This window comes from Pseudomonas sp. D5(2026) (genome assembly GCF_057766845.1).
In genome coordinates, this window is record NZ_CM173421.1 from 2,780,391 (window position 1) to 2,893,232 (window position 112,842).

Genomic DNA, 112,842 nt, shown 5'->3' on the forward strand with positions numbered 1-112,842 from the left:
ACGCCTGGCAGAGCAGTTGGCGCACATGGGGATCGTCCTCGACAATCAGCACGTGTCGGCTGCAGCCGTCTTGCCTGGGGGGCACAGGTTCGCTGGAGGGCAGGGCCTGGTCGACATGGCGTGGCAAATACAGCTCCACCTGGGTTCCCTGGCCAATCTCGCTGCTGAGGGTGATATGCCCGTGGGACTGCTTGCTGAAGCCGTACACCATCGACAACCCCAGGCCAATGCCCTGGCCGGTCGCCTTGGTGCTGAAGAACGGCTCGAAGGCGTGCTCCAGCGTGCTTTGCGCCATGCCTTGGCCGCTGTCGATGATTCGCAGGCGCACATAGTCGCCGGTGCGCAAAGCGCCGTCACCGAACTGCTCGGTGGAGATGCGATGATTGCTTGCCTCGATGCGTAGCGGGCCACCGTTGGGCATGGCCTCGCTGGCATTGAGCAGCAGGTTGTCGAGGGCTTCTTGCAACTGCTGGTCATCCGCCTCCACGGGCCACAGGTTTTTGGCCGCGTGCACTTGCAGGGTTATTGCCGGGCTCAGGCAAGCCTTCAGGCGCTTTACATCGAGCAAGGTAGGCAGGTCTATACGTTGGCTGTGCAGCGATTGGCGGGAAGAGAAGGCAAGCAGGCGGTGGGTCAGGCGGGCAGCGCGCGAAACGGCCTCGCGGCCCATGCACAGAACGCCATCCAGGCCGTCGCTGCGGCCTTGGCGCAGTCGCCGCTGCACAAGTTCGAAACTGCCGCTGATGCTGGTGAGCAGGTTGTTGAAGTCATGGGCGACGCCGCCGGCCAGTTGGCCGATGGCCTCCATCTTGCGTGCCTGGCAGCGGGCGAATTCACTACGGTCCTGCTCTTTTTCCGGCGTTGAAGGCCGGCTGTCCAGGCGCTGCTGCATGCCATAGAGCTGGTCACGGGTGACGTACTGTCGCCGGCGGTTGCGTAGCGCGGACCGGGTCATGTGCAACAATTGGGCATTCTCGAAAGGCGCGACCAGCCATAGAAGATTGCCCACCGGATGATGACTCACGCCAGCTGCCGACCAGGCACCCTGGGTCACCAGCACAATGGGCAAATCCGACCAGCTCGGTTGCTGGTCGATGAATGCCTGTAGCAAGGCGCTTGGGCCTTGGTTGAACACCTGCTCGGCAATGATCGCCAAGCCTGCGCCTTCGGCCAGACGCGCCTGCAGGTTGGCCAGGTCGACCGCGCAGAGGCTGTTGATGCCCGCAGAAGTCAGCAGACGCGAGGTGTCCGCCGCCAGTTCTGGCGGTGCGAGGATCAAGGCACGTTCATCCAGCGCCAACGAACTGGCCAAAACGACTCTCCTTTAGGGTGGCCTGATACCCACTGGACCTTGCTACAACCTCAGGGTTCAACTGAATCCAGGTTCTGCCTACAGGCCTTGTTGCAGTGCAGGGTCGTCCGGGTTTTGGCGCTCCAGCTCGGCTAGCGATACTTGCACGTTCTGCAGTTGGCCGGACTCTTTCCAGTACTGGATCAGCAGCACCCGTGCCCGGCGATTGGCTGGCTGGCGATTGAGTATGGTTTCCAGTTGCTTCTGGGCGGCGTCGAGCTGGTCCAGCTGATGCAGGGTGACCGCCAGTGTGTAGCGGTAGTCGGCGTTGTCCGGGTCCAGTTCCACGGCGCGGGACAACGCCAGCAAGGCATACTCACGCTGTTCGTGACGATTGAGCCAAAGCCCTAGCTCATACTGCAGAAAGGCCGAGTCGGGGCTCAGCGCAAGGGCTTTGCCCAGGACCTGGCGGGAGGCATCGTGATGGCCCTGGCGCTCGAGCAGACGTACCTGAGTCGCCAAGGCTTCAAGGTTGCCGGGGGCGACCGCGAGCGCACGGTGCAGGGCCGCCGCGGCGTGCGTGTAGTCGTTTTCGTGCAGGTAAAGGCGCGCCAGGTGCACCTGGGCGTCGGCATCTTCGGGTTGTTGCTCCAGGGCCTGTTGGTATTGTTCCAGCGCTGATTGCAGCGGGCCGAAATAGAGGCCGATGGCGTCGGGATCGAGGCCCAGCAGGGCATCCACGGCGGCAAAGCGCACGCTTTGCTCACCGTCGTCCAGCAGCGGGCCGAGTACCAGGCTGCGCTGTGCGGGCGGTAACAGGCGGCGGATACTGGCAATGGCCGCTCGGCGCACCAACGGGTCGGCCTGTTCCAGGTCCTGTCTGGCCAGTTTCAATGCCTGTGGCGAGGGGTAGTTGGGCAATTCGGCGTAGAGCGCCGCCCGGCGGATGGCAGGCAGGTCGTTACGCAGCAATTGCTGGTACAGCACCCGTGCGGCACCGGGCTGGCCGTCGTGGGCCAGGCGTAGCGCCTTGGCGTAGCTGTGTGCTGGCAAGTTCGGCGGGGTTGGCGGGGCGTCGCGCCACAGGTAGCCGAACAGGGCCGATACCAGAACCAACAACAGCAGGGCGATCAGGTAGCGGTTGCGTCTGGGCATCGGACGATCCGTGGCGGCGGGAAGGGCTGAGCTTGGGCCAGCCGGGGGGTAAATGCAACCGAGCCGGCCAAGGCGCTTGCCATGAGCCAAGCCTGCGCTGGCATTCCATGCATTGTGTATTGTTGTAAATAAATGGCAAACGTAAAAAAGCCCCGCAGACCATGGCCTGCGGGGCAAGCGGTTGGGGGAGGAGCCAACCAAAGGAGCCGTTGAAACGGGGTGTGTCAGTGTGCGCTGGCCACCGTCTCTGGTTGCCAGCCGCCGCCCAGGGCCTTGTAGATCGAGACGATGCCGCGGTACAGCTCGACTTCACCCTGGGCTTGCGCATCTTCAGCACTTAGCCGCTCGCGCTCGGCATCAAGCAGTACCAGGTAGTCCACGGTGCCCTCGCGATATCGAATCGAGGCCAGTTCTGCTGCCTTGCGGCTGGCATCGCTCTGGCGCATCAGCGACAGCAGACGCTGCTGGGTCTTGTCGTAATCGCTGAAGGCATTGGCCGACTCCTCCAAGGCCAGCAGCACCTGCTGTTCGTAGTTGGCCAGTGCCCCTTCGGCATCGGCCTTGGCGCCGCGCAGGCGGGCCCGCACGCTGCCCAGGTCGAAGGCTGCCCAGGTAATGCTCGGGCCCAGCGCCCAGGCGTTGGCCGCCGAAGAGCCGATCTGCGAGCCGCGGGCGGCGGTAAAGCCGAGGAAGCCACTGAGGCTGACACGGGGGAACAGGTCGGCGGTGGCCACGCCAACGTTGGCGGTGGCGGCCGCCAGTTGGCGTTCAGCGCTGCGGATGTCCGGGCGACGGCGCAGCAACTCACCCGGGTCACCCACCGGCAACGCCTTGGCGATGGCCGGCAGTGCCTTGGGCGACAGGTCTACGCTGAGCGCGTCAGGGCGCTGGCCGAGCAGGGTGGCGATGCGGTGCCGAGCCCGAGCCTGTTCGGCTTGCAGTTGCGGTACGGTGGCTTCGACCCCGGCCAGGCGCGCATCGGCACGCACCACGTCGAGGTCATTGCCCACGCCGGCATCGCGCAGGGTTTCGGTAATGGTGCGTGATTCCTGCTGGGTCTTCAGGTTGGCCAGGGCAATCTTTTCGCGCAACTGGGCACCGCGCAGTTGCCCGTAGGCATCGACCAGTTCGGCGATCAGGCTGACCTGCAGCTGTTGCAGGTCGGCGGCGGCCGCCGCTTCCTGGGCTTCGCTGGCTTCGATCTGGCGCTGGATGCGGCCGAACAGGTCAAGTTCCCAGGCCATGTCCAGGCCCAGGTCGTAGCGCTCACTGTTCACCCGCTGCGTGGTCTGGCCGGGGATCTGGCCCTTGCCGAGATCGCTGCTGGCACGGCTGGTGACCACCGGGAACGGGTCGTTCTCGGCGTCTTCGCGGATCGAGCGGGCCGATTTCAGGCGGGCGAAGGCAACGCGCAAGTCACGGTTGCCGTCCAGCGAAGCCTGCACCAGCTGGTTCAGCACCGGGTCGTCGAACTGCTTCCACCACAGGCTCTCGAAGCGGCTTCGGTCGTAGGCCTTGGCCTGCACATCGCTGCCCAGTTGTGCAGGTTCGGTAGCTGGCGCCTGGTAGTCCGGGCCTACCGCACAGGCCGCCAGGGCCAGTGCCAGCAGGCTTGGGGTCAGGGGTTTGAGCAGGTTCATGCGTGGTTCTCCAGCACTTGAGCGTGTTCAGCCTTGCGGGCCTGGCGACGCTCGACGAAACGGCGGATCAGGAAGAAGAACACCGGGGTCAGGAACAGGCCAAACACGGTGACGCCGATCATCCCCGAGAACACCGCCACACCCATGGCATGGCGCATTTCCGAACCTGCACCGGAGCTGAACACCAGGGGCACCACGCCCATGATGAAGGCGATCGAGGTCATCAGGATCGGCCGCAGACGCAGGCGGCAGGCTTCCAGCACCGCAGCCAGCGGGTCGAGGCCCTTGGCCTGTTCATCCTTGGCGAATTCGACGATCAGGATCGCGTTCTTGCACGCCAGGCCCACCAGTACGATCAGGCCGATCTGGGTGAAGATGTTGTTGTCGCCACCCGATACGATCACACCGGTGATGGCCGACAGCAGGGTCATTGGCACGATCAGGATCACCGCCAGCGGCAGGCTCCAGCTTTCGTACTGGGCGGCCAGCACCAGGAACGCCAGCAGCACGCACAGCGGGAACACCAGCAGCGCGGTATTGCCCGAGAGGATCTGCTGGTAGGTCAGGTCGGTCCACTCGAAGGTCATGCCGTTGGGCAATTCCTCTTTCAGCAGCTTCTCGATTGCAGCTTCCGCCTGACCAGAGCTGTAGCCCGGTGCGGCGGCACCGTTGATCTCGGCAGTGATGAAGCCGTTGTAGTGCATGACCCGGTCCGGCCCCGAGGTATCGCTGACCTTGAGGAAGGTCGCCAACGGGATCATCTCGCCAAGGTTGTTGCGCACCTTCAGTTGGCCGATCTGCTCTGCATCAAGGCGGAACTGCTGCTCCGCCTGGACGTTGACCTGATAGGTACGGCCGAAGCGGTTGAAGTCGTTGGTGTACAACGAGCCCAGGTAGACCTGCAGGGTGTCGAAGATGTCGGTGATCGCCACCCCGTGGGTCTTGGCCTTTTCCCGGTCGATGGCGGCATCGACTTGTGGCACGTTGACCTGGTAGCTGGTGAACAGGCCGGCCAGCTCTGGGACGTTGTGGCTCTTGGCGATGATGTTCTGGGTTTCTTTATACAGCGCCTCGTAACCCAGGTTGCCACGGTCTTCGATTTGCAGACGGAAGCCGCCAATCGTGCCCAGGCCTTGTACCGGCGGTGGCGGGAAGATCGCGATGTAGGCGTCCTGGATGTCGGCGAACTGGGCATTCAGTGCGGCTGCGATGGCTGCCGCTGACTGGCTCGGGTCCTTGCGCTCATCGAATGGCTTGAGCGGGGTGAACACGATGCCGCTGTTCGGGCTGTTCGTGAAACCATTGATAGACAGGCCCGGGAAGGCCACCGAGTCGGCCACGCCAGGCTGCTTGAGGGCGATTTCGCTCATGCGCTTGATCACCGCTTCGGTACGGTCGAGGCTGGCCGCGTCCGGCAGTTGGGCGAAGGCCACCAGGTACTGCTTGTCCTGGGCCGGCACGAAACCGGTCGGGGTGGACGAGAAGCCCAGGTAGGTCAGGCCCATCAGGCCGGCATACACGAACAGGGCGATGCCACTGGAGCGGATGACCCGGCGCACGCCACCGACGTAGCGGTTGGACGCACGGTCGAAGAAACGGTTGAACGGGGAGAACAGCCAGCTGCCCAGCAGTTTGTCGAGGAACCGCGAGAAGCGGTCCTTGGGGGCGTGGTGTTCCTTGAGCAGCACCGCAGCCAGGGCTGGCGACAGGGTCAGCGAGTTGAACGCCGAAATGACGGTCGAAATGGCGATGGTCAGGGCGAACTGCTTGTAGAACTGCCCGGTCAGGCCGGAAATGAACGCAGCAGGTACGAACACAGCGCACAGTACCAGGGCGGTGGCGATGATCGGCCCGGTCACTTCGCTCATGGCTTTCTGCGTGGCTTCCAGCGGCTTCAGGCCCAGCCCGATGTTACGTTCGACGTTCTCCACCACGACGATGGCATCGTCCACCACGATACCGATGGCGAGCACCAGCCCGAACAACGACAGCGCGTTGAGTGAAAAGCCGAACAGGTGCATGACCGCGAAGGTACCGATCAGCGAGACCGGCACAGCCAGCAGCGGGATGATCGAGGCGCGCCAGGTCTGCAGGAACAGGATCACCACCAGCACCACCAGCACCAGGGCTTCGAACAGGGTGTGCACCACCGCTTCGATGGAGCCGCGCACGAAGATGGTCGGGTCATAGACGATGCTGTAGTCCATCCCTTCCGGGAAGTCCTTTTTCAGCTCGGCCATTTTCGCCCGCACTTCGTCGGAGATCTCGATGGCATTGGAGCCTGGGCGCTGGAAGATCGGGATGGCCACCGCCGGCTGGTTGTTCAGCAGCGAGCGCAGGGCGTACTGGCTGGAGCCGAGTTCGACCCGGGCGATGTCCTTCAGGCGGGTGATTTCGCCATCGGCACCGGCGCGGATGATGATGTTTTCGAACTCTTCCTCGTTGACCAGGCGGCCCTGGGTATTGATCGACAGCTGGAAGCTGGTCGAGCCTGGGGCAGGCGGTGCGCCCAGCTGGCCGGCGGCCACCTGGCGGTTCTGCTCGCGGATGGCGGCTACCACATCACTGGCTGTCAGGTTGCGCGAAGCGGTCTTGTTCGGGTCCAGCCATACGCGCAGCGAGTAGTCGCCCATGCCGAACAGCTGCACGTCACCTACGCCGCCCAGGCGCGCCAGCTCGTCCTTGATGTTGAGGATGGCGTAGTTGGACAGATAGAGCATGTCGTAGCGGTTGTCCGGCGAGGTCAGGTGCACGACCATGGTCAGGTCAGGCGAGGCCTTGTCGACGGTGATACCGATACGGGTCACTTCCTCGGGCAGCTTTGGCTGGGTACGGGTGACGCGGTTCTGCACCTGCACCTGGGCGTTGTCCAGGTCGGTACCCAGGGCGAAGGTGATGGTCAGCGTCAGCTTGCCATCGGCAGTGGACTGGGAGGACATGTACAGCATGTTCTCCACTCCGGTAATGGCCTGCTCCAGCGGCGCGGCAACGGTTTCGCCGATGACCTTGGGGTTGGCGCCGGGGAAGTTGGCGCGCACCACCACGGTGGGCGGAACCACTTCGGGGTATTCGCTGATCGGCAGCTGGAACAGCGAGATAGAACCCGCAATCAGCAGCACCAGCGACAGCACCGCGGCGAAGATCGGCCGGGTAATGAAGAATTTCGAGAAGTTCATCGGTAGGTTCCCTTAACCGCGTGGCGCCTGGGCGCCGGCGACTTTCACGTTATTGCCCGCCATTTTCGGCGCCGGGTTGCTGGCCTCTAGGGCCTGACGCTGCCGTGCAAGAGCGGCGAGGGTTTGCTCGCTGGCCATCGGTGTTTCCTCCGGGGTTACCGGCGAACCAGGGCGCACGCGCTGCAGGCCCTTCACCACGATGCGTTCGCCCTTGTCCAGGCCGCTGCGGACGATGCGCAAGCCTTCAAGTTTCGGCCCCAGTTCCACGGTGCGGTAGGTGGCTTTGTTGTCCTTGCCCATCACCAGCACGAACTTCTTGCCAAGGTCGGTACCCACGGCTTCGTCGTTGATCAGCATGGCGTCGTACTGGGCGCTGCCGACCAGTTTCAGACGCGCATACAAGCCTGGTGTGAACTCGCCGTCGGTGTTGTCGAATACCGCGCGACCCCGGATGGTGCCAGTGCGCGGATTGACCTGATTGTCGACGAAGTTCATGTGGCCCAGGTGCGGGTTGCCGCTTTCGTTGGTCAGCCCCAGGTATACCGGGGTGCTCTGGCCACGCTGGCCTTCACGGGCCAGCTGGGTGTACTTGAGGTACACGCGCTCGTCGGCGTCGAAGTAGGCGTAGACTTTGTCGGTGGATACCACGCTGGTCAGCGGGGTGACATCGGCGGTGACGATGTTGCCGGCGGTGAACTCGGCGCGGCTGACACGGCCACTGATGGGCGCAGTGACGCGGGTAAAGCTGAGGTTCAGGCGCGCCAGGTCGAGCTGGGCCTGGATCGCATCGACGCCGGCACGGGCTTCGGCGGCAGCACTGCTGCGCGATTCGGCCAGTTCGGCGGAAATGGCGTTGCTGTCACGCAGGCGCTCGCCGCGGCGGGCTTCATTGGCGCTGCGGATGGCGGTGGCCTTGGCCTGTTGCAACTGGGCTTCGAGGCGGCGTACTTCTGCCTGGAACGGGCGCGGGTCGATCTGGAACAGCAGGTCGCCTTTTTTGACCTGGGCGCCTTCAGTGAAGGCCACCCGGTCGATCTGGCCGGAGACCCGCGGGCGCACTTCGACGGTTTCGGGGGCTTCGAGGCGGCCGGTGAACTCGTCCCATTCGGTGATCGGTTGCTCGATCACCTTGGCCACGCTTACCTTCGGCGCGGCGGGCGCCTGCACGGCGTCGGGGGTTCGACCGCAAGCGCTGATCACCACCACTGCCAGGGCAGCGAGGGGGAAGCGCAAGGGTTTGAGTGATTGTTCCATGGAGAACTCCGCCAATGTATTAGTAGTGGGCGGAGTGTGAGTGTGTTGCGCGTGAGGTACGAATCGAACGGGGCGAAGGTTAATATCACGCTGAATGATAGGTGGGGATCAATTATCGATGACGGCCATGGTTGGGCGAAGCGCACTGCCTGTGCAGGCATCCCTTTACGCGAAAACCTGGGCCTGGCCATTCAGTGAATGCTTGAGGCCAGCTCGAAAATCGGCATGTACATGAGGATCACGATCAGGCCGATCAGCAGGCCGATGAAGGTCATCAGCAACGGCTCGAACAGTTTGACGAACCATTCCACCCAGCGGCCGATTTCCTGGTCATGGAAATCGGCGCAGCGCTCCAGCATCTCGCCCAGGTTGCCGGACTGCTCGCCAGCCCTCAGCAGGCGCAGTGAAACCGGCGTCACCAGGTGCCCGGCCGCCAGTGCATCGGAGAGCGGCAGCCCTTCGCCCACCCGCTGGCAGGCCTGCTCCAGGCCCTGCGCTGCTGCGTTGCCGAGCAGGCCGCGGGCCATGCCCATGGCGGTGAGGATGGGAATGCCGCCTTGCAGCAGGATGCCCAGCGAGCGATAGAAGCGCGCCAGCTCGTACATCATCAGGCGCTGGTGCAGTGCTGGCAGGCGCCGCAGTTGGCAGGAGGCCCAGTACCGTACACGCGGGTGCCTACGCAGCAGCCAAAGCGCCGCGACCCCACCGACGCTGCCCAGCGCCAGGGGCGCTTGCTGGGCATGCAGAAACAGGCCGACCTGCATCAGTACCCGTGACAACCAGGGTAGTTCGGTGCCCATGCCCTCGAACACTTGGCTGAAACGCGGCACCACATAGCCGAGCAGGAACAGCACCACCCCACCCCCCACCAGCAACAGCAGCAACGGGTAGACCGAGGCACCCACCAGCTTCTGTCGGACCAGGTCCAGGCGCTGGCGATAGCTGATATAGCGGGTGAGGGCATCGCCCAGGGCGCCGGTGCGTTCACTGGACTGCACCAGCGCCACATACAACGGCGGGAATACACGCGGTTGCTGGCCCAGTGCCTGGGACAGCGAGCGGCCCTCGTACAACTGGCGTACCAGCTCGGCGAGCACCTTGCGCGCTGTCGCTGCCGGGCTCTTCTCCGCCAGGCTTTCCAGTGCGTCGATCAGCGGCAGGCCGGCATTGAGCAAGGTTGACAGTTCCTGGCTGAACAGCACCAAGTCGAACGCCGCTTCACGCCGCCAGGCCATGCCGCGCAAGGCGCCGCCGCTGCTGCGCAGGCTGAGCACACGCAGGCCTTGGTCTTCGGCCTGGCGGCGGGCCTGGTCCGCGTCCTCGGCATCGATCTGCAACTGCACCACGCCCTGCCTACCCAGGGCCTTGAGGCTGTAGCGCATGGCCGCTCTCCTTACTGCCAGCTGGTAATTTCGGCGTTTTCCCCATCGCCACCCGGCTGGCCGTCCTTGCCCATCGACAGCAGGTCGTACTCACCGCCGTTCTCGCCGGGTTGCCGGTAGATATACGGGCGGCCCCACGGGTCTTGCGGCACGGCCTTCTGCAGGTACGGGCCGGTCCAGCGAGCCTCGCCACTGGGGGCGACCACCAGTGCCTGCAAGCCTTGTTCGCTGTTGGGGTAGTGGCCGACCTCCAGGCGGTACAAGTCCAGGGCCTTGCTCAGCCCCTCGATTTGCGCCCGCGCAACCTTGGCCTCGGAGCGGCCTAGCTGACTGAAGTACTTGGGCGCGACGATGCCGGCCAGCAGGCCGAGTACCACCAGTACCACCAGGAGTTCAAGCAGAGTGAAGCCACGTTGCGGGTTGGTTCTGCGCTGCATGGTGAAGCCCTCCACTGCTATGGGGACAAGCGTTGACATGCACCATGCAACAGCCGTGCACGTCTGCCCCGGGGCCTTGCGCCATGGGGCACAGGAAGCGGCACAGTGCTTGCGTCGTGGTGACTGTCCTCGGGTTTTCCGGGGCATTTCCCCCACATCGGGGCCACGACGAAGAGGCGACCGGCATGCGTGGACTCATCCTCGGTTTGATCTGGCTGGCGGCAGGTGCTGCCCAGGCCGATGTGTACATCTCAATCGATGCCAAGGGTGGCTACGTGTTGACCAATGTCCATCGACCAGGGCGCCACTATGAGAAGGTGATCAACGAGCCGCTGTCCCAGGGTGGGCCGGTCAAGGCGCAGATGATCACTGGCCGCCCTTACGCCGAGGTCGTCGCCACGGCTGCGCGCATCCACAACGTGCCGCCGGCGCTGCTGCACGCGGTGATCAAGGCCGAGTCCGGCTACAACCCCAAAGCCCGTTCGCGGGCGGGGGCAGTGGGGTTGATGCAACTGATGCCGGATACCGCCCGCGAGATGGGGGTGCAAGACCGGCTGGACCCTGAAGACAATGTGCAAGGCGGGGCACGCTACCTCAAGCAAATGCTTACCCTGTTCGACAATGACATCACCTTGGCTGTGGCGGCCTACAACGCCGGCCCGGATGCTGTATTGCGGCGCGGTGCCGTGCCGCCGTTTGCCGAGACCCGGCGCTATGTGCCCACGGTGCTGCGCGAATATCGCAAGTTGCAAGGGTTGACTGATGATTCGCCCTTGTAACACCTGGCTTGCAGCTCCCGTATTCCACAGGGGCAGCGCCACCTTCGGCTGTATCGGGTAGGGTGAAGTGAGGAGGGGATCAATACCCTTCGGCGGATGCCATCAATTTAATACCATGGATTCCCCAAGTCTGGGCTATAACCTTCTAAAGGTGCCCAACTGAGGTGTCCGTTATGGACGTCGCCCCTCGTTCCGACACTATTGACGTGCCTGCCGGTAGCGAGTTGGCCGTCCCGCGCAAGCCGTTCAACCTGCTGCGCTGGTATGCCTGGGTCAGTCTAGCCATCATTCTCTCGGTGGCGGCCGGGCTGGGGCTGATTTCCAGCCGCTTCATCATCGACGAGAGTGTCGAGCGTGATGCGTTACTCACCGCACAGTTCATCACCTCCATCGCCGATGCCGAAGTGCGCCATGTGTCGATCCCCAATGTGCGGACCATGGGCGAACTGCTCGATCCGCGCACCGACCGCAACAACTTGCCCGAGGTCGACCCGGAAGCCCGGCGCATGGCCCGTGGCGAGTTCCTTGACCATATCGCTCACCTGCCCGATATTCTGCTGGCCAATATTTATGCTTTGGACCATACAGTGATCTGGTCCACCAACCCGGCACTGATCGGCAAGCTGATTGAAGGCGACGAAGACTTGAATCGGGCTTTCGAGTACAAGATGCGGGTTTCGGCCAGCTACCACAATTTCGAACAGGCCCGCACCGAGCAGAAGTTCATCACCCCGCCCAAGCAGCTATTCATCGAGAACTACATTCCGCTGTTCGATGCCGATGGCGATCAGGTCACAGCGATGGTCGAGATTTACAAGGAACCCCATGACCTGATCGTACGCATCGAGCGTGGCCTGATCCTGATCTGGTTGGCCATCACCGTCGGCGCTGCTCTGGTCTATGTCGGCCTGTACGGCATCATGCACCGCGCCGCGCGGCTGCTGGCGGTGCAGCAAAAGCGGCTGATCAGCAGCGAAACCTACGTGGCACTGGGTGAGGTGTCGTCGGCAGTGGCCCATAGCCTGCGCAACCCGCTGGCCAGCATCCGCTCAAGTGCCGAACTGGCCCAGGCGTTCGACGAAGGCCCGGCGCAGAGCCAGGTCAACGACATCATCAGCCAGGTCGATCGCATGTCGCAGTGGATCCGCCAGATGCTGCAGTCACTGCGCCCGCTGAACGACGAGGCGTTGGCGGTGGACTTGCCGCAGGCGCTGGAGGAGGCCCTGCAGACCTACGCTGTGCCGCTGGCGCGCAGCGGAGTAAGCCTGGACCTGCAACCCTTACCGGCCGTGCAGGTGTTGGGGCACCCGGTATTACTGCGCCAGGTATTCAGTAGCCTGATCGCCAATGCCTTGGAAGCGATGGAGCAGGGCGGGCGGTTGCGTATCGAAGTGGTACGTCACAACCGGCGCAGCCTGACCTTGCGCTTGTCCGACAATGGCAATGGCATGAACGACGAGCAGCAGCGAATGGCCTTCCGACCATTCTTCACGACCAAACCAGGTGGGCTGGGGGTGGGGCTGGTGCTGGTGAAGCGCATCATGGAACGCTTCGGCGGTACGGTTCGGCTCAGCAGCAGCGAGGGCCATGGCACGAGGGTTTCGTTAAGTTTCCGACTGACCTGAAAGCACCAAGACACATTAATAAAGGGATGTAAGATTTTGATATAAAAGCTAATAGCGTTTTGGGTCAAAATCACCCAAATGTGGGGAAGACTCCTCAAAATTAATCTAGAAAGTTCTTTCAACTTACTGATAAATAACAGTTTTAATAGGTAATAGTCCTGCTGGCTGAGTTTTTGCAGCGTAATTTGTGAAGCGCGACACACGACAAAGGGCAGCTGCGACTGCCGGGTGGATTGCTAACCATTGGCTACTGCCATTGGCCTTGATGCAGTTCTGAACGTACGCCCTGCGCGGGAACTACGCGATGCAGATGCTGGAAAACGAAGCGCCCGAAAAGGCCAATGCGACCGCCAGCGGGCTGGCCGTACCCTTGCGTGAATTCAACCTGCTGCGCTGGTTTTCGGTGATCAGCCTGTTAATCATCACCACGGTGGCCGGTGGGCTGGGTTACGTCTCGACGCGCTTCGTGGTGCGCGACAGCGTGCAGCGCGATGCCATGCTCACCGCGCAGTTCATTCAGGCAATGGCCCAGGCCGAAGTGCGCCATTCGCAATTGCCGCCGGGCACCACTATGGGCGAGTTGCTGGACCCGCAGTTGGATCTGCAGCACCTGCAGTTCACCCCGGCGTTGGCCGAAGCGACCCGGGTCGAGTTCCTCGATCATGTCAAACACCTGCCGGATACCTTGCTGGCCAATGTCTACGCCCGCGACCGCACCATTGTCTGGTCCACCAACGTCGAGCTGATCGGCAAGCGAATAGGAGATGATGGTGATCTTGAGCGCGCTTTTCACTCGCGCAAGGCGGTGTCGGCCAGTTATCACAAGGCCGCCGAGGATCGCGAAGAGCAGAAGTTCCAGCGCGCACCGCGTTACCTGTTCATCGAGAATTACATCCCGCTGTTCGACAGCCAGGGCGAGCAGGTACTGGCCATGGTGGAAATCTACAAGGAGCCGCAGGATCTGATCCGGCGCATCCAGCGCGGCTATTTGCTGATCTGGGCCTCTACCTTGGTGGGCGGGGCGTTGATCTACTTCGGGCTGTTCTGGATCGTGCGCCGGGCGGCGCACATGCTGCGCCTGCAGCAAGAGCGGCTGGTGGCGAGCGAAACCTATGTGGCGCTGGGTGAAATGTCGTCGGCAGTGGCTCACAGCATGCGCAATCCGCTGGCCAATATCCTCTCCAGCGCCGAACTTGCCCAGGAGACCGCCAACCCTGCTGCGCAGAAGAACATCACTGACATCATCAGCCAGGTCGACCGCATGTCGCGCTGGGTGCGCGACTTGCTGGTGTCGTTGCGCCCGGCCAGTGATGAACCCGAGGCCGTGGACCTGGTGGCGGCCATCGAGGACACCCACCTGGCCTTCGCTCAGCAGATCGAACGCAATGGCGTGCGCTTCCATTTCGAAGGGCCTGACGTGCAGTGGGTGGTCAGCCAGCCGCTGCAGCTCACGCAGATTCTCAACAGCCTGTTCTCCAACGCCCTGGAGGCCATGCCCGCTGGCGGGATGCTCAATGCCCAGGTCAATGTGCAAGAAGGCCTGCGTGCCGAGTTCGTGCTGACCGACACCGGCAAAGGCATGAGCCAACAGCAGGAGCGGATGGTGTTCAAACCGTTCTTCACGACCAAACAGGGTGGCCTCGGCGTAGGACTGGCTCTGGTCAAGCGCATCATGGAACGTTTTGGCGGCTCGGTCAGCCTGAGCAGCCGCGAAGAGGAAGGAACCCGCGTCAGCCTTACATTCAATATTGCAGCGGGAGGGGAACATGGAGCACAGCATCCTGGTCGTCGAGGATGATGAAATCCTTGCCGACAACATTCGCACTTACCTCAGCCTCAAGGGCTACGAAGTCATCGTGTGCCACAGCGCAGAGCTGGCGCTGGAGCAGATCAAGCGGGCGCAGCCTGACGCGGTGCTGACCGACAACTCGTTGCCAGGCATGAGCGGGCACGACCTGTTGCGTACCCTGGTGGCCCAGGCGCCAGGCCTGAAAGTGATCATGATGACCGGCTACGGCAATGTAGAAGATGCCGTGCAGGCGATGAAGGAGGGCGCCTTTCATTACCTGACCAAGCCGGTGGTTTTGGCCGAGCTCAAACTGACCCTGGACAAGGCCCTGGCTACCGAGCGTATGGAACGCACGCTGTCGTTCTACCAGGAGCGCGAGGCGCAGAAGTCCGGGTTGCAGGCATTGATCGGCGACTCGCCGGTGATGCTCACCCTCAAGCACACCCTGCGCCAGGTGCTCGATGCCGAGCGGCGCATGGCCAGTGAAGACCTGCCACCGGTGCTGATTGAAGGCGAGACCGGTACCGGCAAGGAGCTGGTGGCCCGCGCCCTGCATTTTGATGGTTCGCGCAGTAAAGGGCCGTTCATCGAGTTCAATTGCGCTTCGATCCCTGCCAACCTGCTTGAGGCCGAACTGTTTGGCCACGAGAAGGGCGCGTTCACCGATGCCAAGGAGCGCCGGGTGGGACTGGTGGAGGCTGCCGATGGCGGCACCTTGTTCCTTGACGAGATCGGCGAAATGGACTTGGTGCTGCAGGCCAAGCTGCTCAAGTTGCTGGAAGACCGCAGCATCCGCCGGATTGGTGCTGTGAAGGAGCGCAAGGTCGATCTGCGGGTGATCAGCGCCACCAACTGTAACCTGGAACAAATGGTGCAGCAGGGCAAGTTCCGCCGTGACCTGTTCTTCCGCCTTCGCATTATCGCCTTGAAGGTGCCGCGCCTGTATTCGCGTGGCCAGGACATACTGCTACTGGCGCGGCATTTCCTTGCCCACCATAGCCGCCGTTATGGCAAGCCAAACCTGCGCTTTTCTGCCGAGGCTGAGAACCTGATGCTCGGTTATAGCTGGCCTGGCAATGTGCGCGAATTGCGCAACATGCTGGAGCAGACCGTGTTGCTGGCGCCGAACGAAGTCGTGCAGGCGCATCAGTTGAACCTGTGCATGACCTTGGTTGACGAGCCGTTGGCGCAGCAGCCGATGGCGGCCATGTTCGAAATGCCGCGGCACGAACCAGAACCGGGTACAAGCCTGCCTGACATGGAGCGTGACCTTGTCTGCAAGACCTTGGACCGCACCGACTGGAACGTGACCAAGTCAGCGCGGATGCTGGGGTTGTCGCGGGATATGCTGCGTTACCGGATCGAAAAACTGGGTCTGACCCGGCCCGACAAGCGTCAGTGGTAGTACAGGCAGGGTCGTCAACGGTTACCTGTGCCCGAGCTGCCTTCTCCTTGCCGGCCGGTACCTTCCGACCCACTGCCATCCATCCCCGGCAGATTGCGGTTGTCATTCTGCATGGCTGGCGGGCTTTGTGGTTCGTTGCCCTGTATGCGCGGGTCGGTATCCCGCGGCAAGGGCTTCTCGATCGGGTTGAGGGTGCTGTCCACGCCTGGCTGTGGCGCTGTATTGTGCGGATCGTCGGGGTAGGTCGGGCCTGTGCCGACAGCAAAAGCCAGCGGCGAGGCGAGCAGGGCAATCGACAGGATGATTGAGCGGGGCATGGCAGGCTCCTTTGCTATACGGGTAGGGCTCATACTTCCCTTTGGCCTTACCCGAAACGTGAAGGTGCCATTACCCCGATCAACGGTCACACCACCAGCGACAGCAACATGATGAAAATGATGCCGACGATGGACAGGATCGTCTCCATCATGCTCCAGGTCTTGAAGGTTTCTGCCACGGTCATGTTGAAGTACTGTTTCACCAGCCAGAAGCCGGCGTCATTCACATGGGACAGGATCAGCGAGCCGGCACCGGTGGCCAGTACCAACAGCTCACGGTTCACCCCCGGCACCAGGTCGATCACCGGCGCCACGATACCCGCGCCGGTGATGGTGGCGACCGTGGCGGAGCCGGTCGCGATGCGAATCACCGCCGCCACCAGCCATGCCAGCATGATCGGCGAAATTTCTGCCTGCACAGCCATCTGCCCGATCACGTTGCCTACGCCGGTGTCCACCAGCATTTGCTTGAAGCCACCGCCAGCGCCGACGATCAGCACGATGGCGGCAGTCGGTGCCAGGCTCTGGTCGAGCATCTTCATGATCTGCTGGCGATTGAAGCCGCGAGCCGAGCCGAAAGTGTAGAAGGCCAGCAGCAGGGCGGCGAGCAGGGCGGTGATCGGGTGGCCGATCAGGTCCATCCACTGGCGCACGATGTGCTCGGCAGGCAGCACCACGTCGGCGAACGTTTTCAGCAGCATCAACGCGACTGGTAGCAGCACGGTGATCAGGGTGATGCTGAAGCTTGGCAGGTTGCCCTGGTCGGACTCCTTGGCGATCTGGTCCATCAGTTCCTGGGACGGGTTGCCCGGGATGTAGCGGGAGATGAAGTTACCGAACAGAGGGCCGGCAATGATCGCGGTGGGTAGTGCGACGAGCAGACCATAGAAGATGGTCTTGCCAATGTCAGCATGGAAAATGCCGATTGCCAGCAAGGGGCCCGGGTGTGGTGGCACCAGACCGTGCACCACCGACAGGCCGGCCAGCAGCGGAATGCCGATCTTCACCAGCGATACGCCGGAGCGCCGGGCGACGATGAATACCAGTGGAATCAGCAGCACAAAGCCGATTTCGAAGAACAGCGGGATGCCCACCAGGAAGGCGGCGAACATCATCGCCCAATGCACGTTCTTCTTGCCAAAGGCGCGGATGAGGGTTTGCGCGATCTGGTCGGCCCCCCCGGAGTCGGCCATCAGCTTGCCGAGCATGGTGCCCAGGGCGAGCACGATACCGACGAAGCCGAGTACGCCGCCAAAACCGTCCTGGAACGATTTCATGACCTTGGCCACCGGCATGCCGGAGGTCAGGCCCAGGAAGCCGGCCGCGAGGGTGAGGGCGACGAAGGGGTGAACCTTGAAGTGGGTGATCAGCAGGATCAGTCCGACGATGGTAACCATCGCGTCGAGCAGCAGGAAAGTATCAGTAGCCAGTCCGAACATGGTTTGAAGGCCTCGGTCTTATCGTTGTTTTGGGCGTAGCTTTTTGGAGTCTTTGCCCGCTTTACGGGTCGGGGTAGCGCTGTCTTGGGTGAGACGGAAAAACCACCGAGGTCAGGCGGTTTGCGCCAGGCCCGGCTCACCGCAGCGCTTTAGCCAGCGGTCCACCGCTTCGGCCAGTGCTTCGATCGGTTGGGTGGCGTCCAGAGCAAGTGTCAGGGGCTCGCCACGTGGCGATTCCAGGGCAGCGAACTGGCTGTCGATGAGGCTGGCCGGCATGAAGTGTCCTGGGCGAGCCAGCACGCGTTTTTCAGCCTCGGCAGGCGACAGTTCGAGGAACACGAACACCAGCCCGGGCATGGCATCGCGCAGGGTATCGCGGTAGCGGCGCTTGAGTGCCGAGCAGGTCAGGATCGGGCGTTCCCCGGCTTGGGTGGTGGTTTGCAACTCTTTACCAAGGCGGACCAGCCAGCCGGCACGGTCACTGTCATCCAGCGGGATGCCAGCACTCATCTTGCGGATGTTTTCGGCAGGGTGGAAAGCGTCGCCTTCGATCAGGCGGCCGCCGCTTTTGGCAGCGATGGCGGCGCCGATGCAGCTTTTGCCGCAACCGGCCACGCCCATCACCACAATGGCGGACAGGGGAGAATTCATCAGTACCTCCTGCGGGTGAGATAGCGCTGTCTCGCCATTGACGAACAGACACCTCCCCGGTGTTATTGGTCTTGTCCTTACGCAGTATGGACGCCTGGTGGCAAGCGCGTGGTGGCTGCTACCAAAGATTACATTGCCTGCATCCTGAGACAGCGCTACCTTAGTGGCCGTTCCCTATCCTTGCAAGTAGTAAAATTACAACATTCATGTCCCGCACCGGCTCCCGTACTACAGGTCGTCCCACCCTGGCTGAAGTTGCCAGGCTTTCCGGGGTTTCCCCGATTACCGCTTCGCGCGCCTTGCGTGGGGTCAGCACGGTTGCGCCTGACCTGGTGGAAAAGGTCATCGCGGCGGCGGCTAGCCTCGGCTATGTGGCCAACCCGGCGGCCCGGGCGCTGGCCTCGGCGCGCAGCCAGTCGGTGGTGGTGTTGATCCCGTCGTTGTCCAACCAACTGTTCATCGACACCCTGGAGGCCATTCACGAGGTCATGCGCCCGCGCGGGCTCGAGGTGCTGATCGGCAACTATCACTACGACCTTGCCGAAGAAGAGAACTTGATCCGCAATTATCTGGCCTATCAGCCCTGCGGCATTTTGTTGACCGGTTTCGAGCGTAGCGATGCTGCGCGGCAGATGCTGGCTGCCAGCGGCGTGCCGTGTGTGCACATGATGGAGCTCAATGGCGAGCCAGGGGCTTTGTCGGTCGGTTTCTCGCAGCATCAGGCCGGACGTGCTGCTGCACGGCACCTGATCGAACGCGGGCGCAAGCGCCTTGCATTCATTGCCGCGCAGCTGGACCCGAGGGTGATGCAGCGTGCCGAGGGATTCCGTCAGGCATTGGCAGAGGCCGGTTTGCAGGCCGCCGAGCTGGAGGTGTTGGCCCCGGAGCCTTCGTCGATTGCCCTGGGCAGCGCGCTGTTCAGCCAGCTGATGCAGCAGGCGCCGGATGTCGACGGCATTTTCTTCTGTAACGACGACCTGGCCCAAGGCGCGGTGCTGCAGGCCTTGCGTCAAGGGGTGGAGGTGCCACGTCAGGTGGCGATGGTCGGTTTCAACGATTTGCCGGCATCGGCGCATATGGTGCCGCGGCTGACCTCGATTCGCACACCACGGGCTGCGGTGGGGCGGGGCGCAGCGCAAGCGCTGCTGGCGTTGCTGGATGGCAAGCGGGTGACGAACGCGCAGCAGGATCTGGGCTTTGAGCTGATGGTGCGCGAGAGCTCCTGAGAGCGACCGTCAAGGCGTCGGCGCGTCCTCAAGACAGGCGCTGTAGATTTAGATTCTCTGTTGGCGGTCAAGCTTTTCTGAGGTGTTCCATACCCGTTTGTGTCAGGGCGGCAAGGTGCCTGCCTTGGTTTTTACGGTGATGCGTAGATCCAGCGCCGCCCGCGCGGCGCATCGCGAGCAAGCTCGCTCCTACATTTGTTTCGGGCCAATTATTCCTGGGGCAGACGCGCACGTCCCCTTGGCGCTCACCTCGATATCGTGGGGACAAACAGGGCGGTCGCGCGCGCAGGCACAGTTTGTGTCAGGGCGGCAAGGTGCCTGCCTTGGTTTTTACGGTGATGCGTAGATCCAGCGCCGCCCGCGCGGCGCATCGCGAGCAAGCTCGCTCCTACATTTGTTTCAGGCCAATTATTCCTAGGGCAGACGCGCACGTCCCCTTGGCGCTCACCTCGATATCGCGGGGAACAAACAGGGCGGTCGCGCGCGCAGGCGCAGGCGATACTGGCCCGAAACAAATGTAGGAGCGAGCTTGCTCGCGATGCGCCGCGCGGGCGGCGCTGGCTCTCTGAGGCGCCACAAATGCCACGACTTGCCAACGGCGTTCTATGCTCAAGAAACCGCGCATAGGGAGCCCCGCGTCATGTTCGATTTCCATCGCAAGTCTGATTTGGCAGAAATCCAGCGCAGCCGCCAGGCGCTGGCCGATGCGCAAGCCAAACTGGCTGCTATCAGCCGTTCCATGGCGATGATCGAGTTCGCCCCTGACGGTACTATTCTCGACGCTAACGAGCGCTTCTGCCAGGCCATGGGCTACAGCGCCGAAGAGCTGCGAGGTAAGCACCACCGGCTGTTCTGTGAGCCGGACTATGCAAAAAGCGCCGAATACCAGCAACTGTGGCGCGAGTTGGGGCAGGGCAAGGCAATCAGCGGTACGTTCGAGCGCATCGACAAGGCGGGGCGCGAAGTCTGGCTGGAAGCCAGCTACATGCCAGTGCTGGACGAGCAACGGCAAGTCACCAGCGTAATCAAGGTGGCATCTGACATCACCCAGCGGGTGGTGCTGGAGCACGAGAGCGAAAGCCTGCTAAAGGCCATCAGCCGCTCCATGGCGGTGATCGAGTTCACCCCACAAGGCCGGGTGATCAAGGCCAACCAGAATTTTCTCGACACCATGGGCTACCGCCTCGATGAAGTGGTTGGCCACCACCACGGGCTGTTCTGCCTGGCGCAAGAACGCGAATCGGCCCAGTACCGCGAGTTCTGGGCTTCTCTGAACCGTGGCGAGTACCATTCACATCGCTTCGAACGCGTCAACAAGCAAGGCCAGACCGTCTTTCTGGAGGCCTCCTACAACCCGATCTTCGACAGCAAGGGCCGCCTGTGCAAAGTGGTCAAGTTTGCCAGCGACATCACCCATCAGGTCTGCACCCAGCAAAGCGCCGCCCATGCCGCTCATGCCAGTTCGGTGCAGACCGATGCCTGCGCGCGCAAAGGTACCGAGGTGGTGCAACAGGCGGTGCAGGTAATCGAGCAGATTTCCCAAGAGCTTAACGACGCAGCGCGCAGCATCGATGCGGTGAACAAGCAGTCGGATGTGATCGGGCAGATTGTGCTGACCATCCGTGGCATTGCCGACCAGACCAACCTGTTGGCCCTTAACGCAGCCATCGAGGCTGCACGTGCCGGCGAGCACGGGCGCGGCTTTGCCGTGGTGGCCGATGAGGTGCGCAACCTGGCCGCGCGAACCAGCAAGGCCACCCTGGAAATTGTCGATGTGGTGCGGCAGAACCACGACCTGTCGCTATTGGCAGTGGCCAGTATGCAATCGAGCCTCAACCGCACCGGTCACGGCGTGGCGTTGGCCAATGAGGCGGGCACGGTGATCATGGAAATCCAGCAAGGCTCACGGCACGTCGTGGATGCCATCAGCCAGATCAGCTCGACGCTGCAATTGCACTGAGCGCCTCGCGCATCTCGTCAAGCAGTGCCTGCAGGCTGACTTGCAGTTGCGCGCGTTGTTCGGCGGTCGGCAGCCCTAGTGCGTGTGCGTGTTCGATAGCTTCACAGTCTTTGACCACGGTGCGCACCCTGATCATTTTGGCGCCACCCTTGATGCGGTGGGCCAAGGCACGCACTGCGTCATCAGGGGCGTCTGTTGCCAAGGCGCGCAGGGCGGCCAGGTCTTCACCGACACTGATCGACAATTGCTCCAGCAAATGCCGCGTCAACTGTTCGTCGTCCTGGGTCAGGTGGCGCAATTCGGCCAGGTCGAACCCACTATGGCAGGGGGCCGGCGACGGCTGCTGAGGGTGCACCAGGGGCAGATGGGTCTTGAGTGTGCGCAAGCCAATCGGCTTGAACAGGCATTCGTCCATGCCGCTGGCCAGGCAGCGAGTACGCTCCTCGGCCTGGGCGTTGGCGGTTACCCCAAGAATACGGCCTGCCGGCAGGCCGCGCTCGACCTCCAGGCTGCGAATGCGCCGGGTGAGTTCATGCCCGTCCATGACCGGCATGCTGCAATCGGTAATCACCAGGTCGAAACTCGCGTCCTGCCAGCGTGCGAGGGCGATTTCGCCATTTTCCGCCAGTGTCACGTGGTGTCCCAGGGTTTGCAGTTGCCGTTCCAGCAATAGCAGGTTGGCCGGGTAGTCGTCGACCACCAGGATATTGAGCGGGCCGCTGCTGCTTTCAGGCGCCGTGAGTTGCTCTTCCGCTTGTGCCGGTGCTGCGCAGACGGGCAACTGCAGGTTGACTTGCACCCGGGTGCCAACGCCCTCGACGCTCTGAAGGCTCAAGGAGCCGCCCATCAGTTCGGCCAGGGTACGGCTGATGACCAACCCCAAGCCAGCCCCTTGACGTGCCCTGGGCCCATCGACCTGAACGAAGGCATTGAACAGCCTGGCCTGGTCGGCGGGACTGATGCCGATGCCGGTGTCGCGCACATTCAGCTCGATTGCCAGATTGCCGTGGCCGGCAACTTTGGGTAGCAGCAGACATGCCTGGACTTCACCACGGTCGGTGAACTTGATGGCGTTGCTGATCAGGTTGGACAGAATTTGTTTGAGTCGCAGTGGGTCAGCCAGCACCCATACCGGTTCTGCCGGCAGCTCGCCCTGCAGATGCAACCCTTTGGCCCGGGCATTGCCTTCGAACACCCGCAGCGTGGCGCGCACCAGCTCGACCAGATTGGTAGGCACCGGCTGCAGGCTGATGTGCCCGGATTCGATGCGAGAAATATCGAGAATATCGCCAATCAGCTCAAGCAGGCCAATGGCCGAATCATGGGCGGTCTGCAAGGTCTGGGAGTCGCTGCGGCCGCTGCGGCTATCTTCCAGGGCCAGTTCCAGCAGACCGATCACGGCATTCATCGGGGTACGGATTTCATGGCTCATGGTGGCCAGGAAGGTGCTTTTGGTCTGGCTGGCCTGTTCAGCGTCGTCCTTGGCCTGGCGTAACTGCTCCAGCAGCCCGCGGCTCAGCGCAAGCTGTGCCTGCAGCGCGTGCTGTGCCTCGGTTCGCTGGTTGATCAGCTTGCGCAGGTAGCTGTTCCAGAACACCACCCCGGCCAGCAGCAGGGCCGACAGTACGAGCACCTGCAAGGCCAGGGTGCGGTAGTCGCGCCATGGGCTGTCGCTCACCAGTGTGCTGGTACGCCAGCGGTTGATCAGTTGGTCGAGTTCTTCAGGCGGAATGCTTAGCAGCGCCTTGTCGAGAATGGCCTGCAACTGGGGCTGGTCGGCGGCTACGGCAAAAGCGGCAATGGCCGGGGCATCGTCGAGCACGCCGGCGATGCGCAAACGTTCCTTGAACACATGGCTGATGTAATAGGTAGCATTGATATGGCTGCTCAGGGCCACGTCGGCAACACCGTTGGCCACGGCCTCCATCTGGGCGAGGGGGTTGTCAACTTCGACCAGCTCGGCCTGTGGGTATCGCTGTTGCAAAACGGCCTCCTGGGGGGAACCGCGCACCAAGGCGATGCGCTTGCCATCCAGGTTCTTGGCCTGTGCAGATGATTCGCCGTCGTCACGGGTGACGAGCACGCGCGGGCTGACCAGGTAGGGGCGGGTGTAGCGCAGTTGCTTCAAGCGGTCGGCGCCATAGCCCAGCGCGCCGATCATCTGTGCCTCGCCGTGGACCAGGCGGTCGATCATGACCTGCGATGAAGCACTCTCGACCGGTTTGAACTGCAGCCCCGTGCGCAATGAGATCTGCTTGAGCAGGTCCAGGGTGATACCGCTAGGGCGGTGCTGAGCATCATTGAACGTCAAAGGTGCCAGCGAGGTATTGACCAGTACGCTGATCGTGGGGTGGGCGGTGATCCAGGATTCTTCTTCTTCGCTCAAGGCAGTGAGGTGGCGCTGCAGCAGCAGGCTGGTGTTACCACTGCTCCAACGGCGCAGAATGTTCAAACGTTCACTTTCGCTTATACGTGACAGCGCCTTGTCCACCAGCCGATGCAAGCGCGGGTTGTCGCTGGCGATGGCGAAGGCAAAAGCTTCTGGGGCCAGTTGGGAGAAATGGTCGATTTTCAACGTGCCCTGAAAACTTTTGCCGATCATGTAGTCGGTGCTGATGGCATCGCCCAGATAGGCGTCTGCCTCGCCCAGCACGACGGCAGCGAGCCCGGCCAGGGTCGAGCGGTACAGGCTCAGTTGCGCCTTGGGGTACTGGGCGCGAACGCTGGCGGCCGGCAGGTAATGATCGACCATCGCCAGGCGCAGGCCGGCAAGGTTGGGCGTGCTTTTCAAGCTGCGCCCCTCGAGGGTGACGATCACTGGCAGGTCGTCGGCATAGGGGGTGCTCAGGCTAAGTTGGGCGTCCGCCGCTTCGAAAGCGTTGGAGCTACCCAGCAAGTCGATACGGCCATCACGCAGGGCAGTGATGGCCTCGTGACGGCTGTCAAAACGGCGTACTTCAATGGGTATGTCAAGCTGTTCGCCGATGATGCCGGCGTAGTCTGCACTCAACCCCTCATAGTCATGCTGACTCACGTTGATTTCGAACGGGGGGTAGTCGGGGCGCGCACTGCCCAGTACCAGGCGTTGGTGTTGTTTCAGCCAGTTGCGGTCCTCGCCGGATAACGCCAGCGGGGCAGCGGCACTGATTGAGCGTGCCAGCAGATGGCGTGGTTCGCTGCTGGCCTGCAGCACCATGGAGTTGGCCAGACCTAGAGCCAGAAGGACGCTCGCCAGCAGCTGTTTCATGGCAGCCGAGCGCTCAATAGACGTTGTTGCGCTTGGCCAGGTCGACCATTTCCACCAGCGACTCGGTCTTGAGCTTTTCCATGATACGGCCCCGATAGGTGCTGATTGTCTTCGCGCTGAGGTTCATGCAAGTGCCGATGTTCTTGTTGTTCTCGCCGCGCGCGAGGCGCCGCAGCACTTCCATTTCCCGGTTGGAGAGACTGGCCAGGCGCACTGGCTCGCTCTCCAGCGAGTTGCTGTTGACCGACATCTGCGGAAAGGTCGAATAACCCTTGGTCAGGGCCTTGAGGGCGAACAGCAGAGCCTCGTGGTCCTCTTCCTTGGTGACGAAGGCGCCTATCCCGGCATCCAGGCAGCGGCGTACATACAGGTCAGTGGCCTGGCCGGTCAGCACCATGATCTTCGGTACCGGCTCCAGGCTCTGCAATCGCTTGATGACTTCCATACCGTCCAGGCCAGGCAGGCCGATGTCGAGGATGACCACGTCCGGGCGCAGTTCGCGGGCTACCTGAGCCACTTCACTGCCATTGCCGACCTCGCCGACGACATGGAAGCGCTCGCGCTCGAGCAGTAGGCGCAAGGACAGCCGGACAATAGGGTGGTCGTCGACGATCAGCACGGTTGTCATGAGGAAAACTCCTGTAGGGATGTGGTCCGCTTCCTGGAACACTCAGGAATACGTCTGCAAGTGGGGTTATCGGAAGCGCTGCACGATACGACCATTCCCGAAGTTTGGTAATGCCGAGTATAGAAGTGTTGAAATCCTCAGTGCTTATTGTTGAAAAATCCTACAAGAAACAGGAAAGACATCACCCTGAAACAGCGGTGATGCCGATTCTTTGCAGTTGCTCAGGCGCAGGCTGCGTGCGGTTTGTGTATACGCAGTGTGGAGGCAGGGTTGTTGGCCAATGCCTGCCCGACCCGCGTCGGGCGGGCTACCAACTGCCCGGTACAATTCGGGCAGCGGCCTTGGAAGCGGGTTTCGGCACAGGCACGGCAGAACGTGCATTCGAAGGAGCAGATCAGAGCGTCGGGGCTGTCACCCGGCAGGTCGGCATCACAACACTCGCAGTTGGGGCGTAACTCCAGCATGGGCATGACTCCTGTTCGCAGGCGGAAACCCGGAGTCTGCTACGCCCGAGGCAAGGCTGGCAATGTTCAGTCGCCAGGGCGGTACAGGTGGGCATGCCCGGCACGGTACAAGGCCGATTCGGCGAACGGCGTATCCCCCAGTACATGACCTACCAGGATCAGCGCCGTGCGCCGGAAATCCTTGGCCGCTACGCGTTCGACAATGTCACCGAGGTTGCCGCGCACCCAATCCTGGTCTGGCCAGGTGGCCCGATGCACCACCGCAACCGGGCAGTGCGCGCCATAGTGCGGCACCAACTCATCGACAATGCGCGACAGGTGCTTGACCCCCAGATGAATTGCCAGGGTGCTGCCATGGCGCGCCAGGTCGCCCAATTGCTCACCAGGTGGCATGGGCGAACTGTCGCCATAACGGGTGAGGATCACCGTCTGCGCCACTTCAGGCAAGGTCAGCTCGCAGCCGAGCAGGGCGGCGCTCGCTGCCGTGGCGGTAACGCCGGGGATGACCTGGTAATCGATGCCTAGCGCCTGCAGGTGGCGGATCTGCTCACCGATGGCGCCGTACAGGCTGGGGTCGCCGCTATGCACCCGGGCCACATCCTGACCTTGTTCGTGCGCGCTGCGCATGGCAGCGATGATCTGTTCCAGATGCAGTTCGGCGCTGTTGATCACGGTTTCGGCCTGGTGGCCTTCGAGCACGGCGGCGGGCACCAGTGAACCGGCATAAATGATCACTGGGCACTGACGAATCAGCCGTTGGCCCTTGACCGTGATCAGCTCCGGGTCGCCGGGGCCGGCACCGATAAAGTAGATGGTCATGCTAAGTCCTGGCAAGAAAGAGGGTACGAAACGTTCAGCAGGCCAGGGCGAGCGTCGCCGGGCCCAGTACCTGGCGCGTCAGTAGCAGGCTGGCTGTACCCTGCCGCTGGCTGGCCAGGGCCAGTGCCGCGCTCTCGGCTACGCCCCAGCAGCCGCTGTGCCGGTAGGCAGCGGCGGACCGGTGGCTGAGCAGTGGTTCATAGGGTTGCAGTTGCGCGACATGGTACAGCACCAAAGGCAAACCTAGGTGCTCTGCCAGTTGCAACAACCCGGGCTCGTCGGCCTTCAGGCTGATGCTTGCGATGCCGCGCAGGTCAGCCAACGCCAGGCCCTGGTCGTCCAGAGCCTGGTGCAGCAAGCGATGCAAGGTGTCCGCCGGGCAACCCCGGCGGCAGCCAAAACCAGCGTAGAAGGCAGGCATCAAGCCTGGCTGGAACGGCGGAACAGCCAGGCGCTGAGCAGGCCCAAGGCCAGCCAGAAGGCGGCGTTGGTCAGCCAGGAGGCGACTTTGAACTGGGTTTCCAATGCTTCGGGGGCCAGGCTTTCGTGCACCTCCGGTTGCGGCGCACCGATGACATGAGGCATGACCAGCAGCACGGCGCCCAGCGCCTTCAGCAGCCAGTGGCGGGCAAACACCAGCAAGGCCAGGCCCAGCGCAGTGGCACTGGCTGTACCGACCCACCAGGTCTGGCGTTGCCCCAGGTCGGCGGCCGCAGTACCTGGCAGTTCTGGTGGCAAGCCCAGGGTTGGGGCCAGGCAGAACACGGCGAAGCCAGCCAACCCCCACAATGCGCCAGTGGCGGCGCGTTTGGGCTCGCGAAGGCTGTAAAGGGCGGCGAGGATCAGGGCGAAGCCGACCGCGACCACCAGGTTGCCGCCTGTGGTGGACAGCACGCGCTGCCAGCCGTCTTCCGGCGACCAGGCTTCGGCGCTGTGTTCATGAGCGGCCACTTCGCTACCGTGTTCGTGGTGTGCGGCCGGGGCCGAGGACTCGTAGGTTTCCGCCTCCAGAATCAGCGGAGCAACCCAGAAGCTTTGCAGCAAGGTCAGCAACAGGGCTGCAAGGAGCCCGCTGAAGCCCGCAGTACGGGCAATGCGCGTGATCATCAGGCGTACTCAGTGGCAGGGGAAGGCGGCGCTGTGGCGGGTGTCGTGGGCGGCGTTGTGCACGGCCTCAATGTGCGAGAACCCGGCAAAGTAGACCAGGCACAGACCCAGCAAGCTGGCACCGACGGCGATGGTTACACGCCGGCTGAGGGTAACGGGGGTAGCAAGGCTGTGTTGTTTGGCGCTGGTGACGGGCATGACGCGATCCTCTGCTTTTTTGTGGGCAACGGGCGAGCGCGGCAGCCCCGGACGTGGTCGCCCAAGGGAATGCAACAGCGCCCGCCCACCGCGGGGTGTTCATGAACGTCAGGCCGGTCTCCGGGCTTGCGAGGAAGAGCTGGGCTCCTGGAACGCGTCACCTTCCCATGCCGTACTACAAGGCACAGTGGTACAGACGCTTCACTCGCTTACCGTTGCGGGGGCAGCACCGGCATTGTCCGGCCCTGCAGAAGGGCCTGGGACGCACCGGTTTCCCGTTTCACCCCGTGAGGGGCACCTGAACGCGAGGCATAAGGAGAGCATGGGGCGGGCTTGGCGTCAATGTCATACACAGCGCGAGGCTGTCGAACAGCAGGTACTACAGGCTCAGGCCCGCAGGCAGAAGTGCAGGAACCGGGCGTTCACCCGCGGGCGAATGCCGCCAGCTTGTCGCCATCCAGCCGGTAACGCACCCACTCATCCTGCGCCTCGGCCCCCAGTTTCTGGTAGAAGCCGATCGCTGGCTCGTTCCAGTCCAGCACGCTCCATTCCAGGCGCCCGCAGTTGTTCGCCACCGCTTCGCGGGCAATGTGCTGCAACAACTGCCGGCCAGCGCCATCGCCGCGTTGTTCGGGGGTTACGTACAGGTCTTCCAGATAGATGCCATTGCGCCCGAGCCAGGTCGAGTAGCTGTAGAAGTACACGGCAAAGCCGATTGCACGGCCATCACGCTCGCACATCAGGGCGTGCACAGTGCTGCCTTCTTCGAACAGGCTGTGCTCGATGTCGGCAAGGGTGGCGACTACCTCGTGGCGAGCGCGTTCGTATTCGGCCAGTTCGGTGATGAAGGTGAGGATCTGCTCGGCATCGGTATGCACGGCAGGGCGAATGGTGAGGCTCATGGTGACGGCTTCCTTGGTCCGGATTGGCGATACAGTGATGTGTATCTACGTAATTTAATCAAACTGTACCAGTCGCTGGGAAAGGCGACTCCGGTAGTGTGACAGCACCTATAAAGAAAGTGGAATGCCCGCCATGCTTGCCTCTGCCGACCTGCTGACCGCCTTCGTGCTGTTTGCCTTCGTGTCTTCCATCACGCCAGGCCCCAACAACACCATGTTGCTGGCCTCGGGGGTAAACTTCGGCGTGCGCCGCTCGGTCCCTCACGCCTTGGGTATCAGCTTTGGTTTCATGGTGATGGTACTGGCCGTCGGCCTGGGGCTGGGCGAGGTGTTCAAGGCCTGGCCGCCACTGTACACAGTGCTGCGCTACACTGGCGCCGCCTATCTGCTGTACCTGGCCTGGAAGATCGCCACTTCCGGGCCGGTCGGCACGGCCTCGTCCAGTGCCCGCAAACCGCTGGGCTTCTGGGGAGCAGCGGCGTTCCAGTGGGTCAACCCGAAGGCCTGGGTGATGGCGGTGGGGGCGATTACCACCTACACACCCGCGCAAGGCTATGTAACCAACGTGATCGTCATTGCGGCCTTGTTCGCTTTGGTCAACCTGCCGAGCGTGGGGGTATGGGTGATGTTCGGCAGCGCCCTGCGCAACCTGTTGCAGCATTCGCGCTGGCTGATGCTGTTCAATGTCGTGATGGCCCTGTTGCTGGTGATTTCACTGTACCCGCTGCTGTTTGTAGAATCAGCGTTTTCCTGACCCCGAGAGTACAGTAAGCCCATGCAGTTGATCCCCTGGTCCCACGAATGCGCCGAAGGTTTCACCCTGCGTGGCTGGCGAACCCCGGCCAGTGGCAAACCGCTGCTGCATTTCCTGCATGGCAACGGCTTCTGTTGCCTGACCTATCAACCGCTGCTGATGCGCCTGGGCGAGCATTTCGACCTGTGGCTTTGCGACGTTCAAGGCCATGGCGACAGTGACCATGGCGGGGTGTTTCGCGGCTGGAACCGCTCCGCTGCCTTGGCGGTGGAGGCCTTTCAGGGCGGGCGTGGCGAATATGGCGACGTACAGCGGTTTGCCGTAGGTCACAGCTTCGGTGGCGTGCTCACAGGGCTGATCCTGGGCAGTGAGCCGCAACTGTTCGCACGTGCCGTGCTGCTCGACCCGGTACTGTTCAGCCGACGCATGATCGGCGTGATGGGGGCGGCAGCCCTGGTCGGCCTGCATCAGCGCCACGGCCTGGCCCGCAAGGCTGCCAGCCGCCGCAGCCACTGGCCCGATCGCGAGTCGGCGTTGGCCTCGCTGGAAGGGCGCGGCATCTTCAAAGGCTGGACACATGCGGCACTGCAGGCCTATGTCGAGCATGCCATCGGGGATTGTGGCGAGGCTGTGGTGCTCAAGTGCCGGCCCAGCCGTGAAGTGGAAATCTTCAGCTCGTTCCCTAAACGCTTGTGGGCCAGTCTGGCTGCAATCAGGACGCCGACACGAGTGTTGTATGGCGAAGACACCTATCCCTTTGTGCCACATTCGGTGAATCGCCTGGCGCTGCTAAACCGCAATGTGACCGCACGGCAAGTTCCCGGTGGGCACTGTTTCATGCAGGAAGACCCGGCCATGGCGGCCGAGCAGGTGCTCGGTTTCTTGCAGGTTTGACTGTTCTGCAGGTGGGACGAAGCATGCCATTTTAGTCAGCTACCGCTTGATTGGCATCATTGATAAGGTTATCTCAACCAAGAGAGGAGCCTTCTCATGAAAAAGATTCTGGGTATTCACCGCAGCCCTCACGCCCATTGGGTGGGTGATGGTTTTCCGGTGCGCAGCCTGTTCACCTACGACAACCTGGCCAGCCGGATAAGCCCGTTCCTGCTGCTGGACTACGCCGGTCCGCATGATTTCGCCCCGACCCAGGCCCGACGCGGTGTAGGCCAGCATCCGCATCGCGGCTTCGAGACGGTGACCATCGTCTACCAGGGTGAACTGGAGCACCGTGACTCTACCGGTGCTGGCGGCTTGATCGGCCCTGGTGACGTGCAGTGGATGACGGCTGCCAACGGCATCATCCATGAAGAGTTTCATTCTCCTGGCTTTGCCCGCAGTGGTGGCACATTGGAAATGGTCCAGTTATGGGTGAACCTGCCGGCGCGGGACAAGCGTGCAGCGGCCGGCTACCAGACGCTGCTGGCCGGCGAAATTCCGGTGGTAGCGATGGACGGTGATGCCGGGAGCTTGCGGGTGATTGCTGGTGACTACCATGGGCACCAGGGGCCGGCGCGGACCTTCACGGCGATGGATGTGTGGGATTTGCGGCTCAACGCCGGCGCGACCCTGCAGTTGCCGGTTGCTGCCGGTCGCAATGCGGCGCTGGTGGTGTTGCGAGGTAACGTTCGAATCAATAGCGAGCGCGAAGCAGGCCCGTCCAGCCTGGTGCTGCTCGACCGGGAGGGTGTAGACGTAGCCGTCGAGGCGCTGGACGGCGCCAGTGTGCTGCTGCTCAGCAGTGAGCCAATCGATGAGCCGATTGTCGGCTACGGCCCATTCGTGATGAACAGTCAGGCGGAGATTGCCGAGTCGTTCGATGATTTCCATGCCGGGCGGTTTGGGCAGATGCAGGATGAGAGGGGAGGTGCCGCGCACTGATCCTGTTGATTGGGTGGCCTGCCCCGGCCCTTTCGCTGGCAGGCCATCTCCCCAGCGACCCGGCTGGATCCTGGCCAATGCGGTGTCGTCCGAGACCACTCGTCGTCAAGTCTGCAATTGCATTCGAACATACGGCGCACGCAGAGAATCTTCCACTAAGGTGCTAAAGGATTCCTCGCAAGCTCATTGCCCGGGCGCATGGAAAGCTGGCCGAGCATGTGCAATATCAATTGGCGCCCCGCCCGACAAAGGCGTACTCCCAAACAACAGGCCATCCCGCAGAGAGGGTCGTACCATGTCGTTGATAGGCGTTTCGATACTAGAAATGCGGCAAATGATCGAGCAGGCCTGCTTGCCAGATCGCTGTGAAGTCAGCTGCCCGGACGGCGTCAACCTGACCATCCGCCTGGGTCAGGGCCAGGATCTCGATCAAGGGGTGACCCTCAGTGGGGTCGCCCTGCAAGATCTCAACAGTTGCCGTGATCTGGTCAACCTGGTGGAGCAGCTGCATGCGCTGCGTGACAGCCACCCGACGTCACTCAAGGCCATTGCCTGAGCGCACCTGTCGTGCCCGGGGCAGCCCAGGCTGGCCCGGGCTCTTGCATTCTGGCTGCTGATTAGAGCGCGCAGATATCAGCGCTGGCAGCCTCAGCGCCGCCCCGGTTGCCGCTGTTCGGCTTATTGCAGTTCCAGCAACAGGTTCAGGCCACCGTCTCCGCACTTACCCTTGTCACGGACCACGCCATGGTAACTCCGTCCATCCCAGACGAAGGCCACACTGTGAGCGCGGTCGATCTTGTCGGGCAATGGGGGGCAAATGTGCAAGCGCAGCCCTGGGAGGCCTTGCAGGTTGAGGGTGGCCAGCTGGCATTGGCATTCCACACTTTGCGCCACGGGGCCGAACAGGGTGTCGCGTACGTAATCGAGCTGCAGCGAGGCATTGGGGGCGCGGCCAGGCATCTTCATCGGTACATGGCTCCGGTGCAGCGGCTCGAAGAACCAGGCAGGTTTGGCATGGCAGGCTCCAGACAAAAGTAGGCGGCTTATCATTCGAAGCTTGCCTGGCCAAGATGTTCAATGTGTTTCATGTGGGTTCATCTTGTTTTGCGCTGGGCGGCAGAGGACTGACCCTGTTCAGGCACCCGCCTTGCGCAAGGTCAGGTTGATCCGCCGTTCACCCAGGCGCGGATGGACACCGGGCTTGATCGGTAGCACGCCGTGGAAGCGCAAGCGGTCTTCGCCGCCCCAGACCAGCACATCGCCGTGGCTCAGTGCAATGCGCTGAGCCTTGTCGGCACGCTGCAGGCCGCCAAACAGGAACACGGCTGGCAAACCCAGCGACACCGACACGATCGGCTGGCCGAAATCCTGCTCGTCGCGGTCCTGGTGCAGGCTCAGGCGTGTGCCTGGCAGGTAATGGTTGACCAGGCAGGCATCCGGCACGAAACCGTCAAACCCGGCCATGGCTGCCGCGCGGGAGGCCAACGCGAGCAGAACCGGGGGCAGGGCGGGCCAGGGCTGGCCACTGAGTGGGTCGTTGGGGCTGTATCGGTAGCCGTGTTGATCACTCACCCAACCCAACGTACCGCAGTTGGTCAGCCCTACTGCCATGCGCAGGCCTCCTGGGGTGTACATGTGCCGGAACGGCGCGGCACGCAACACCGGACGCAGGGCATCGAGCAGCGCCTCGGTTTCGGCCAGGGCAAAGCCAGGCAGCAGCACGGTATGGCTGGCCAGGGGTTGCGGCTGGGGGCCGAACAGGTCGAGGTCGGACTGGATCATGCGGCTGCACATCTTCGATCGGTTTGCCATTGTACCTCGACAGATACAACCCAAGGGCTTGCACATGCTGACCGGATCGAAACATTGCAGAGGGCGGGACAACAGAAAAAGGAACCGCGGCACCAGGGAGAGGAGCACCGCGGTTCAAGGGGGAGCGGTTTACTGCTGGGTCACAGTGGCCAGGTTCGCGTTGCCCAGCTGGGTGATGGTGGCGGATTGGGCGACACCGCTCTGGTCGACGAACGCCATGTTGCCTTGGCCTCCCTGGGTCACGTAGGCGACGTTGATGTTGTCAGTCTGTTTGATGGTGGCTTCGTTGCCGCTTCCGTAAAGTTGGTTGGTGTAGCTCTGGTTGCTATAGCCGGACTGGTCGAGGGTGATGGTATTGCCGGTGCCCTGGCTGCTGCCGTAGGCATAGTTGTCGGTACCACGCTGGTCGGCGATCAGAATGTTGTCAGTGCCGTTCTGTTCGAAGTACAGCTCGTTGCTGACGTCATCCTGCTTGGTCGACATCTGGTTGCCTTTACCCGTCTGAGTCAGCGTGGCCAGCTGGTCAGCGCCCTTCTGGGTCAGATTGACGCCGTTGCCATTGCCGGTCTGGTTGATGGTGGCGTTCTGGTTGGTACCGAACTGGCCACCCATCTTGGCGCCTTTCCAGTTACTGGCGGTGATGCTGTTGCCATTGCCTTGGGTGTTGATGGTGAGGTTGAGGTTTTCACCATTCTGATAGGTGAAATGCAGGTTGTTGTTGCCGGTCTGGGTGATGGTGGTGTTTGAATTGTTGGTCTCGAACTGGTCCGACCAACTGGCGTTGGCGTTGCCTTGCTGCGACAGGCTGACCTTGTTGCTGACGCCGAAGCTCTGGTCGATATAGCCTTCGTTCAGCTGGCCGGTCTGGACCACGGAGGCCTGGCTACCCACCTGAGTGTCCTGCCACACTTCCACCGAGTTGCCGCCTCCGTACTGTCCAATGGCAATGGTGCCACCGGTGCCTTCACGCTGGTCGCCATAGGCCCAGTTGTCGTGGCCATCCTGGTAGATCTGGATATCGCCACCGACATGGTTCAGGTGCTCGGTGGTGGCGAAGTTGTCATGGCCAGTCTGGTTGACGGTGCTGCGATTGTTGCTGCCACCGAAGGTCTGCTCGATGAACGCCTCATTGCGCTGGCCGGATTGCCAGCTGGTGGCTTTGCTGCCTTCCTGGCTGTCCTGCCACACGGTGGATCTGTTGCCGACGCCTTGCTGGGTTTGCAGCGACTCGTTGTTCAACCCTATCGACTGGCTGGCGAAGGCATCGTTGTAGCTGCCTGCGGCCTGCTGGGTGATCTGGCTGCCGTTCTCGAACAGTTGCTCAGCGTAGCCGGCGTTGTACTGGCCGGTGGCGCTCTGTTGAATATCGCTGGTGCTTTCGGCCTGCACGGCGAGGTGATTGTGGCCCTTGCCAGTCTGGGTCTGGGTGGCGGAGGCGAAGGATGCCTGGCTCTGAGAGACTTCGGCGATGTTTTCCTTGCCGTCCTGGGTCTGGGACGAGGTGCTGTCAGCAGCCATGGCCTGACCTGCGAGGGCCAGGACGATAGCGGCACTTAACGGAGCGAGCTTGTACATGTGGTGCCTCCAGGTCTATCGGTATTGGGTGATCTGAACATGCTGGCCATTGCCAGCCTGGGTCACGGAGCTGTTGAGCCCCGAGCCGGACTGCACGATGCTGGCGCTGTTGTCGTTGCCGATCTGCTCGATGGCGGCGCTGTTGCTGCTGCCGCTCTGGCGAATCGACGCGCTGTTGCCATTTCCCTGTTGGCTGATGATGGCCATCAGGTCACTGCCTTCCTGCAAGATGTACGCTTCCTGGGCACCGCCAGACTGGACGATACGGCCCAGCAGGGCCTGACCGTTCTGGTCGAGGGCGGCGCGGTTGCCTGACCCTTGTTGCTCGATCACCGCAGCCTGGCCGGCACCGGCCGGCAGCAGGCGGATGATCACTGGTTCACCGAGGTCGTTGCCGGGTGCGAGGTCGGCATTGTCCATCAGGTCCTCTGCCCAGCAGGCCTGGCCCACCAGGGCCAGGCAGAGCAACAGGGAGTACAGCCGTTTCATCGAAGCCTCCGGCTTTTACTGCACGATTACGTTGACGGTGCGTGTGGTGCCTTGGCTGGTGGTGATCGTCGCCGTCGGTGCCGCAGTCGGGATGATCGTGGTGCTATTGCTGACCACCAGGCGCCAGCGGCCGGTCAGCGCTACCGTGGCCGTACCCAAGGTCTGGACACCGGTAGTAGTGGTTACCTGCACGGTCACGGTATTGCCGGTAGTCACCGAGGAGGTGCCACTGATGTCCCAGTTGTAACGGTTGTTGGAGCGCGCCGTGACTGTGGCTGTCGTGACGGCGAAGGTTTCAGCGGCAGGCCGAGGCGACACGTTGACGGTGACCGTACCTGGGGTGGACAGCCCCCCCAGCGAGTCACGTGCCTGGTAGGTGAAGGTGGTGGTGAAGGCTGTGGTTACAGTGGCCGGTGGGGTATAGGTTACGGTCGTGCCGTCGGTGCTGACCGTGCCGCGGCCGGCGGCCGGCTGGGTGATGTTGGTCACGCTCAGCGGCACGTTGCCTTCTGGATCGGTGTCGTTGGCCAGCACGTTGATGGTCAATGGCACGCCCAGGGTGGCGACGGTCTCCGGGTTGGCAGTCGGTGCCTGGTTAGGCGCTACGTTGATGGTGACGGTGGCCGGTTCCGACTTCAGGCCCTTGGCATCCATCGCCCGGTAGCTGAAGGTGGCTACCAGCGGTTGTGTGGCCCCGCTCGGCGGCGTGTAGGTCACCGAGGTGGTGCCGTTCATCACGACGCCGCCAAGGCCGGTCCCGGGTTGGGTCAGGTCGCTGATGGTCAGCGGCACGTCGCCATCCGGGTCGCTGTCGTTCAGCAGCAGGTTGAGTGTGATCGGTACACCGACACTGGTGTTGCCGATGTCGGCCTGGGCCAGCGGTGGCTGGTTGGCGGCCTCGACCGGGGCGTTGCCAACCACGATCACCGGCTCCACATCACTACCGCCGCGGGCAGACTTGACCGTAACGGTGGCGGGCGGTTGCGCCAGGTCGTTGACCGTGATGCTTTGCAGCGTGCCCGATTTCGACATGCGGCCGTAGCCTTGGGCGAGCAGGTCGGGGACCGCTACTTCGTCGCTGGAGCTGGCCTCGATCAACAGGCGTTTGTTGGCCCAGTCATAGCGTGCGGTGCTGACTTTGACCACGTCGCTCAGCTTGCTCGAGAGCGCAGTCGGCTGGGTGCCGCCCACTGCGTTGCTGGCGGTGACAACCACCACCTCTGGCGGCGCCGACTGGTTGAACTGCTGGCTGAAGAACAAACCGTTGTTGTCCGAAGTCAGGGTGAACTGACAAGGCGAAGGCGGCGTGCCGATCAGTGCCAGGCCATTGCGCATACACAGGCTGGCCTCACTCGGGGCCTTGGCGAACACTTCCACGCGGGTGCCGCTGCCGTTGCGCGAGTACGTGGCGCGCTCCAGGGTGACCGGGGTTTGTGCCCGCTGGTCCAGCACCTTGCCAGACACTGTGAACGTATTGGTCTGAATGGTGCCAGCGGGCCCTTCGATGCGTACAAAGTTGGTATTGAAGGGGCTACCGGTTACCGCTTCGGTGATATTGGGATCGCCGATGTAGGTTTCGGTGGTGCCAGTGTCAGGGTTGACCTCTGTATACGGCCCGCCAACCCCCTTCAGCCAAGGGCCGATCGCCCCGCCTAGCGCCCCTTGGAAGTTGCCCGGCGCGCCAATGCCTATGTCCCGGGTGATGTTGATCGCGCGACGTCCTGCCGTGGTGACGTTGACCGTCTCCACCCCGTAAGGGTGCGTGATGGTGTAGGTGCCGGTGCGTGGGACCGAAGCACGGATACGGATGCGCGCGAAACTTTGCTGATCACCGTCTACCGGGTTTTCAGCAGCGAAGGCTGCCTCTAAACCGGCAACGTAGACCTCCAGCTCATAACCGCTGTTACCTACTTGTGGTATCGAGGTTTCGGCCAGGAACCAGAACATCTCCGGTGGCCAGTTATCTGGAAATACCAGCGGCAGGGCATCGTCATAGACACCGGGCTCGGGCAACAAGGTGCACATGTAGGCCGGCGCCCCTGGCGCGCCTGGCGCACGGGTGCTGGTGGCACGTGACTGGCACAGCTCCAGGGATTGGTCGAGGCTGTCCTTGTACCACATCGGATAGCCACCTGTGGCGAAGGTGTAGGGCCCCGGGTCGACATCAGACAGCGCGGCGAATGCGGCGCTGGTAACGGTAAGAGAGAAACCGGCGGCCAACAGCGCACGGCGCGACCAAGTGTTCATGCTGCCTCCTTGAAGGCTGAGCCTTTGTCTGTTCATGGCACCAGCACCACGTCTTCGGTGTCGCTGCCACCGTTGGCGCTGGTGACCTGCACCTTGGCCGGCGGAATGGGCGAGAGGGTCATGCTCAACGTCTTCACGGCGCCGGTACCGCCCAGGTTGCCGATCAACGTGCCGTTGCCGGTATGTGCGGTAAGTACTGGAGGTGTGGTTTCGTCACTGGTGCTGGCCACCAGGGTCAGCTCGCCAGTGGACAAGCGGTATTGGGCCTGCGTGATGGTGACCAGGTCGGTCAGTGGCAGGTCAGTGGTGGCCAGGCTGCTGGTCGGGACGGCCACGCTGTTGTCAGCGGACAGTGTGACGATGGTTCCGGCCGCCGGGTTGAGGGCTGACTGGCCGTACCACGCGCCAGTGCCATCGGCTTCGGTAAGGTTCAGGTTGGGTGTTTGACTGGTCAGGGTGACAGTTGCCGGAGGTGGCGGGGCCATTACGAAGATGTCTTGTTGGGCGATCAGGTCGCCGTTCTCGGTATGGCGTGAGTAGGTGCTGCGTTGTGGCATCAGCGGGGTTGGCAGGGCCACTTCGGAAAGCTTGCCGGAGACAGCGAACAGCTCGGTGCGCAGGTCGATGCCACCAGGGCCTTCGATGCGTACGTAGTTGGTGTTGAATGGGCTGCCGGTGACCTGCTCTTCCAGGTTCGGGTCGCCGATGAAGCGCTCGTTGCCTTCGGTGTAGGGGCCGTTGACACTGCGCAGGAACGGCCCGACATCGCCCTTGAGTGCGCCGGTGAAGTCGCCTGCGCCGGCGATGCCGATGTCGCGGGTCATGTTGATCGCACGGCGTCCTGCAGCGGGTACATCGAACACTTCAACCCCGTAGGGGTGGGTGACCACGTAGGTGCCCGCGGTGGGTACGTCGACCCGGATACGGACCCGCGCGAAGCTGACCTGGTCACCCTCGACAGGCTCCTCGGCGGCGAATGCCGCTTCGATCGCGGTGCCGTAGCTGAGGTCGATGCCACGGGCGGCGTCGACGATTGCAGCGTCGGCAGTGAACCAGAACGCTTCGTCAGGGAAGTTGGTGGGGAAGACGATGGGTTGGGTATCGTCGAACACACCAGGCGTGGGCAGCAGTGTGCACATGTATGAAGGTGCGCCGGGCGTGCCGGCGACCCGGGAGCTGACCGCCTTGGTCAGGCACAGGTCGAGAGTACGACCGTGGCTGTCCTGGTACCAGGCGGGGAAGCCACCGTTGGCAGGAACGTAAGCGCCTGGGTCGACAGCGTTCAAGGCGGCCTGCGCCGGGAGCTGGAGCATGCCGGCGAAAATCGCCACTGCCAGCGGGTGGGGTATCGGTCGGTGCATGAGTCAATTCCTCCTGCAAACGGGCCCATGGACTTGGGGCGTCTGGGAGGAGATCGGCAAGAGCTGTGCCAATATCTGAAAGTTGCGCTGCAGGCCTTGGGGGGCAAGGGGGCGAGCCTATCCGCGGGGGATTTTGCAAGCCGCTGGCGGTGGGCAGCGTTCCCCCAAGGTTGGGGATTGGGGGCCGGTAATTTCAACCCGGTTTTCGATGCAGAGCCGAGTTCTGAATTCAGTCAGGATCAGGCAGTAGGCGCGGCCGGTTATTCTTGCGATCTGCAACCGCGTGCTTTGCGTGTCTTTTTCTCATGACTGTTCTGAACACGTCTGCAAGTGCTGCGGCGCAGCATCAGATAGGACTGGGCTATGTTCAGCCGCCTGCAGCGCGATGCGTCCATAGAAGAGCAATGCAGTTGCCCAAGTTGTAAGCCAGACAAAGATTCCGGCCCAGAACGTATGAGACATATAGTGCCAGCCCTGTAATACTCGGGTAGTGCCATACACGAATCCGATCAGCAGGATGGCAACCAGCAACTTGCGAGCATGCGCCCACCGGTGGCGCAGGGCCACGAAATACAGCGCCAACAGCGTAAACCCGCTGGACGCATGGCCACCCGGCCAGCAACGGCCATCGCCGGGCTTGCTCCATAAAGAGAAGTTTTCGAACCATTCGACCCGGGCTTGCGAACCGCCATACAGCGTGGTTTCCACAGGGCAATACACGCTGGTATGGCTTTTCAGGTAGTGAATCACGGTGGTGCTCAGTGCGAACGCTACCACCACGAACAACAGGTCGCGCCGATATTGGGTGGTAAAGCGTAGCACCGGTGCAATACGGGCCTTTTCCAGTACCCGGGCAAGGTCCAGTTGTGGGTGGCTAGCCAGGCGCGGCCAGATGAACGAGAGCAAGCTGCCTATGACGGCCAGTTCACCTGTCCAGTCCGGCAGGATGCGTGGCCATTTGTGGGTGACTTTCTCGAATAACGGGTTGTGCAGCAGCGGGAACTGGCCAGTGGCCGGGTCAAGCAGCAGGTTGCTGATCCAGCGATCTAAGTCTGTGAGGTCGAAGGCCATGAACACAATGGCGGCCAGCAATAGTGGCAGCAGCAGGTTGTTGCGGTAGAAGGTGGCGCGGGAGGGCATGTTCAGAGTTCCTTGGCATCAATGAGTGTGTGCCATTCACTGGCCGCCATTTGGCCCAGCACCTTCGTCTTGCCATCGTTGCCACGCGTGATGAACAGGGCGCTGGCATAGCTGTTCGATGTTGCGCTAGAAGGCGCTTTGAGCGCCTGCTCCAGTTGATCCATGCAGCCGCTGTGGCTGACCAGCACGAGGTTGTGGCCACTTCGCTTGAGGGCAAAGGCCTTTTCGGCAAAGTGGCTGTCACATTGATTAAGCCAGTCTCGTGTGGCGACGGTTTTACCGAACATGGCTTGTGCGGTCTGCCGGGTTCGCACCTCTGGGCTGGTCCAGACATCAGCTTCGCCCAGGCCAAGGTGTTGCAACCCGAGGCCTACATCGGTGGCCACCTGCCTGCCCGCGACGGTGATCCCGCTGGGGTCGTTCAGGCACGCATCACTGGAGCGGTCGCAGCGTTCGGCATGGCGCAGTACGACAATCACCGAGCCTTTTGCCCAATCGGTATACAGCCCACTGTGCTGCAGGTGATGCGGATTGCCCAGGTTGGGGGTGGCCGCGCGCTGCTGGGCCCAGGCTGCCGCTACGCCGAGCAAGAGCAGCAGGCACAACACCACCCATTGCGCTGCTCCCCAAGGCCATCGGTGTATCGGCCCAAGCCGTGAAGCGGGGGAGTCGTCGATCAGGTCGTGCAGCATGTTTGCCACTCCAGTCAGTTTGCTCCATGCGAGAGCGTCGGCACTGTAGGCAGTGGAATGTCGGCAGAGGGTGAGGCGGGTGTGAAAAAAGCCTTTCGCTGATGGGTGTGCGGTGGAGGTCAAACCGGGTGAGAGGGTAAGAATGAAACCGGTTTCAAAACATTTCTGAACGCGCTAGATTATTCGGCTGTCTTCTTGATGGCCTATCAAGATCAACTCTTTATTGAAAATCAGATGGCGCTTATCAAGGCCACCCCAAAGCCGATGAGGATTCGCAATGCCTGAGCATGCCCCAGACAACCCGCGCAGGGATTTTCTGCGCAAGACCTTGACTCTGATCCCTGTCGTTACAGTGGCCAGTACAGGGCTTGGCGTGGGCGCCAGCCAACTGCTTGCGGCCCCGCAACCGCATCAGCAACCGAAAGTGCCGGCTACGCCGCCTGCGGGCAATTATCAACCGACATTCTTCAGCGCCGAAGAATGGGCTTTTCTACAAGCTGCCGTTTCCCGCATCATCCCGGCCGATGAGCTTGGCCCAGGGGCACTCGAAGCGGGCGCCGCCGAATTTATCGACAGGCAAATGAACACCCCCTACGCGACGGGCGCACAGTGGTACATGCAAGGGCCGTTCAACGCCGACGCCCCGCCCGAGCTGGGCTACCAGTTGCAGCTCAGCCCGCAACAAATCTACCGCCTGGGCATCGCTGCCGTGGACGGCTGGTGCAAAGCCAATGGCGGACAGGTTTTTGCTGCGCAAGATAGCGCTACCCAGGACCGCATTCTCAGTACGTTGGAGGCAGGAGAGGTGGTTTTCGAAACCGTTCCGGCCAAGGTGTTCTTCAGCCTGCTGGTGCAAAACACGCGCGAAGGGTTCTTCTGCGACCCGATTCATGGCGGCAATAAAGGCATGGTCGGCTGGACCCAGATCGGCTTCCCCGGCGCCCGCGCCGACTTCATGGACTGGGTCGAGCGCAACGAGCCTTACCCGTTCCCGGCTGTATCGATTCGTGGTGAGAGGGCCTGAGGCATGGCGACTGTGTTGAACAAAGTGGATGCGGTGATCGTCGGCTTCGGCTGGGCCGGTGCGATCATGGCCAAAGAGCTGACCGAGGCCGGGCTGCACGTGGTAGCCCTGGAGCGGGGGCCAATGCAGGATACCTACCCCGAAGGCAGCTACCCGCAGGTGATCGATGAGCTGACCTACAGCGTGCGCAAGAAGCTGTTCGTCGATGTGTCGAAAGAAACCGTCACTGTCCGCCATAGCGTGAATGATGTGGCATTGCCCAATCGCCAGCTGGGCGCATTCCTGCCGGGCAAGGGCGTGGGGGGCGCGGGCCTGCACTGGTCGGGTGTGCACTTCCGGGTCGACCCCGTCGAGTTGCGCCTGCGCAGCCACTATGAAGAGCGCTACGGGCGCACGTTCATTCCCGAAGGCATGACTATTCAGGACTTCGGCGTCAGTTATGAAGAACTGGAGCCCTATTTTGACTTTGCCGAAAAGGTCTTTGGCACTTCAGGCCAGGCCTGGACCGTCAGAGGCCAGGTGGTCGGTGAAGGGAAGGGCGGCAACCCCTATGCGCCGGACCGCTCCAACCCGTTCCCGCTGCCCGCGCAGAAGAACGTTGTATCGGCAAGGCTGTTCGAAAAGGCTGCCACCAGCCTGGGCTACAAACCCTACAACCTGCCGTCGGCCAACACCTCCGGGCCATACACCAACCCCTACGGGGCGCAGATGGGGCCGTGCAACTTCTGCGGTTTCTGCAGCGGTTACGTGTGCTACATGTACTCCAAGGCCTCGCCCAACGTGAACATCCTGCCGGCGCTGCGCCAGGTGCCCAACTTCGAGTTGCGGCCCAATGCCCATGTGCTGCGGGTGAACCTGGACGACCGCAAGCGCAAGGCTACCGGCGTGACCTACATTGATGCCCAGGGGCGCGAGGTGGAGCAACCGGCAGAGCTGGTGATTCTGGCGGCTTTCCAGTTCAACAACGTGCGTCTGATGCTGCTTTCCGGCATTGGCAAGCCTTACGACCCGGTGAAGAACGAAGGTGTGGTCGGGCGTAACTTCGCCTATCAGAACATGGGTACGGTAAAGGCGTTCTTCGACAAGGACACCTACACCAACAACTTCATCGGCGCGGGTGGCAATGGCATTGCCATCGACGATTTCAACGCCGACAACTTCGACCATGGCCCGCACGGCTTCGTCGGCGGTTCGCCAATGTGGGTGAACCAGGCCGGCAGCCGGCCGATTGCCGGCACCTCGAACCCGCCGGGCACGCCGGCCTGGGGCAGTGCCTGGAAGAAGGCCACGGCCGACTACTACACCCACCAGGTGTCGATGGATGCCCACGGCGCACATCAGTCCTACCGTGGCAATTACCTGGACCTGGACCCCACCTACCGCGATGCCTACGGCCAGCCGCTGCTGCGCATGACGTTCGACTGGCAGGAAAACGACATCAAGATGAACCAGTTCATGGTCGACAAGCTGAGCAAGATCGCCCAAGCGATGAACCCCAAGGCCATTGCCGTGCTGGGCAAGCAGGTCAAGGACCACTTCAACACCACCAGTTACCAGACCACCCACCTGAACGGCGGGGCAATCATGGGCACCGATCCTAAAACCAGTGCACTGAATCGCTACCTGCAAAGCTGGGACGTACACAACGTGTTCGTTCCGGGGGCTTCGGCGTTCCCGCAGGGGCTGGGTTACAACCCGACCGGGCTGGTGGCCGCGCTCACCTACTGGTCGGCCCGTGCCATCCGTGAGCAGTACCTGAAAAAACCCGGTCCGTTGGTCCAGGCTTGAGGAGCGATGAGCATGAAGACACTGTTGATCGCAACTCTGGTGCTGGGTGCCGGCGCGGCTTTGCAGGCCGCAGCGAATGACGATGCGCAGGTGCGCCTGGGCGAGTACCTGGCCCGCGCCGGTGACTGTGTGGCCTGCCATACCGCCAAAGGCGGCAAGCCCTTTGCCGGCGGGTTGCCGATGGAAACGCCGATTGGCACGGTGTACTCCACCAACATCACCCCGGCGGCCAGTGGCATCGGCCAGTACAGCTTCGATGACTTCGACCAGGCCGTGCGCAGGGGTATCGCCAAGGACGGCAGTACGCTCTATCCGGCCATGCCATACCCGTCGTATGCGCGGGTCAGCGAGCAGGACATGCAGGCGCTGTACGCCTATTTCATGAAGGGCGTGGACCCAGTCGAGCAGGCGAACAAGGCCTCTGACATTCCCTGGCCGCTGAGCATGCGCTGGCCGCTGGCAATCTGGCGCGGCCTGTTCGCCCCAGAGGCCAAGCCCTGGCAGGCATCAGCGACAGCCGACCCTGTGGTGAACCGCGGGGCGTACCTGGTCGAGGGCCTTGGGCATTGTGGCGCTTGTCATACGCCGCGGGCACTGACCATGCAGGAAAAGGCCCTGAGCGCGGCCGATGGCGAGCAGTTTCTGGCCGGCAGCGCGCCGCTGGAAGGCTGGGTTGCCAAGAACCTGCGTGGCGATCACAAAGACGGCCTGGGCAGCTGGAGCGAAGCGCAGTTGGTGCAGTTTCTCAAGACTGGGCGCAGTGATCGCAGCGCCGTGTTCGGCGGCATGAGCGATGTGGTCGAGCACAGCATGCAGCACATGAGTGATGCCGACTTGACCGCTATCGCCCGCTATCTGAAAACCCTGCCGCCGAGCAATCCGGACGACCAGCCGCATGTGTACGACAAGCAGATAGCCGATGCGTTATGGAAGGGTGACGACAGCAAGCCTGGGGCGGCGGTGTACATCGACAACTGCGCGGCCTGCCACCGCACCGACGGGCAGGGCTACACCCGCGTGTTCCCGGCCTTGGCCGGCAACCCGGTGGTGCAGACTACGGATGCCACGTCGCTGATCCATGTGGTGCTTGCCGGTGGCACGGTACCGGCAACGCACACTGCGCCGTCGAACTTCACCATGCCGGCTTTCGGCTGGCGCCTGAGCGACCAGGAGGTTGCCGAGGTGGTGAATTTCATTCGCAGCAGTTGGGGTAACCAAGGCAGCGCCGTCACGGCCGGTGACGTGAAGTCGCTTCGCTGACGTGTTTTTCTGCGCCCTCGCCCGTAGGAGCGGTTTTAACCGCGAACACGGGCGAGGCCCGTGCTATCCCCTAACGTAATCAGATTCCAGGGTAAGCCCTATTCCACAGATATGAATCTATAACAATCAATGAGTTATGCAATATTATTAATGCGATTTAACATTTACGGTCTTCGTGCCCGACCAACGGCATGTTGACGAACCCGTGCATTTTTGCTGTATTGAAACCGGTTTCATCACTATTAAAACAATCATAAGGAAAACCCATGACCGACGCGCCTGCCCATACCCGCGAACGGGTCACCATCAGCGAAGTGGCGCGTGTTGCTGGCGTTTCCAAAGCCACCGTCTCCCGTTACATCGGTGGCGACCGCCAATTGCTGGCCGAAGCCACGGCCAAGCGGCTGGAAGAGGTCATCGAACGCCTCGGTTATCGCCCCAACCAGATGGCTCGCGGCCTCAAGCGCGGCCAGACGCGACTGATCGGCATGCTGGTGGCCGATATTCTCAACCCCTATTCAGTGGCCGTGATGCACGGCGTGGAAACCGCCTGCCGTCAGCATGGTTACAGCCTGGTGGTGTGCAACACCAACCGCGACGACGAGCAGGAGCGTCACCACCTGGTGGCCCTGCAGAGCTACAACGTCGAAGGGTTGATCGTGAACACGCTCGGTCACCACCCCGGCGAACTGCTCAACCTGCGGCGTGACATCCCCATGGTGCTGGTCGACCGCCAATTGCCCGAGCTGAATGTGGACCTTGTCGGCCTGGACAATGCCGACGCAGTCGAGCAAGCCCTTGACCACCTGCAGGCCCAAGGCTACCGCGACATCCTGGCGGTCAGCGAACCCCTCGATGGCACCAGTTCACGCCTGGAGCGGGTGCAGGCGTTCGGCGCGTCGATCAGCCGCCGGCCAGGCATGCGTCAGCAGGTACTTGAAATCAGCGCAGGGCTGCAGGGCCAGTTGGCTTCGTTTCTTGCCCACAGTGGCCATGGTCCGCAAGCCATCTTCACCTTCAACGGCGTTGCCACCTTGGCGGTGACCCGGGCCCTGCTCGAGGCCGGGCGCAACCTGGTTGCCGATGTCGGGTTGATTGCCCTCGACGACCTCGACTGGTACCCCTTGGTCGGCAAAGGCATCACCGCACTGGCCCAGCCCACCGAGCGCATCGGTGTGGCGGCATTCGAAAGCCTGCTCGGTCGCCTGCGCGGCGACAGCGGCGCAGCACGGCGTATCGACTTCAAGGCCAACCTGATCATCCGCGGTTCAACCCAACCCCAGTAAGAAACAGCAGGTTTGCGCCTGCTGCTGTTGATTAAAAAATGAAACCGGTTTCATAGGGACAAGAACAATGCACGCGAACCCCGTTTCCATCAGTCTCTCCAGCTACGGCGCCGACTTTGTGCGCCAACGTGGCCAGGAGCAGTTTCTGGACCTGCTGGCCGCCGCTGGCGTCAGCCGCGTCGAACTGCGCGAAGAATTGTTCGCCAGTGCACCGGACGCCGCTGCGCTGGGTAGGGTCATTGCCGCGCTGCGCCTGGAATGCCTGTACTCCACCCCCCTTGAACTGTGGACCGCGCAAGGCGTGCCCGACTCGCTACTGGTGCAGAAGCTGGAAATTGCCCGGGCGCTTGGCGCGGTGGCGCTGAAGGTTTCCCTGGGGCACTTCGATGAGCACTGCGATGTGATGGCCCTGGCGTCGCTGCTGCCTGCGCAGGGGCCTCTGTTGCTGGTGGAAAACGATCAGACCGCACAAGGTGGCAGGCTCGAACCGATGCTGCAGTTCTTCCAGCGCGTCGACCCGCTTGGGCTGCGCCTGGGCATGACGTTCGATATCGGTAACTGGCAGTGGCAGGGTGAGCCTGCGCGGCAAGCTGCAAGGCAGCTAGGCCGTTGGGTGCGCTATGTGCATTGCAAGGCTGTGCAGCGTCGGGCCGATGGCCGTCTGGTTGCCATACCGCCGCAAGCGGCGGACCTGCAGGAGTGGGCAGCGCTGATGGCCGAGTTTGCGCCGGGCGTGGTGCGCGCCGTCGAGTACCCCCTGGTGGGCGAAGACCTGCTGGCGCTGACCCGGGCCCAGGTGCGTCACCTTTCTGCACTGGGCGCGGCGCAGGAGTTGGACCATGCATGAACATGACGTGCTGTGTTTCGGCGAGACCATGGCCATGTTCGTTGCCGAGCAAGCCGGTGACCTGGCCGGTGTCGGGCAGTTCGGCAAACGCATCGCCGGCGCCGACAGCAACGTGGCGATCGGCCTGGCGCGGCTGGGTCTCAAGGTACGCTGGCTGAGCCGGGTTGGTGACGATTCGCTGGGCCGTTTCGTGCTCGAGAGCTTGCGCGGCGAAGGCCTGGACTGTGCCGGCGTTGAGGTGGATGCCAACTACCCGACGGGTTTTCAGCTCAAGGCCCGCAGCGATGATGGCAGCGACCCGGCAGTGGAGTACTTTCGCCGAGGTTCGGCGGCCAGCAGGCTGTCTCCTGCGATGTTGAGCCCCGTTTGGCTGCAGGCTCGCCACGTACACGCTACCGGTATTCCGCTGGCGTTGTCCGACAGCTGTCGGGCGCTGTCTCACGCGCTGCTGGACGGGATGCGCGCAGCCGGGCGGAGCATATCGTTCGATCCCAACCTGCGTCCCTCGCTGTGGCCCGATCAAAGCAGCATGGTGCGTGAAATCAATGCCTTGGCGGCGAAGGCCGACTGGGTTTTACCGGGGCTGGAGGAGGGGCGGTTGCTGACCGGTCAGCACACCCCGGCCGATATCGCCGCGTTCTACCTGGACCAAGGGGTGGAACTGGTGGTGATCAAGCTGGGCGACGCGGGCGCCTACTTCCGCAGCGCCAAGGGCGAAGGGCAGGTAGCCCCGGTGCCAGTCAGCCGCGTGGTGGACACCGTCGGTGCAGGTGATGCGTTTGCCGTCGGTGTGCTCAGCGCGCTACTGGAGGGCCGTCCGGTAGCCGAGGCGGTAGCGCGCGGCAACTGGTGCGGCAGCCGTGCCGTGCAGTCACGAGGCGACATGGAAGGGCTGCCGCTGCGTCATGAACTGGAGGCCTATGACCTGCGCAGAAGCGCATGAGTCGACCCCGAATCACCTGTTGCAACAAAAACAACAAGCTCAGGAGAAACAAACCATGCAAAGCCAAAGCCTGGCACCTCGCCGCTGGTGGTACATCATCCCGATTGTGTTCGTTACCTACAGCCTGGCGTACCTGGACCGCGCCAATTATGGCTTCGCCGCCGCCTCCGGCATGGCTGAAGACCTGCACATCACCCCGGTGATGTCATCGCTGTTGGGGGCGCTGTTCTTTCTCGGTTACTTCTTCTTCCAGGTGCCTGGCGCCATCTACGCCGAGAAGCGCAGCGTCAGAAAGCTGATCTTCGTCTGCCTGATCCTGTGGGGCGGCCTTGCCACACTCACGGGCATGGTCAGCAACGTCTACATGCTGATCGGTATCCGCTTCCTGCTCGGGGTGGTGGAGGCTGCGGTGATGCCGGCCATGCTGGTGTACCTGTGCCATTGGTTCACCCGTGCCGAGCGCTCGCGCGCCAATACCTTCCTGATGCTGGGCAACCCGGTGACCATTCTGTGGATGTCGGTGGTGTCGGGTTACCTGATCAAGCATTACGACTGGCGCTGGATGTTCATCATCGAAGGCCTGCCCGCTGTGATCTGGGCGTTCTTCTGGTGGCGCCTGGTGGATGACCGCCCGGCCCAGGTGAAGTGGCTGAGCGAGCAGGAGAAGGCCGCCCTGGCGCAGGCGCTGGCTGCCGAGCAGCAGGGTATCAAGCCTGTGAAGAACTACCGCGAAGCGTTCCGCTCGCCGCAGGTGATCATCCTGGCGCTGCAGTACTTCTGCTGGAGCATCGGCGTGTATGGCTTCGTGCTGTGGCTGCCATCGATTCTCAAGCAGGCGGCGAAGGTCGATATCGTGCAGGCCGGCTGGCTGGCCTCGGTGCCCTACCTGGCGGCGGTGCTGGCGATGGTGGGCGTGTCCTGGGCGTCGGACCGCCTGCAAAAGCGCAAGCGCTTCGTCTGGCCGCCGCTGCTGATTGCCGCCGTTGCGTTCTATGGCTCTTACGCCTTGGGCAGCGAGCATTTCTGGCTGTCGTATGCATTGCTGGTGGTCGCCGGCGCCTGCATGTACGCACCCTATGGCCCGTTCTTCGCGATCGTGCCCGAGATCCTGCCGGCCAACGTCGCAGGCGGCGCCATGGCGCTGATCAACAGCATGGGTGCGCTGGGCTCGTTCGGCGGTTCGTGGCTGGTCGGCTACCTCAACGGTGCTACGGGCGGGCCCGGTGCCTCTTATCTGTTCATGTGCGGTGCGCTACTGACTGCAGTGGCGCTAACCGCTGCGCTCAATACCTCCCAGACGTCAGGCCGGGCAAAGCGCGATAACTCGCGTCTGGCCATGAACCATTAGGAAACCTGCAATGAAGAAGCGAATCGTCCTGTATAAACGCCTGTCTGACGACTTGATGGCACGCCTGCAAGATCGCGTCGAGGTGACCTGGGTGGATACCTCCCGGCCCGATGGCCTGGCCCGCCTGCGTGATGCGTTGCCGGGGGCGCACGGGTTGCTGGGGGCCAGCCTGCGCCTGGATGCCAGCCTGCTCGACCTTGCCCCGCAACTGGAAGTGGTGTCGAGCGTTTCGGTAGGCGTGGACAACTACGACATTGCTGAACTCAGCAGGCGTGGTGTGATGCTCACCAACACGCCCGACGTGTTGACCGAAACCACCGCCGACACAGGCTTTGCCTTGATCCTGGCTACCGCCAGGCGGGTGGTGGAGCTGGCGAACTGGGTGCGTGACGGCCGCTGGCAGGCCAACCTGGGGCCGGCGCATTTTGGCAGTGATGTACACGGCAAGACGCTAGGCATCGTCGGCATGGGCCGCATTGGCGAGGCCCTGGCCCGGCGCGCGGCCGCTGGTTTTGGCATGCGCGTGCTGTATCACAGCCAGCGTGCCAAGCCCGAGGTGGAAGCACGCTATGCCGCATGCCAGTGCAGCCTGGATGAGCTGTTGCAGCAGGCAGACTTCGTTTGCCTGACAGTGCCGTTGAGCGCCAGCACCGAAGGCCTGATAGGCGCACGGGAACTTGCGTTGATGAAGCCTGAGGCAATCCTGGTGAACATCTCACGCGGGCGTGTGGTGGATGAGCAGGCGCTGATCGAAGCGCTGCGGGCCAGGCGCATCCGCGGTGCGGGGCTGGACGTGTTCGTGCACGAGCCGCTGCCGGCCGACTCGCCGCTGTTGCAGCTCGATAACGTGGTAGCGACCCCGCATATCGGCTCGGCGACCGAGGAAACCCGCCAGGCCATGGCGCGTTGCGCGGTGGATAACCTGCTCAGCGCGCTGGCCGGTGAGCGGCCGGCAAACCTGATCAACGGCTGACGCGCGCCCCTGCCACGGGGGCCGCGCAGCCTTTGAAATGATCAGCGGCAGTTACCTGCCTTGCGATAGCCTGCTGCCTGCGCTTCACCTTCGTTAGCGAAGGAAACCTGGTTCTTCGCTGCAACCTGGTTGTAGCCTGGGCAGCCGACTGACAGGTGATAGACGTGGCTGTTGCGGTTGCCAAGCACGGCGCCGACCGAACCGGCGCTGGCCAGGCTTGGTTTGGCCTCAGGCTTGGCCGCTTTTACCGGCACCGTCTGTACCACGCCGCTGCCAACCGGCTTGTAGCCGGCAGTCCACTTGCGTTCGCCGCTTACAAACGGGTTGGCATGGCCCATGATCGCGGCAATGCGCCGGTCGCGTTCTTTCTCCCAGGCCGACACCGGGTGTTGCTTGTCCCAGGCCATCAGCAACTGTTGCTGTTGGCGCGACATGTTCAGCTTGTAGCGGTCGAACATGTAGAAGGTGGTGCGGGCTACCAGGCCTTTGACTTCGTCACGCGGTTCAGCGGTGCGCTGGACGAAATCGACCTTGGTGGTGCATTGGCCGTATTCGCCGGCATTGCCAGTGACCATGCCGTAGTTGAAGTTGCTGCGGTCACCGTTGACCTCACCCACGGCCGGGTAAAGGTTGAACAGGTCGGCCTCCATGGCGCGGAACACCGGGTCGTTGTCCACGCAGTGCTCACGGCCGCCGTTCTTCCAGCACTGGCGCTGGTTGCCGAAGGTGTGGGCGGGCACGATGTGTTCCCACTCGGTGCGTTCTGCACGGTTCTGCTGCTTGCGCGTCTGGTAACCACACGAGGCGGCATCGATGCGCCCGCCAGACTTGCCCACCCAGGTCCATTTGCACCCGCAGTACAGGTCGCCCAGGGCACTGCTGGCCTGGTCCAGGTAGACCTTCTGCTTGGCCACCACTTTGGCTTCGGTGAAGGTGGCCGGCGGGTTGGCCAAGGCGGGGAGGGTAAAGGAAAATAATAAGGTTATGGCGTAAAGCAGTGATTTCATGGGGAAAACATATTTCAGGTTGGGCCGCGCATTGTAATGGTTTCCGCGAGGCTGACCAGCTCGCGGACCCATACCAACTGCCGCAAGCCCGCGCTATTTGAAGCCGGTGACCGCGTGGGGAACGTAAGGGGCCTGCAAGCGCGCCACCTCGTCCTCGCTCAGCTGCAGTGACAGTGCGCCCAGGGCATCGTCCAGGTGTGCGGGCTTCGAGGCGCCGACGATAGGGGCACTAACGCCGGCCTTACCCAGTACCCAGGCCAGCGCAACCTGGGCCATCGGCACACCCCGTTCGCTGGCAATCTGCTCGACCACATCGATTACCCGGCCGTCCTCCACCTCGGTCTTTTCATAGAACGACTGCCCGGACACGTCGGTGCGCGTGCGCTCGGTCTGCTGCCCATGCGGCCGGGTCAGGCGGCCGCGCGCCATGGGGCTCCAAGGCATCAGGCCGACGCCTTGATCCAGGCACAGCGGAATCATCTCTCGCTCTTCTTCGCGGTAGATCAGGTTGAGGTAGTTCTGCATCGACACAAAGCGGCTCCAGCCGTGGCTGGCGGCTACCTGTTGCGCCTTGGCGAACTGCCAGGCATACATCGACGATGCGCCGATGTAGCGCGCCTTGCCGGCCTTGACCACATCATGCAGGGCTTCCATGGTTTCCTCGATGGGGGTGTGGTAGTCCCAGCGGTGGATCTGGTAGAGGTCGACGTAGTCTGTGCCCAGGCGGCTGAGGCTGGCGTCGATGTTGGCCATGATCGCCTTGCGTGACAAGCCTTGCTCATTGGGCCGGCTGGCGCCTTCCCACATGTTGGCAGGGAAGAACACCTTGGTGGCGATAACGGTTTCTTCGCGGCGGGTAAACTCCTTCAGGAGTTTGCCGAGGATGATTTCCGAAGTGCCGGCGGAATAGCTGTTGGCAGTGTCGAAGAAGTTGATGCCTTGCTCGACGGCGTGGCGAATGATTGGCCGGCTGGCGTCTTCGCCCAAGGTCCAGGGGTGAGTGCCGGCGTCGGGTTCACCGAAGGTCATGCAGCCCAGGCACAGCCTTGAAATGTCCAGCCCGGTGCTACCCAGCTTTACGTACTGCATCGTCGTCTCCTTCAAGGGCGTGAGTGATGGAGTTAGCCTAACGCTGGCAGGCTTGGGCGAAAATTCCGTATTGATGCAGGCGCCATCTGCAAGAATTCACAAGCGTAGCAGCGGCCGCACCTGCTGCTGAAGGAAGTCGGTAACCGCCTTGATCCGTGGTGTGGCGCGCACATCTTCATGCACTGCCAGCCAGATTTCGATGCTCATGGTCTGTTCGGCGCTGCCTGCTTCCTTCAGGCCGTGTTCCTGTGCCATGAACGCGGGCAGGCAGGCAATGCCGATGCCGCCGGCACAGGCTTGGGCCTGGATGCGCAGGTCATTGCTGTGCAATGCGAAAGGCTGCTGGCCGGCCTGGATGCGCAGGTCATTGCTGTGCAATGCGAAAGGCTGCTGGCCGGCCTGGAGGTTGAGCCATTGCTGTTGTGGGGAGCGGGCCTGAGACTCGTCGTAGCCGATGTAGCGCCTGACCGTTGCGCTGGCCAGGTAACCGGGCGAGGCATACAGCCGGTAATCCAGGTGCCCCAGCAGGCTGACCACCAGAGTTGGCTCTGTCGGCCTGGCCAGGGCGATGCTGATGTCAGCTTCGCGGCGGACCAAGGATGCCTTGGATTTGCTGCCCACCAGCTTCAGGCGCAGCTGTGGGTAGCGCTGGTACAGCTCGCCCAGGCGCCGGGCGACGATGCTGCCCAGCAGCGCCGGTGGTGCCGAGAGCACCACTTCGCCTTCCACTGTCTGTTGGCCGGCGCTGGCGAAATGTTCCAGGGCAAAAGAGGACATGGCCATCTGCTCGGCGAGTTCTGCAACACGTTGGCCTTCGTGGGTGAGGGCATAGGCGCGGGGACGTCGGTCGACCAGCTTGAGCTTGAGCGAAGCTTCGAGCGAGGCGATGCGCCGGGCCACGGTGGCGTGGTCGACACCCAGGGTCTTGGCAGCGGCCGACAGCGAGCCGGCCGAGCTGAAGGCGGAGAAATGGCGCAGGTCTTCCCAATCGAACATGAATGACTCGGCAGTGGCGGGTGCATGAAGGGGTAGGGTAACCCTTTATGACCATGCCGGCTTCAATGCCCGCCTTTCATCCGCCGCGCCACCAGGTAGATGCCCAGGCCAGCCAGCGCAGTCGCGGCGCCGATGTACCCGGTGCTGGTCCAACCCGTACCAGCAGTAATCGCCATGCCTCCCAGCCATGGCCCCAGGGCATTGGCCAGGTTGAACGCCGCATGGTTCGACGCCGCTGCCAGGCTTGGCGCTTCATGGGCAATGTCCATGAGGCGAATTTGTAGCGGTGCCGCCAGGGCGATCATGGTGCCCACCAGGCCGATGCCCAGCAGCAGGCTCCACAGCGCCTGGGCGGCGAAGGTAAAGAACAGCAATACGGCAATCGACCACATCAGTACCAGCCCCACAGCGCGGAACTGCAGGCGGTCGAACAGCTTGCCGCCTGCGATGTTGCCAACGATGCCGCCCACGCCGAACGCCGCCAGCCCGAACGGAATCCACTGTGGCGACACCTGGGTCACTTGCAGCATGGTCGGTGCCAGGTAGCTGAACACGCAGAACATGCCGGCAAAACCGATCGAAGCGATGGCCAGCGCCATCCATACCTGTGGGAGGGCAAAGGCCTGTAGCTCCTTGCGCGGGTCGCTGCGAGTTTCGTCGTGGCGCTGGGGCACGAAACGCCAGACCAGGGCGATGGTGCACAGGGCGATCGCGCCGACTAGCACGAATGCCGAACGCCAGCCGAAGTACTGGCCCAGGAAGGTGGCAACCGGGTTGCCGAGCAACATGGCCAAGGTCAGTCCCATCATCACCCGGGCAACGGCCCCCGCGCGCTGATCCTTGGCGACCATGCTTGAGGCCACCACTGCGGCAATGCCGAAGTAGGCGCCGTGGGGCAGGCCGCTGATGAAGCGGAATGCGACCAGGCCACCGAACGCGGGGGCAAAGGCAGTGGCCAGGTTGCCCACGGCATACAGCAGCATCAACAGCAGCAGCATGTGCTTGCGCAGCAGTTTGGCACCGAGAATGGCCAGCGTCGGGGCGCCAACCATCACCCCCAGCGCATAGGCGCTGATGGCATGGCCCACCTGCGGCTCGCTCAACTGCAAATTGCTGGCAATGTCGGGCATCAGGCCCATGATGGCGAATTCGCCGGTGCCGATGGCAAAGCTGCCCAGTGCCATGGCGGCTTCCATCTTGGCGACGGTGCTTTTACTGGGTAGCGGGGGGCGTTCCTGGACTGACATCTCTATCCCTATTGAAACATGCTGAAACGTTCAAGGCGGGATGATAGTCAATCGATGGCAGCAACGTCGAGGACGCTGCCCCCGTCTGGCCCTTAGCGTTCCAGGTAATGCGTCTGTGCAGCAAAGTCGATGAACCGCTTGCTGGCCAGCGACAGGTATTCCCCCGAGCGCCAGCACAAGCGAAAACTCATCTGCTGTGCTGGCCGGAACGGCACGCCGACGATGCCTGGCGTGCGTTGCTGCACCGAGCGCAGCAGGGTCGCCACCCCCATGTTGTCCAGCGCGGCCTGCACCACCAGCGAGACGAAGTTGCTTTGTAGCGCCACCTGATAAGTGATGCCATGTTCGGCGAAGAACGCATCCAGAAGATGGCGTTGAACGAAGGTGCGATCAAACACCACCATGTCGGTATTGCGCAGGTCTTCGGCGGTGAGGAAGGCTTTGCCGGCATAGGGGTGATCAGGGTGCATGCACGCCAGCATCTCGTCGCTGCCCAGCAGGATCGACTCCTTGTCGGGCGGCACACGCCGGGACTCCAGCAGCGCCAGGTCGATTTCCCGTTGCTCCAGGCGGTGGCCAATGTCCTCGGCACTGCCTTCGAACACGGTCATCGCAATGCCCGGGTACAGCTGGCGGAAGGCGTTCATCAACCCGGGGACGTAGTGCAGGCCGAACATCGGCGGAATACCCAGGCGTACTTCACCACGCTTGAGGTCGGCCATGTCGCGCAGTTCTTGTCGGGCAATGTCCATTTCGCGCAGGGCGGAGGCAATGCGCGGCAAGAACTGCTCGCCCTCTGCCGTGAGAATCACTTTGCGCGTGGTGCGGTTGAACAGGGTTACCCCCAGTTCTTCTTCCAGCCGGGTAACGGCCATGCTCAGCGCTGGCTGGGCGATGTGCAGGTGCTGCGCGGCCTTGGTGAAGCTGCCTTGGCGGACGATTTCGACACAGCAGCGCAATGCCTTGAGGTTCATTGAGGGGTGCTACCTTTCATGCGAGATGCATTTATAACGAACTGTGATGCTAAGCATCATAACAATATATTTATTATTATTAACCTGAGGGCCTACGATGCGCGCCACTGAGACATCCTGCAACATCTCAGTCACGCAGTTTAATAAATCTGCAATCCCACAAAGATTTTGAGGTAGTACCCCAAATGGCCAAGGCCGCCGATGTCGTTGTGCAATGCCTGGAAAATGAAGGTGTCGAGTATGTATTCGGCATCCCCGGTGAGGAAAACCTCGACCTGCTCGAATCCCTGCGCAAGTCGAAGATCAAGCTGGTACTGACCCGTCACGAGCAGTCTGCAGGTTTCATGGCTGCCACCTACGGTCGCTTGACCGGCAAGACCGGCGTCAGCCTGTCGACCCTCGGCCCTGGTGCCACCAACCTCGTGACCGCCAGCGCCTACGCCTACCTGGGCGGCATGCCGATGATGATGATCACCGGGCAGAAGCCGATCAAGAAGTCCAAGCAGGGTCGCTTCCAGATCATTGACGTGTGCGGCATGATGGACCCCATCACCAAGTACACCCACCAGTTCGCCTCGGCCGACAACATCCCGGCCCGCATGCGCGAAGCCTTCCGCCTGGCCGAAGAAGAAAAGCCGGGTGCGGTGCACCTGGAGCTGCCGGAAGACATCGCCGCCGAGCAGACCGACGCGCTGCCGATCCCGCGCAGCCTGCACCGCCGCCCGCTGGCCGAGCACGTGGCCATCGAAGCCGCTGTAGAAAAACTGCAGAACGCGCGTAACCCGATCCTGGTGATCGGTGCCGGCGCCAACCGCAAGATGACCGCCAAGGTCCTCAAGCAACTGATCGACAAGACCGGCATCCCGTTCATCACCACCCAAATGGGTAAAGGTGTGGTCGACGAGCGCCACCCGCGCTTCTTGGGTAACGCTGCCCTGTCGTCCGGTGACTTCGTTCACCGCGCCATCGAAGCGGCTGACCTGATCATCAACATCGGCCACGACGTTATCGAAAAGCCGCCGTTCTTCATGGTCCGTGGCGGCACCGAAGTCATCCACATCAGCTTCCGCTCTGCCGAAGTCGATGCCGTGTACTTCCCGCAGGTGGAAGTGATCGGCGACATCGCCAATGCCGTGTGGCAGATCAGCGAAGCGCTGAATGACACTTCGCACTGGGACTTCACCCGCCTGATGGCCATCCGTGAAGCCAACGAAGCACAGATCGCCGAAGGCGCCGACGACGACCGCTTCCCGGTCTACCCACAGCGCATGGTTGCTGACATCCGTCGTGTATTGCCATCCGAAGGCATCGTCGCCCTGGACAACGGCATCTACAAGATCTGGTTCGCCCGCAACTACAAGGCGCACAAGCCGAACACCGTGCTGCTGGACAACGCCCTGGCGACCATGGGCGCCGGTCTGCCATCGGCAATGGCTGCGCACCTGGTGCACCCGGACCGCCCGGTAATCTCGGTGTGCGGCGACGGCGGCTTCATGATGAACAGCCAGGAACTGGAAACTGCAGTACGTCTGGGCATGCACATCACCGTGGTGATCCTGCGTGACGACGGCTACGGCATGATCCGCTGGAAGCAGGCCAACATGGGCTTCACCGATTTCGGCCTGGACTACGGCAACCCGGACTTCGTCAAGTATGCCGAAGCCTACGGCGCCAACGGCCACCGCGTGGAAAGCGCCGAAGGCCTGCTGCCGCTGCTGGAGCACTGCATCAAGACCCCGGGTGTGCACGTGATCGACTGCCCGGTCGATTACAGCGAGAACGACCGCATCCTCAACAGCGAGCTGCGTGAGCGCGCGCTGGCGGTGTAAGCCCTGACAGGTCGGCGCCGTCCTTTTTCAGGGGCGGCATTGTGCTGCGAAGAGGCCCGTATAGCTGACAGTGATATGTCGGCTTTACGGGCTTTTTCATGGCACAAGGCTGCCTCTGTATCCCACTCACCGCAGATCAAGCAGGCCTTGCAGGCTGGCCAGAATGGCATTGGCGTCGTAAGGCTTGCGCGCGACGGGCACATGCTGCAAGTGCTCGGGAATGCTGATGCCTTCGCCATAGCCGGTGGCAAAGAGGAACGGGACCTGCCGGCGAACCAGTTCATCCGCTACGGAAATGGAGGTTCCGGTGCCCAGGTTGACATCCAGTATTGCCGCGTCCGGTTTGTGGCTGCCAAGCAGTTGCATGGCTTGGTCCTCGGAACTGGCGGTGATCACGTCCTTGATTTGCGCATCATTGAGGATTTGCTCCAGGCCTACTGCAATCACCAGTTGATCCTCGAGTATCAGCACACGCAAGCCCGAGCACGCTGAAAAGGCACCGTTTGCATGGGCCAGAGGCGTGGCCGGGAAAGCGGTTTCTGCCGCTTCGGCTACGGAAAGGTGCTTGGCCGGGATTCTGAAAAAGCCTTGCAGGCCTTCGGGGTGATATTCCACCGTGCTGGTGCCACCCAGGTCGAACGGGATGCTGCGGTCGATCAGCACCGTGCCGAAGCCGCTGCGGTTGGGCGGGCGTACCGTTGGCCCACCACTTTCACGCCAACTGATGGCACAGGCGTGGGTGGCGTCGATTGCCCAGCTCACCGAAAGCTTGCCGCCGGCCCGCGATAGCGCACCATACTTGGCCGCGTTGGTGGCCAGTTCGTGCAGCACCAGCGCCATGACCGAGTACGCGCGCGCATCGAGGATGACGTTCGGGCCCTGCAATTCGATCACGCTGGCAGCCGTGCGATAGGGCGAAAGCTCGGCCTCCAGCAGATTCGTCAGGCGCCCGCCACCGTCACCACGCACCACCTGGTCGTGGGCCAACGACAATGCCTGGATACGCCCTTTCAGCGTTGCCACATAGTCCTGCAGGGTCTGGCTCTCCGGGGTCGGATGGGCAACCAGCGCACCAATCAGCGACAGGATGTTCTTGACCCTGTGGTTGAGCTCTTCGTTGAGCATGCGCTGGCGCACTTCAGCCTTGGCGCGTTCACTGGCGAGCAGCTCGCTGTTGTGCAGCACCACTTCAACGATAGCTGTACGGATGGCATCGCCAAACTGGCGGTCCTGCTCGGTCCAGGGTAGCGACTGCTGGTGAACGGTTTCTTTCCAGATGGCGAAGCTTTTGCGTGGCGTCAGGCGATCGCCCAACGCGCCGCTGTCATAGGTTTTGTTCGGGTCCCCGGCCCAGTCGAGTGTCTCGACCACCTCCTTGCGGAAGAAGATCAAGTAATCCCTTGGGTGTTGCGACATCGGGATGATCAGCACACCCGACACATCATTAAAATACGCCTGGGCCGACGGGATCACTGTCGACAGGCGATTGGACGCCCAGATTCGGCCTTCGCTGACCATGTCTGCCAGGCGCAGCAGATCAGGCACGGCCGTTTGGGGCGGCGCCAGCCCTGCGGACGACCAGCGGCCCAGCAGTGACATGCCGATGCCGTCGCAGGGAATCAGCGACATCAATCGGGGCAGGCGTGCATGGAAGAACCCATCGATGTCCGCAGCCTGGTTGGCGTCGCGCAGCATGCTGTCCAGCGCTTTGTGGATGCGCACGGCGGCTTCGAGTTTTTGCCGGCTACGCAGGGTCTCGATATGCAGGGAGAAGAACTCACCGAACATTTCGGCGGCCACACGTTGCCCCATGGCCAGCGTGCGCGGTGCGTAGTGATGGCAGGCAATCATTCCCCACAGCTCGCCGTTGACGATGACCGAAATCGACATCGAGGCGCCCACGCCCATGTTGCACAGGTATTCGCAATGAATCGGCGAGACACTGCGCAGGTGCGCGTAGGACAGGTCGAGCGGTTCGCCCGAGGGGTCGAGCACCGGGTTGATGGCGACCGTTTTGAACTGGGCGTCGGAGATTACCCGGATCGGGTTGCGCAGGTAGAGCGCGCGGGCTTGCTGGGGGATATCGGAGGCCGGGAAGTACTGGCCCATGAAGCTTTCGAGGTCGCCACGCTTGGCCTCGGCAACCACCTTGCCGGCGCCGTCTGCTCCCAGCTGGTAGATCATTACCCGGTCGTAACCGAGCACCGCCCTGACAAAACGGGCGGCATCGCGGAACAGCTTGCTGGTCTGGTCGATTTCGCGTAGTTGGGCAATCAGCGTGCGCGCCAGCTCGATCGGTTCGGCGATGCTCGCGCCAGCGGGCTCGAATTCGAGGATTGCCGTGCCTTTGTACAAGTGGGCGGCGATGTCGACGGCCTCGCCGTTGGGCAGCGTCACGCCGAAACTGAGCGCGGGCCGCGAGGCGTCCCGGGTACGGGCTAGTGCATTGCGAAGCGTATGCGCGACCTCGTCGCCCAGCACCGCGTGCAGTTTCTGACCATTGATATCGTTTGGTACACCCAGCACTTGTGGGGCGTTGACCGAATGGCGCAGCACCACGGTCGCTGAGGCATCACAGGCCAGCAGGCAGCCATGGGGCTGGATGCTCCCGGGAATCTGGATGGGCTCCCGGTCGCAGTTGGTCAGGTTAACTTGGGGATTGTAGGTCATTGGCCCGTGCCTGTGGGTAAGGGGAGGCGGGCAGCAGGTCCGCCATCGTGCGTCAGCCTAGCAGGCATTGCACGCCTTGGGGATGGCGGGCCGCTCCAGTCCAGGGCAGTGCGCTGCTGCTGATGAGTCAGCTTTGGAGTACAGATGTGCTCTTTTCGAGAATCGCTTGAAGGCAAGCTGCGATCAATGGTCTCATCCCGCGCTTGAGCCAACTGGTATTGCAAGATGAACCGCCCACTGTTTATTTCCATCGATGGGCCCAAGGGTACCGGCAAGACCACGCTGCTGGAGGCCGTCACTCAAGCCTTGCGGCTGGACGGGAACAAGGTGATCCGCCTCTGCGAAAGAAAGAATGACCCTCACCGGGGCGAGACCATGGCCTTGGTCAACCAGCTTTCCAGAAGCCCTTGCCAGGACCTTGAGTTCAAGGTTTGCGAGCGCTTCGCTGAAAGCCGCGCCTGGATTTCCCGGCATGTACTGCCCAGGCAGCCCGCTGACAGCATCATCCTGATTGATCGCTGGTACCCCTCTGACGCTGCATTTCGCCGCACTGTGCCGTTTGACAAGATCCTGCGCCTGAACCTCGAACGGAACGTGCAAGTACCCGATCTGCATGTCGGTGTGGTCACAACGCCTGAAACCTCATGGGCAAGGGCCGCGGCGCGCACACGTGGGCTGGGCAGTACGGTGATCCATAACCTGGATGAACAGGTTGCCTGTACCGAGGCGTTCGAGCGTGCAGTTACAGAGCAAGGCTGGGTGCTGTGCCGCAATGAAGGGACTGTCGACGAGGCAACGCGGCAGGTCGTTCGCGAGATTCAGGGCGTGCTTCGACACCTCTGAGGCAGGGGTGAATACTGCCTTTGCAGGTATCAGGCGCCCTGCCGGTCGATGTCACGGCGCAGGACTACCGACGTGGTGATGTCATCCACCGATTCGTGACGTGCCACGTTGTCGCGTACCTGGTTGAGGTCGTCGATCGTCCGGGTCTCCACTTCAACCACCAGGTCAAGCTGACCGCTCACCGATGAAACCCGTCGCACGCGCGCGTCCGTTGCCAACTGGTCGAGCAGCCCCATGGCAGGCGTGCGCTGCAACGTCACCAGCAAGATGGCGCGTATGACGTTGGCGTCTATTTCGCCGATGTCAGCGCGATAACCGCGAATGATTCCGCTGCGTTCAAGGTTGGCTACCCGCTCGGTGGTGGCGCTTCTGGAAAGGCCTATGCGGCCGGCTAGTGCCTTGAGCGCAATGCGCGCGTCCTTTGACAGTACCTCAAGAATCTCACGATCTTTAGCGTCCAGATCACGCATTCCACCCCCTTGATAAACTTGCCGTCATTATGCCGGTCGGAACCGGCATTATGCCTGTTGCGCCCGACCGTATGCAGGGTGTCCGTTTCGGCTGTGCATGACAAGCTATTGCAAAAACAATTCGCGCGCTCGGAACCTGATGATATGACAGACCTTTCCCACCCGGCACCTCGGTTTTCGGCAAGCGATGCAGAGGGCCTTGCAAAAGATTTCTTCAATGTCACCGGCACTGCAACGCCCTTGGATGGGGAACGTGATCGCAATTACCGGCTGGATACGGGCGTAGATGCAGGCTGGATACTGAAAATCGTCAATGCCAGCGAGCCCAGGGTAGAAAGCGAGTTTCAAACCGCGCTACTCGATCACTTGGCCGTGCATGGCGCGCATTTGGGCGTGCCGCACCTGCGGGCCAGCGTGACTGGCGACTACCTGCCGTCTGTGGCCAGCAGCACCGGTGAAAAGCACGCCGTGCGCCTGGTCAGCTGGCTGGCCGGCACGCCACTTGCCAAGGCCAGTCGTTCCATGGCGCTGATGAGAAACTTCGGCCAGGCACTCGGTGAACTTGACCGTGCCCTGCAAGGCTTCATGCACCCGGGCGCAGTCCGCGACCTGGACTGGGACTTACGCCACGCTGCGCGTTCCCGCTCGCGGCTGCACTGCATCAAGGACCCTGATCGCCGGGCCATTGCCGAGCGCTTCATCGCCCGGTTCGAACAGGCTGTACAGCCGAAGCTGGCGTCCCTTCGGGCCCAGGTGATCCACAACGACGCCAACGACTGGAACATCCTGGTCGATGCCGAAACGGCCGGTAACGTGACTGGCTTCATCGATTTTGGCGATGCCGTGCACACCGTTCTGATTGCCGAGGTAGCGATCGCCAGCGCCTACGCCATTCTCGACATGGACGACCCGATCGGCGCTGCGGCTGCGCTGGTGGCCGGCTTCCATGAGAAGTACCCGTTGCAAGCGCAAGAGCTTGATGTGTTGTTCAACCTGATAGCCATGCGCTTGGTCATCAGCGTCACGTTCTCCGCTTCCCGGCAGGACCAGACCGACGACAACCCTTACCTGGCGATCAGTGAAGCGCCTGCCTGGCGCCTGCTGGAGCAGCTTGATTCGATGAACCCACGGTTGGCCACCGGCATTCTGCGCAAGGCCTGTGGTTTCGATGCCATCGAAGGTGCGGGGGAGGTCCGCCGCTGGATTGCCGACAACCACAAGTCGTTTGCCGACCTGGTGCGCCCGTCAGCGGCCATTCTCGACAAGGTGATCGCGCCGTTTGGCGATGCCAGCCATGAGATGACCATCGCCTCGGCCCAGCAGCGCCCGGCAGATGCGACGCGGTGGTGGAATGAATTCTCTGCCGCGCACAAGGTGGCGCTGGCCATCGGACCATGGGGCGAGATACGTGCCATCTATACCGACAGCGCCTTCGAGTCTCGCTTCATCAAGGGGCAGCACCGTACCCTGCATATCGGGGTAGACCTGGTGATGCCAGCGGGTACCCCGTTGTACGCACCGATCGCCGGCACCGTCAGAAGCGTCGAGGTCGAGCCAGGCCCGCTGGGTTATGGCGGCCTGGTGATGCTCGAGCATACCCCACCCGGTTGCCCGCCATTTTTGACGCTGTGGGGGCACATGGCCCACGAGGCGCTCAGCCGTTTGAAGGCCGGTGACAAGCTTGAAGCTGGCGACCTGGTCGGCTACATGGGCAGCGATCACGAGAACGGCGGCTGGATTCCCCACCTGCATCTGCAGGTGGTCACTGATACCCGGCTGAGCGCGCACGAGGTCATTGGCGTGGGTGAGCCAGCGTACCGCGACGCGTGGGCCGACCTGTTCCCCGATGCTTCGGCCCTGGCCGGTATCCCGCCAGAGACCTACAGCCAGCAGGGGATGACCAAGGCCCAGATCATTACCAGGCGCAAGGAACTGCTGCTCCCTAACCTGTCCATTTCGTACACCGATCCGATCAAGTTCGTGCGCGGGGATGGCGTATGGCTGATCGACAACTTCGGGCGGGCCTACCTGGACTGCTTCAACAACGTCTGCCACCTGGGCCATAGTCATCCCGACGTGGTCGAGGCCCTGACCCGCCAGGCTGCGCTGCTCAACACCAATACCCGCTACCTGCACGACAATATCGTCGAATACGCCGAACGCCTGACCGGCACTTTGCCAAAGGGCCTTTGCGTAGCGTCCTTTGGCTGCTCGGGGAGTGAGGCCAACAGCCTGATGCTGCGTATGGCGCGCAATTACACAGGCAGTGATCAGGCGATCGTGCTGGACTGGGCCTACCACGGCACCACGCAGGAACTGATTGATCTGAGCCCTTACAAGTACAAGCGCAAGGCGGGTAAGGGCAGGGCGGCGCATGTTTACGAGGCCGTAGTCCCGGACAGCTACTACGCCCCCGAGCACTGGCCCGTGGAAGCGCACGGCAAGCGCTTTGCCGAGTCGGTGGCAGAGCAGCTGGATGCCATGCGCAAGGCAGGCAAGCGCCCCGGTTTTTTCATTGCCGAGTCGATCCCGAGCGTGGCGGGGCAGGTGTTTTTGCCCGAACACTACCTCAAGGAGGTGTACGCCATGGTGCGAGCCGAAGGTGGGCTGTGCCTGGCCGATGAGGTTCAGGTCGGGTTTGGCCGGGTCGGCAGCCACTGGTGGGCATTCGAGACCCAGGGCGTGGTCCCGGATGCCGTCAGCATGGGCAAACCCATTGGTAACGGCCACCCGATGTCGGCGGTAGTGACCACGCGCGAGGTTGCCGATGCTTTCAACAACGGCATGGAGTATTTCAACACCTTCGCCGGTAACCCAGTGTCATGTGCGGTAGGCCTGGCGGTGCTGGATGCAATCGAGCGCGACCAGTTGAAAGAAAACGCCTTGAATGTCGGCCATTACCTGCTCGATGGTTTGCGCACGCTTCAGCAGCAGTTCGAGGTGATTGGTGATGTGCGCGGGTTGGGCCTGTTTCTCGGCGTCGTGCTGGTTACCGACCGCCAGTCGAAGGCGCCAGCCACGGCCCTGGCCAGAAAAGTGGCGGATGGCGCCCGGGAGCGTGGCGTGTTGATCGGCACCGAAGGCCCGCATGACAACGTGCTGAAAATGCGGCCCTCGATGATTTTCAGCCGGGCCAATGCGGACTTTCTTCTCGAGGTGCTGAAAGACAGCTTCATCGCGGCGCTGAAATAGCGTTTCAGGGCGAGCAGGGCGTGTCCATGAGCACGCCCTGCGTCGCGCCTGTCTGGCGCTCTGGGCAAGTTTGCCAGATTCAAGCCCCTCTGATGCCCAGGCCTTCGCGAGCCTGGCCATGCAGGCCGGATGCTTCTGGCAATGCCGTGACCTTGATCGCTCGCACCGGTACGGCGAACCTTGCGCCGATTTTCGAAAACCGCTCCAGCAGCCTGAAGTTGATCGCCTGCTGAATGTCCATGTACAGGTTGTAGCCTGGGTCCTGGACGATGTAGACACACTCGAACTCCAGCGCCTCTTTGCCGAAGCCGCGCAGGTGAGCGCGATCGAAACGCGCCTGCTCCTGGGCCTTGATGGCGTCTTCTACGATGCCTGGCGCTTTCTTCACAGCCTCGGTTGGCGTGTCGTAGGAAAGCCCGAACTCGAACACGATGCGACGCTCTTGCAAGCGCTTGTAATTCTGGATCGTGCTGCTGATCATGCTGGCGTTGGCCATGACGATCTGTTCGCCACCAAGGCTGCGGATGCGTGTGGTTTTGAGGCCGACGTGCTCAACGGTGCCCGCCAGGGGCCCAATGACGATGAAGTCACCGATCTCGAACGGCTTGTCCACGGCGATCGACAACGAAGCGAACAGGTCGCCGAGGATATTCTGCACAGCCAGCGCCACCGCGATGCCGCCCACGCCAAGGCTGGCGACGAAGGCGGTGATGTTCACCCCCAGGTTCGACAGCATCGCCAGCACCACCACAGACCACAGCAGTACCCGCGCGCCCCAGGCCGAAAGGGTAGCCAGCGCGCTGCCCTGGTTCAGGCCGTCGGTACGGTGGCGGGCGAAGTAGCGGCTCAGGCCCAGGCCGATGGCGCGGTTGGCCCACAGGCCAATCTGCAGGGCCGCGACCACGAACCACAGGCTGCTGACCCTGCTCAGCCAGCGCTCGGGCAGGTCGAGCATGCTCAGGCCCACCAGCAATGAGGCCAGCAACAAAAGAAAGTTGCTGGTGCCGGAAAGCACCTTGGCCATTACCTGGCTCAATGGGCCTTCGTGTTCGGACCACCGCCGTATCCGGCGTATCAGGAAACTGATTGCGGCACGGGCGACCATGAAGGTCACGATGGCGACTGTCAGCGCCACCAGCAGATTGAGAATGGAGATGCCAAATACGGTGGTGTCGCTGAAAAACGCGATGATGCGGTCGTTCATGAGTACCTCGCCTCTGGGTTGATTTGCCAAGGTGCTTTCTTGGGACGTCAAAGAGGCGCTACAGGTCGATCGGATTTCACCGCGCGGGGCAGACGGAGTCAGTCTCGGTAGATTTTTTTCAATAACTGCAACAGTTTGTTCAGCATTGGCACGACTTGCGGGATTCGATTGCCAACGCACGCTTGCCGCAACGGCTGCAGGCCCATGCCAACCAGCACCTGTTCGACGATGCCGTGCGCACGCTGCGCCCAGCGCCGGGTGAGACTGCGGCCCAGGACCCTGCATAGCAACTCCCTGGATGGGCTAGTGCTGCTTGCGCAATGCTTCCTGCTCCGGTTCGGCGACCGTGACCCGGTTACGGCCCGATACCTTGGAAAGGTACATGGCGCTGTCTGCGCTGCTGAGCAAGGCGCTGAGCTCAGTGGCAGGGGCCTTCGCGAACGCTAAACCTATGCTTGCGGTGACCGGGTGTTGCTCATTTACACGCAGTTTGGCTATCAGGGCCCGCAGGCGCTCGGCAACCTCGATGGCCGTGGCTAACGGTGTATTGGGCAGCAGGATGGCGAACTCCTCGCCGCCCAGCCTGCCGGCAATGTCGTTGTCACGCAGGCTGGCACTGATCACTGCACCGATGCGCTGCAGCACCTGGTCGCCTGCGGCATGCCCGAACGTGTCGTTGATCTGTTTGAAATGGTCGACGTCCAGCATCAACACGGCCATGAATGCACCTGCGTCCTTGCACCGGGCGTGTTGCGTCGAGGCGTTGTCGAAAAAAGCACGGCGGTTGTTCAGGCCAGTCAGTTCGTCCGTGCACGAGGCCACCATGGCCAGCCGATGCGCGCGTTGCATTTCGTGTTTCAGGCGCCAGGCCGTCGTCAATGCAGAGGACAGGCTTTGCGTCGCGCTGACCACGAACCAGGCGAATACCAATACCGCCAAGGCTATCCCTTGTTGCAGCGTGGAAGGTTGCAGCAGTAGCCAGCCCGTAGAAGGCAGCAAGACCAGGCCCATCGACACCAGGGTCATGTTGCGGTAAGAGGAGTAGCACGACACCGCGCTGACAGACATCCCGACGGCAAACAGCATGATCAGCGTCTGCCCCAGCGCGTCGTCGGCGGGCATTACGGCAAATGCGCCCCAACCCCAGATAGCCGCCGACAGCATCAGCGTGACCCAGTAACGCCACTCCCAGCGTTCGGCCGTACGCAGGTTGGCCGGTGCTCGCAGATAGGCCAAGAACATGGCGGCACGCACGCCGGTCGACAGGCCCAATAACGTCATCCAGACGATGACCCTTTGCTGGTCGAAACGCTCCCAGCCCAACCAGCACAGCATTATGGCGGCCAGGAAGCTGCCAAGCACCGCAGGCGCCGACTGGACGAACAGCTGTTCGAGCCGATCCGTCCGTACGGAGCGCGCTATTTCATCGCGGGGATCAAGGTTTGTCATGGCTGGTGACGCCACTCGTGACCGGTAGCGGATACCGGTACTTTGACGGCGCCCTGGAAAAGCCTCCTGGCGTTCACATGTGATGCCCTTCGCCATGTTTGATTGCTGGATTCAGAAAGCGTTGCGGTAGGTAGTGGCAGTGCAGAACTGGCTATCACCACGGCTACGGCACCTGCGACGTTTTCCGCATTTCATGTCGTTGCGCGGATCCCTTCCTTGGCCGAAGGCCAGGTTTCCCTCGCAAGTTCCGTATCACGAACATAGCCTGTTTTCCGGCAATTCGAAAGCCAATCGATCGCGACGGCCAACAAGTGGTCGAGCAAGCCAAGGCAGCTTAGGGCGTTGCCCGAACCACTGGCGCCGACCAACGTGCAGGCTTTCAAAAATCGAACGTCACGCCGGCATACAGTGCACGACCGTCACCCGGGGAGTGGAGGGAGGCATCCGCACCATCCGGGTCGTACCACACGTACTCGTAGTAGCGGTTGGTGAGGTTCTTAAATTGCAGGTCGACACTCATCGTTTCGGTGACCTTGTAGGTCGCGCCAAGATTCGTGAGCACGTAACCGCCATACCGGCCCTGGGTATTCTCGCGTTCCAGGTAGTAGTTGGTCTGGCCATTGATCCAGGCCGTCAATTGCAGGGCAGGGGTGGCCTGGTAGCTGATGCCGGTGTTCCACAGATGGTGTGGCACGTGATCGATTTCCTGGCCCTTGCTGCCTGGTAACACGCTGCTGGGTTCAAGGATCTTGGAGTACTGCCAGGAGTAGGACATCCACACCTCGGTGCGTTCGTCCGGGTGCAGGTTGACCTGCAGGTCGTAGCCCCAGCGGCGTGTTTCGCCGACGTTGTCCGACTCGCCGCTGGGGTCGTTCAGGCGACGGCTCACTTCTCCAGAGGCGTCCTGACGCCAATAGGCCACGCGGCCATCGACCCAGCTGGCCGGGGTGAACTTGATGCCAGTTTCCCAGCCTTCGTTGATAGAAGGGTCCAGGTCCTCGTTGCGCGGCGGCACCTTGTAGGCTGCGGCGCCCGTCCCGACCTGGAAGGTGCGGCCCCAGTTGGCGTAAACGCTGGCGAACTTCCACGGCGAATAGACAATGCTGAGCTTGGGCTGCTTGATCAGCCCGTAGTCGTTGATGTCGGAGTCCTGCCCGGTCATCTTGTTGGTGAAGTCACCACTGATTTTGTCCACCCGGTAGGCCGGCACGATCTTCAGCGACTCGAACGGCTCGATCTCCGCCTGCACATAGGCACCGACCGTGTTGAAGTCGAAGTCCTGGTCGCGTGTCTGCGCCTGGCGTACACGCTCCACGGTGCGGTAGCGTTCGCTGCGGTTCTGTTGCTTCTGCACATCGCTGCCACCTTCCAGCGCAAAGGCGTGCAGCCAGTCCACCTGTGGCCGCCAGGTCAGCGAGGTGATGGCACCGTACTGGTCCTCGTAGGTATCGCGCTCCTGCTGTGAACTGGTGCGCCAGTACTGCGTCCAGCGACGGTCGTCATAGGTGTTGAGGTAGGTCTTGGCTGACCAGGACAGCGTTTCGGCCAGGTCGGTGTCGAAGTGCACGCTGACCTGGTTCATTCGCCGCGTGCCTTTGTCCGTGGCGTTGTAGTCATTGCTCATGCGCGGATGATGGCGGGCGTCATCCTCGGTCAGGTAGCCGGCCTCCTGGGCTTCGGACTCGTAGTGGCGGGCGATCAGGCCAAGGCGGTAGCTGCCATCGTCAGGGGTATAGAACCACTTGCCGCCGAAACTGTAGCGTTCGGTGTCGGCATGGTCGCGGTAGCCGTCGACCTGCTGGCGGGCGAAGAAGTAGTTCTGCGTCCAGTTGCTGGTCTCGATGCCCTTGGCCAGTTGCACCTCGCGGGTGTTGAAGCTGCCGTAGCGCAGGCGCGCCTTGTTGTAGTTGCCGCCGGTGCGGGTGTTGATGTTGACGTTACCGGCGATGTTGTTCAGGCCATAGCGCGGGTCGCTGGTGCCGCGCACCACTTCGATGCTGTCGATGTCCATGGGGAACACCGAGTCGATGAAGGGCATGTTGCCGTCATTGGTATTGCTGGGAATACCATCGATCAACAGTTTCACGGCGTTGACCTCGCCTTCGCCATTGAAGCCGCGGAACGAAAGCTTGCCGGAGGTGGTGCCTTGGTTGAACTCGGTGAGCATCACCCCCGGTGCCCGGCGGAACAGCTCCCAGCTGTAGGTCACGGGCATTTTTTCGAGGATATCACCGCCCAGGATGTCCACCGAGCTGAGCACGCTGCTGGTGGCCAGCGGGCCGCTTTCGGTACTGGTCACGTTGACCGCGCCAAGGGTGAGGGTGGAGTTTTCAGCAGGCAGAGTTTCGGCAACGGCCAGCGACAGGGGGCTGAGGCTGAACAAAGCGAGCACGGGCAGGACAGCGCGTGCGGTGCAACGGAACGCAGGCATGGAAGGTTTCCTGGTCAGACAGTCGGGCAAGGCTGCGCACCGCAGGTCACGGGGCAGCCGTGGGCAAGCAACGACAGGTCAGGCCAGGGGAGAGGCGCGAGGGTTGAGCTTTGGCCACTGTTCGCGCGGCAGCGACAGCCTGTGGCTGTTACTGAGCAACAGTGTGTCAGGCCAGTAGCGGGGGAACAGGTGGCGATAATAGTCGCTGGCCAGCAAGGCATGCCCGGCGTGACCACAGCAGCAGTCGCCCGCCTGGTGTTTCATGTCCGGCTGATCGTCGAGTTGCGGCAGCTCGGCCTTGAGCTGGGCCAGCAGTGACTTGGGCAGGCTCTGTGCACCGTGCAGGCTGCAAAAGCTGCCGAGAATCAGCGATTGGCTGTCGATGCGGGGTGATTGCAAGGCACGGTCGAGCGGCATCGCCAGCAGGTTGAACAGCACGGCGAAGCAGGCGAACAGACAAAGATGCGCACGTGCACGTGAAAGCATGAGTCACCCGAGCGAATATGGCGCGCATTAAGCCGCATCCGTTGCGGGCTGTACAAGTTCCGTGGTGCGCCATTTTGTCGCAGGCGCACCACGGCGAGGGCTCAATGGCTGCGCATGCCGGCGGCCATCATGAACAGTCGGATCAGCCAAGCGAACAGACCCAGCGCCGCCACACTGCCTGCCCAGATCAGCAGCAACCAGGTAAGTCGGCGCCACATCGGTTGCTTCACATCGGGTGTCATCACGTAGTGCTCCTAGTGATAGCCGTCTTCATGGGTCACCTTGCCGCGGAACACGTAATAGCTCCAGAACGTGTAGCCGAGGATGATGGGCAGGATGAACAGTGTGCCCACCAGCATGAAGCCTTGGCTCTGCGGCGGCGCTGCGGCTTCCCAGATGCTGATCGACGGCGGGATGATGTTTGGCCACAGGCTGATGCCAAGGCCGCTGTAGCCCAGGAAAATCAGGGCCAGGGTCAGCAAGAACGGCGTGTAGTGCGCGTTGCGTGCCACGGCACGTAGCAGCCCGTAGAACGTTACCACCACCAGGATCGGCACCGGCATGAACCAGAGCAGGTTGGGCATGCTGAACCAGCGCGCAGCGATTTGCGGGTAGGCCAGCGGTGTCCACAGGCTGACCACGGCGATCACCACCAACAGTACCAACGCCAACGGCCTGGCAACATCGTGCATGCGCTGCTGCAGCGGCCCTTCGGTCTTCATCACCAGCCAGGTGCAACCGAGCAGGGTGTAGGCGACCACCAGGCCCAGCCCGCAGAACAGGCTGAACGGCGTGAACCAGTCGAGCGCCCCTCCAGCGTATTTGCGCTCGACCACCTTGATGCCTTCGATGAAGGCGCCCAGGGCAACACCCTGGGAAAAGGTCGCGACCAGCGAGCCCCAGATGAAGGCCTTGTCCCAGAGGTGACGCTTGGCGGGTTTGGCCTTGAAACGGAACTCGAAGGCCACGCCCCGGAAGATCAGGCCGATCAGCATCAGGATCAGCGGCAGGTAGAGCGCCTCCAGCACCACCGCGTAGGCCAGCGGAAAGGCGCCGAACAGGGCTGCACCGCCAAGGATCAACCAGGTTTCGTTGCCGTCCCATACCGGGGCGACGGTGTTCATCATCACATCCCGGTCACGTGCGTCCTTGACGAAGGGGAAGAGCATGCCGATCCCCAGGTCGAAGCCGTCCATTACCACATACATCATCACACCGAAGATGATGATCACCGCCCAGATCAATGGAAGGTCGATGCCCATGTCAGTTCACCTCTGCCTGGTAATCGTCGGCGGCGGACAGCGGCCGTGCCGGAGTATGTTGCTGGCCTGGGCCGCCTGGGGTGTGTTGGTCGCCTTCGCCAGGTTTAGGCCCTTTGCGTACCAGGCGCATCATGTAGCCGAGCCCTGTGCCGAACAGGGCGAAATAGACCACCACGAACGCGACCAAGGTAATGCTGAGCTGGGTGGCGTCATGGTTCGACACACCATCGGCAGTGCGCTGCAAGCCGTACACCACCCACGGCTGGCGGCCGATTTCGGTAGTGAACCAGCCGGCGAGAATGGCGATCAGTCCCGACGGCCCCATCCACAATGTCAGGTACAGGAACGGGCGCGAGGTGTAGAGCGTGCCGCGCTTGCGCAGCCACAGGCTCCACAGGCCAACGAAGATCATCAGGAAGCCGAGGCCGACCATGATCCGGAACGACCAGAAGACGATGGTCGAGTTGGGCCGGTCCTCAGGCGGGAATTCCTTCATCGCCGGTACCTGTTTGTCCAGGCTGTGGGTCAGGATCAGGCTGCCGAGGGCGGGGATCTCGATCTTGAAGCGGGTGGTTTCGGCCTGCATGTCGGGGATGCCGAACAGGATCAGAGGGGTCGGTTCACCCGGTTTGTTCTCCCAGTGGCCTTCGATCGCCGCTATTTTCACCGGTTGGTGCTTGAGGGTGTTAAGCCCATGGAAGTCGCCAATCACGGCTTGGATAGGAGCCACGACCAGCGCCATCCACATGGCCATCGACAGCATCTTGCGGATGGCTGGGTTGTCACGCCCGCGCAGCAGGTGCCAGGCCGCTGAGGCGCCGACGAAGAACGCCGTGGCAACGAATGCGGCTGTGGCCATGTGCATCAGTCGGTAGGGGAATGAGGGGTTGAAGATGACGGCCAGCCAGTCCACCGGAATCACCCGGCCATCGACAATCTCATAGCCTTGGGGCGTCTGCATCCAGCTGTTGGAGGCCAGTATCCAGAAGGTCGAGACCAGCGTGCCGAGCGCCACCATCACCGTGGAGAAGAAGTGCAGGCCACGGCCAACACGGTTCCAGCCAAATAGCATGACGCCAAGAAAGCCTGCTTCCAGGAAGAACGCGGTGAGCACTTCATAGGTCAGCAACGGGCCGGTAATGGCACCAGCGAAGTCGGAGAACCGGCTCCAGTTGGTGCCGAACTGGTAAGCCATGACCAGGCCGGACACTACGCCCATGCCAAAGTTGACGGCGAAGATCTTCGACCAGAAATGGCAGAGGTCGCGGTAGACCTGCTGATTCGTTCGCAGCCACAGGCCTTCGAGCACTGCCAGGTAACTGGCAAGGCCGATGGTGATGGCAGGGAACAGGATATGGAAGGAAACAGTGAAGGCGAACTGGATTCGAGCCAGGTCTAGCGCCTCGAGCACGCTCATGATGATGGGGCCTCACAGGGTGGCGCACCTCGGCGCCGGTTTCGGGAAGCAGAGCCCGGGTCCTGGCCGGCTCAGCGTTGGTTTCTGGGGGAATTACTCGGGCCATTGCGATGGCGGCGCCACTGTAAGGACGGTGGCGGGTGTGACCAACTGCGACAATCTGTCCCTGTGGGCCACCTGCGCGGGTGAATCGAGGCCAACCGCGCCGGGTGTGACGGCTTGTCGCAGAGGGGGCAGGGCGGAGGTGATGCTTCTACGGGGCCGGTTTCGATGCTAAAGTCGCCGCCCATGAACCGTCTGCCTTCAAACCGTCCCCTCATTGCCTGGGCACTGTACTTCTGTGTCCTGTTCAATGTACTTGGCTGTGGCCTTGCCCACGGGCAGGCATTGGGGCTGGCGCTGAATGGTTTCGGCGGTGCGTTCTGCAGCTTAGGTGGCGATACCGGCTCACTGAAGGCCAAGCAGGACGGCGCCCTGGTGGGCGACCTGAGTATTCCGTTCAGTTGCCCGATGGGCTCGGCGGCTTTTCTTACCCTGGTATTCCTGATCGGTGTCGCTTGGCTGCTGGCCAGTGCCAACCGCCGCCCGATCATGCGCGAGGTCCGCAGCCAAGCGCCTCCGCGCTATTGCTGGCCTTCGTCCAACCCTCGCGCTTCACCTCTCTGACGCCACCTGCGCCTAGGCGCCGTGGCAGGCCTGTGCCTGCCATTAACACGCCGGATCCACGGTGCATGCTCAGGTATGCGCCTGCCGGTTGGTTTGACCGTCGTTGGAGAGAAGCCCTCATGACCTGTCCAATCTCCACGCCCGCGCTACCTGGCGAGGCGTGAACATGCGCCATTGCGGCCTGCGCGCACGCACCTGGGATAACCTCTGGGTCGCCGCGCTGCTTGCCATGCTGCTCAAGGTACTGGCATTGCCCATGGCCAGTACCCTGGGCGACCTGAGCCTGGCGCAGTTGCTGGCGGGCAGTTATTGCTCGTCGGGCGGCGTACAGCCGGCCATGCTGGACAAGGACGGCAACCTTAGCCCGAAGACGTCCGCCCCCGGGCATTGCTGCTGCGCCCAAGGCGGCCCTGCACCACTGCCTGCCTCGTTGATCCTGGCCGGCTTTGCCCTGCCTGTGCTGCCTGTCGACCAGCAACCCGCTGTTCTGGTGCATTCGCCCCGGCACTGCTGGCCGTCGATCAACCCCCGTGCCTCCCCAAAAGCGATCGCCTGACCTGCAAGGACCCAGGCCGCACCCGCTAAAAGCGGGGCGTCGGCCTGCCGATGGCTAGCCGTACCCAGGAGCACACGATGTCTCGTACCCTGAACGCTTCAGCGTTGCTGGAACCCTCCGTTCGCCCGTCGCGCACTGGCGACTTCCTGTTGCCGTTTCCCGATTACCCCTGCAATGCCCGCAGCTTCGTCAACCTCGATGCGCGCCTGCTGCCTTACTGGCACACGCTATTCGATGTTTGCCCAGGCTTGCTGAAGCTCGACCCGCCAGAGGGGCTTGAGTTGTTCCGACGCTTCATGACTTGGGCCTACCGACACCATCCGGCGCTGGATTGGACGTACTACATCAGCGTTTGCCGCTGGTTGCTGAGCTCGCCGTACCAGGCCCGGGTGACCGAAGAGCATATTGAGGCGTTCATGGTGGCGGCAGCTGCGCTCTGGGTAACGACCGATGTGTCCCAGGCCCGTGGCCTGATCCTCGCGTGGCAGCCCATGATCGAACGGATCGTGGAGTGGAAGCCGGGGTTCCGTTCGACCCCGTTCACGGCCCAGGAGGGTGAGGACCTGCCACCACCGTCCTGGGAGTTCTCCTGGAGCCCGCTCGATGGCAAAGGCGCAGGTAGCTTCAGGCGCTGGCTGCCGGTGCCCGGCTAAACCTTGATCAGTTGACGGCGGCGGACGCCGTCCTTGCACCCTTTGCCCAAGCTCCAACATGAGGTTACCGACGATGGATGTACTTCAAGCCATGCGCGCGTTCAACTGCGTGGTTCAGGCTGGCAGCCTGACGGGTGCGGCCGAATACCTGGACACCACCACGGCCAGCGTTTCCCGGATGCTGTCGAACCTGGAGACTCACCTGCGCATTCGCCTGCTCAACCGCACCACCCGACGCATCGCGCTGACCGAAGCCGGCAAGCGTTATCTGGCGCGCTGCCGGCTCATTCTTGAGCTGGTAGAAAAGGCCGAGAGTGAGGTGCAGCAACAGCTGCTGGACCTGCCCGCGACCAGACAAGCCCACGATCTGTGCTGCTAAGGCCATTACGCCGCGCAGGCTGCGACAGACCGTCACACCAGGAGCCGGGGCAGTAAGCAGATGCCCATGTCATGGGCACGTGCCTGGGTGTGTGGCGCAAGGTCGCAGTTGGGGCCGTCGCTACCTGCGCCTAGCATGGCGGGGTGCCTGTCTTGCCGTTTTCCCATCCACGGTGCAGTACAGGCATACGACAACGGCCCTCCAATCGGACGGGCCGTTTTCTTGCCTGCAGGAGGGCCAGCCATGGATCACGAACTGCTCAAATTCATATGGTGGCTGTTGATTGGCGCATTGCTGATCGGCCTGGTGATAGTCGAAGGCCTGGATTTGGGGGCGCGAGTATTGTTGCCATTCATGCAGGGGCAGAGCGGAGCGGCGCTGCAACCGGTTCGACCCGCGAGCCTGCCCAGGCGTATCAAGCTGCTGTGGTTGCTGGCGTTGTCCTGCACGCTTTCGGCGGCCTGGCCTACGGTCGGCTGGTTGCCTGGCCTGGGCGGGTTAATCGGCGTGCTTGCGTTGAGGTGTGAACCCTGTGGGCAGGCCACCCGGTCGCTGCGGACCTGGACTGCGCAGGTTATCGGGCTGATGCCCGCGATGCTGATCGGAGTCGTGCTCGGCAACCTGTTGCTCGGTATGCCATTCAGTCGCTGTGCTGGGCAAGTGAGTCATTTTCATGGCACGTTGTCCGGGCTGCTTAGGCCTTTCGCGCTGCTGGTGGGGCTCGTCAGCCTGAGCATGCTTTGCCAGTTGGGCGCCACCTGGGCCATGCTGCGGGGGGCTGGCAGCCTGCGCCCGGCCGCACGCCAGCTGGCATGTCGCGCAGGGGTCGTGTTCTTGGTCAGTTTTTCAACGGCTGCACTATGGTTGGCGGCAGACCTGCGCGGTTACACGCTTGCCGAGGGAGGCCATTCTGCTGCCTTGTGCATGCCGGGCCAGTGGGTGGTGCTGCCGGGCAATACCGGCTGGCAGGCCAACTTCCGAGCATGGCCTGCTGCCATTCTGGCGCCAGTGCTCGCCGTCGGCGGCACGATCTTGAGCCTGTGCGCCGCAGCCCGGGGGCGCGCAGGTCTGGCGGTGGTCGCAAGCGCGCTGACGATCACGGCGATGCTGTGCTGTGTTGGCGTTGCACTATTCCCCTTCATCGTACCTTCGAGCGTGCAACTGTCGGCCAGCCTGACCGTGTGGAATGCCGCAAGTGGCGAAAAGATGATGGGGATGATGCTGATATTCGCCAGCGTGCTGATGCCGATGTTACTGGCCTATACGGTAGGCGCCGGCCTCGGGAGCCGGAATCGGCTGTCTCAGGTCGCTGTCGCGGACAGCTTTCAGCACAGCCCCAGGCCGATCCTGTAGGTGGGCGCGGGGAAAAAACCAAGGCGTTATCAATACCGCATGCTAGGCACCCGGTGGAATCGGCAGGCGTAGCCGCGAGGCCAGCGCAGGTGCATCGCTGGCCTCGCCAGCCCGAACGCTTTTCGTCCATCAGGGCGAGTCGCATGCCAGTCGCTGCGAAAGAAGGCAGTGCCGACGAAAGGGCCGACGGCTTGCGGATAGCGAGTGCCGGCCCTTGGAGAAGGGGATCAGTGATTGCCGTGAGCGGCATCCTTGTCGACCTTGACCCCCCCCTGGAACAAGGCGAACTGCTTGACCCGATCCACCGGCTGGTTGCTTTCGGCCTGAAGCACTGCCTGACTCAACTGCTGGGCGTCCTGCTCGGCGAGCCCGGCGCTGCGCAGGGTCGCCGGGTCGAGCAGCGAATCGCCTGCGCACAACACCACGCGCCAGCCGTGGGACCCTTTACGCAGCAAGGCGCGGCCGCCACGCTGATCTTGCAACCAGCCGGCTATCGCATGGTCGCCCTGGACGGTAACTGGGCCAACGTCCAGCGGCGCATCCGGGCGTTCGAAGTTGTGTCGCATCAGTTGCTGAATGCTCTGCTGCTCGCTGGCGGTATCGGCCACGGCCAGCAGTGGGCAGCAGGCTAGCAGCAGGGCGAGAATCGGTGCTTTCATGCGCGTATTCCTTGAAAGGGCTGCCGGTGCAGGCCGGCAGCGTCAGGGGAGGGCTCAGAAGCCCATCTTCACACCCAGTTGCGCCGAAGTGCCGGGCATCGGGTAGTTGGTGCGGTAGGCGTAGTCACGGTCGAACAGGTTTTCCACGGCGACGAACACTTCGCCGACCTTGCCCAGTGCGGGTACGGCATAACCTACGCGCATGTTGACCACGGTGAAGCTGTCGACCTTTGAGAAGTTGCTGGCGCCGGCGGTGCGTTCCTCGGCCAGCACGTACATGTCTTTCTGGTACTGTGCATCAGCCGACAGGCGCCATGGCCCGGTTTCGTAGGTGGTGCCCAGCGACAGCGATTTCTGCGGTGCGTAGGGCAGGGTCTTGAGCGAAGGGTCGAGCCAGGTGAACCCGACGAAGCTGCTCCAGTTGCTGGTCCAGCGTTGCTGCCAGGTGGCCTCGGCGCCCTTGATGTTGTAATCACCCAGGTTGATATACGACGGGCGCGACACCGACGGTGGGAAGGCAAACAGGTAGCGGTCCTGCAGCTTGTCCTTGAACACCGCCAGGTCGAGGGTAGCGCTGTCGATCGGGTTGAAGCGCACGCCCAGTTCCTGGTGGTCGACTTTCTCGGGCTTGAGGTCTTTCCAGGTTTCGCCGAGCGCCGGAATCAGGCTCGACATCACCGAAGCTTCCAGGCCTGGGTAGTTGATGCCGCGCGAAGCGTTGGCACGGAACTCGACATTGCTCGATGACAGCAAAAGGCCCGCGTGCGGGGCGGTGGCGTTGTCGAACACGTTGTGCTCATACGTGCGTACGCCGGCCGACGGGGTCAGGGTCCAGGTGTCGTTGAGGGCAAAGGCATGGCTGACGGCGACGTGCGGCGATGTCACGCGCAGGGTGGGCGCGTCGAACTTCGCTTGTGGCGCCGGGGCGATGCGTTTGAAGTGGACTTCGCCCTTGCTCTCGTCGATGTCCAGGCCCAAGGCCACTTCGCCGCCTTGCCAGGGGCGCAGCTGCTCTTCCCAGCGAATGCCCTGCAGGGTGAAATCACTGATGGTGTCGCCGTCCAGGCCGGTCTGGTCAAGGGCCGAACCTCGGCCTTCGTTGTGGTAGACCTTGAGGCTGCCATCGCCCCATTCGTGATTGTGGGCCAATGACAGCGAAGCGAGCGTGCCGCGGGTATTGAACTCGCCATTCTTGGTTTCCGGCAGGCCTTTCTGTCCGGGGTCGGAGACCTGGTTGTTGGCGTGCAGCACCAACAAGCCAGTGCTCCAGTTCTCGTTCAGCCGATAACCCAAGCGCGCCATGCCATTGTTCAGCCGGCCATCACCGTCACTGCGGTCACCGTCCGAGTGGGCTGCCCCCTGGGCCAGCAGGTAGTCGAAATCGCCTTCGCGGCCAATCAGGCTGGCTTGTTCGGTGGCCGTGCGGAAGCTGCCACCGGTGAGTTGCAGCTCCCCATGGTGGTTGTCGCCCTGCTCGGCAACCTTGGGCGTCAGGTCGATGGCCGCGAAGGTGTTGCCGAACTTCTGCAGCTGCGGGCCTTTGTACACGCTGATGCTCTGCATCGCGTTGATCGGCAGCAGGTCGAGCAGCGGGTGGCCCCAGACGCCCATATAGAAGGGAACGCCATCGATGTAGGTCTTGATCTCGCTGCCCGGGCGGCTGGCACCCATGCCGCGTATGTACACCGCGCCGCCTTCGGCACCGCCGAACGAGCCGACCGGGTTGAAGCGCGACACCACCACGCCAGGTGTACGACGCAGCGCGGAGGACAGGTCGAGCGCGTTGAGGTCGCGGATCTGCTCCTGGCCGACCACGGTGGTGAGGCTGCCGAAGCTGTCGACCGTGTTCTGGTCGATGACCGAAGTGCCGACCACCGTGGTTTCGGGCAGCTCCACGCTGTCGGTCTGGGCCAGTGCGGTACCACTGGAAAGGGCGAGTGCGGCTGCGCAGCAGATTGTCTTGTTCTTCATTGCTCTGGGTATTCCTGAATGCAAAAGTTGCAAGGCGAGCCGTGGTCCGCGCACTCGGCGACACCCCATGTGAATAAGCGCCAAGGGCGTGGTGCGACTATCGGGCTGATTCAGGGCAGGGCGGGGGAGGCACGGGGATTGGCTGCAAGCCAGCGTAGGCGAGGCCAGGTGGCGGGGAAGATGGGCAGTAAGGGCTTGCAGGCTTGTCGGGCGAATGCCACGCCCACCAGTTGCAGGGTGATTGCCAAGCCCGCATGGTTGCACAGCGGGCAATCGATGGTGGATACGCCAGCCAAGGCGGCGCCGAGCCCTTTGTCGAAACTGACCGCGCTGGCTGCAGTCGCCAAGTGGCTACAAAAAGTGCCACCTGCACCGTTGAGCATCAAGCCGCTGGCCTGACCATGCCCTAGGCCGCAATGCAGCACTGCGAACAACACGCAGGCGTAGATCCCCCAGCTGAGTGCGCGGCGACGTCCTGCTGCTCGATGCATATCCTTTGCCCGGTGTTCGCTGTGATTGAAAATGGCGAGGCGCGAGTCCAGCAACGCCGCCCATCATGGTTAGGTGCGACCAGGTTGCCAGGGGCGCACAGTACCTGGCGCGTCCCTGGCGCACGAATCACTTGGACATGTAGTCGATTACGGCCTTGTAATCGTCGGCGGTGCAGTCCATGCACAGGCCGCGCGGCGGCATGGCGTTGAAGCCTTCGGTGACGTGCTTCACCAGTACATCGTTGCCTTGGGCCAGCCGTGGCTTCCAGGCCTCGTGGTCACCTTTCTTCGGCGCCATTGGCAATTGCCCGTTGTGGCACATCTGGCAGGCGCGGTTGAAGACCGCCTCCGGGTCCTGGGCTGCTTGAGCCAGGCTGGCGGTTGCCAGGCAAGCAAGCATTGCCAGTGTTTTCTTCATGACCGACCTCTCAGGTTTTTTATTGGAAGGCAGAGTCTAAGAGCGTGGTTATCCCTGTCAGGTGCGACGTTCTGACGCATGCGCGGTGTCAGGGCTTCATCTACCTGTCTGGCTGGCAGAGTGCGGCGAACTGTCGCAGGGTGGCGGCTTGCAGGTGCCGTGCTACGTTGAAGTTGATCCGGTGTTTTACTCTTGGCAGGGTTTTCATCGGGTCAAACAAAAGCCGGGGCGCATTACCGTCCCGGCTTTTGTTTTTTCAGTGATCAGCGGCAATCGCTCAGGCCGCTGCGAAACACGAAAGGAGGCTCAACCGCGAACTCGAGCGGTCATTCTGCGTAGCCTTCGCCAGCCTAGTACGACGCCGCTGAGTGAAACCACCAGGCCGCCGATGCTCAAGGCGATGATCAGGCCTTCGCGTAACACCGGCCTTTGCAGCAGTGGCTGCAGATCCCAGCTGTGCAACAGGTTGAACAGCCAGCGACCGGTGCGTTGCCTGGCATCGTGGCTGGCTACCACTTCTGCGCTGGCCGGGTCGAGGTAGACCCACGTGCTGGCGGGGTCGTCGAAGCGCAGGCGCAGTACCGGCAGTGGGCGGCTCTGGAAGCCGTACATGCTCTGGGCGTCACGGGTGAAATAGTAGGCGTCATAGTGCCCTTGCCAGTTGGCCTGTACCACGACGCCTGCCGCCATCGCACGGGCTGCTGTCAGCAAGCGTCGTTCGGACAAGGCCCGCGCCGACGGCGCGCCGGCTTCCAGAATCCGGCTATCGCCGGCGGCATTGCGGGTAACCAGGAAGGTGTCGCCGCCCAGGCGTTGCCACTGGATCTCGACAGGGTTGAACCCAGGCTCCTGGCTCAGGCTGGCCATGGCCTGGGCAACCGTCTGGCCGATATCCATCGCGCGTAGTGGCCCCTGACGTAGCGCCTGGGGGGCCAGCTGCGAACGACTGTCGGTTACACCCCAGGGGCGCATCGACATGAGTCCGCTGAATACCCACAGCACCAGCACCGTGCCGAACAGTAGCCCGCCGATGTGGTGCCAGCGCAGCCAGCCGCCAGGGTAGGGGCTGCACGAGCCGCTGCGATAGCGCTTGCGCAGCCGCAGGCGCAGTATGCCAACGGTCATGCCCAGGAGCGCCATGACCGTTGCGGCCAGGGACAGGCCGATCACCAGGTTACGCCAGCCGTTGTCGAAGCCGAACCCGCCCCGTAGCGGATAGAGCCAATGCAGCCATGCACCGACCCAGTTCCAGGCACGCTCCTGGGCGGTGGCGTCACGCACCACTTCGCCGGTGCGGCTGGACAGGTAAAGCCAGGTGCCGGCTGTATCGTCTACCTGCACGTGATGCAAGGGGCGGTCGCCATCCAATGCCCTGGAGTGGGTCCACATGTCCTCGTCCACGGTGCCCAGGTAAGCCAACCTGGCGGCGTCACCGGCATACTGCCGGGCATTGGCCAGGGCCCAGGCTGCGTCGGCCCGAGCCAGAGGCTCGCCGCTGGCGGCATCGAGGATGACGCGGCGACCGTCGGCCAGTTCCAGCACGTAGTGCGCACGCCCGCCCAGGCTGGTCAGGCGCAGCGCCTTCAGCGGCTGTTGCGCCCAATGCTCGGGCAACTCGGCGCAGCACCCCGCCGGCAAAGCCGGCAGGTGGGCCAGGCGCTCGGCCGGTGTCAGCTTGGGGTAACCGACGTACAGCATGACCACCCCGGAGACGAACCACAGCGCCATGAACAGGCAGGCGACGATGCCCAGCCAGCGGTGCCACAGGTACAGCTGGCGCTTCACGCTCATCAGTAGCGCCACTGCACAGCGACTTCCAGGCTGCGCGGTTCACCCAGGTAGTACTGGGTGTTGGTCTGATGGATGAAGCGGGCATACACCTCGTCGGTGAGGTTGCGCAGCCGCGCGCTGACTTGCACGTGCTTGTCCAGGTCGTGGGTCATGGAGAGCCCGTAGACGGTGTACGACGGTACCCATGCGGTATTGGCGGTGTTGGCGTACACCGATGAGACATAGCGGGCATCAGCCCCGACCTGCCAGCCGGGTGCCAGGTCGTAGGTCAACCAGAGGTTGGCCACGCGGTCGGGGATGTTGACCGGGTTCTTGCCCTTGCGCGAGTACACCACGCCGCCGATGGTCTCGTTGAATTCATCGTATTCGGCATTTACCCAACTGAAGTTGCCCGCCGCCAGCAGCTTGGGCGTGACCTTGAACGAGGCTGCCAGCTCGATGCCAGTGGAGGTCTGCTGGCCCGCCTGCTCGGTGGTGTTGGGCACGGTCGAGGAGGGCACGGAGATATCCTTGCGCACGATGCGATACGCCGCTGCCGTGGCCGAGCCGCGCCCATTGAGGAAGTCGAACTTGCTGCCTACCTCGACCTGACGGCCGGTGCTCAGGTCGAAGTCGCCGACCTGGCTGATCGAGGCGCTGGTCAGGGTACCGCCTGGTGGTTCGGCCGAGGTGCTGTATTGGGTGTACAGGCTGACGTTGGAGGTCAGGTCATAGACCAGGCCCAGGCGACCGGTGATGGCGTCCCAGCGTCGGTCGAGCCTGGTTCGCGCCACATGGTCGACCACGTCGAAGTCGATATGGTCGTAGCGTAGTGCGGTGATCAATGACAGCTGATCGGTCAGGCGGGTACGGTTCTCGACGAAGGCCGAGGTGGTGTCGGTGGTGGTGGTTCTGCCCTTGGTCATGGGCGCGTCCATACCGGGGATATCGAGGAAGTGCCCGGGTTCGAAGCCGTTCGGGTCAACCGTGTCGAACGCCCCCTTGGACAGCGGGTAGTTGGTTTGCTGGTTGGTGTTGTAGTCCATGCCGAACGCCCAGTCGCTGGCAAGGCCGAACAACTGGCCCTGATGGGTCAGCTCGAGCCTGTCGCCGTTGACCTCCTGGTCGTGCCGCTGGCGATAGCCGCCCGAGCGAGCGATGGCGCTGTTGTCGGCGTTGTAGCGATACACCTCAAGATTGCGGTAATCGCGCTGGCCGTTGTAGTGGTAGAAGGTGTTACGCAGTTGGGTGTTGTCATCGAAGCGATAGTCGGTGATCGAGCGCAGCCACCGGGTGCGCTGCTCGTAGCGACCGTCTTCGACGTTGTAGTTGTTGAAACGGTTGTGCTTGTCGATGTGCAAGGTACCGACCAGTGGCTGCAATACCGGTGTGCCCCAGTAGGGGCTGTCCTCTCGCTCTTCCAGGTATTCGATGGCCAGCGTGTGCGAGAGCTGATCGTTGATGTCGCTAAGCAGCGAGAAAGCCAGATTGCCGGCCCCATTCTCCTGCCGATCGATATAGCCGTTGGTACTGGTGCGGCTGTAGTCGAGGCGGGCATAGTGGCGCGGGCCGTTGCCCGTGTTCAGCGCCTTGTTGAAGGCGACCGACGTTTCCATGGTGTCGTAGCGTGCATAACTGACGCGCCCTTCGAAGGTGTCTTCATCACGGCTTGCCAGCCGGGTGATGAAATTGAGGCTGCCACCGACAGCGCCGCTGCCGTTGAGGAATGAGGATGGCCCGCCGAGCAATTCGACGCGGTCGTAGATCCAGGCGCCCACCGGGCGCGCCGCGCCGCCATACTGCAAATTGATGCCATTGAACAATTGGCTGATCTGGGCACCGTTGAACCCTCGGTACGACACATATCCGCCCCAGCCGGGCGGAGCCGAGGCGTTAACCCCGGGCAGTGCATTGGCGGCGTCCTGGAAGTTACGTGCGCCGATGCGCTCCATGGTCTTGCGGTCGGCAACGCTGACGGAAGCGGGGTTCTCCCTGGCGCTAAGGTTCAGCCGCGAGCCGCTTTCGATGGGGCGATCAAGGTCAAGGCGGGTTGCCTCCGTGGGTTGATTGGCTGTGGCCGTGACATTGCTGGCCGGCAGGGTCAGGGTGTCATCCTGCGCCCAGGCACAGGTTGCGCTGCCAACGAGCAGCGCCAAAGTGGTCATGCGGAACATGCAAGGCTTCCTGGCTGAAATCGGTGAGCACACGCCCGCTGCCGATCAGGCGGCACGGGGACGTGGCGATGTCAGAACGCGAGAAGCGAAGCAGGAGAGGCGCGGGGATTGACCAGTGGCCAACGCTGCTTGGGCAGGCGTGGTGGAGGTTGGTTGGGTAAGGGGCTGCCCGGCTCGCCGGCGAGCAAGGTCAGCAGGCCAAAAAATACGGCCAGCAGCGTGGCGCTGAACAGGCTGGCGATCACGCAGTCACCGCCAGCAGGCAGGGCCGGATCGCTTAAGTCTTGCTCACCTTGGTACATGCCGCTGCGGTCAGCCGTGCACCAAGAGGCATCATCCATGCCAGCCAGGCGCAACCCGGCCATTTGCCCATGGCCCATGGCGCACAACAACGAGCCGAACAGGATGCTGAAATACAGCACCCAGGCGACCTGTGATCGTGTGTGGTGGGCCAGCTTCATGACGGGACTCGGCGTGACAACGGAATGATCAGGTTTGGAGTTGGCGACGGATTCTACATCTTCTGAAGCATCTGAACAGGGGGACTTTTCAAGCGCGAATATTCAATCGGGTACAGGCGCACGAGACTTAGTGGACACCTATGAGTTCGGCAGCAAGCGCGCGGAGTTCGTCCTTGTCCTGTTGAAGCACAAGCCCACTGCCCGCGTGTGCAAGCAATCGCGCGGCATGCCGGCTGCAGGCGGGCCGAAATGCATGGGGGTTGATGTGCGCCAGGCTGACAAGGGCTTTGATCAAGCGCAGATTGACCTCGTGCAAAGCTGCGCCGTCCCGGCTGATCGGTGCAAAGAAATCGTCAAACAGGTCATCCGCCACCAGTGCACGCACATAGACCTGCGCGCATTCGTTATCCGTACTCTGCGCCACGGGATGCAGTTTCCCCCAACACGTCAAGCACCGAATGCCGCGCCCAATGATGTCGATGGCTGTACCGGGATCATTTACCGCAGGGGACAGCGCTCGCGAGGCAATCTCGGACAACACCGAAAGCCCGAAGCGCGGGTCATGCTCGAACGTTCTCCTGAGGCCGATGCTCAAGGCAGCGAAAATATCGATGTCCAGCGCGCCATTGTCATCGAGCGGCTCACCGTTCACGGCCAAGGCCCGCGCAACCACCATACCCTCATGGACAAAGGTGCCAGGCAGGACTTCGAGATAAATTCGAATCTTGGTGTCCGTCGCAATCCTGGTTAGCGTAAGGACATCGATGTGCTGTACATAGCCTGTCTGGCCGCTTTTCACTTCATGGGCTGCCCCAGCAAGCTTGAGGTCAGGCGGGTAGGCTGCACCGCCCAGATAGGGGTGTTCAACACGCTGCTCGATGGCTTTGATCACAGCTTTTTCGACACGGTCGATCGTCTCGCCCACGCGCCCTAGTTTGGAGAGGTGATCAATCCAGCGCAGCAAGGTGTAAATGATCAGGACCACAACCGCAATCGTCACGGTGAAAAGCACTACACGACCTTGTGTACCGTAGGCTCCGGTGCTCAGTGCAATGATACCGACGAGGCTGAAGAGAAAGGACCCGATGAAGGTCGCCAGAGCGTTCTGGGTCGTGGCGTCCTCCATGACCAACGAAGTGGCGCGCGGCGTTACACCACTGCTGGCGGCACTGTAGGCCGAGACCATTGTACTCAGCGAAAACGTTGTGACGGCCAGCATGCTCGAGGCGATGATACCCAATATCTTGTCAACCGCATCTGCACCGATACGGGCAGGCAAGGTGACGGGGACCGCATCCTTGAGCACCACAGCCACCAACGCCGTAACCACCCCCAACAGGGAGAAAAGCGTTGCCCTGAACCAGAGACGCTTGGCAATTCTCGTAGCCAACCAACGCCAGCGAGCTATCATGAAGTCCTCCTTTTTGCCGAGAGTGTAGGCCCTTAGGGGAAGTTGCAGTTATTCATAAGCTGTTCCTTCAAAACCTCCACAGCTTTAGGCCTTCTGGGGGTGGACTTGTAAAGCAGGACGACCTGGCGCATGTAGCTGTCAGCCTCCGACACGGGGGTTGCATGTACGTCGTCAGTCTTCAATCCCGCCCAGTACGGGACAACAGAAGCCCCCATGCCTTTTGCGACCATGATGTGGATTGCATCTAGCGCATCCAGATTACACAGCACATCGGGCTGCAGGTCATTGTCATTCAGGTATTGCTGTGCAATCTGCCCACCCCAGGCATTTGAGTCATATCGAATCAGGTTTCGCCCAAGAATCGTCGAGCGGACGTCGCTTTTGTCAATGGGGTCTTTGGTCAAAAGCATCAGGGGTTCTTCTCGAAGCACCTGCATACGCAAGGTTTTGGGGACGGTGAAGGGCGGACATACCATGATTCCCGCATCAAGCTCTCCGGAAGCCACGTGTTCGTAAAGACTGCGCGAGTCCCCCGGGGTGATGCGTAGCCTCAATTGCGGAGCAATGGTTGATAGCTGGTTCATGGCCTCCGGCAATATGCCTGTCAACGCGGTAGAAATCGCGCCAATCTTGAGATACCCGGACAGGTTGCTGGTGTCCAGATCCTCCTTTAGCTCTGCTGCCCCCTGGATCAGATCTCGAATCTTCGGCAGCAACGACAGGCATTTCTCGGTCGGTTCGACAGCGTGTGCGCTTCGGATCAGGAGTTCGCACGCCAGTGACTTCTCGAGTGCTTGTATACGTTGGCTGACTGCAGGTGCTGTCAGGTTTTCCCGTCGAGCAGCCGCTGCAATCGAGCCAGTTTCTATTACCGCAATCAGGCTTTCGAGAAATCGAGTGTCCAAAACATTTCCTTTCGCTGAGAGATGGAAAAATGCGCTTTAGCACTTGCGCGAGGCTACGCTAACCTCCCCAAAAGTTCTATCAGAAACCAAAGAGGGTAGTTATGAAATCGTTATTTCATGTTTCATACCATGTTACAGATCTCGAAGCATCGCGTAACTTCTACGGTAACATTCTCGGCTGCAAAGAAGGCCGCACGAGTGAAACTTATGTGGATTACGATTTCTTCGGCCACCAGATTTCGCTTCACAAAGGTGTGCCCTTTCCAACTACCCGTACCGGCAAGGTTGGCGACCATGAAGTGCTGATGCCGCATATCGGCTTGGTGCTGCATCTGGATGACTGGTTCGCGATGGCAGACCGCCTGGCGTTTCATGGTGTGCAGTTCGACATACCGCCGGTTGTACGATTCCCTGGCCAACCTGGGGAGCAGCGAACGATGTTTTTCCTGGACCCCAGTGGCAACCCGATCGAGATCAAAGGGTTCAAGGACTTTGAAGGTGTTTTTGCCACCTGATTGGCAAAAACGTCCGGGACGCTCCCCCGCTTTGTCTGCATGAAGTAAGAGGCGTGTATCGGTAAGTGGCCACTCAATAAAAATAACAGGTTCCAACGATGTGTTTGGCATTTTTGCCGGCCAATGTACAGTCCAAATTATAATAACTGGAGGACGTATGGCGAAGACTAGTCTAGTGACTAGAATTATTGCAGGTCTTGTGCTCGGGGTTGTAGTGGGGGCACTTCTCAATTTCTTTCCCGAGTACAAAGCTTGGATAACCAGCAACCTTTTGCAACCCGTCGGCGATATTTTCATCAAGATGATGAAGATGATTGTCGTACCCCTCGTGTTCGCGTGCATGGTCGGCGCGATCGCAGGCAATGGTGATAACAAGGCGATAGGGCGGGTAGGGGTGAAAGCCCTGTTCTACTTCTTCGTCGTGACCAGCATCGCAATTGTTTGTGGCCTGCTGGTTGGCAATCTTGCGCAGCCGGGCGTAGGTGCCAACTTGACCACCCTTGCAAACACCCAAACGCTCTCGCTTCCCTCTGCCTCGGAGAGCACAGGGTTTGGTCAAGTCATCCTCAATATCATCCCGGACAATATCGTCGGTGCAATGGCGCAAGGAAAGCTGCTGCCTGTCCTGTTCTTCTCGGTCATGTTCGGCTTTGGGCTAAGTGCTCTGGACAAAGAGAAGAAAATGCCGCTGATCGCGGTAGTCAATGCCATTTCCGCGACGATGTTCAAAGTGACGCATATCGTGATGCATTACTCACCCATCGGGATTTTTGGCCTGATCGGCGTGACGGTCGCCAACTTCGGGCTTTCCGCATTGCTGCCTCTGGCAAAACTGATTGCCGTCACCTACATCGCGGTCATTCTGTTCGGCGTGGTCGTGCTGGGCGGCATCGCGAAGGTTGCAGGGATCAACATCTTCGACCTGATCAAGGCGATCAAGGATGAGTTGATCCTGGCGTTCAGTACTGCCGCCTCGGCGACTGTCATGCCCCAGTTGATTGAAAAGGTCGAGGCCTACGGTGCGCCGCGTTCGATTGCTACGTTGGTTATCCCTACGGGTTATTCCTTCAATCTGGATGGCGCATCGCTTTTCGTGGGCATCGGCACGCTGTTCATCGCGCAGCTCTATGAAATTCCCCTGAGCCTGGCTGACCAGGCGATGCTGATCATCATCATGGTGCTGACCTCCAAGGGCGCAGCCGGCGTTCCGGGGGCCATGTTCGTGATCTTGACCGCTACGCTGACCAGTGCCGGTCTGCCTGTGGAAGGTATTGCGTTCATCGCCGGAGTCTATCGCTTGATGGACATGCCGATCACGGCGCTGAATGTCTTGGGCAACGCACTGGCGCCTCTGGTTGTGGCGAAGTGGGAGAACCAATACCGGATGCCTGCTGCCCCGATGGTAGCTGCCGAGGAGCGTTCGCAGGCAACGACGATTGCTGCGAGCGCTTTCGTCGAAACCGTCGACAAACCGGCTTAGCCAGGGGCCTGCGGAGTAGACCAGGCCGAGGCGTCGTGCGGATGCAGGCTTTCCAGGTGGCGGACGTGCACCTGGGTGTCGCGATAAGCGCTAAGGCATACCTGTATGCGCCGCGCAGCGTCCTCGACGAACATCAGGTTCTGCCCGTTGAGCGCTGCGAAAGCCTGTTCGTCAGCCCGTTTCACGGCGGTCTGAACCGGCGTGCGCAAAGCGCCTTCGACTTGGTCGATCAAGGCCAGCAACCCGAGATCCGGAGCATCGGCAGGCACCGCGACGCGCACCCGAGCTTCGCTACGTTGGCTGTGAGGCGTCGCCAGCGACGCGTTGCTGCGCAGCCACTGCGCGACGGCGCCGGCTTCAAGCAGTGGCTGGTCCTTGAAGGTTCGCAGGAAGCTGTCTTCAATCAACTGCCGGGAGAGAGCGGCCGAGCATGGGCAGGTCGAGGAGTAGCCGATCCTGACCTCAATATTCAGGTTCAGCGCCCCGCCGACCTTCGTCGCGAGCACGTGAACCGGGTACGACTTCCATCCAGAGAGACCCTCGGTCACCAGTGCAGGGCGGCGAACCAGCAAGTCGAAATCCAGGCGCAACCTGGCATTGCGGCTTTCGCAATCCTGATGGCTGTCGATCATCTCCTGCAACAGCGCAAAGAGGCTTGCCGGCGACACCGCCGCAGCCTGCCCCCATGCGTCCAGCAGGCGATACAGCCTGGACATGTGAATGCCTTTGACGTGCGGTGCCGGCAGGTCGACCTGAACATCCGCCCGGGCGTGCAGTTCACGCTGGTAGGTCGCTTCCTGGATCCTTACCGGCAGGTCGATACCCTGCATGCCGACCCATTGCAGCGGGCTGAGGCTGGGGGCCAGGTCGGTGACGGAAACGTCGGGTAGTGCTGAGCTCATCATTTATATCCAGTGGTGGGAGCCTTGCACGTGGCAGCAAGGGGTATGAATCAGTTTCAGATTACTGGCTGAGTTATAACATAACAATAAGGGCAGGTTGCAAATCACGTCCTGACTCTTGAGCAGGCAGAGGCGGGAAGCCGCTTCGCTTGAGGCTGCTGGCGCGGGAGAAAAAACTATTGGATAAGATCGACGCTGACCTGAAGCGCGTTGGGCTTCAGATTCACGAGCGGTCGCGCAAACAGAGGCGGCCCGTGCTGCAGTAACTACCTATCGCGCATTGGGAGGAGGGTGGTCACCCTCCTTAATGGTAGTGATGGTGGAGGATTTCCCCACCCGCACGGGGCCAGCAACGTGCAGGCCGGAACGCTGCAGTGACAACTCGCTCCAGAACGCTCGGGCAGGCGTTGCGATTGGTGCTTCAGTTCCCATCGTTATCTCGACGGCTCGAATGGGGATGGGGGCTTGCCCCCTCGCCCAGTCACAGCACCTTGTCGAGCGTGATCGGAAACTCTCTCACACGCTTGCCCGTGGCATGGTAGACCGCGTTGGCTACCGCGGCTGCCACCCCGACGACGCCGATTTCACCTACGCCCTTGGATCCCAGTTCATTGATGATGTCGTCGTGCTCTTCAACGAAGATGACTTCGATATCCCCGCAGTCTGCGTTGACCGGGATGTGGTACTCCGCCAGGTTGTGGTTGACGATGCGACCCAACCGATGGTCGGTGAGCGCGGCTTCGTGCAGGGCCATACCCATGCCCCACACAACGCCTCCCAAGATCTGGCTGCGCGCGGTTTTCGGGTTGACTACCCGTCCCGCCGCCACGGCGCTGACCACCCGTACTACCTTGATCGTGCCAAGGTCCTCGTCGACGTGGACTTCCACGAACACCGCCGAATGCGTGGCGGTGGAGAACGGTTCACGCCTGGCGCCGGGCTCCGCGTCGACTTGCACTTCGAACTCACCTTCGGGGGCGCTGGCGATGATGTCCGCCAAGGCCAGGCGATGGCTGCCTGCGTGCAGGTAGCCATCGGCGAACACGATCTGCTCCCGGGCCGTGCTGGCCACTTGGGGGTACATCTTGCGCGCATGTTCCAGCACTTTGGTGCGCAGTATATGGCAGGCCTGGCGGACGGCCGAGCCGACCGACGACACCGTGAACGATCCTCCCTGAAGGGGTGCGGTGGGCAGTGAAGAATCACCCAGCACGAAGGTGACATCCTGCACCCTGGCGCCAGCCGCGTCGGCTGCGATCTGCGTCATGACGGTATAAGTGCCGGTCCCGATATCGGTGGTGGCACTGCAGACGGTGAGGTGGCCTTTGGCATCGAAGCGCGCTTTGGCGCTGGCTTTCATCTGCATGGCTTCCCAGACGCCGCCGGCCATCCCCCAACCGACCAGCTGGTTGCCATGGCGCATGCTGCGCGGTTGCGGATTACGGTTTTGCCAGCCAAAACGTTCGGCACCTTGCCGGTAGCATGCCAGCAGTTCCTTGCTGGAGTACGGCTTGCCCTCGTTGGCATTGCTGGCGGCAAAATTGCGCCGGCGCAGCTCGAGCGGGTCAATCTGCGCTGCACAGGCAAGCTCATCCATGGCGCATTCCAGGGCAATCATCCCCGACGCGGCGCCAGGCGCTCGCATGTCCAACGGGGTGTACACATCGAGCGAGGCCAGGCGATAGCTGAGGGCAACGTTGTCGCACTGGTAGAGCATGCCACTCCATTCCACCACGTGCTCGGTGAAGTCCTCGAAGCGGGAGGTCTGGCCAAGCGCATCGTGGGCGATCGCCAGCAACTGCCCGTTTGCGTCAGCACCCAGGCGCAGGCGCTGCTCGGTGCGGGGCCGGTAGCCAAAGGTGAACATCTGCTGGCGAGTCAGCGTGACGCGCACCGAACGCTGCAGGTGCAACGCCGCCATCACTGCCAGCGGCAACTGGTACTGCGGACGCAAGCCCGAGCCGAAGGCACCGCCGACGAATGCCGCGCGCACGCGGATGTTTGCCTTGGGCAGGCCAAACACCTTGTGCAGGTAGTCCTGGCAGTTTTGTGTGCCTTGGGTCTTGTCGTGGATTTCCAGCGTGCCGTCGCCTTTGTAGAGTACGGTTGACGCATGGGGCTCCATCGGGTTGTGGTACTCGTTGGCTGTCAGGTAGGTGGCATCCACCTGCACCGGGGCCCCGGCAAACTGAGCGGCAAAGTCACCACGCGGCGCTGGTGTCTCGGTGAGTGCTGCATGCGACTGTTGGCATGCGCCCAGGTCGGTCTGGTGGGCCTCCTCGGCATACTCGATCCTGATCAGCGAACCCGCATACCGGGCCAGTTCGAGGGTTTGGGCAACCACCAGCGCCAGCGGTTGCCCATTGTAGAGGACTCGTTCATTGAACAAGGGCCTAAACGGCGCCCCCTTCGCGGAGTCGGCGTCGCTGTAGTTGTCGTCATAACTGGAAATATGCGGACGATGTGCATGGTCGAGCACGGCGATCACCCCCGGCACGCGCATTGCCTGCGCACTGTCGATGTTGAGTACCCGACCGCGGGCGATGGTACTGGACACGACGCTGCCATGGAGCAGGCCTGTCTCGGGGTATTCGCCCGCGTAGCGCGCCTGCCCGGTGACCTTCGCCATGCCGTCCACGCGGTCCAGGGGCGTGCCAACTACTGGTGTGGAGTTGATCATGGTCGTGCCCTCCAGCAAGCGGCGCCGTAGGCCGCGTCATTCAGTGCCCGCACAATCGCACGTTGGGCCAGCGTGACCTTGAACCCGTTGTGGCTCAGGGGTTTTGCGTCTTGCAGCAACGTTTGCGCGGCGCGGGTGAACAGTGCTTCGCTAGGCGCTTGGCCGGCCAGCATGCGCTCCACAACCGGGTCTCGCCACGGCTTGTGGGCAACGCCGCCCAGCGCCAGGCGAGCTTGCTGGATCACCTCACCATCGAATTTCAAGGCTGCAGCGACCGACACCAGCGCGAACGCGTAGGAGGCGCGGTCGCGTATTTTCAGATAACGGTAATGGTTTTCGAACTCCGGGGGTGGCAGCTCGATGGCGACCACCAGTTCATCGACTGCCAGCTGATTGTCTCGCTCCGGGGTGTCCTCGGGGAGACGATGGAACGCCGCAAAAGGTATTTGGCGCTCTCCGCGCGGCCCCTGCACATGCACCACGGCTTCGAGCGCTGCCAATGCCACACACATATCCGAGGGATGGGTCGCGACACAGGCATCACTGGCGCCGAGAATCGCGTGGATACGGTTCGAGCCTGTACGCGCCGGGCATCCGCTGCCGGGCTCACGTTTGTTGCAGGGGGTGCCGGTGTCGTAGAAGTAGTAACACCGGGTACGTTGCAGCAAGTTGCCACCGGTGCTGGCCATGTTCCTCAGCTGCGGTGATGCCCCAGCCAGGATGGCGTCTGACAGCAATGGATAGTGCTGCTCGATCATCGGGTGCCAGGCCAGGTCGGCATTGCTCACCAATGCGCCGATCAACAAGCCACCGTTCAACGTGAGGTGGATGCCGTTCAGCCCAAGGCCGGAAATGTCGATCAGGCGCTTGGGGCGAACCACGTTTTCTTTCATCAGGTCGACGAGGTTGGTGCCGCCGGCAATGAAGTGCGAGCTGGCGCCTGCCAGGCTCACGGCTTCGCTGATGGATGCGGGCTTGTGGTAGCTGAAAGGCGTCATGGATTCGGCCCTCGTTGAGGCTGGGCCAGGTCCGTCATCAACGGTAGGGCTTCTTCTACCGCAGCGACGATGTTGCCGTATGCACCACACCTGCAAAGGTTGCCACTCATCTGTTCGCGAATGGCCTCGCGGGTGTCGGCACGCCCTTCACGGGCAAGCCCGACTGCGGAGCAGATCTGCCCCGGGGTGCAGTAGCCGCACTGGAAGGCATCGTGGGTGATGAATGCGCGCTGCATTGGGTGCAGAACGTCGCCGACGGCCAGCCCTTCGATGGTCACCAATTCGGCCCCATTGCACATGATGGCCAAGGTCAGGCAGGCATTGACGCGCTTGCCATCGCGCAGCACCGTGCAGGCCCCGCACTGGCCATGGTCGCAACCCTTCTTGGTGCCAACCAGGTCCAACTGCTCACGCAAAAGGTCGAGGAGGGTGGTCCAGGGATTCACCTGCAATGTTCGGCGCTGACCATTCAGGGTCAGGCAGATGGGGTGTTCTTCAACCCCATTGGGAGAGATCGCGCTCATGGAAGGTCCTCACGGTCAGGGTTTGCGCAGTCGGCTGCGTCTCTGTTGTGCGACCGGGCCGGTTGACTAAACGTTCAGCCCGCTTGCCAAGTTGCCGATCACATCTGGCCGTCACCCGTGTTTTTGCAGGGCGTCAATCAACTGGGCCTTGGTCATGGTCGAGCGCCCCTTGATGTATTTGCTGCGTGCCTCTTTCATAAGGCTTTCCTTGCTTTGCGATTCCAGCGACGCGTGCGACATCCGCGAATGCCCCTGGCGAGATTCAGCGGCGCGTTTGGCCGAATCCGAGCGTGCGGTCTTCTTCGCCCGCGACGATGTCCTGCTTCCCGAGCCTCCGTGCTTCTCACCGCCACCGGATTGTTTGTTTGTGCTCGGCCTTGCGTTTCTGCGTGTCCGTGTACTTGTCTTTGTCCCCGCGTGGCATGGTATTTACTCCTGCGTGGGTTGCATGAACGGTTTGAACCCGGGTAGAACCGACGAACCGGGCGATGGATAAGTGATCCGTTGCCATCGGCCCTTTCAGCTAACTGCCGGAACCTGCGCCTGATCCACCTCCGGCTGAGCCATTGCTACCACTACCCGCATTTGCGCCGCTATCACCAGAGCCATTGCTGCCGGTTCCCGAACCGCTGTCGGTACCGTCACCGCCGGTATTGTCCGTACCATTGTCGTCAGTACCGCCATCACCCGTACCCATGCCATCGCCTGGCGTTCCCGAGCCAGTCGCACCGCTTTGGTCGTGCATTTGTCCATTGTCGTTCGATTGCATGCCTGGGGCGTGCTGATGGTTCAGGTCTGTGGCGGCCAAAGCAAGTGGTGAAGCGCAGCCCAGGCACAGCGTGAGCAGTAACGTATAAGGTTTTGCCGGTGTCATGGCGAAACTCCTTTTTATAGTGTTTACCCTTTTGTTCGGCCTGCCGCGCGTGTGAGGGTGCCTTCTGAGCGACGGAAGGCGCTGCATCAGGTCGACGCGAGCGAGCGACGCTTTGCTCCAATGAAGGCGTTGATAACGTGCGGGGCACCCATGAGGCTGGTGCAATCAGGTGTTCGAAGTTAGTTTTTCACTGCAAGCCTTTTGGCTTGTCATGGACACGATTTGTAAATGTTTTCTACTTGCAGCCTACTCGCGCTCGATAAATTCTTTATTCGTGACGCCGGGCCCCTCTGACGGTTATACCGCCATGTCGGAGTCATAGTTGTTCAACTACGACTATACAGGAGGGGCTCATGTCTGCCCTTAGTGCGTATCCCTATCAAGACGTTCTTGGTACTGACCTCTGGCTTTGGCTTTCCTTTTTCGCTGTTGTGCTAACACTGTTGGCGCTTGACTTAGGTGTGCTCCATCGCGGGAATCGGGAGATTGGAGTTAAAGAGAGCTTGTTGCTGTCTGCGGGCTACATCAGTATGGGCCTTTTGTTCGCGGTCTGGGTGTACTTCCAGAAAGGCAGCGATGCCAGCATGGACTATGTGACGGGTTTCTTGATTGAAAAATCCCTGTCAATGGATAACGTTTTCGTTATTGCCCTGATATTCAGTTTCCTGGCCATTCCTCGGGAGTTCCAGCACCGAGTATTGTTTTGGGGGATCATGGGGGTCATCGTCTTGAGAGCTATCATGATCGGCCTTGGGGCTGCGCTCATCGCCCAGTTCAGTTGGATACTTTACTGCTTCGGCGCTTTCCTGGTGTTCACCGGGGTAAAGATGCTCTTCGCTCGCGTCGATCATGCGCCTGACCTGGAAAACAACCGTTTCGTCAAATACCTACGTAGACACCTGCGCATCACCAAGGAATTGCACGGTCAACGTTTTTTGGTTCGCTTGCCTGACGCGTCAGGAAAAAGAATGCTATGGGTGACACCGCTCTTCCTTGCACTTATTTTGATTGAGTGTGCAGATTTGGTATTTGCTGTTGACAGCGTACCTGCGATTTTTGCTATCACACAGGATCCGTTCATCGTTTATACGTCGAATATTTTTGCCATTCTCGGCTTGCGAGCGCTCTATTTTGCATTGGCTGCCATGATCAGTCGCTTTATTTACCTTAAATATGCGCTGGCTCTGGTGCTTGTCTTTATCGGCTCGAAAATTTTCCTTCATGACGTGGTGGGTAAAGTGCCAGCCGAAATATCGTTGAGCGTAACAATCGGCCTTCTGATTGGCGGCGTGTTGCTTTCGCTTTGGAAAACCCGAGCGTCCGCTAACGCTCATTGAATAATTAAGGCCGCTGAACGGTAGAGCAGGGACAAGCTCCGCAAGCATGGTATCCAGGCCGGCTCGTCCCACCACGAACGCTATGCGTACTCGTCCGTGAAGGTCGTGCTGACGTTTTAGCGAGTCTTGCCGAGTTGATCATCACCGCTGGCAAGACCGATAAGAAGCGTCGCCTCACCACGCCGACCCTGGTTTACCAGACGCTCGCCACGCTCAGGAAATGGCGTTTCTCGTATGTGCTTGTGGCCAAGGTTAGAAGGCTGCCCGCTGACGGCCTGTAGCGATTGATGTCACTCGGGCAACGCATACACCCTGAAAAATTTCTTCACGATATCGTTGGTCCCTCCCAAGTATTTGTCGTAGTCCTTTTCAATGGAGCCCGAGCGATAGGCTTCGCTCAGGGCCGTATCGACCAGCAAGCGGAAGTCGTCGTCATTGCGCGCCACCATCATCGCCACCGGCGAGTACTCGAATATACGGTCCAGGAGCATCAGGTTTTTGGGAGCCCCTTCCTTGGCTATATCGTTTTTCAGCAACATGCGTTCGGCAAAGAATGCGTCCGCCTTGCCGTCGGCGACCAGCTTGATGCCCTCATCGTTGTTGGCCACGGTAACCAGTGAAGCGATTACACCAAGCAGGCGCATCCTTTCGCGAATCCAGTCTTCGGTTACACCGCCCTCAATGGTGGCGTATGTGTGGTTGGCCAGACCGTTGTTGATGCTTGCTCGCCAGGTCGGTCCGCTATTGGCGACTTTGCCATTGAGTACATTGAGCAGCGATTCGGGGGCATCCTTACGTACCACGACAGAGAGACCGGCGGTGTAGATCGGTATGGCGTAACTGATCGTCTTGCGCCGTTCCAGAGTGGGCGGAGTCGGCGTGCAGAGAATATCGACTTTCCCCTGGCTCACCGCACTGACCTGCTCGTAAACCGTAACCGGCTGGTAGCGCACTTGCAGGTCCGGCAGGCCAAGCTCGCGCTTGAGCTTGTCTGCAACTTTAAGGCACTGCTCGATGGCATAGCCGCTGGCTTTGTCGCCTTCCTGTGTGCTGAAGGGCGCAAGGTCTGGCACGTAGCCCAAGGTGAAGCTGTGGCTGCTGCGCACGCGGTCAAGTGTGGAGGCACTGGCCATCAGAGGCAGCGTCAAAAAAGCCAGAGCGAGCAAAAAACGGGTGGTTTTGATAAATGGTACGTTCATGTCAGGTTTCCCCGTATGCAGATGTCTGTGCAGTCCTGGCTGCCGCGCCTAAGGATTGCCGGCCCCGGCCTGTTCGGCTGGCAGCGTGTCGGTGAAACGCTTCGCGAGGAAACCATAGAGCAGGTAGCCGAAGGCCAGCACCAAGGTGCCGCCCATCACCGCCTCCTTGCCGCAGGCATACAGGGCATACAAGGAGTACGTCACCGCGACCAGCAGCACCACCAGGTTGCGCGCGTAGATCGTCGTTGAGACACCGGCCTTGTACATGATGACCAGCAGACCGGTCAGCGCGGTTAAATATGGGATGAGGTTAGTCACCGCCGCCAGGTTGACCAGCTTGCTGAACTGGGCGGCAGCATCCGGTGAAATGGTTGACAGGGCCATCAAGGTTTGCAGCAGGCCACAGACGATCATGCCGACGACAGGGGCGTTCATGGCGTTGACCTTGCTGAAGAACTTGAGGAACAGGTTCTGGTCGGCGGTCATCTTGGCAGTTTGTGCCAACGTAAATTGCCACCCCAGCAGCGAGCCGACACACGCCATGACCGCCAGGGCCATGACGATATGGCCTACCAATGGATTGAACATCGTGGCGTAGACCAGCGCGAAGGGCGCGGTGGACTTGGCCAGATCGGCATTGGGAATGATGCCCTGGATCACGGTGGTCGACAGTATATAGACACCGGCAGCTCCCAAGGTGCCGAACAGGCAGGCCAGTGGCACGTTGCGTTTGGGGTTTTCCACGGCATCGGTGGCTTGGGCCGCCGACTCCATGCCCAGGAACGCCCACAGGGTCAGAGGAATGGCTTTGGCGATGGACTCGGAAATCGGCAGATCGTTAGGGTTCCAGGCGGCGACCAGTACATCGGGCTTGAACCAGAACCAGCCGATGATGCAAAGGCCCGCTACCGGAATGATCACGCCCCAGACCGTGAAAGCACCGATCTTGCCGGTGATGCCGGGGCCGCCGAAGTTGGCGACGGTGGTCAGCCAGATTAGCCCGACGGTCCCTATGCACAACGGGATGGCACCACTACCCAGCCAGGGCAAGAAGGCGGTCATGTAGCCCACCGCAGAAATGGCCACGGCTACGTTGGCGATGGCCAGAGACAGGAAGTACAGGTACGAGCAGAGGAAAAAACCTGACTTCGCGTGAGCTTCTTCTGTGTAGGCTGACAACCCGCCGGAGCGTGAGCAGAAGACGCCGCACTGGGCAAAACAATAAGCGATGGCCATCGAGCCGATCGCCGTGAAAAGCCACGACAACAGCGAGACGGCGCCTAGTTGAGCCATGTTGGTAGGCAACATGATGATCCCCGAACCCATCATGTTGACTGTCACCAGCGTCGTGAGCCCGACCAGGCTCATTTTTTTGCTTGAATCAGCCATCGCAAACTCCTTGCCGCGTTCAATGTTTTGAACCTTGGTCCGGCAACGTGCAACGCGTGGCCGAATAGGGGGCTAATGTTCAATGCTTGACTACGTAAACGCTGCAGGTTGGGCGCCCTTGGCAGTCCCGTTTGATCTCGACAGCAGGAGGCGCTCAGCGACCAGTGCGCTGGTGTCGACGATGTCCAGCCGGGCCTGGCAAGGGGCGGGCAGGCGGAAGGGCATGATGCTGTCGGCGACCAGGATGCGTTCGAACATCCCGCTTTCGAACAGCGTCCCTGCGCTGGTGAACAGTCCGTGGGTGGCGGCAGCCAGAATGCGTGAAGCGCCGGCTCGATGGCAGGCTTGAGCGGCACGCAGCAGTGTCTGGCCGGTGCTGATCATGTCGTCGAACAGCACGACCGTGCTGCCCGCCACCTTACCCACCAGACACTCACCGCTGAGCTGCGTGTGTTGCCGGTGCTTTTCTACCATGGCCATGGCGACCGGGCGCGCCAGTATCTGGGCCAGTGCCTGGCGAAACTGTTCGGCGCGCTTGATGCCGCCCATGTCCGGCGACACCACCGTGATGCCCTGCGCAACAAGCAGCGGCGCCAGGCGCTGGGCAAACAGCTGCGCGCAGTCCAGGTTCCAGGCTGGTATCCGGTAGGCGTTGTCGAACGCGCTGGGATTATGCACATCCAGCGCCACCACCCGGTCGATGCCACAGCTTTCCATCAGGCGAGCCACGTGGCGGGTAATGGTCGAATCCTGAAATTCCACCTTGCGGTCCTTGCGCCCATAGCATAGATAGGGCGTCACCGCTGTCACCTGGCTGGCGCCGGCGTCCTTGAGCGCGCCACAGAAGAACAGCAGCCGGCACAGTTTGTCGTGGGCGCTGTGGTGCATATCGCCATAAAGCGAGTGGAACACGGCGGTGTTTCGCCCCTCGACCGCATCCTGGGGCCAGCACTTGTGCTCGCCGTCCTCATAGTCTCGCTCTACATGTGCCGACAGGGAGAGGCCCAGGCGTCGGGCAACGGCATCGCCATAGCCCTCGCTGCCTTGCAATGCAAACATCAACGGTGCTGTGGTGTTCATGGGCGATGCTCCCTGGGTGGTTACCGGCAACTTAAGCGGCTTGGCACCGCTGGGTTTGACGATTATCAAATACAGCGTGGGCCATGGGCAGACACTGTGCAGGTCAGCGCATGCCAAAGGCTGCGATCCTCACAGCGGCTTGTCAGCCATACACCGTGCAGCATCCTGACGATCAGGTCTTTACCTGGCAGTTGAATCACGCGGTATCGCCTGTTCGGCCATGGCGCACCACCTCCACGCAGAATTGGCCTTCGTAGGGAGGCACATGACATTCGACGATATCTTGCGCCGCGACCTGCAAATGAATGCCGACGATATCGGCATGCACCGGTTGGCGGCAGACGTGGCGGTCGACGAGCACAGCGCTGATGAGGTGGCGCGCACCCAGTTCGGCGAGGTAGGCGCAGGTGCGCAGCAGAGAGTGCCCTTCGTAGAGCACGTCATCGACCACCAGCAAGGTGGTTTCGGCAAGGTCGAGCTTGGCGAGTTCAGGGCTCTCGGTGAGTTGAGTATGGGCATGCAGGAGGCTCAGGTCGTCCGCATAGCGCTTGACCTTGATCGGGTAGAGCGGCAATGGCGCAGCGCCGGTCAGTGCTTGCAGGTGCAGTTGCAGGCGCTGCGCCAGCGGCTCACCACGCCGCTGAATGCCTACCAGCGCCACTTCAGACGTAGGCAGGCAAGCCATGGCCTGCCGGGCCATCGAGCGCAGCACACTGTCCAGATCGTGTTCGTCATACAGACGGACTCTTGATGGAGCGGGGCGCTTCATGGTGTTTTTCCTTATTGGATAACGGTGTCCGGGAGCCTACCCGGGCCCCTTGAGGTGGGCTTGATAAAAGCCAAGTGATACAACAGCAAGCTTGCAGATTAGTTCGGATGTCGCCAAAAATACGCGCCAACCAACGAAATATTTCTGCTATCTACCCGTCCGTTGACGGAAACTGACTCGACCATTGCAAAATGCATCGTGAGGTGACCGCACGGAAATTTGGGAAGGCGAACGAAGGCGGAGGGGCTGTTGACCATGGGTAAGTGGTTGACTTTTTCGAGAGCGGGGCTTAGTGAAAACGCGCACTGTGAGCGTGTTTTAATGGCGACAGAGGAAGTTATTGGATGTCGAGAGCGCAGGTGGAAAAATATTCGTTCAAGTAAATTAACTTGTGGCCGATTTAAAAATGCTATCGGATAAAGTTAAAAATTTTTGCCGCCAAAAAGGCTGGTGGTATGATGATGCTAGCGCAGATTATGAGGCTGAACTAGTTAAATTAGGAATTGATATAGGGTCGGACTGTGCTGAGTTTTACTTGCATGCTGAAGATGGCCCCACATTTTCCTCGGGAGGGCATGAGCTCTATCAGCTTGGTTGGTTTTCTAAAAATACCAAGTTTGATCTTGCGCTGAAACGCACCCATGACACTCTAGGTCTGAGTCTTGATTACATACCCTTGGATAGCTTTGAGGGTGAAAGTGGATATTACTATAATTCCAGGACTGGAGAGGTGCTTGAGATTTCCCTTGGTGAGAGATTGGAAGCTTTCAAAGCGGGGCGACTTCGCCCGCAGTGGAGTAACTTTAATAGGTTCATTGAATTTTATTTTAAACTGGGCTGATTCTACTGCTACGACGAGCGCCGGTATCTGGTAGCAGTCAACCCGATCCATCGTCGCCATCAGTACGACCCGGCCGGTGAGTTGGTGCGCACGCTCGACAAGCTGCGAGGTGAGATCATGTATGAGTCCGAAGCTAACGGCCAGTTACGTAGCCGCGATACCGGCTCACTGGCGGGTAGCGAAGAATTCCGCTATGACGCGATAGCCAACCGCCTGGACTTCAGCATTTCCAAGAACATCCAAGAGCTTGCGGAAGCCCAAGGAGCTCTTTCTATCGCGATTGAGCGAAGCAGTTCCAGTGCTCTGGTGATCAAAGCGGCCATTACAGCTCTGGAGAAGCAGATTGCTGCCGAGTGATCGACATTGCGAAAGCCGCACTGGTAGATGTCGAGCAGCGCAGCTCTGCACGTTTGCAGCGGCTTTTCGCTGTATTCCGTTGCGAAACCGTGAACGATATGGTGCATGCATTTTATCGCGAGGACGATTTTGCGGAGGGCGATCCAGAGGAATTTTTGCAGCATTTACCAGACTCTGTCAGTCGCGAACAAGTGGCCACGGCTTTGTGGTCTCACGCTAATCGGCAACTGGTCCGGCTGTTGGTGGCTGATCCAGAGCGTATCGAGCTGGTTTCAGGGCGTGATAAGGACATGGTGCTGCGGGTATTGGACCAGCTGTCACTTATGCCTGAAAGCTTAAGTGCCGACGCCATCCCGCACTTTTTTATGGGCAACCCGATCTGGTCGGCACCGTGCATCAATACCGGGAACGAGTACTTGCTGCCCATACCGCATCTGGTACTTAGCCACATTCACGGGGGCATGCGTGCACTGTTGGATGATCTCGCTCCGACGGTAAAAATGAAAATGGCTCGGACTCGTGCCGAATATCTGGAAGCGCAAGTCTGTGCACTGCTGCGCAAGGCGTTGCCTACTGCCCGGCTGCAAGCTGGAGTCAAATGGGCGATCGGCGCAGATCGTTGTCAGCAGAGCAGCGATGATGATGGCTCCGGCCTGACCTGCCAGCGCGCGGGCAGGGTAATTTCCTCGTGGTAGCGAATGTTGTCGAAGCACAGGCGCATGTGGGTTTTCAGGGAGGCTCGCTGAAACGCGGTAGTTCTCGATGCTCGGGGGTTGCATAGTGCTGCAGGGGGTGATGTTGGTGAAGGTGGATGACTTGTTCTCAGCGATCGCTGGCGTTGGCACAAAAGTCGCCCGCATGGCCTGAATTTTTGCCGTGGCGGCCAAGGCGATGATGACCAGCGCGGAAAAGACTGCGAGGAGCAAGCCGAAGACCAGCATGTGGTTAGCTTCGGCTAGGCCGAGCAGAAAAAACGACGGCCAAGACCAGCATGACCGTGATACCGAACGCTATTTGCATAGAGCATCTCTGTTTAGTAGTGAAGAGCGACAATATGACGGCAAGGGTGTGTTCAGAAGCAAGGGTTAGCCGTCCTCTGCCTCGTCAGGGTTGTCTTTTTCCGGTGAAGAAGTGGTCAATAACTGGCTGACACGACTGCCCAGCAGCGAACCGGCCTGAAAGTAGCCCATCACCGTGCTGACACTGCGGTGCTCGGTCATCGCCATTACCTCGCCCAGAGGCACACCCTGGCGTCCGGCTTCGGTGACGAAGCCCGAGCGGAGGCTGTGCGCCGCCCAGTCACCGTCGAGGCCTGCCAGTGCCGCGCGACGCTTGACAATGCGCGCGATCTGGTCGCCGGACAGGCCAACAGTCGCGACCCGCCCCCCTTTGTACAAACGGCGAAACAGGGGGCCGTTGCTGGCCGGTGCTACAGCGAGCCAGGCGTTAAGTGCTTGTGCCGCTGGCCCCTGCAGCGGTTTTTCCCGACGCACGCCACTACTGTCGGTTTTGGTTGCCCCAAGTGCATATAGCCAGGTGTCGGCGTCCAGACGGCGCAGGTCTCCGATCTGCAAACCAACGATTTCCGAGCGGCGCCGGCCACCGCCGCTCCAGGCCAGCAACAGCAGAGCGCGATCGCGCACGCCACGCACGCCGTCAGTGCAGGTGGCGAGCATCGCCTGCAGCGGCTCCAACACCACTGCGGTTTTCTTCCGCACGGATACGCCTTGGCGCGCCTGGGCCTTGCGTGCCTCGCGAAGCAGAGTCTTCACCGCAGGAGCCTCACTTGGGTTATCCCAGCTTCGCACGCGATGCCATTTCGCCAAAACTGCCAAGCGATGGCTAACTGTGCTGAACGACAGTGGCCCCGGCCTGCCCTTGACCTTGGCTGCAACCAGCGCGGCATCGACTGCCGGCGGCAGCAGGTGTGTCCAGTTACCAGCAGTATCGGGCCTGGCCAAGTGATCGACGATGAATTGCACGGCGACCACGGGAGGCAACGCGCCGTCGCCGAGCGAGCGGCAATAACGCAATCGCAGCCACGCAGACCAGTAGGTGAGGGCGCTCTGGTAGCTGCGCACGGTATTGGCTGCGGTGCCTGCCGCGATGAATGCCTCGGCCGCGGCGCGGGTGCTGTCGGCTAGCTCCGCCAGCACCAACGGCTGGGAGGAGGGCATTTGTACCGGCTCTGTCAATTTCATCTCGCTCAACGCTGCAATAGTTTCGGATAACCTGTGGTTTATCAGACCTAATATAACGAAGATTTCGGAATGACCACATCCATGATCGTAAAGGGCAGTTATCAATTCCATTGCCAGCTTTAAATCTACCACTAGAAGCCTTGGCCATCCTGCACAGCTTATGCGAGCAATCCTAACCACATAGCACTGAGTATCACGAACCGGTGCCGCAGATCGTGGTGGTGATGCGCACCAGCGCATCTAGCGGACCGATATCGGGGATAGGCTTGTCCTCCAGCACGATACGGTTCTTCTCAACGAAAACAGCCGCTTTCATGAGCGCCATGGCATGTCTCCCGAGGCACTGCGTGATTGTTCTTGATCTAGGTGCGTCAAATTCGCCATGGATCCTTGATCGGCGTCAATTTTCCGCACGGTCCGAATTACCGGTCGTCTGCACGGTGCGTGAGTTGACAAACATCAAGTCGCGCGCAGGGCGGTGGCAGATGATCGGGGCACGCTTCCCAACTACAGAGGTGTGCCATGGCCAACCCGCAACGACTCTTGTTGATCGCGTCGCCCCTGATGCGCCGAACCCCGGTCTATGATCGCGCTGCAGCATTGGCCAAAGCCAAGGGCATGGCGTTGCACATCGTCGCTTTCGACTATGTCGAGGGGCTGGCCACGGCGGGCCTGGTCAATGACCAGGCCCTGGCGGTGATGCGCGATGGTTATGTGCGCCAGCACCGCGAGTGGCTGGAAAGCCAGGCGCTACCGATGCGGCGCACTGGCATCACGGTCACCACCGAAGTGGTCTGGGTGCTGCATCCGCTGAACGAGATCCTGGTGCATTTGCGCGAGCAACCGTTTGCCATGTTGATCAAGGAGTTCGAGCACGAGCCCTGGTGGATGCGCGCCATGTTCACGTCGCTGGATATCCAGCTGTTGCGGGATACGCGCATACCGTTGCACCTGGTACACAAAGCCAGCCACGCCTTGCCGCGCAGGATACTGGCGGCCGTCGACCTGTCCAGGCCCGAAGACCAGTATGAAGGCTTCAATGACCAGATCATCAGCGAGGCGCTGAAACTGGCCTTGCAGTGCAATGCCCAGATCGACTTGCTCTACGTCTACGACCTGGGGTCGATGTACCTGGACGCCAGCAGTAGTCGTGAGCATTCGTTCTTACTCGACTCCAACCTCGCCCAGACACTTCACGAAGCCCAGAGTGAGGCCTTCCAGGCACTGGCCGAGCGCAATGGCATCGCCAGCGAGCATCGCCACATGCACATGGGCGACCCAGCCAAGGTCCTGGGATTGTTCATGGACAGCCATGACATCGACGTGCTGGTGATGGGCAGTTATCACCACCATGGTATCGGCTGGTTCATTGGCAGCACTGCCGAGCGTGTCATGCACCGGTTGTCCAGCAGTGTGCTGGTGATCTCGCCCGAGCATTCACAGGGGTAACCGTACAAGGCCCGTCAGGGCTTTGTCGCTAAGGCGCTGAGATCCATAGCGGTTATCTTCCGGTGCTGGCGCAAGAGGGCTACAGCGGGCCGATCTACGCCACCCAGGAAGTGAGCGGTCTGAAGGCGCTCACGCCCGCTGATGAGCAGCATTGCCTCGCGCAGTTCGACCTGTTGCCCGAGGAGGGGCGTGCAGTCACGCCTTGAAGCGATCAATGGCCCCCATCGGACTCTGCAATGACAGGCGCCCATTACGGCGCGGGAGGTATTCATGTCCCATGATCTTGCCTTGCCAACCTTGTTTGCCGACCGTACCCAGGGTGGACGACGCCTGGTCGAGCCACTGACCCGCTACGCCGGCAGGCCCGACGTGATCGTGCTCGCACTGCCGCGTGGTGGCGTTCCAGTGGCCTACGAAGTCGCGACTGCCCTCAATGTGCGCCTGGACCTGCTGGTGGTGCGCAAGCTCGGCATGCCGTTTCACCCCGAGTTCGCCATGGGTGCGATAGCCAGCGGCGGCGTTACGGTCCTCAATGACGACATGCTGCGGGCCTACCCGGTAGAACCGGCGTTGTTCGACGCCGTGGTTGCCAGGGAAACCGAGGAGCTGGCGCGGCGCGAACGGGCCTACCGGAGAGGGCGGCCAGCCCTGCAGCTCAAGGACCAGGTGGTGATTCTCATCGATGATGGCCTGGCGACTGGCGCCACGATGAGGGCGGCTATCCAGGCTGCGCGAGCCCAGTCACCGGCGCGGATCGTCGTCGCCGTCCCGGTCGCACCGCCAGAAACGCTCGAAGCGCTGTACGGTGAAGTGGATGAGCTGGTGTGCCCGCTGGTGCCTGAGCGGATGGTTTCGGTTGGCTATTGGTATCAGGATTTCCCGCAGACATCAGACGAGGAAGTGATGACGCTCATGGGGCAAGCCGATCAGCAAGCGCTTTACCGGAGTGCGCCCCATGACTGAGCACAGGGTTGAAGTTCGCACACAGACGGTGAAGCTGGCAGGCGTCGAACTCATCGCGGACGTGCGTGAGCCGGCCAACGCCTGCGCCTTGGTCATCTTTGCCCATGGCAGCGGCAGCGGGCGCCTGAGCGCCCGTAATCAATACGTAGCAGACGCTCTCGCGGCACGTGGCCTGGGATCAATAATCTTCGACCTGCTGACCGAGGCTGAGCAACGACTCGATAACGAGACCGGAGAATTGCGCTTTGACATTGCCTTGCTGGCCAAGCGCTTGATCGATGTCATCGATTGGGTTGCAAGCGATCCGCAGCTGGGCACGTTGCGCATTGGCTTGTTCGGTGCAAGCACGGGGGCCGCTGCGGCCCTGTGGGCGGCTGCGCAGCGCCCCGAGCGCGTGGCGGCGGTGGTGAGCAGAGGCGGCAGAACAGACCTGGCTGGGCCGATGCTGGACCGTGTACAAGCGCCAACCTTGCACATCGTAGGTAGCTGCGACGTCCTGGTCCTTGAGCTCAATCGTCAGGTGGACCGCTTGCTGAGCTGTGAGCGGCATCTTGAAGTGGTGCCAGGCGCTACGCATCTTTTCGAAGAGCCTGGCACCTTGGCGAAGGCCGCGGCGCTCGCCGGTGACTGGTTCGTGAAGTACCTGCAGCACATATCCGTCTGATGGGGCTTCGCCGAGGCTCATACACCAAATGGATAGGTTTCGTCCTCTGGCTCAAGATGCTGTTGTTTCGGCAAGGGCAGGGCAGTCACTGGCTGGGTCTGTTCGAACCAGAGCAGCGCATCGAACTGCTCGGCCAGCACCGCCTCAAAGTAGTGGCTCAGCCGTTCGTTCTCGGGGCGATAGATGACGCCGATGGCGCGTTCGAGTAGCGCCGTGGACAACACATGGCGCAACGCCTTGCGCTGTGGGTCGCGCCAGTCGCTCAGGCAGGCTGGCACGCCTGCGAGGCGGAACTGGTGCTCCCAGCTGTCGCTGCGCGAAGGACGGATTTCCTTGATCTGCATGTCGCCGTCCCAGTCATCGGCGGCGGCCACCTGGCCGCGGTCGGTGGCCATGCCGATCAACACCGCGTCGTGCCCGAAAGCGCTGCGGCAAAGCTGGCCGATGTTGAACTGGCCTTTCCAGCCCATTTCTGTGGCTGCGGCATTGCCGATATGGGAGTTGTGAGCCCAGACCACCGCCTTGGCGTGGGGGCCACGGTGTTCCAGCAGCGCGCGCAAGGTATCGAACATGTGCCGGTCGCGCAGGTTCCAGGACGCCGTCGAACCTCGGTAAATGGCGCGGTAGTACTGCTCTGCGGCGATGATTACACGGGCATTCTGCGTTGCGTTGAAAAAAGCTTCGTCATTGCGGACAAGCCCTGACAATTGCTCGGCGAGCATGGCATTCAGTTGCTGGATCACCGGTTGCTCGCATGGCATGACGCCACCGTGCTCGACAAAGTGCCCGTACAGCGCGGGGTCGTCCTGCCAAGGTGTCAGGCAACCGTAGCGGCGACGGGATTCATGGGCCAGATGCGGATCGACCCGGTCCAGATACACCAGGACTTCATGGATGGAATTGCGCAGGCTGTAGACATCCAGGCCGCGGAATTCCACGCGGTGGTCGGTGGGCAGCAGTCGGTTGTGCCCGTGCAGCCATTGGGCGAAGGCTTTGACTTCGCTATTGCGCCACATCCAGGTTGGAAAACGGCTGAAAATATGGCGCTTCCACGCCGAGTGCGCCAAGCCTCGGACGTACTGATCGACATGCCCGGCATCCGGCCAGTCGGCCTCGACGGCGACGATGTTGAAGCCATGCTGTTCGATCAGGCGCCGGGTGATCGCCGCTCGGGCGCGATAGAATTCGCTGCTGCCGTGGCTTGCCTCGCCCAGCAGGATGACGCGCGCGTCAGCGTAGCGATCGAACAGCGCTGCGAATGCCGGCGTATCGAGGTTCGGCAAAGGTTCGGCGTACTGATGAAGCACCGGGGCAATATCGGCAGTGTCGACCTGATACTGCTTGCCGTAGAGTCTTTCCATCAATTTCTTCGAAGGGCCGTTCATGGGGAGCCTCCCATAATCGGGCCGCCGCGCATTGACCCGTCAGGGTGCGACGGCCCAGGGTTCAGATCAGGGAGAGCCGGTGGATGACCTGGCTAGCATCATCCGGGTCAGCGACGGTGGTGAACCCCGATTCGGGCGACAGCCGTTCGATGAAGGCGCGTGCTCGGTCCTGGGCTTGCAAGGGCCTGATCAACACGTGAACGCCGTTTTCAAGGGCTTCGATCCAGTATTCACCCGAAGGTTTGGGGAACGAAGGCGTTGTGTGCACACGGGAAGTTTCGGCGGGCGCCATGGCAATGTCCTCTATGTCGAATGAACAAGGAAGTTCAGTGTCGACAGTGGGCCCTGCGCCGACTTGACAGTTGTCAAATGCGTCACTCATGAGCTGTCAAACCGATAGATAAAGCTCCCCCGATTCAGGGATAGCCAACTCCTGCTGGCGTGGCTTTACGGGTACCACGAGCAAGTTGCATTTCAGGCTGCTTAGCAGGTATTCTAGGGTCGCGAACTGCCAGGCGCGGTGAGGGCTGGTGATCACTACGGTGTCGTAGCCGCAGCGATTGGCGTATGCGCAGAGGGTGTGCGCGCATGATCCGACGATCAACTGGTGATGGGCGTTAGGGATGCCCAGTTGCGCGACGAAGCGTTTGAATGCGCTTGCGACGGATTCATACGAGGGGATTTCCGCTAGGCTGTAGTGCTCGCTGTGACGCAGGAGGGCGGCCTGGTCATAAACGCAGAAGAGATGCATCTTCGCCTTGCGCGCATGGGTTATGAGCCTCGCGGCCTCGACGACTGCGGCATTCGCGTCCCCGTCGTCCAGGTCTTCGCAGCTGGCCGGCGCCGCTACAAACAGCTTGGCTTGACCTGGCTCTGAACGTTCCCGTGCGAACAACACGGGGCAGGGCGCAAGCCGCATGAGTTCGAGGCCGAAACTGACACGCCCGTCGGCTTGAGCCTGCAGAATTATCAGGTCGGCGGCGCATGCCCTGGCCAGTTTGACCAGTGCTTTCGCCGTGGGTTTGATTCGCATGACCTCCGGCTCCAGGTGGATGCCGCTGTCGAGGAAGACCTTCGCCAGGCCTTTCTGTCTGCCCAGGGTATCAAGATGTCTGGCCTCGGTAGCAGGTGCTATGTGGATGGCGAGGGTCACCAAGGCGCCGACAGCCGTCGCCAGCTCGATCGCCTGTTCGATAGCTGGATCGTATCGATCTTCGTCGGCTGCAAGGACAAGCAAGCTACTGATTTCCATGATCTTCACCTTTTGGCTGAGAGCGCCTGGCATACAGTCGGACTTCTGCGAAGCGTTCGACGCTTGAGCATGCAGGCGCACGCAAGGCGCGGTTTGATCTTCATCAAGTCACCTTGGGTGGCATCCAACCCTTGGTCGGACAGACCGCTAACATTTTGTGGGACCGCTAACTTGAATAGATGCCCGCCTGCAAAAAAAGCGGAGGCATCGTCATGTCAGGCTCTGCAGAAATGGGGGCAAGGCCCCATGTGAAGTGCCTTGCGTGCTCGTTGAGCCGGCTATGCCTGCCCGCCAGCCTCAGCGCCGACGAAGTGGACAAACTGGAGCGGATTGTCCGCCGTAACCGGCCATTGAAGCGGGGTGAGTACCTGTTCAAGGCCAATGAACCCATGGAGCACGTGTTTGCCTTGCGCTCTGGGGCGATCAAGAGTTTTCTGCTCGATGCCGAGGGCACCGAGCGGGTGACCGGCTTCCTCCTGCCGGGTGAAATGCTCGGGCTGGACGCTATTGGTGCCAGTCATTACCGAAGCTTTGCCGTTGTCCTGGAACTCTCGCTGGTCTGCTCCATCAGGCTGGATCAGTTGGTGGACCTGTCCGGTCAGATTCCGGGGTTGCGTTATCAGTTGCTGCACATGCTCAGCCTAGGGATCCAGGGCAAGGACGAGCACCTGCGCTGCTGCCATGGGCGTGCCGAGCAGCGGCTGGCGATCTTCCTGCTGGGCATGTCGGCGCGTTACCAGGCGCGGGGGTTGCGGGCGGGTGTGTTCAACCTGCCCATGTCCCGTGGTGATATCGCCAACTACCTGGACCTTACGCTGGAAACGGTCAGCCGCCTGTTCAGCCGTTTCGTCCATGCAGGTCTCGTGCTGTGCGCCGGGCGTGAGGTCAGGCTCATCGACATGCAAGGCCTGGTCAACCTGACCCATCTGGAGGAGCCCACTTGAGCGCGGCAAGCACCCGGTCATAGCGTTGCACAGGCCAGTTCTCGGCGGAGTGCCCCACCCAGATCGGGCGTGGCACATGATCCGTGCGTATCCAGATACGCTGCGGTGCTACGCCTGTTTGCCAGCACAGCTGGGCTACCTGGCGCGCCACTTGTGGCGGTGCGCAACAGTACACCGTGTCCGGGTGAAAGGTGATCAGCAAGCGCCTGGTTTGCCACCAGCCACTGCTGCTGTCACGCGGCAGTAACGACAGAGCCGACAGCCAGGTTCGACAATCGTCTGGCAGCAGTTCAGCCGCAATGCCGTCATGTGACAGCTGCAATTGTATCCAGGGCAGCCAACAGCGAATCTCATCCAGCGCCCCCAGTAAGGACAGCAGGCCGTCGGCGCGACTGATGGCCAGCAACCTTGTACTTTGCAGGGGCAACGGCCAAGCGCTGCCAAGCGGCCCGGAATAGTCGAACAGTTCCCCCGCCCGTCCCAAGGGCTGCGCACTCTGAGTGCTGACGATAAATTGCCCGGCCACGCCAGGTAGGGTCACGTAACTGCATGGCCAGCACTCGGTTCGACCGCTGAGCACGCAGTACTGGCCAGCCATTGCCTCGCTGCATGGCTGGCTGCAAAGGGCCAGGCGCACGAATTGCTGGATACCCAGGCCGGGCAATGTCTGGAGCACGCGGACGCTGGCACCCTCCCGGTCCATGACTGCCTCGCACGGTAATGATGGCTTGCTGTAATCAGCCTAGGCCGTCGCCAATCCGGCACTTTGACCAGGATCAAACCAGCGGGCGGCAGGGACTTCACCTTGTTGATAAAGATCAAATGGGGTGCTGCCCCACGGCGCATGATCGAGGCGTCTCCCTGGGAGGCAATACTCATTCACCCATTCGAGGAGAACTCCATGTCAGACGTTGCCAAGAAAGTGCCTGTTACCCCCGTCGCCAGCCAGCCAACCGAAGGTTCGCCGCCCAGCGTAGAACCTTCAGAGCTGTGGCGGCCCTTCCAGCAATTGCGCCGTCAGATCGACAGCCTGTTCGAGGATTTTGGACGGCGGCCGACGCGCATGCCGTTCAGCCACACACCGTTCGATGTCGAACCGTTCTGGCGGCGTGACCTGTTCACCCACGGCATGCCGGCCATGGACATCAGCGAGCTGGCCGAGGAGTACCGCATCAGCGCCGAGTTGCCTGGCGTGGATGCCAAGGATATCGAGATCAAGCTCGTCAATGGCAACCTGTTGATCCGCGGCGAGAAAAAGGAGGAAGTGGACGAAAAACGCAAGGAATATCACCTGTCCGAGCGCCATTACGGCAGCTTCGAACGGGTTTTCCAGCTGCCCCGTGGGGTCGACGCCGAGAAAATCGACGCCCAGTTCAACAAGGGCGTGCTGCTGGTGCACCTGCCCAAGCGTGCCGAAGCCATCCATCCGGAAAAGGTGATTCCGATCAAGAGCGGTAAATGATCACCCACCCTCACTGCATCGAGGAGCAAGGAGGCTCCGCCTGTGGAGGTAGAACATGATGTCCATTGGCAAATACTGCAACCGGGACGTGGTCACCGCACCACCCGGTATCTCCATCTATGCCGCGGCGCGCATGATGAATCAGTACCATGTCGGCGATCTTGTGCTGGCCGAACATGTCGACGGCGAGCGTTGTCGGCCCATCGGCCTGATCACCGATCGCGACCTGGCGTTGCGGATCATTGCGCGCAACCCACCGGATCAGGAGGACCTGCAGGCGGTCGATGTACTGCCCCGGCCTCTGATCACCGCGAACCAGAACGAGGACCTGTTCGATGTCATCCTCAACATGCGGCGCGCCAATATCCGACGTATTCCGGTAGTCGATGATTTCGGTCTGCTGGTCGGCATTGCCACGGCGGACGATCTGGTGGGCCTGCTGTCGGACCACCTGCACGAACTGTCACTGCTGATCCGTCAACAGAGCCGGCGGGAGGAAGATCTTCGCGGCGAAGACCTTTGAGCGCCCGCGTGCGCGATGACGAAAGGAGGCTGGCATGAGTGATGTCCCGGGTACTGAAGAACTCGAAAGCCTGGACGCCTATTGGCGGGCGGCAAACTACCTCACCGTTGGCCAGATCTATCTGCAGGACAATGCCTTGCTGACCAGGCCGTTGACCTTGGCCGATGTCAAACCTCGGCTGCTGGGCCACTGGGGGACTTCGCCGGGGCTCAACCTCATCTATACCCATCTGAACCGGTTGATTCGCCAGTACAGCCTCGATGTGCTGTTCGTCACGGGCCCTGGCCACGGCGGCCCTGCTCTGGTCGCTCAG

100 protein-coding genes, 7 pseudogenes and 1 riboswitch (2 of these 108 running past the window's edge) are annotated in these 112,842 nt (G+C 61.6%); of the genes and pseudogenes, 42 read left to right on the forward strand and 65 right to left on the reverse strand.

The annotated features are described in order from the left end of the window. The 7 genes from AC3B5Q_RS12800 to gspG form a co-directional block, all read right to left on the reverse strand. A protein-coding gene (locus AC3B5Q_RS12800) for a response regulator (RefSeq protein WP_275966883.1) crosses the window boundary here: on the reverse strand, positions 1–1,312 show its 5' portion. It extends 305 nt beyond the left edge of the window; only the first 1,312 of its 1,617 coding nucleotides appear in the window; its start codon is at positions 1,310–1,312; the stop codon falls past the left edge of the window. Between the two features lie 78 nt (positions 1,313–1,390). Then, a complete protein-coding gene (locus tag AC3B5Q_RS12805) occupies positions 1,391–2,446 on the reverse strand; it encodes a tetratricopeptide repeat protein (RefSeq protein ID WP_275966884.1) in 1,056 nt (351 codons plus the stop codon). A gap of 224 nt (positions 2,447–2,670) precedes the next feature. Beyond that, entirely contained in the window at positions 2,671–4,086 is a 1,416-nt protein-coding gene (locus AC3B5Q_RS12810) for an efflux transporter outer membrane subunit (protein ID WP_103444471.1), read from the reverse strand. Next, entirely contained in the window at positions 4,083–7,262 is a 3,180-nt protein-coding gene (locus tag AC3B5Q_RS12815; RefSeq protein ID WP_021782978.1) for an efflux RND transporter permease subunit, read from the reverse strand. The genes AC3B5Q_RS12810 and AC3B5Q_RS12815 overlap by 4 nt, the downstream gene beginning before the upstream one ends. Before the next feature lie 12 nt (positions 7,263–7,274). Further along, entirely contained in the window at positions 7,275–8,516 is a 1,242-nt protein-coding gene (gene mexE / locus AC3B5Q_RS12820) for a multidrug efflux RND transporter periplasmic adaptor subunit MexE (RefSeq protein ID WP_103469713.1), read from the reverse strand. A gap of 191 nt (positions 8,517–8,707) precedes the next feature. Beyond that, the gene (locus AC3B5Q_RS12825) at positions 8,708–9,898 is read right to left on the reverse strand and encodes a type II secretion system F family protein (RefSeq protein ID WP_021782980.1); all 1,191 of its coding nucleotides are present in this window, start codon (positions 9,896–9,898) and stop codon (positions 8,708–8,710) included. Positions 9,899–9,909: 11 nt separating this feature from the next. Next, positions 9,910–10,335 carry a type II secretion system major pseudopilin GspG gene (gene gspG, locus AC3B5Q_RS12830; protein WP_003253843.1) on the reverse strand — a complete coding sequence of 142 codons (426 nt, stop codon included), beginning with the start codon at positions 10,333–10,335 and terminating at the stop codon, positions 9,910–9,912. A gap of 185 nt (positions 10,336–10,520) precedes the next feature. Between gspG and AC3B5Q_RS12835 the strand changes: the two genes are divergently transcribed. The 4 genes from AC3B5Q_RS12835 to AC3B5Q_RS12850 all read left to right on the forward strand — a co-directional run bounded on the left by AC3B5Q_RS12835 (position 10,521) and on the right by AC3B5Q_RS12850 (position 15,933). Next, complete coding sequence (locus AC3B5Q_RS12835; RefSeq protein WP_021782981.1) at positions 10,521–11,114, forward strand: lytic transglycosylase domain-containing protein; 594 nt, start codon at positions 10,521–10,523, stop codon at positions 11,112–11,114. A gap of 173 nt (positions 11,115–11,287) precedes the next feature. Beyond that, positions 11,288–12,739 carry a sensor histidine kinase gene (locus AC3B5Q_RS12840; RefSeq protein ID WP_021782982.1) on the forward strand — a complete coding sequence of 484 codons (1,452 nt, stop codon included), beginning with the start codon at positions 11,288–11,290 and terminating at the stop codon, positions 12,737–12,739. Positions 12,740–13,043: 304 nt separating this feature from the next. After that, the gene (locus AC3B5Q_RS12845) at positions 13,044–14,537 is read left to right on the forward strand and encodes a sensor histidine kinase (RefSeq protein ID WP_021782983.1); all 1,494 of its coding nucleotides are present in this window, start codon (positions 13,044–13,046) and stop codon (positions 14,535–14,537) included. Next, positions 14,506–15,933, forward strand: coding sequence for a sigma-54-dependent transcriptional regulator (locus tag AC3B5Q_RS12850; protein WP_488393116.1), 1,428 nt, complete (start codon positions 14,506–14,508; stop codon positions 15,931–15,933). The genes AC3B5Q_RS12845 and AC3B5Q_RS12850 overlap by 32 nt, the downstream gene beginning before the upstream one ends. 14 nt (positions 15,934–15,947) lie before the next feature. Here AC3B5Q_RS12850 and AC3B5Q_RS12855 read toward each other — a convergent pair whose 3' ends face one another. From AC3B5Q_RS12855 to AC3B5Q_RS12865, 3 genes are all read right to left on the reverse strand, one after another. After that, positions 15,948–16,250, reverse strand: a complete 303-nt coding sequence (locus AC3B5Q_RS12855) for a hypothetical protein (protein ID WP_021782985.1) — start codon at positions 16,248–16,250, stop codon at positions 15,948–15,950. An 86-nt stretch (positions 16,251–16,336) separates the two neighbouring features. Then, positions 16,337–17,689, reverse strand: coding sequence for a GntP family permease (locus tag AC3B5Q_RS12860; RefSeq protein WP_021782986.1), 1,353 nt, complete (start codon positions 17,687–17,689; stop codon positions 16,337–16,339). A gap of 111 nt (positions 17,690–17,800) precedes the next feature. After that, a complete protein-coding gene (locus AC3B5Q_RS12865) occupies positions 17,801–18,340 on the reverse strand; it encodes a gluconokinase (protein ID WP_103444464.1) in 540 nt (179 codons plus the stop codon). A gap of 206 nt (positions 18,341–18,546) precedes the next feature. Between AC3B5Q_RS12865 and gnuR the strand changes: the two genes are divergently transcribed. The 3 genes and pseudogenes from gnuR to AC3B5Q_RS12880 all read left to right on the forward strand — a co-directional run. After that, positions 18,547–19,566 carry a transcriptional regulator GnuR gene (gene gnuR / locus AC3B5Q_RS12870; protein ID WP_021782988.1) on the forward strand — a complete coding sequence of 340 codons (1,020 nt, stop codon included), beginning with the start codon at positions 18,547–18,549 and terminating at the stop codon, positions 19,564–19,566. 640 nt (positions 19,567–20,206) lie between these two features. Beyond that, positions 20,207–20,989 (forward strand): annotated as a pseudogene (locus tag AC3B5Q_RS12875) (PAS domain-containing protein); the annotation flags it as partial. Between the two features lie 117 nt (positions 20,990–21,106). Next, positions 21,107–21,526 (forward strand): annotated as a pseudogene (locus AC3B5Q_RS12880) (methyl-accepting chemotaxis protein); the annotation flags it as partial. Here AC3B5Q_RS12880 and AC3B5Q_RS12885 read toward each other — a convergent pair. The 8 genes from AC3B5Q_RS12885 to AC3B5Q_RS12920 form a co-directional block, all read right to left on the reverse strand. Beyond that, entirely contained in the window at positions 21,501–24,773 is a 3,273-nt protein-coding gene (locus AC3B5Q_RS12885; protein ID WP_103444462.1) for a transporter substrate-binding domain-containing protein, read from the reverse strand. The pseudogene AC3B5Q_RS12880 and the gene AC3B5Q_RS12885 sit on opposite strands and share 26 nt — an antisense overlap. A gap of 13 nt (positions 24,774–24,786) precedes the next feature. Continuing rightward, positions 24,787–25,401: a response regulator transcription factor gene (locus AC3B5Q_RS12890; protein ID WP_021783828.1), complete on the reverse strand. Its 615-nt coding sequence runs from the start codon at positions 25,399–25,401 to the stop codon at positions 24,787–24,789. A gap of 221 nt (positions 25,402–25,622) precedes the next feature. Beyond that, entirely contained in the window at positions 25,623–25,865 is a 243-nt protein-coding gene (locus AC3B5Q_RS12895; protein ID WP_021783827.1) for a DUF1272 domain-containing protein, read from the reverse strand. A 66-nt stretch (positions 25,866–25,931) separates the two neighbouring features. Beyond that, the gene (gene cobM / locus AC3B5Q_RS12900; RefSeq protein WP_103469708.1) at positions 25,932–26,684 is read right to left on the reverse strand and encodes a precorrin-4 C(11)-methyltransferase; all 753 of its coding nucleotides are present in this window, start codon (positions 26,682–26,684) and stop codon (positions 25,932–25,934) included. Positions 26,685–26,718: 34 nt separating this feature from the next. Further along, positions 26,719–27,105, reverse strand: a complete 387-nt coding sequence (locus AC3B5Q_RS12905; RefSeq protein WP_103462457.1) for a cobalamin biosynthesis protein — start codon at positions 27,103–27,105, stop codon at positions 26,719–26,721. Next, the gene (locus AC3B5Q_RS12910; RefSeq protein WP_021783824.1) at positions 27,105–27,791 is read right to left on the reverse strand and encodes a CbtA family protein; all 687 of its coding nucleotides are present in this window, start codon (positions 27,789–27,791) and stop codon (positions 27,105–27,107) included. The genes AC3B5Q_RS12905 and AC3B5Q_RS12910 overlap by 1 nt, the downstream gene beginning before the upstream one ends. Positions 27,792–27,800: 9 nt before the next feature. Continuing rightward, positions 27,801–27,989, reverse strand: coding sequence for a CbtB domain-containing protein (locus tag AC3B5Q_RS12915; protein ID WP_021783823.1), 189 nt, complete (start codon positions 27,987–27,989; stop codon positions 27,801–27,803). Positions 27,990–28,083: 94 nt separating this feature from the next. Beyond that, positions 28,084–28,306: riboswitch (cobalamin riboswitch) on the reverse strand. A gap of 105 nt (positions 28,307–28,411) precedes the next feature. Continuing rightward, a complete protein-coding gene (locus tag AC3B5Q_RS12920; RefSeq protein ID WP_274119357.1) occupies positions 28,412–28,891 on the reverse strand; it encodes a GNAT family N-acetyltransferase in 480 nt (159 codons plus the stop codon). Positions 28,892–29,015: 124 nt separating this feature from the next. Between AC3B5Q_RS12920 and AC3B5Q_RS12925 the strand changes: the two genes are divergently transcribed. The 4 genes from AC3B5Q_RS12925 (at position 29,016) to AC3B5Q_RS12940 (ending at position 32,079) form a co-directional block, all read left to right on the forward strand. After that, entirely contained in the window at positions 29,016–29,645 is a 630-nt protein-coding gene (locus tag AC3B5Q_RS12925; RefSeq protein ID WP_021783821.1) for a LysE family translocator, read from the forward strand. Positions 29,646–29,666: 21 nt separating this feature from the next. Then, positions 29,667–30,539, forward strand: coding sequence for an alpha/beta fold hydrolase (locus AC3B5Q_RS12930; protein WP_021783820.1), 873 nt, complete (start codon positions 29,667–29,669; stop codon positions 30,537–30,539). A gap of 96 nt (positions 30,540–30,635) precedes the next feature. Continuing rightward, positions 30,636–31,523 (forward strand): pirin family protein, encoded by an 888-nt coding sequence (locus AC3B5Q_RS12935; protein ID WP_488393117.1) that lies wholly within the window; start codon positions 30,636–30,638, stop codon positions 31,521–31,523. Positions 31,524–31,818: 295 nt separating this feature from the next. Next, on the forward strand, positions 31,819–32,079 hold the full coding sequence (locus AC3B5Q_RS12940; protein WP_103444459.1) for a DUF1652 domain-containing protein: 261 nt from the start codon (positions 31,819–31,821) through the stop codon (positions 32,077–32,079). A 122-nt stretch (positions 32,080–32,201) separates the two neighbouring features. Here AC3B5Q_RS12940 and AC3B5Q_RS12945 read toward each other — a convergent pair whose 3' ends face one another. From AC3B5Q_RS12945 to pmrG, 8 genes are all read right to left on the reverse strand, one after another. Then, entirely contained in the window at positions 32,202–32,489 is a 288-nt protein-coding gene (locus AC3B5Q_RS12945) for a hypothetical protein (RefSeq protein ID WP_021783817.1), read from the reverse strand. 168 nt (positions 32,490–32,657) lie between these two features. Next, positions 32,658–33,305 carry a DNA oxidative demethylase AlkB gene (gene alkB / locus AC3B5Q_RS12950; protein WP_028698267.1) on the reverse strand — a complete coding sequence of 216 codons (648 nt, stop codon included), beginning with the start codon at positions 33,303–33,305 and terminating at the stop codon, positions 32,658–32,660. A gap of 159 nt (positions 33,306–33,464) precedes the next feature. Then, positions 33,465–34,910 carry a curlin gene (locus tag AC3B5Q_RS12955; protein ID WP_021783815.1) on the reverse strand — a complete coding sequence of 482 codons (1,446 nt, stop codon included), beginning with the start codon at positions 34,908–34,910 and terminating at the stop codon, positions 33,465–33,467. Between the two features lie 15 nt (positions 34,911–34,925). Next, entirely contained in the window at positions 34,926–35,399 is a 474-nt protein-coding gene (locus AC3B5Q_RS12960) for a curlin (RefSeq protein ID WP_021783814.1), read from the reverse strand. A gap of 15 nt (positions 35,400–35,414) precedes the next feature. Then, positions 35,415–37,646 (reverse strand): Ig-like domain-containing protein, encoded by a 2,232-nt coding sequence (locus AC3B5Q_RS12965; protein ID WP_103469704.1) that lies wholly within the window; start codon positions 37,644–37,646, stop codon positions 35,415–35,417. 32 nt (positions 37,647–37,678) lie between these two features. Next, on the reverse strand, positions 37,679–39,007 hold the full coding sequence (locus tag AC3B5Q_RS12970; RefSeq protein ID WP_103444455.1) for a hypothetical protein: 1,329 nt from the start codon (positions 39,005–39,007) through the stop codon (positions 37,679–37,681). A 303-nt stretch (positions 39,008–39,310) separates the two neighbouring features. Next, positions 39,311–40,147 carry a phosphatase PAP2 family protein gene (locus AC3B5Q_RS12975; RefSeq protein ID WP_488392619.1) on the reverse strand — a complete coding sequence of 279 codons (837 nt, stop codon included), beginning with the start codon at positions 40,145–40,147 and terminating at the stop codon, positions 39,311–39,313. A gap of 2 nt (positions 40,148–40,149) precedes the next feature. After that, the gene (pmrG, locus tag AC3B5Q_RS12980) at positions 40,150–40,839 is read right to left on the reverse strand and encodes a lipopolysaccharide core heptose(II)-phosphate phosphatase PmrG (RefSeq protein WP_392524365.1); all 690 of its coding nucleotides are present in this window, start codon (positions 40,837–40,839) and stop codon (positions 40,150–40,152) included. A 277-nt stretch (positions 40,840–41,116) separates the two neighbouring features. Between pmrG and AC3B5Q_RS12985 the strand changes: the two genes are divergently transcribed. From AC3B5Q_RS12985 to AC3B5Q_RS13020, 8 genes are all read left to right on the forward strand, one after another. Next, positions 41,117–41,863: a gluconate 2-dehydrogenase subunit 3 family protein gene (locus tag AC3B5Q_RS12985; RefSeq protein ID WP_103444449.1), complete on the forward strand. Its 747-nt coding sequence runs from the start codon at positions 41,117–41,119 to the stop codon at positions 41,861–41,863. A 3-nt stretch (positions 41,864–41,866) separates the two neighbouring features. Then, positions 41,867–43,651 (forward strand): GMC family oxidoreductase, encoded by a 1,785-nt coding sequence (locus AC3B5Q_RS12990; protein ID WP_103444448.1) that lies wholly within the window; start codon positions 41,867–41,869, stop codon positions 43,649–43,651. A 12-nt stretch (positions 43,652–43,663) separates the two neighbouring features. Then, positions 43,664–44,911 (forward strand): cytochrome c, encoded by a 1,248-nt coding sequence (locus AC3B5Q_RS12995; RefSeq protein ID WP_275967278.1) that lies wholly within the window; start codon positions 43,664–43,666, stop codon positions 44,909–44,911. A 266-nt stretch (positions 44,912–45,177) separates the two neighbouring features. Then, positions 45,178–46,197 (forward strand): transcriptional regulator PtxS, encoded by a 1,020-nt coding sequence (gene ptxS / locus AC3B5Q_RS13000; protein WP_103444446.1) that lies wholly within the window; start codon positions 45,178–45,180, stop codon positions 46,195–46,197. A gap of 67 nt (positions 46,198–46,264) precedes the next feature. Then, entirely contained in the window at positions 46,265–47,044 is a 780-nt protein-coding gene (locus AC3B5Q_RS13005; protein WP_103444445.1) for a sugar phosphate isomerase/epimerase family protein, read from the forward strand. After that, positions 47,037–47,987 (forward strand): sugar kinase, encoded by a 951-nt coding sequence (locus AC3B5Q_RS13010; RefSeq protein ID WP_021783801.1) that lies wholly within the window; start codon positions 47,037–47,039, stop codon positions 47,985–47,987. Before AC3B5Q_RS13005 ends, AC3B5Q_RS13010 begins: the two co-directional genes overlap by 8 nt. A 55-nt stretch (positions 47,988–48,042) precedes the next feature. Further along, positions 48,043–49,335 carry an MFS transporter gene (locus tag AC3B5Q_RS13015; RefSeq protein ID WP_319298307.1) on the forward strand — a complete coding sequence of 431 codons (1,293 nt, stop codon included), beginning with the start codon at positions 48,043–48,045 and terminating at the stop codon, positions 49,333–49,335. Positions 49,336–49,345: 10 nt separating this feature from the next. Next, positions 49,346–50,308 carry a 2-hydroxyacid dehydrogenase gene (locus AC3B5Q_RS13020; RefSeq protein WP_367250996.1) on the forward strand — a complete coding sequence of 321 codons (963 nt, stop codon included), beginning with the start codon at positions 49,346–49,348 and terminating at the stop codon, positions 50,306–50,308. 41 nt (positions 50,309–50,349) lie between these two features. Here the strand turns inward: AC3B5Q_RS13020 and AC3B5Q_RS13025 are convergent, their stop codons facing one another. From AC3B5Q_RS13025 to AC3B5Q_RS13045, 5 genes are all read right to left on the reverse strand, one after another. Continuing rightward, positions 50,350–51,315, reverse strand: coding sequence for an endonuclease (locus AC3B5Q_RS13025; protein ID WP_325950977.1), 966 nt, complete (start codon positions 51,313–51,315; stop codon positions 50,350–50,352). 93 nt (positions 51,316–51,408) lie between these two features. Next, on the reverse strand, positions 51,409–52,404 hold the full coding sequence (locus AC3B5Q_RS13030; RefSeq protein WP_021783797.1) for an aldo/keto reductase: 996 nt from the start codon (positions 52,402–52,404) through the stop codon (positions 51,409–51,411). 96 nt (positions 52,405–52,500) lie between these two features. Continuing rightward, positions 52,501–53,400: a LysR family transcriptional regulator gene (locus AC3B5Q_RS13035; RefSeq protein ID WP_488392620.1), complete on the reverse strand. Its 900-nt coding sequence runs from the start codon at positions 53,398–53,400 to the stop codon at positions 52,501–52,503. A 62-nt stretch (positions 53,401–53,462) separates the two neighbouring features. Beyond that, a complete protein-coding gene (locus tag AC3B5Q_RS13040) occupies positions 53,463–54,647 on the reverse strand; it encodes an MFS transporter (protein ID WP_021783795.1) in 1,185 nt (394 codons plus the stop codon). 92 nt (positions 54,648–54,739) lie between these two features. Beyond that, positions 54,740–55,621, reverse strand: coding sequence for a LysR family transcriptional regulator (locus AC3B5Q_RS13045; RefSeq protein WP_021783794.1), 882 nt, complete (start codon positions 55,619–55,621; stop codon positions 54,740–54,742). A gap of 185 nt (positions 55,622–55,806) precedes the next feature. Between AC3B5Q_RS13045 and AC3B5Q_RS13050 the strand changes: the two genes are divergently transcribed. Continuing rightward, positions 55,807–57,450: an acetolactate synthase large subunit gene (locus AC3B5Q_RS13050; RefSeq protein ID WP_084850271.1), complete on the forward strand. Its 1,644-nt coding sequence runs from the start codon at positions 55,807–55,809 to the stop codon at positions 57,448–57,450. Between the two features lie 126 nt (positions 57,451–57,576). Here the strand turns inward: AC3B5Q_RS13050 and AC3B5Q_RS13055 are convergent, their stop codons facing one another. Then, positions 57,577–60,120, reverse strand: a complete 2,544-nt coding sequence (locus AC3B5Q_RS13055) for an HWE histidine kinase domain-containing protein (RefSeq protein WP_103444437.1) — start codon at positions 60,118–60,120, stop codon at positions 57,577–57,579. Between the two features lie 225 nt (positions 60,121–60,345). Between AC3B5Q_RS13055 and AC3B5Q_RS13060 the strand changes: the two genes are divergently transcribed. After that, complete coding sequence (locus tag AC3B5Q_RS13060; protein ID WP_103444436.1) at positions 60,346–60,963, forward strand: dTMP kinase; 618 nt, start codon at positions 60,346–60,348, stop codon at positions 60,961–60,963. 29 nt (positions 60,964–60,992) lie between these two features. On the opposite strand, the gene AC3B5Q_RS13065 is transcribed toward AC3B5Q_RS13060, so the two are convergent. Further along, positions 60,993–61,433 (reverse strand): Lrp/AsnC family transcriptional regulator, encoded by a 441-nt coding sequence (locus AC3B5Q_RS13065; RefSeq protein ID WP_021784634.1) that lies wholly within the window; start codon positions 61,431–61,433, stop codon positions 60,993–60,995. 144 nt (positions 61,434–61,577) lie between these two features. Here AC3B5Q_RS13065 and AC3B5Q_RS13070 point away from each other — a divergent pair, with 144 nt between their 5' ends. Continuing rightward, on the forward strand, positions 61,578–64,625 hold the full coding sequence (locus AC3B5Q_RS13070; RefSeq protein ID WP_028697421.1) for an aminotransferase class III-fold pyridoxal phosphate-dependent enzyme: 3,048 nt from the start codon (positions 61,578–61,580) through the stop codon (positions 64,623–64,625). A gap of 79 nt (positions 64,626–64,704) precedes the next feature. On the opposite strand, the gene AC3B5Q_RS13075 is transcribed toward AC3B5Q_RS13070, so the two are convergent. Next, positions 64,705–65,829 carry a mechanosensitive ion channel family protein gene (locus tag AC3B5Q_RS13075; RefSeq protein WP_021784636.1) on the reverse strand — a complete coding sequence of 375 codons (1,125 nt, stop codon included), beginning with the start codon at positions 65,827–65,829 and terminating at the stop codon, positions 64,705–64,707. Positions 65,830–65,984: 155 nt separating this feature from the next. Here AC3B5Q_RS13075 and AC3B5Q_RS13080 point away from each other — a divergent pair, with 155 nt between their 5' ends. Next, positions 65,985–66,116: a hypothetical protein gene (locus AC3B5Q_RS13080; RefSeq protein WP_258036328.1), complete on the forward strand. Its 132-nt coding sequence runs from the start codon at positions 65,985–65,987 to the stop codon at positions 66,114–66,116. A 16-nt stretch (positions 66,117–66,132) separates the two neighbouring features. Here AC3B5Q_RS13080 and AC3B5Q_RS13085 read toward each other — a convergent pair whose 3' ends face one another. The 6 genes from AC3B5Q_RS13085 to AC3B5Q_RS13110 form a co-directional block, all read right to left on the reverse strand. After that, positions 66,133–67,191, reverse strand: coding sequence for a GGDEF domain-containing protein (locus tag AC3B5Q_RS13085; RefSeq protein ID WP_028697422.1), 1,059 nt, complete (start codon positions 67,189–67,191; stop codon positions 66,133–66,135). Positions 67,192–67,657: 466 nt separating this feature from the next. Beyond that, positions 67,658–69,709, reverse strand: coding sequence for a TonB-dependent receptor (locus AC3B5Q_RS13090; RefSeq protein WP_488392621.1), 2,052 nt, complete (start codon positions 69,707–69,709; stop codon positions 67,658–67,660). 78 nt (positions 69,710–69,787) lie between these two features. Continuing rightward, positions 69,788–70,195, reverse strand: coding sequence for a DUF2946 family protein (locus AC3B5Q_RS13095; RefSeq protein ID WP_275967118.1), 408 nt, complete (start codon positions 70,193–70,195; stop codon positions 69,788–69,790). Between the two features lie 101 nt (positions 70,196–70,296). Continuing rightward, positions 70,297–70,437: a DUF2474 domain-containing protein gene (locus AC3B5Q_RS13100; protein ID WP_252461159.1), complete on the reverse strand. Its 141-nt coding sequence runs from the start codon at positions 70,435–70,437 to the stop codon at positions 70,297–70,299. Between the two features lie 12 nt (positions 70,438–70,449). Then, the gene (gene cydB, locus AC3B5Q_RS13105) at positions 70,450–71,457 is read right to left on the reverse strand and encodes a cytochrome d ubiquinol oxidase subunit II (protein ID WP_275967117.1); all 1,008 of its coding nucleotides are present in this window, start codon (positions 71,455–71,457) and stop codon (positions 70,450–70,452) included. Between the two features lies 1 nt (position 71,458). After that, the gene (locus tag AC3B5Q_RS13110) at positions 71,459–72,874 is read right to left on the reverse strand and encodes a cytochrome ubiquinol oxidase subunit I (RefSeq protein WP_275967116.1); all 1,416 of its coding nucleotides are present in this window, start codon (positions 72,872–72,874) and stop codon (positions 71,459–71,461) included. 288 nt (positions 72,875–73,162) lie between these two features. Here AC3B5Q_RS13110 and AC3B5Q_RS13115 point away from each other — a divergent pair, with 288 nt between their 5' ends. From AC3B5Q_RS13115 to cydB (AC3B5Q_RS13135), 5 genes and pseudogenes are all read left to right on the forward strand, one after another. Then, positions 73,163–73,540, forward strand: coding sequence for a DUF2946 family protein (locus AC3B5Q_RS13115; protein ID WP_275967115.1), 378 nt, complete (start codon positions 73,163–73,165; stop codon positions 73,538–73,540). 166 nt (positions 73,541–73,706) lie between these two features. Beyond that, a complete protein-coding gene (locus AC3B5Q_RS13120; protein ID WP_020193612.1) occupies positions 73,707–74,096 on the forward strand; it encodes a DUF2946 family protein in 390 nt (129 codons plus the stop codon). Between the two features lie 77 nt (positions 74,097–74,173). Continuing rightward, positions 74,174–74,749, forward strand: a complete 576-nt coding sequence (locus AC3B5Q_RS13125) for a putative natural product biosynthesis protein (RefSeq protein ID WP_275967114.1) — start codon at positions 74,174–74,176, stop codon at positions 74,747–74,749. A gap of 73 nt (positions 74,750–74,822) precedes the next feature. Further along, positions 74,823–75,068: pseudogene (locus AC3B5Q_RS13130) on the forward strand (LysR family transcriptional regulator); the annotation flags it as partial. Between the two features lie 303 nt (positions 75,069–75,371). Beyond that, positions 75,372–76,481, forward strand: coding sequence for a cytochrome d ubiquinol oxidase subunit II (cydB, locus tag AC3B5Q_RS13135; protein ID WP_275967113.1), 1,110 nt, complete (start codon positions 75,372–75,374; stop codon positions 76,479–76,481). 227 nt (positions 76,482–76,708) lie between these two features. Here the strand turns inward: cydB (AC3B5Q_RS13135) and AC3B5Q_RS13140 are convergent, their stop codons facing one another. The 9 genes from AC3B5Q_RS13140 to AC3B5Q_RS13180 form a co-directional block, all read right to left on the reverse strand. After that, positions 76,709–77,140, reverse strand: a complete 432-nt coding sequence (locus tag AC3B5Q_RS13140) for a copper uptake system-associated protein (protein ID WP_275967112.1) — start codon at positions 77,138–77,140, stop codon at positions 76,709–76,711. A gap of 54 nt (positions 77,141–77,194) precedes the next feature. Next, a complete protein-coding gene (locus AC3B5Q_RS13145; protein ID WP_275967111.1) occupies positions 77,195–79,111 on the reverse strand; it encodes a TonB-dependent receptor domain-containing protein in 1,917 nt (638 codons plus the stop codon). A 110-nt stretch (positions 79,112–79,221) separates the two neighbouring features. After that, on the reverse strand, positions 79,222–79,602 hold the full coding sequence (locus tag AC3B5Q_RS13150; RefSeq protein ID WP_275967110.1) for a DUF2946 family protein: 381 nt from the start codon (positions 79,600–79,602) through the stop codon (positions 79,222–79,224). 127 nt (positions 79,603–79,729) lie between these two features. After that, entirely contained in the window at positions 79,730–80,020 is a 291-nt protein-coding gene (locus tag AC3B5Q_RS13155; RefSeq protein WP_010954210.1) for a c-type cytochrome, read from the reverse strand. 306 nt (positions 80,021–80,326) lie between these two features. After that, the gene (locus tag AC3B5Q_RS13160) at positions 80,327–81,805 is read right to left on the reverse strand and encodes a PepSY domain-containing protein (protein ID WP_275967122.1); all 1,479 of its coding nucleotides are present in this window, start codon (positions 81,803–81,805) and stop codon (positions 80,327–80,329) included. A gap of 5 nt (positions 81,806–81,810) precedes the next feature. Continuing rightward, a complete protein-coding gene (locus tag AC3B5Q_RS13165) occupies positions 81,811–83,964 on the reverse strand; it encodes a TonB-dependent receptor (protein WP_275967108.1) in 2,154 nt (717 codons plus the stop codon). Between the two features lie 71 nt (positions 83,965–84,035). Next, positions 84,036–84,425 (reverse strand): DUF2946 family protein, encoded by a 390-nt coding sequence (locus AC3B5Q_RS13170; protein WP_488392622.1) that lies wholly within the window; start codon positions 84,423–84,425, stop codon positions 84,036–84,038. A gap of 127 nt (positions 84,426–84,552) precedes the next feature. After that, complete coding sequence (locus AC3B5Q_RS13175; protein ID WP_103444422.1) at positions 84,553–85,836, reverse strand: DUF2254 domain-containing protein; 1,284 nt, start codon at positions 85,834–85,836, stop codon at positions 84,553–84,555. A 32-nt stretch (positions 85,837–85,868) separates the two neighbouring features. Continuing rightward, positions 85,869–86,741 (reverse strand): LysR family transcriptional regulator, encoded by an 873-nt coding sequence (locus AC3B5Q_RS13180; RefSeq protein ID WP_103444421.1) that lies wholly within the window; start codon positions 86,739–86,741, stop codon positions 85,869–85,871. A gap of 101 nt (positions 86,742–86,842) precedes the next feature. Here AC3B5Q_RS13180 and AC3B5Q_RS13185 point away from each other — a divergent pair, with 101 nt between their 5' ends. Next, positions 86,843–87,256, forward strand: coding sequence for a VOC family protein (locus tag AC3B5Q_RS13185; RefSeq protein ID WP_103444420.1), 414 nt, complete (start codon positions 86,843–86,845; stop codon positions 87,254–87,256). A 157-nt stretch (positions 87,257–87,413) separates the two neighbouring features. Continuing rightward, entirely contained in the window at positions 87,414–88,736 is a 1,323-nt protein-coding gene (locus AC3B5Q_RS13190; RefSeq protein ID WP_021784646.1) for a cation:dicarboxylate symporter family transporter, read from the forward strand. Here the strand turns inward: AC3B5Q_RS13190 and folE2 are convergent. The 6 genes and pseudogenes from folE2 to AC3B5Q_RS13220 form a co-directional block, all read right to left on the reverse strand. Further along, positions 88,733–89,638, reverse strand: coding sequence for a GTP cyclohydrolase FolE2 (folE2, locus tag AC3B5Q_RS13195; protein WP_021784647.1), 906 nt, complete (start codon positions 89,636–89,638; stop codon positions 88,733–88,735). The two genes, AC3B5Q_RS13190 and folE2, sit on opposite strands and share 4 nt — an antisense overlap. Before the next feature lie 481 nt (positions 89,639–90,119). Further along, positions 90,120–92,318 (reverse strand): xanthine dehydrogenase family protein molybdopterin-binding subunit, encoded by a 2,199-nt coding sequence (locus AC3B5Q_RS13200; protein ID WP_028697425.1) that lies wholly within the window; start codon positions 92,316–92,318, stop codon positions 90,120–90,122. Continuing rightward, positions 92,315–93,316 (reverse strand): FAD binding domain-containing protein, encoded by a 1,002-nt coding sequence (locus AC3B5Q_RS13205; RefSeq protein WP_021784650.1) that lies wholly within the window; start codon positions 93,314–93,316, stop codon positions 92,315–92,317. Before AC3B5Q_RS13205 ends, AC3B5Q_RS13200 begins: the two co-directional genes overlap by 4 nt. Beyond that, positions 93,313–93,840, reverse strand: a complete 528-nt coding sequence (locus AC3B5Q_RS13210) for a (2Fe-2S)-binding protein (RefSeq protein ID WP_021784651.1) — start codon at positions 93,838–93,840, stop codon at positions 93,313–93,315. The genes AC3B5Q_RS13205 and AC3B5Q_RS13210 overlap by 4 nt, the downstream gene beginning before the upstream one ends. A gap of 111 nt (positions 93,841–93,951) precedes the next feature. Then, positions 93,952–94,264: pseudogene (locus AC3B5Q_RS13215) on the reverse strand (termination factor Rho). A gap of 99 nt (positions 94,265–94,363) precedes the next feature. Continuing rightward, positions 94,364–94,714, reverse strand: coding sequence for a hypothetical protein (locus tag AC3B5Q_RS13220; RefSeq protein WP_080671146.1), 351 nt, complete (start codon positions 94,712–94,714; stop codon positions 94,364–94,366). Positions 94,715–95,067: 353 nt separating this feature from the next. Between AC3B5Q_RS13220 and AC3B5Q_RS13225 the strand changes: the two genes are divergently transcribed. Then, positions 95,068–96,051, forward strand: coding sequence for a TerC family protein (locus tag AC3B5Q_RS13225; RefSeq protein ID WP_488392623.1), 984 nt, complete (start codon positions 95,068–95,070; stop codon positions 96,049–96,051). A gap of 290 nt (positions 96,052–96,341) precedes the next feature. On the opposite strand, the gene AC3B5Q_RS13230 is transcribed toward AC3B5Q_RS13225, so the two are convergent. The 4 genes from AC3B5Q_RS13230 to AC3B5Q_RS13245 all read right to left on the reverse strand — a co-directional run bounded on the left by AC3B5Q_RS13230 (position 96,342) and on the right by AC3B5Q_RS13245 (position 100,488). Further along, positions 96,342–97,250, reverse strand: a complete 909-nt coding sequence (locus AC3B5Q_RS13230) for an amino acid ABC transporter substrate-binding protein (RefSeq protein WP_488392624.1) — start codon at positions 97,248–97,250, stop codon at positions 96,342–96,344. A gap of 48 nt (positions 97,251–97,298) precedes the next feature. Continuing rightward, complete coding sequence (potE, locus tag AC3B5Q_RS13235; protein WP_021784655.1) at positions 97,299–98,639, reverse strand: putrescine-ornithine antiporter; 1,341 nt, start codon at positions 98,637–98,639, stop codon at positions 97,299–97,301. Between the two features lie 90 nt (positions 98,640–98,729). Beyond that, complete coding sequence (locus tag AC3B5Q_RS13240; RefSeq protein ID WP_103444414.1) at positions 98,730–99,719, reverse strand: ribose-phosphate diphosphokinase; 990 nt, start codon at positions 99,717–99,719, stop codon at positions 98,730–98,732. A gap of 196 nt (positions 99,720–99,915) precedes the next feature. Continuing rightward, positions 99,916–100,488, reverse strand: a complete 573-nt coding sequence (locus tag AC3B5Q_RS13245) for a bifunctional pyr operon transcriptional regulator/uracil phosphoribosyltransferase PyrR (protein ID WP_021784657.1) — start codon at positions 100,486–100,488, stop codon at positions 99,916–99,918. A 391-nt stretch (positions 100,489–100,879) separates the two neighbouring features. Here AC3B5Q_RS13245 and AC3B5Q_RS13250 point away from each other — a divergent pair, with 391 nt between their 5' ends. The 3 genes and pseudogenes from AC3B5Q_RS13250 to AC3B5Q_RS13260 all read left to right on the forward strand — a co-directional run bounded on the left by AC3B5Q_RS13250 (position 100,880) and on the right by AC3B5Q_RS13260 (position 102,381). Then, complete coding sequence (locus AC3B5Q_RS13250) at positions 100,880–101,329, forward strand: hypothetical protein (RefSeq protein ID WP_230849505.1); 450 nt, start codon at positions 100,880–100,882, stop codon at positions 101,327–101,329. A 33-nt stretch (positions 101,330–101,362) separates the two neighbouring features. Then, positions 101,363–101,554, forward strand: a pseudogene (locus tag AC3B5Q_RS13255) (RHS repeat domain-containing protein); the annotation flags it as partial. Positions 101,555–101,682: 128 nt separating this feature from the next. Next, complete coding sequence (locus AC3B5Q_RS13260; RefSeq protein ID WP_021784659.1) at positions 101,683–102,381, forward strand: hypothetical protein; 699 nt, start codon at positions 101,683–101,685, stop codon at positions 102,379–102,381. A gap of 390 nt (positions 102,382–102,771) precedes the next feature. Here the strand turns inward: AC3B5Q_RS13260 and AC3B5Q_RS13265 are convergent, their stop codons facing one another. Together AC3B5Q_RS13265 and AC3B5Q_RS13270 are read right to left on the reverse strand one after the other, a co-directional pair. After that, on the reverse strand, positions 102,772–103,863 hold the full coding sequence (locus AC3B5Q_RS13265; RefSeq protein WP_274118748.1) for a site-specific integrase: 1,092 nt from the start codon (positions 103,861–103,863) through the stop codon (positions 102,772–102,774). Between the two features lie 226 nt (positions 103,864–104,089). Next, positions 104,090–104,212: pseudogene (locus AC3B5Q_RS13270) on the reverse strand (NAD(P)-dependent alcohol dehydrogenase); the annotation flags it as partial. Between the two features lie 197 nt (positions 104,213–104,409). On the opposite strand from AC3B5Q_RS13270, the gene AC3B5Q_RS13275 reads away from it, so the two are divergent. From AC3B5Q_RS13275 to AC3B5Q_RS13290, 4 genes are all read left to right on the forward strand, one after another. Further along, positions 104,410–105,336: a universal stress protein gene (locus AC3B5Q_RS13275; protein WP_021784663.1), complete on the forward strand. Its 927-nt coding sequence runs from the start codon at positions 104,410–104,412 to the stop codon at positions 105,334–105,336. Positions 105,337–105,398: 62 nt separating this feature from the next. Then, complete coding sequence (locus AC3B5Q_RS13280; protein WP_153811165.1) at positions 105,399–105,542, forward strand: hypothetical protein; 144 nt, start codon at positions 105,399–105,401, stop codon at positions 105,540–105,542. A gap of 64 nt (positions 105,543–105,606) precedes the next feature. Further along, entirely contained in the window at positions 105,607–106,299 is a 693-nt protein-coding gene (locus AC3B5Q_RS13285; protein ID WP_103470312.1) for a phosphoribosyltransferase, read from the forward strand. Next, positions 106,292–106,963, forward strand: a complete 672-nt coding sequence (locus AC3B5Q_RS13290) for a dienelactone hydrolase family protein (protein WP_021784666.1) — start codon at positions 106,292–106,294, stop codon at positions 106,961–106,963. Before AC3B5Q_RS13285 ends, AC3B5Q_RS13290 begins: the two co-directional genes overlap by 8 nt. Positions 106,964–106,980: 17 nt before the next feature. Here AC3B5Q_RS13290 and AC3B5Q_RS13295 read toward each other — a convergent pair whose 3' ends face one another. From AC3B5Q_RS13295 to AC3B5Q_RS13305, 3 genes and pseudogenes are all read right to left on the reverse strand, one after another. Continuing rightward, the gene (locus AC3B5Q_RS13295; RefSeq protein WP_275967102.1) at positions 106,981–108,348 is read right to left on the reverse strand and encodes an erythromycin esterase family protein; all 1,368 of its coding nucleotides are present in this window, start codon (positions 108,346–108,348) and stop codon (positions 106,981–106,983) included. A 127-nt stretch (positions 108,349–108,475) separates the two neighbouring features. Beyond that, positions 108,476–108,730: pseudogene (locus AC3B5Q_RS13300) on the reverse strand (GNAT family N-acetyltransferase); the annotation flags it as partial. A gap of 6 nt (positions 108,731–108,736) precedes the next feature. Further along, positions 108,737–109,600: a universal stress protein gene (locus tag AC3B5Q_RS13305; protein WP_031322612.1), complete on the reverse strand. Its 864-nt coding sequence runs from the start codon at positions 109,598–109,600 to the stop codon at positions 108,737–108,739. A 212-nt stretch (positions 109,601–109,812) separates the two neighbouring features. Here AC3B5Q_RS13305 and fnrB point away from each other — a divergent pair, with 212 nt between their 5' ends. Further along, positions 109,813–110,544 (forward strand): Crp/Fnr family transcriptional regulator FnrB, encoded by a 732-nt coding sequence (gene fnrB / locus AC3B5Q_RS13310; RefSeq protein WP_033730605.1) that lies wholly within the window; start codon positions 109,813–109,815, stop codon positions 110,542–110,544. On the opposite strand, the gene AC3B5Q_RS13315 is transcribed toward fnrB, so the two are convergent. Next, on the reverse strand, positions 110,513–111,247 hold the full coding sequence (locus AC3B5Q_RS13315) for a hypothetical protein (RefSeq protein ID WP_021784671.1): 735 nt from the start codon (positions 111,245–111,247) through the stop codon (positions 110,513–110,515). The genes fnrB and AC3B5Q_RS13315 overlap by 32 nt on opposite strands. Before the next feature lie 198 nt (positions 111,248–111,445). Here AC3B5Q_RS13315 and AC3B5Q_RS13320 point away from each other — a divergent pair, with 198 nt between their 5' ends. The 3 genes in view from AC3B5Q_RS13320 to AC3B5Q_RS13330 are tightly spaced (at most 58 nt apart) and all read left to right on the forward strand, a layout consistent with a single transcriptional unit that may run on beyond the window. Further along, the gene (locus AC3B5Q_RS13320) at positions 111,446–112,006 is read left to right on the forward strand and encodes an Hsp20/alpha crystallin family protein (RefSeq protein WP_103470314.1); all 561 of its coding nucleotides are present in this window, start codon (positions 111,446–111,448) and stop codon (positions 112,004–112,006) included. 58 nt (positions 112,007–112,064) lie between these two features. Beyond that, positions 112,065–112,529, forward strand: a complete 465-nt coding sequence (locus tag AC3B5Q_RS13325) for a CBS domain-containing protein (protein ID WP_033730612.1) — start codon at positions 112,065–112,067, stop codon at positions 112,527–112,529. 34 nt (positions 112,530–112,563) lie between these two features. Further along, positions 112,564–112,842: the beginning of a phosphoketolase family protein gene (locus tag AC3B5Q_RS13330; protein WP_103470316.1), read on the forward strand. Its footprint extends 2,097 nt past the window's final position; 279 of the gene's 2,376 nt are visible here — the first part of the coding sequence; its start codon is at positions 112,564–112,566; its stop codon lies beyond the right edge, outside the window.

Excerpts from the sequence above, each read along its gene's own strand:
- AC3B5Q_RS13100 (WP_252461159.1), bottom strand. The coding sequence starts at position 70,437 with ATGACACCCGATGTGAAGCAACCGATGTGGCGCCGACTTACCTGGTTG.
- AC3B5Q_RS12805 (WP_275966884.1), bottom strand. The coding sequence starts at position 2,446 with ATGCCCAGACGCAACCGCTACCTGATCGCCCTGCTGTTGTTGGTTCTG.
- AC3B5Q_RS13040 (WP_021783795.1), bottom strand. The coding sequence starts at position 54,647 with ATGTCAGTCCAGGAACGCCCCCCGCTACCCAGTAAAAGCACCGTCGCC.
- AC3B5Q_RS13150 (WP_275967110.1), bottom strand. The coding sequence starts at position 79,602 with ATGCATCGAGCAGCAGGACGTCGCCGCGCACTCAGCTGGGGGATCTAC.
- AC3B5Q_RS13155 (WP_010954210.1), bottom strand. The coding sequence starts at position 80,020 with ATGAAGAAAACACTGGCAATGCTTGCTTGCCTGGCAACCGCCAGCCTG.
- AC3B5Q_RS12985 (WP_103444449.1), top strand. The coding sequence starts at position 41,117 with ATGCCTGAGCATGCCCCAGACAACCCGCGCAGGGATTTTCTGCGCAAG.
- AC3B5Q_RS12965 (WP_103469704.1), bottom strand. The coding sequence starts at position 37,646 with ATGAACACTTGGTCGCGCCGTGCGCTGTTGGCCGCCGGTTTCTCTCTT.
- AC3B5Q_RS13210 (WP_021784651.1), bottom strand. The coding sequence starts at position 93,840 with ATGAGCGCGATCTCTCCCAATGGGGTTGAAGAACACCCCATCTGCCTG.
- AC3B5Q_RS13315 (WP_021784671.1), bottom strand. The coding sequence starts at position 111,247 with ATGGACCGGGAGGGTGCCAGCGTCCGCGTGCTCCAGACATTGCCCGGC.
- cobM (WP_103469708.1), bottom strand. The coding sequence starts at position 26,684 with ATGACCATCTACTTTATCGGTGCCGGCCCCGGCGACCCGGAGCTGATC.
- AC3B5Q_RS12970 (WP_103444455.1), bottom strand. The coding sequence starts at position 39,007 with ATGCACCGACCGATACCCCACCCGCTGGCAGTGGCGATTTTCGCCGGC.
- AC3B5Q_RS13090 (WP_488392621.1), bottom strand. The coding sequence starts at position 69,709 with ATGCCTGCGTTCCGTTGCACCGCACGCGCTGTCCTGCCCGTGCTCGCT.
- AC3B5Q_RS12845 (WP_021782983.1), top strand. The coding sequence starts at position 13,044 with ATGCAGATGCTGGAAAACGAAGCGCCCGAAAAGGCCAATGCGACCGCC.
- AC3B5Q_RS13290 (WP_021784666.1), top strand. The coding sequence starts at position 106,292 with ATGACTGAGCACAGGGTTGAAGTTCGCACACAGACGGTGAAGCTGGCA.
- AC3B5Q_RS12940 (WP_103444459.1), top strand. The coding sequence starts at position 31,819 with ATGTCGTTGATAGGCGTTTCGATACTAGAAATGCGGCAAATGATCGAG.
- AC3B5Q_RS12815 (WP_021782978.1), bottom strand. The coding sequence starts at position 7,262 with ATGAACTTCTCGAAATTCTTCATTACCCGGCCGATCTTCGCCGCGGTG.
- AC3B5Q_RS13050 (WP_084850271.1), top strand. The coding sequence starts at position 55,807 with ATGGCCAAGGCCGCCGATGTCGTTGTGCAATGCCTGGAAAATGAAGGT.
- AC3B5Q_RS13060 (WP_103444436.1), top strand. The coding sequence starts at position 60,346 with ATGAACCGCCCACTGTTTATTTCCATCGATGGGCCCAAGGGTACCGGC.
- AC3B5Q_RS13225 (WP_488392623.1), top strand. The coding sequence starts at position 95,068 with ATGTCTGCCCTTAGTGCGTATCCCTATCAAGACGTTCTTGGTACTGAC.
- cydB (WP_275967113.1), top strand. The coding sequence starts at position 75,372 with ATGGATCACGAACTGCTCAAATTCATATGGTGGCTGTTGATTGGCGCA.
- AC3B5Q_RS13035 (WP_488392620.1), bottom strand. The coding sequence starts at position 53,400 with ATGTTCGATTGGGAAGACCTGCGCCATTTCTCCGCCTTCAGCTCGGCC.
- AC3B5Q_RS13020 (WP_367250996.1), top strand. The coding sequence starts at position 49,346 with ATGAAGAAGCGAATCGTCCTGTATAAACGCCTGTCTGACGACTTGATG.
- AC3B5Q_RS12930 (WP_021783820.1), top strand. The coding sequence starts at position 29,667 with ATGCAGTTGATCCCCTGGTCCCACGAATGCGCCGAAGGTTTCACCCTG.
- fnrB (WP_033730605.1), top strand. The coding sequence starts at position 109,813 with ATGTCAGGCTCTGCAGAAATGGGGGCAAGGCCCCATGTGAAGTGCCTT.
- AC3B5Q_RS13325 (WP_033730612.1), top strand. The coding sequence starts at position 112,065 with ATGTCCATTGGCAAATACTGCAACCGGGACGTGGTCACCGCACCACCC.
- AC3B5Q_RS13110 (WP_275967116.1), bottom strand. The coding sequence starts at position 72,874 with ATGAGCGTGCTCGAGGCGCTAGACCTGGCTCGAATCCAGTTCGCCTTC.
- AC3B5Q_RS12925 (WP_021783821.1), top strand. The coding sequence starts at position 29,016 with ATGCCCGCCATGCTTGCCTCTGCCGACCTGCTGACCGCCTTCGTGCTG.
- mexE (WP_103469713.1), bottom strand. The coding sequence starts at position 8,516 with ATGGAACAATCACTCAAACCCTTGCGCTTCCCCCTCGCTGCCCTGGCA.
- AC3B5Q_RS13070 (WP_028697421.1), top strand. The coding sequence starts at position 61,578 with ATGACAGACCTTTCCCACCCGGCACCTCGGTTTTCGGCAAGCGATGCA.
- AC3B5Q_RS13120 (WP_020193612.1), top strand. The coding sequence starts at position 73,707 with ATGCGCCATTGCGGCCTGCGCGCACGCACCTGGGATAACCTCTGGGTC.
- AC3B5Q_RS12810 (WP_103444471.1), bottom strand. The coding sequence starts at position 4,086 with ATGAACCTGCTCAAACCCCTGACCCCAAGCCTGCTGGCACTGGCCCTG.
- AC3B5Q_RS13030 (WP_021783797.1), bottom strand. The coding sequence starts at position 52,404 with ATGCAGTACGTAAAGCTGGGTAGCACCGGGCTGGACATTTCAAGGCTG.
- AC3B5Q_RS12855 (WP_021782985.1), bottom strand. The coding sequence starts at position 16,250 with ATGCCCCGCTCAATCATCCTGTCGATTGCCCTGCTCGCCTCGCCGCTG.
- AC3B5Q_RS13175 (WP_103444422.1), bottom strand. The coding sequence starts at position 85,836 with ATGATAGCTCGCTGGCGTTGGTTGGCTACGAGAATTGCCAAGCGTCTC.
- AC3B5Q_RS13055 (WP_103444437.1), bottom strand. The coding sequence starts at position 60,120 with ATGACCTACAATCCCCAAGTTAACCTGACCAACTGCGACCGGGAGCCC.
- AC3B5Q_RS12885 (WP_103444462.1), bottom strand. The coding sequence starts at position 24,773 with ATGAAACAGCTGCTGGCGAGCGTCCTTCTGGCTCTAGGTCTGGCCAAC.
- AC3B5Q_RS12850 (WP_488393116.1), top strand. The coding sequence starts at position 14,506 with ATGGAGCACAGCATCCTGGTCGTCGAGGATGATGAAATCCTTGCCGAC.
- AC3B5Q_RS13200 (WP_028697425.1), bottom strand. The coding sequence starts at position 92,318 with ATGATCAACTCCACACCAGTAGTTGGCACGCCCCTGGACCGCGTGGAC.
- AC3B5Q_RS12955 (WP_021783815.1), bottom strand. The coding sequence starts at position 34,910 with ATGTACAAGCTCGCTCCGTTAAGTGCCGCTATCGTCCTGGCCCTCGCA.
- AC3B5Q_RS13285 (WP_103470312.1), top strand. The coding sequence starts at position 105,607 with ATGTCCCATGATCTTGCCTTGCCAACCTTGTTTGCCGACCGTACCCAG.
- gspG (WP_003253843.1), bottom strand. The coding sequence starts at position 10,335 with ATGCAGCGCAGAACCAACCCGCAACGTGGCTTCACTCTGCTTGAACTC.
- ptxS (WP_103444446.1), top strand. The coding sequence starts at position 45,178 with ATGACCGACGCGCCTGCCCATACCCGCGAACGGGTCACCATCAGCGAA.
- AC3B5Q_RS13015 (WP_319298307.1), top strand. The coding sequence starts at position 48,043 with ATGCAAAGCCAAAGCCTGGCACCTCGCCGCTGGTGGTACATCATCCCG.
- AC3B5Q_RS12960 (WP_021783814.1), bottom strand. The coding sequence starts at position 35,399 with ATGAAACGGCTGTACTCCCTGTTGCTCTGCCTGGCCCTGGTGGGCCAG.
- pmrG (WP_392524365.1), bottom strand. The coding sequence starts at position 40,839 with ATGCTGCACGACCTGATCGACGACTCCCCCGCTTCACGGCTTGGGCCG.
- AC3B5Q_RS13265 (WP_274118748.1), bottom strand. The coding sequence starts at position 103,863 with ATGCCCTCCTCCCAGCCGTTGGTGCTGGCGGAGCTAGCCGACAGCACC.
- cydB (WP_275967117.1), bottom strand. The coding sequence starts at position 71,457 with ATGGGCATCGACCTTCCATTGATCTGGGCGGTGATCATCATCTTCGGT.
- potE (WP_021784655.1), bottom strand. The coding sequence starts at position 98,639 with ATGGCTGATTCAAGCAAAAAAATGAGCCTGGTCGGGCTCACGACGCTG.
- AC3B5Q_RS13230 (WP_488392624.1), bottom strand. The coding sequence starts at position 97,250 with ATGAACGTACCATTTATCAAAACCACCCGTTTTTTGCTCGCTCTGGCT.
- AC3B5Q_RS13025 (WP_325950977.1), bottom strand. The coding sequence starts at position 51,315 with ATGAAATCACTGCTTTACGCCATAACCTTATTATTTTCCTTTACCCTC.
- AC3B5Q_RS13165 (WP_275967108.1), bottom strand. The coding sequence starts at position 83,964 with ATGTTCCGCATGACCACTTTGGCGCTGCTCGTTGGCAGCGCAACCTGT.
- AC3B5Q_RS13095 (WP_275967118.1), bottom strand. The coding sequence starts at position 70,195 with ATGCTTTCACGTGCACGTGCGCATCTTTGTCTGTTCGCCTGCTTCGCC.
- folE2 (WP_021784647.1), bottom strand. The coding sequence starts at position 89,638 with ATGAGCTCAGCACTACCCGACGTTTCCGTCACCGACCTGGCCCCCAGC.
- gnuR (WP_021782988.1), top strand. The coding sequence starts at position 18,547 with ATGTCCCGCACCGGCTCCCGTACTACAGGTCGTCCCACCCTGGCTGAA.
- AC3B5Q_RS12890 (WP_021783828.1), bottom strand. The coding sequence starts at position 25,401 with ATGACAACCGTGCTGATCGTCGACGACCACCCTATTGTCCGGCTGTCC.
- AC3B5Q_RS12990 (WP_103444448.1), top strand. The coding sequence starts at position 41,867 with ATGGCGACTGTGTTGAACAAAGTGGATGCGGTGATCGTCGGCTTCGGC.
- AC3B5Q_RS13245 (WP_021784657.1), bottom strand. The coding sequence starts at position 100,488 with ATGAAGCGCCCCGCTCCATCAAGAGTCCGTCTGTATGACGAACACGAT.
- AC3B5Q_RS13010 (WP_021783801.1), top strand. The coding sequence starts at position 47,037 with ATGCATGAACATGACGTGCTGTGTTTCGGCGAGACCATGGCCATGTTC.
- AC3B5Q_RS12895 (WP_021783827.1), bottom strand. The coding sequence starts at position 25,865 with ATGCTGGAGTTACGCCCCAACTGCGAGTGTTGTGATGCCGACCTGCCG.
- AC3B5Q_RS13170 (WP_488392622.1), bottom strand. The coding sequence starts at position 84,425 with ATGAAGCTGGCCCACCACACACGATCACAGGTCGCCTGGGTGCTGTAT.
- AC3B5Q_RS13045 (WP_021783794.1), bottom strand. The coding sequence starts at position 55,621 with ATGAACCTCAAGGCATTGCGCTGCTGTGTCGAAATCGTCCGCCAAGGC.
- alkB (WP_028698267.1), bottom strand. The coding sequence starts at position 33,305 with ATGATCCAGTCCGACCTCGACCTGTTCGGCCCCCAGCCGCAACCCCTG.
- AC3B5Q_RS13115 (WP_275967115.1), top strand. The coding sequence starts at position 73,163 with ATGAACCGTCTGCCTTCAAACCGTCCCCTCATTGCCTGGGCACTGTAC.
- AC3B5Q_RS12865 (WP_103444464.1), bottom strand. The coding sequence starts at position 18,340 with ATGAATTCTCCCCTGTCCGCCATTGTGGTGATGGGCGTGGCCGGTTGC.
- AC3B5Q_RS13275 (WP_021784663.1), top strand. The coding sequence starts at position 104,410 with ATGGCCAACCCGCAACGACTCTTGTTGATCGCGTCGCCCCTGATGCGC.
- AC3B5Q_RS12860 (WP_021782986.1), bottom strand. The coding sequence starts at position 17,689 with ATGTTCGGACTGGCTACTGATACTTTCCTGCTGCTCGACGCGATGGTT.
- AC3B5Q_RS13145 (WP_275967111.1), bottom strand. The coding sequence starts at position 79,111 with ATGAAGAACAAGACAATCTGCTGCGCAGCCGCACTCGCCCTTTCCAGT.
- AC3B5Q_RS12915 (WP_021783823.1), bottom strand. The coding sequence starts at position 27,989 with ATGCCCGTCACCAGCGCCAAACAACACAGCCTTGCTACCCCCGTTACC.
- AC3B5Q_RS12975 (WP_488392619.1), bottom strand. The coding sequence starts at position 40,147 with ATGCCCTCCCGCGCCACCTTCTACCGCAACAACCTGCTGCTGCCACTA.
- AC3B5Q_RS13125 (WP_275967114.1), top strand. The coding sequence starts at position 74,174 with ATGTCTCGTACCCTGAACGCTTCAGCGTTGCTGGAACCCTCCGTTCGC.
- AC3B5Q_RS12910 (WP_021783824.1), bottom strand. The coding sequence starts at position 27,791 with ATGATCACGCGCATTGCCCGTACTGCGGGCTTCAGCGGGCTCCTTGCA.
- AC3B5Q_RS12840 (WP_021782982.1), top strand. The coding sequence starts at position 11,288 with ATGGACGTCGCCCCTCGTTCCGACACTATTGACGTGCCTGCCGGTAGC.
- AC3B5Q_RS12995 (WP_275967278.1), top strand. The coding sequence starts at position 43,664 with ATGAAGACACTGTTGATCGCAACTCTGGTGCTGGGTGCCGGCGCGGCT.
- AC3B5Q_RS12835 (WP_021782981.1), top strand. The coding sequence starts at position 10,521 with ATGCGTGGACTCATCCTCGGTTTGATCTGGCTGGCGGCAGGTGCTGCC.
- AC3B5Q_RS13320 (WP_103470314.1), top strand. The coding sequence starts at position 111,446 with ATGTCAGACGTTGCCAAGAAAGTGCCTGTTACCCCCGTCGCCAGCCAG.
- AC3B5Q_RS13190 (WP_021784646.1), top strand. The coding sequence starts at position 87,414 with ATGGCGAAGACTAGTCTAGTGACTAGAATTATTGCAGGTCTTGTGCTC.
- AC3B5Q_RS12935 (WP_488393117.1), top strand. The coding sequence starts at position 30,636 with ATGAAAAAGATTCTGGGTATTCACCGCAGCCCTCACGCCCATTGGGTG.
- AC3B5Q_RS13185 (WP_103444420.1), top strand. The coding sequence starts at position 86,843 with ATGAAATCGTTATTTCATGTTTCATACCATGTTACAGATCTCGAAGCA.
- AC3B5Q_RS13220 (WP_080671146.1), bottom strand. The coding sequence starts at position 94,714 with ATGACACCGGCAAAACCTTATACGTTACTGCTCACGCTGTGCCTGGGC.
- AC3B5Q_RS13295 (WP_275967102.1), bottom strand. The coding sequence starts at position 108,348 with ATGAACGGCCCTTCGAAGAAATTGATGGAAAGACTCTACGGCAAGCAG.
- AC3B5Q_RS13005 (WP_103444445.1), top strand. The coding sequence starts at position 46,265 with ATGCACGCGAACCCCGTTTCCATCAGTCTCTCCAGCTACGGCGCCGAC.
- AC3B5Q_RS13075 (WP_021784636.1), bottom strand. The coding sequence starts at position 65,829 with ATGAACGACCGCATCATCGCGTTTTTCAGCGACACCACCGTATTTGGC.
- AC3B5Q_RS12920 (WP_274119357.1), bottom strand. The coding sequence starts at position 28,891 with ATGAGCCTCACCATTCGCCCTGCCGTGCATACCGATGCCGAGCAGATC.
- AC3B5Q_RS13305 (WP_031322612.1), bottom strand. The coding sequence starts at position 109,600 with ATGGAAATCAGTAGCTTGCTTGTCCTTGCAGCCGACGAAGATCGATAC.
- AC3B5Q_RS12905 (WP_103462457.1), bottom strand. The coding sequence starts at position 27,105 with ATGCCTGCCTTCTACGCTGGTTTTGGCTGCCGCCGGGGTTGCCCGGCG.
- AC3B5Q_RS13065 (WP_021784634.1), bottom strand. The coding sequence starts at position 61,433 with ATGCGTGATCTGGACGCTAAAGATCGTGAGATTCTTGAGGTACTGTCA.
- AC3B5Q_RS12825 (WP_021782980.1), bottom strand. The coding sequence starts at position 9,898 with ATGCGCTACAGCCTCAAGGCCCTGGGTAGGCAGGGCGTGGTGCAGTTG.
- AC3B5Q_RS13205 (WP_021784650.1), bottom strand. The coding sequence starts at position 93,316 with ATGACGCCTTTCAGCTACCACAAGCCCGCATCCATCAGCGAAGCCGTG.
- AC3B5Q_RS12945 (WP_021783817.1), bottom strand. The coding sequence starts at position 32,489 with ATGAAGATGCCTGGCCGCGCCCCCAATGCCTCGCTGCAGCTCGATTAC.
- AC3B5Q_RS13140 (WP_275967112.1), bottom strand. The coding sequence starts at position 77,140 with ATGAAAGCACCGATTCTCGCCCTGCTGCTAGCCTGCTGCCCACTGCTG.
- AC3B5Q_RS13240 (WP_103444414.1), bottom strand. The coding sequence starts at position 99,719 with ATGAACACCACAGCACCGTTGATGTTTGCATTGCAAGGCAGCGAGGGC.